82 protein-coding genes and 2 pseudogenes are annotated in these 95,851 nt (G+C 63.2%); 38 read left to right on the top strand and 46 right to left on the bottom strand.

Going from position 1 to position 95,851, the window contains the following annotated elements; all coding sequences use genetic code 11:
* The 7 genes and pseudogenes from FJT57_RS16810 to FJT57_RS00430 all read left to right on the top strand — a co-directional run.
* A partial coding sequence (locus FJT57_RS16810) for a SipW-dependent-type signal peptide-containing protein (protein WP_238993866.1) occupies positions 1-1,383 on the top strand: 1,383 nt, incomplete at its 5' end.
* Positions 1,384-1,484: 101 nt separating this feature from the next.
* Positions 1,485-1,649 (top strand): annotated as a pseudogene (locus FJT57_RS17335) (SipW-dependent-type signal peptide-containing protein); the annotation flags it as partial.
* A 769-nt stretch (positions 1,650-2,418) separates the two neighbouring features.
* The gene (locus tag FJT57_RS16805; RefSeq protein WP_238993865.1) at positions 2,419-4,122 is read left to right on the top strand and encodes a SipW-dependent-type signal peptide-containing protein; all 1,704 of its coding nucleotides are present in this window, start codon (positions 2,419-2,421) and stop codon (positions 4,120-4,122) included.
* A gap of 448 nt (positions 4,123-4,570) precedes the next feature.
* A complete protein-coding gene (locus tag FJT57_RS00450; protein ID WP_144900851.1) occupies positions 4,571-5,674 on the top strand; it encodes a signal peptidase I in 1,104 nt (367 codons plus the stop codon).
* Positions 5,667-6,815, top strand: a complete 1,149-nt coding sequence (locus FJT57_RS00445; RefSeq protein ID WP_144900850.1) for a hypothetical protein — start codon at positions 5,667-5,669, stop codon at positions 6,813-6,815. Before FJT57_RS00450 ends, FJT57_RS00445 begins: the two co-directional genes overlap by 8 nt.
* Positions 6,812-7,822, top strand: coding sequence for a hypothetical protein (locus FJT57_RS16345; RefSeq protein WP_162524288.1), 1,011 nt, complete (start codon positions 6,812-6,814; stop codon positions 7,820-7,822). The genes FJT57_RS00445 and FJT57_RS16345 overlap by 4 nt, the downstream gene beginning before the upstream one ends.
* Positions 7,819-9,153, top strand: a complete 1,335-nt coding sequence (locus tag FJT57_RS00430) for a hypothetical protein (protein ID WP_144900847.1) — start codon at positions 7,819-7,821, stop codon at positions 9,151-9,153. The genes FJT57_RS16345 and FJT57_RS00430 overlap by 4 nt, the downstream gene beginning before the upstream one ends.
* Before the next feature lie 8 nt (positions 9,154-9,161).
* Here the strand turns inward: FJT57_RS00430 and FJT57_RS00425 are convergent, their stop codons facing one another.
* Positions 9,162-10,445, bottom strand: a complete 1,284-nt coding sequence (locus tag FJT57_RS00425; protein ID WP_144900846.1) for an HAD family hydrolase — start codon at positions 10,443-10,445, stop codon at positions 9,162-9,164.
* 129 nt (positions 10,446-10,574) lie between these two features.
* Here FJT57_RS00425 and FJT57_RS00420 point away from each other — a divergent pair, with 129 nt between their 5' ends.
* Both FJT57_RS00420 and FJT57_RS00415 read left to right on the top strand, forming a co-directional pair.
* Positions 10,575-11,030, top strand: a complete 456-nt coding sequence (locus tag FJT57_RS00420) for a DUF5799 family protein (RefSeq protein WP_144900845.1) — start codon at positions 10,575-10,577, stop codon at positions 11,028-11,030.
* Between the two features lie 54 nt (positions 11,031-11,084).
* Positions 11,085-12,617, top strand: coding sequence for an RtcB family protein (locus FJT57_RS00415; protein ID WP_144900844.1), 1,533 nt, complete (start codon positions 11,085-11,087; stop codon positions 12,615-12,617).
* 245 nt (positions 12,618-12,862) lie between these two features.
* Here the strand turns inward: FJT57_RS00415 and FJT57_RS00410 are convergent, their stop codons facing one another.
* The 3 genes from FJT57_RS00410 to FJT57_RS00400 all read right to left on the bottom strand — a co-directional run bounded on the left by FJT57_RS00410 (position 12,863) and on the right by FJT57_RS00400 (position 14,329).
* On the bottom strand, positions 12,863-13,225 hold the full coding sequence (locus FJT57_RS00410) for a VOC family protein (protein WP_144900843.1): 363 nt from the start codon (positions 13,223-13,225) through the stop codon (positions 12,863-12,865).
* Positions 13,226-13,293: 68 nt separating this feature from the next.
* Entirely contained in the window at positions 13,294-13,575 is a 282-nt protein-coding gene (locus FJT57_RS00405; protein ID WP_394348796.1) for a DUF7385 family protein, read from the bottom strand.
* 34 nt (positions 13,576-13,609) lie between these two features.
* Positions 13,610-14,329, bottom strand: coding sequence for a DUF7117 family protein (locus FJT57_RS00400; RefSeq protein ID WP_144900842.1), 720 nt, complete (start codon positions 14,327-14,329; stop codon positions 13,610-13,612).
* Positions 14,330-14,935: 606 nt separating this feature from the next.
* Here FJT57_RS00400 and FJT57_RS00395 point away from each other — a divergent pair.
* Positions 14,936-15,232, top strand: a complete 297-nt coding sequence (locus FJT57_RS00395; protein ID WP_144900841.1) for a PadR family transcriptional regulator — start codon at positions 14,936-14,938, stop codon at positions 15,230-15,232.
* Positions 15,233-15,247: 15 nt separating this feature from the next.
* Here the strand turns inward: FJT57_RS00395 and FJT57_RS00390 are convergent, their stop codons facing one another.
* From FJT57_RS00390 to FJT57_RS00375, 4 genes are all read right to left on the bottom strand, one after another.
* A complete protein-coding gene (locus FJT57_RS00390) occupies positions 15,248-16,558 on the bottom strand; it encodes an AI-2E family transporter (protein ID WP_144900840.1) in 1,311 nt (436 codons plus the stop codon).
* Positions 16,559-16,712: 154 nt separating this feature from the next.
* Positions 16,713-17,282 carry a hypothetical protein gene (locus FJT57_RS00385; RefSeq protein WP_144900839.1) on the bottom strand — a complete coding sequence of 190 codons (570 nt, stop codon included), beginning with the start codon at positions 17,280-17,282 and terminating at the stop codon, positions 16,713-16,715.
* Positions 17,283-17,383: 101 nt separating this feature from the next.
* Positions 17,384-18,364, bottom strand: a complete 981-nt coding sequence (gene fen, locus FJT57_RS00380; protein WP_144900838.1) for a flap endonuclease-1 — start codon at positions 18,362-18,364, stop codon at positions 17,384-17,386.
* Positions 18,365-18,390: 26 nt separating this feature from the next.
* Positions 18,391-19,050 (bottom strand): GNAT family N-acetyltransferase, encoded by a 660-nt coding sequence (locus tag FJT57_RS00375; RefSeq protein WP_144900837.1) that lies wholly within the window; start codon positions 19,048-19,050, stop codon positions 18,391-18,393.
* A 77-nt stretch (positions 19,051-19,127) separates the two neighbouring features.
* Here FJT57_RS00375 and FJT57_RS00370 point away from each other — a divergent pair, with 77 nt between their 5' ends.
* Entirely contained in the window at positions 19,128-19,733 is a 606-nt protein-coding gene (locus FJT57_RS00370; RefSeq protein WP_144900836.1) for a class I SAM-dependent methyltransferase, read from the top strand.
* Positions 19,734-19,919: 186 nt separating this feature from the next.
* On the top strand, positions 19,920-20,342 hold the full coding sequence (locus tag FJT57_RS00365; RefSeq protein ID WP_144900835.1) for a DUF3054 domain-containing protein: 423 nt from the start codon (positions 19,920-19,922) through the stop codon (positions 20,340-20,342).
* A gap of 32 nt (positions 20,343-20,374) precedes the next feature.
* On the opposite strand, the gene FJT57_RS00360 is transcribed toward FJT57_RS00365, so the two are convergent.
* A complete protein-coding gene (locus FJT57_RS00360; protein ID WP_203229101.1) occupies positions 20,375-21,700 on the bottom strand; it encodes an MFS transporter in 1,326 nt (441 codons plus the stop codon).
* Positions 21,701-21,952: 252 nt separating this feature from the next.
* Between FJT57_RS00360 and FJT57_RS00355 the strand changes: the two genes are divergently transcribed.
* A complete protein-coding gene (locus FJT57_RS00355; protein ID WP_144900833.1) occupies positions 21,953-22,180 on the top strand; it encodes a hypothetical protein in 228 nt (75 codons plus the stop codon).
* 202 nt (positions 22,181-22,382) lie between these two features.
* The gene (locus tag FJT57_RS00350; RefSeq protein ID WP_144900832.1) at positions 22,383-23,381 is read left to right on the top strand and encodes an ornithine cyclodeaminase family protein; all 999 of its coding nucleotides are present in this window, start codon (positions 22,383-22,385) and stop codon (positions 23,379-23,381) included.
* Positions 23,382-23,483: 102 nt separating this feature from the next.
* On the opposite strand, the gene FJT57_RS00345 is transcribed toward FJT57_RS00350, so the two are convergent.
* From FJT57_RS00345 to rqcH, 5 genes are all read right to left on the bottom strand, one after another.
* Positions 23,484-24,551, bottom strand: a complete 1,068-nt coding sequence (locus FJT57_RS00345) for an mRNA surveillance protein pelota (RefSeq protein WP_144900831.1) — start codon at positions 24,549-24,551, stop codon at positions 23,484-23,486.
* A 236-nt stretch (positions 24,552-24,787) separates the two neighbouring features.
* Positions 24,788-25,153 carry an ArsR family transcriptional regulator gene (locus tag FJT57_RS16800; protein ID WP_144900830.1) on the bottom strand — a complete coding sequence of 122 codons (366 nt, stop codon included), beginning with the start codon at positions 25,151-25,153 and terminating at the stop codon, positions 24,788-24,790.
* 137 nt (positions 25,154-25,290) lie between these two features.
* Positions 25,291-25,983 carry a DUF4013 domain-containing protein gene (locus tag FJT57_RS00335; RefSeq protein WP_144900829.1) on the bottom strand — a complete coding sequence of 231 codons (693 nt, stop codon included), beginning with the start codon at positions 25,981-25,983 and terminating at the stop codon, positions 25,291-25,293.
* 145 nt (positions 25,984-26,128) lie between these two features.
* A complete protein-coding gene (locus tag FJT57_RS00330; protein WP_144900828.1) occupies positions 26,129-26,848 on the bottom strand; it encodes a DUF4013 domain-containing protein in 720 nt (239 codons plus the stop codon).
* Between the two features lie 238 nt (positions 26,849-27,086).
* Positions 27,087-29,207, bottom strand: coding sequence for a ribosome rescue protein RqcH (rqcH, locus tag FJT57_RS00325; RefSeq protein WP_144900827.1), 2,121 nt, complete (start codon positions 29,205-29,207; stop codon positions 27,087-27,089).
* A 213-nt stretch (positions 29,208-29,420) separates the two neighbouring features.
* On the opposite strand from rqcH, the gene FJT57_RS00320 reads away from it, so the two are divergent.
* Both FJT57_RS00320 and FJT57_RS00315 read left to right on the top strand, forming a co-directional pair.
* Positions 29,421-29,996, top strand: a complete 576-nt coding sequence (locus tag FJT57_RS00320; protein ID WP_144900826.1) for a beta/alpha barrel domain-containing protein — start codon at positions 29,421-29,423, stop codon at positions 29,994-29,996.
* Positions 29,997-30,893 (top strand): RNA methyltransferase, encoded by an 897-nt coding sequence (locus FJT57_RS00315; protein WP_144900825.1) that lies wholly within the window; start codon positions 29,997-29,999, stop codon positions 30,891-30,893.
* Between the two features lie 42 nt (positions 30,894-30,935).
* Here the strand turns inward: FJT57_RS00315 and FJT57_RS00310 are convergent, their stop codons facing one another.
* The 6 genes from FJT57_RS00310 to FJT57_RS00290 all read right to left on the bottom strand — a co-directional run bounded on the left by FJT57_RS00310 (position 30,936) and on the right by FJT57_RS00290 (position 38,341).
* A complete protein-coding gene (locus FJT57_RS00310; RefSeq protein WP_144900824.1) occupies positions 30,936-32,969 on the bottom strand; it encodes a methyl-accepting chemotaxis protein in 2,034 nt (677 codons plus the stop codon).
* Positions 32,970-33,056: 87 nt separating this feature from the next.
* Positions 33,057-34,925: a Glu-tRNA(Gln) amidotransferase subunit GatE gene (gene gatE, locus FJT57_RS00305; protein WP_144900823.1), complete on the bottom strand. Its 1,869-nt coding sequence runs from the start codon at positions 34,923-34,925 to the stop codon at positions 33,057-33,059.
* 224 nt (positions 34,926-35,149) lie between these two features.
* Positions 35,150-35,314 (bottom strand): HVO_2901 family zinc finger protein, encoded by a 165-nt coding sequence (locus FJT57_RS16520; RefSeq protein WP_203229059.1) that lies wholly within the window; start codon positions 35,312-35,314, stop codon positions 35,150-35,152.
* A 60-nt stretch (positions 35,315-35,374) separates the two neighbouring features.
* Positions 35,375-36,070 carry a class I SAM-dependent methyltransferase gene (locus FJT57_RS00300; RefSeq protein ID WP_144900822.1) on the bottom strand — a complete coding sequence of 232 codons (696 nt, stop codon included), beginning with the start codon at positions 36,068-36,070 and terminating at the stop codon, positions 35,375-35,377.
* A 16-nt stretch (positions 36,071-36,086) separates the two neighbouring features.
* Positions 36,087-36,854: a hypothetical protein gene (locus tag FJT57_RS00295; RefSeq protein ID WP_144900821.1), complete on the bottom strand. Its 768-nt coding sequence runs from the start codon at positions 36,852-36,854 to the stop codon at positions 36,087-36,089.
* Positions 36,855-36,931: 77 nt separating this feature from the next.
* Entirely contained in the window at positions 36,932-38,341 is a 1,410-nt protein-coding gene (locus tag FJT57_RS00290) for a class II fumarate hydratase (RefSeq protein ID WP_144900820.1), read from the bottom strand.
* Between the two features lie 152 nt (positions 38,342-38,493).
* Here FJT57_RS00290 and FJT57_RS17330 point away from each other — a divergent pair.
* Positions 38,494-38,643: pseudogene (locus tag FJT57_RS17330) on the top strand (hypothetical protein); the annotation flags it as partial.
* A 9-nt stretch (positions 38,644-38,652) separates the two neighbouring features.
* On the opposite strand, the gene FJT57_RS00280 reads toward FJT57_RS17330, so the two are convergent.
* Positions 38,653-38,913, bottom strand: coding sequence for a BolA family protein (locus tag FJT57_RS00280; RefSeq protein ID WP_144900819.1), 261 nt, complete (start codon positions 38,911-38,913; stop codon positions 38,653-38,655).
* 368 nt (positions 38,914-39,281) lie between these two features.
* Here FJT57_RS00280 and FJT57_RS00275 point away from each other — a divergent pair, with 368 nt between their 5' ends.
* The 7 genes from FJT57_RS00275 (at position 39,282) to FJT57_RS00250 (ending at position 46,515) form a co-directional block, all read left to right on the top strand.
* Positions 39,282-40,649, top strand: coding sequence for a site-specific integrase (locus tag FJT57_RS00275; protein WP_144900818.1), 1,368 nt, complete (start codon positions 39,282-39,284; stop codon positions 40,647-40,649).
* Between the two features lie 855 nt (positions 40,650-41,504).
* Positions 41,505-41,642 (top strand): hypothetical protein, encoded by a 138-nt coding sequence (locus tag FJT57_RS16340; RefSeq protein ID WP_162524287.1) that lies wholly within the window; start codon positions 41,505-41,507, stop codon positions 41,640-41,642.
* 138 nt (positions 41,643-41,780) lie between these two features.
* A complete protein-coding gene (locus FJT57_RS00270) occupies positions 41,781-44,312 on the top strand; it encodes a phage/plasmid primase, P4 family (protein WP_144900817.1) in 2,532 nt (843 codons plus the stop codon).
* On the top strand, positions 44,309-44,488 hold the full coding sequence (locus tag FJT57_RS00265) for a hypothetical protein (RefSeq protein ID WP_144900816.1): 180 nt from the start codon (positions 44,309-44,311) through the stop codon (positions 44,486-44,488). Before FJT57_RS00270 ends, FJT57_RS00265 begins: the two co-directional genes overlap by 4 nt.
* A gap of 188 nt (positions 44,489-44,676) precedes the next feature.
* A complete protein-coding gene (locus FJT57_RS00260) occupies positions 44,677-44,937 on the top strand; it encodes a hypothetical protein (protein WP_144900815.1) in 261 nt (86 codons plus the stop codon).
* A gap of 328 nt (positions 44,938-45,265) precedes the next feature.
* Positions 45,266-45,448 (top strand): hypothetical protein, encoded by a 183-nt coding sequence (locus tag FJT57_RS00255; RefSeq protein WP_144900814.1) that lies wholly within the window; start codon positions 45,266-45,268, stop codon positions 45,446-45,448.
* 308 nt (positions 45,449-45,756) lie between these two features.
* Positions 45,757-46,515, top strand: a complete 759-nt coding sequence (locus FJT57_RS00250; RefSeq protein WP_144900813.1) for a hypothetical protein — start codon at positions 45,757-45,759, stop codon at positions 46,513-46,515.
* A gap of 232 nt (positions 46,516-46,747) precedes the next feature.
* On the opposite strand, the gene FJT57_RS00245 is transcribed toward FJT57_RS00250, so the two are convergent.
* Entirely contained in the window at positions 46,748-47,077 is a 330-nt protein-coding gene (locus FJT57_RS00245; RefSeq protein WP_144900812.1) for a hypothetical protein, read from the bottom strand.
* Positions 47,078-47,216: 139 nt separating this feature from the next.
* Between FJT57_RS00245 and FJT57_RS00240 the strand changes: the two genes are divergently transcribed.
* Positions 47,217-48,158 (top strand): HhH-GPD family protein, encoded by a 942-nt coding sequence (locus FJT57_RS00240; protein ID WP_144900811.1) that lies wholly within the window; start codon positions 47,217-47,219, stop codon positions 48,156-48,158.
* A 28-nt stretch (positions 48,159-48,186) separates the two neighbouring features.
* Here FJT57_RS00240 and FJT57_RS00235 read toward each other — a convergent pair whose 3' ends face one another.
* Positions 48,187-49,020 carry a formate/nitrite transporter family protein gene (locus FJT57_RS00235; protein ID WP_144900810.1) on the bottom strand — a complete coding sequence of 278 codons (834 nt, stop codon included), beginning with the start codon at positions 49,018-49,020 and terminating at the stop codon, positions 48,187-48,189.
* A gap of 163 nt (positions 49,021-49,183) precedes the next feature.
* Between FJT57_RS00235 and FJT57_RS00230 the strand changes: the two genes are divergently transcribed.
* The gene (locus FJT57_RS00230) at positions 49,184-50,212 is read left to right on the top strand and encodes an LLM class flavin-dependent oxidoreductase (protein ID WP_144900809.1); all 1,029 of its coding nucleotides are present in this window, start codon (positions 49,184-49,186) and stop codon (positions 50,210-50,212) included.
* A 36-nt stretch (positions 50,213-50,248) separates the two neighbouring features.
* On the opposite strand, the gene FJT57_RS00225 is transcribed toward FJT57_RS00230, so the two are convergent.
* The 12 genes from FJT57_RS00225 to FJT57_RS00170 form a co-directional block, all read right to left on the bottom strand.
* Positions 50,249-51,622, bottom strand: a complete 1,374-nt coding sequence (locus FJT57_RS00225; RefSeq protein WP_144900808.1) for a geranylgeranyl reductase family protein — start codon at positions 51,620-51,622, stop codon at positions 50,249-50,251.
* Between the two features lie 153 nt (positions 51,623-51,775).
* Complete coding sequence (locus FJT57_RS00220; RefSeq protein WP_144900807.1) at positions 51,776-52,858, bottom strand: ABC transporter permease; 1,083 nt, start codon at positions 52,856-52,858, stop codon at positions 51,776-51,778.
* Positions 52,851-54,083: an ABC transporter permease gene (locus FJT57_RS00215; RefSeq protein ID WP_203229058.1), complete on the bottom strand. Its 1,233-nt coding sequence runs from the start codon at positions 54,081-54,083 to the stop codon at positions 52,851-52,853. Before FJT57_RS00215 ends, FJT57_RS00220 begins: the two co-directional genes overlap by 8 nt.
* Positions 54,080-55,666 carry an ABC transporter ATP-binding protein gene (locus FJT57_RS00210; protein ID WP_144900806.1) on the bottom strand — a complete coding sequence of 529 codons (1,587 nt, stop codon included), beginning with the start codon at positions 55,664-55,666 and terminating at the stop codon, positions 54,080-54,082. Before FJT57_RS00210 ends, FJT57_RS00215 begins: the two co-directional genes overlap by 4 nt.
* Positions 55,667-55,834: 168 nt before the next feature.
* Positions 55,835-56,986 carry a BMP family lipoprotein gene (locus FJT57_RS00205; RefSeq protein WP_144900805.1) on the bottom strand — a complete coding sequence of 384 codons (1,152 nt, stop codon included), beginning with the start codon at positions 56,984-56,986 and terminating at the stop codon, positions 55,835-55,837.
* Between the two features lie 201 nt (positions 56,987-57,187).
* Positions 57,188-58,588, bottom strand: coding sequence for a phosphohexomutase domain-containing protein (locus tag FJT57_RS00200; RefSeq protein WP_144900804.1), 1,401 nt, complete (start codon positions 58,586-58,588; stop codon positions 57,188-57,190).
* A gap of 117 nt (positions 58,589-58,705) precedes the next feature.
* On the bottom strand, positions 58,706-59,503 hold the full coding sequence (locus FJT57_RS00195; protein ID WP_203229057.1) for a sensor histidine kinase: 798 nt from the start codon (positions 59,501-59,503) through the stop codon (positions 58,706-58,708).
* Between the two features lie 278 nt (positions 59,504-59,781).
* A complete protein-coding gene (locus tag FJT57_RS00190) occupies positions 59,782-60,177 on the bottom strand; it encodes a hypothetical protein (RefSeq protein ID WP_144900802.1) in 396 nt (131 codons plus the stop codon).
* A gap of 183 nt (positions 60,178-60,360) precedes the next feature.
* Positions 60,361-61,215 carry a hypothetical protein gene (locus FJT57_RS00185; RefSeq protein ID WP_144900801.1) on the bottom strand — a complete coding sequence of 285 codons (855 nt, stop codon included), beginning with the start codon at positions 61,213-61,215 and terminating at the stop codon, positions 60,361-60,363.
* Between the two features lie 6 nt (positions 61,216-61,221).
* Positions 61,222-63,195 (bottom strand): PKD domain-containing protein, encoded by a 1,974-nt coding sequence (locus FJT57_RS00180; protein ID WP_144900800.1) that lies wholly within the window; start codon positions 63,193-63,195, stop codon positions 61,222-61,224.
* A 320-nt stretch (positions 63,196-63,515) separates the two neighbouring features.
* Entirely contained in the window at positions 63,516-70,187 is a 6,672-nt protein-coding gene (locus FJT57_RS00175) for a malectin domain-containing carbohydrate-binding protein (RefSeq protein WP_144900799.1), read from the bottom strand.
* Between the two features lie 191 nt (positions 70,188-70,378).
* The gene (locus FJT57_RS00170; RefSeq protein ID WP_144900798.1) at positions 70,379-70,906 is read right to left on the bottom strand and encodes a DUF7344 domain-containing protein; all 528 of its coding nucleotides are present in this window, start codon (positions 70,904-70,906) and stop codon (positions 70,379-70,381) included.
* Between the two features lie 245 nt (positions 70,907-71,151).
* Here FJT57_RS00170 and FJT57_RS00165 point away from each other — a divergent pair, with 245 nt between their 5' ends.
* Entirely contained in the window at positions 71,152-71,433 is a 282-nt protein-coding gene (locus FJT57_RS00165) for an acylphosphatase (RefSeq protein ID WP_144900797.1), read from the top strand.
* A gap of 46 nt (positions 71,434-71,479) precedes the next feature.
* Here the strand turns inward: FJT57_RS00165 and FJT57_RS00160 are convergent, their stop codons facing one another.
* Genes FJT57_RS00160 through FJT57_RS00150 form a run of 3 tightly spaced genes read right to left on the bottom strand, consistent with a single transcriptional unit; the run spans position 71,480 to position 76,380 of the window.
* Positions 71,480-72,268 carry a TrmB family transcriptional regulator gene (locus FJT57_RS00160; RefSeq protein WP_144900796.1) on the bottom strand — a complete coding sequence of 263 codons (789 nt, stop codon included), beginning with the start codon at positions 72,266-72,268 and terminating at the stop codon, positions 71,480-71,482.
* On the bottom strand, positions 72,265-74,835 hold the full coding sequence (locus FJT57_RS00155) for an efflux RND transporter permease subunit (RefSeq protein ID WP_144900795.1): 2,571 nt from the start codon (positions 74,833-74,835) through the stop codon (positions 72,265-72,267). The genes FJT57_RS00160 and FJT57_RS00155 overlap by 4 nt, the downstream gene beginning before the upstream one ends.
* Positions 74,836-74,838: 3 nt before the next feature.
* Positions 74,839-76,380 (bottom strand): COG1361 S-layer family protein, encoded by a 1,542-nt coding sequence (locus FJT57_RS00150; protein ID WP_144900794.1) that lies wholly within the window; start codon positions 76,378-76,380, stop codon positions 74,839-74,841.
* 243 nt (positions 76,381-76,623) lie between these two features.
* On the opposite strand from FJT57_RS00150, the gene FJT57_RS00145 reads away from it, so the two are divergent.
* From FJT57_RS00145 to FJT57_RS00130, 4 genes are all read left to right on the top strand, one after another.
* On the top strand, positions 76,624-77,067 hold the full coding sequence (locus tag FJT57_RS00145) for a DoxX family protein (protein WP_144900793.1): 444 nt from the start codon (positions 76,624-76,626) through the stop codon (positions 77,065-77,067).
* A gap of 91 nt (positions 77,068-77,158) precedes the next feature.
* Complete coding sequence (gene mvaD / locus FJT57_RS00140; protein WP_144900792.1) at positions 77,159-78,133, top strand: phosphomevalonate decarboxylase MvaD; 975 nt, start codon at positions 77,159-77,161, stop codon at positions 78,131-78,133.
* A 338-nt stretch (positions 78,134-78,471) separates the two neighbouring features.
* On the top strand, positions 78,472-78,960 hold the full coding sequence (locus FJT57_RS00135) for a DUF3237 domain-containing protein (protein ID WP_144900791.1): 489 nt from the start codon (positions 78,472-78,474) through the stop codon (positions 78,958-78,960).
* Between the two features lie 140 nt (positions 78,961-79,100).
* Positions 79,101-79,871 carry an IclR family transcriptional regulator gene (locus FJT57_RS00130; RefSeq protein ID WP_144900790.1) on the top strand — a complete coding sequence of 257 codons (771 nt, stop codon included), beginning with the start codon at positions 79,101-79,103 and terminating at the stop codon, positions 79,869-79,871.
* A gap of 269 nt (positions 79,872-80,140) precedes the next feature.
* On the opposite strand, the gene FJT57_RS00125 is transcribed toward FJT57_RS00130, so the two are convergent.
* The 5 genes from FJT57_RS00125 to FJT57_RS00105 form a co-directional block, all read right to left on the bottom strand.
* A complete protein-coding gene (locus FJT57_RS00125) occupies positions 80,141-81,088 on the bottom strand; it encodes a D-2-hydroxyacid dehydrogenase (RefSeq protein ID WP_144900789.1) in 948 nt (315 codons plus the stop codon).
* Between the two features lie 133 nt (positions 81,089-81,221).
* Entirely contained in the window at positions 81,222-82,646 is a 1,425-nt protein-coding gene (lpdA, locus tag FJT57_RS00120; RefSeq protein ID WP_144900788.1) for a dihydrolipoyl dehydrogenase, read from the bottom strand.
* A gap of 64 nt (positions 82,647-82,710) precedes the next feature.
* Positions 82,711-84,330, bottom strand: a complete 1,620-nt coding sequence (locus FJT57_RS00115) for a 2-oxo acid dehydrogenase subunit E2 (protein ID WP_144900787.1) — start codon at positions 84,328-84,330, stop codon at positions 82,711-82,713.
* Between the two features lie 229 nt (positions 84,331-84,559).
* Positions 84,560-85,525 carry an alpha-ketoacid dehydrogenase subunit beta gene (locus FJT57_RS00110; RefSeq protein WP_144900786.1) on the bottom strand — a complete coding sequence of 322 codons (966 nt, stop codon included), beginning with the start codon at positions 85,523-85,525 and terminating at the stop codon, positions 84,560-84,562.
* Positions 85,526-85,527: 2 nt separating this feature from the next.
* Complete coding sequence (locus tag FJT57_RS00105) at positions 85,528-86,697, bottom strand: thiamine pyrophosphate-dependent enzyme (RefSeq protein ID WP_144900785.1); 1,170 nt, start codon at positions 86,695-86,697, stop codon at positions 85,528-85,530.
* A 138-nt stretch (positions 86,698-86,835) separates the two neighbouring features.
* Between FJT57_RS00105 and FJT57_RS00100 the strand changes: the two genes are divergently transcribed.
* From FJT57_RS00100 to FJT57_RS00070, 7 genes are all read left to right on the top strand, one after another.
* Entirely contained in the window at positions 86,836-87,924 is a 1,089-nt protein-coding gene (locus tag FJT57_RS00100; RefSeq protein WP_144900784.1) for a mandelate racemase/muconate lactonizing enzyme family protein, read from the top strand.
* 93 nt (positions 87,925-88,017) lie between these two features.
* A complete protein-coding gene (locus FJT57_RS00095) occupies positions 88,018-89,037 on the top strand; it encodes a Bug family tripartite tricarboxylate transporter substrate binding protein (RefSeq protein WP_144900783.1) in 1,020 nt (339 codons plus the stop codon).
* A 15-nt stretch (positions 89,038-89,052) separates the two neighbouring features.
* A complete protein-coding gene (locus FJT57_RS00090) occupies positions 89,053-89,625 on the top strand; it encodes a tripartite tricarboxylate transporter TctB family protein (RefSeq protein WP_144900782.1) in 573 nt (190 codons plus the stop codon).
* Positions 89,619-91,109: a tripartite tricarboxylate transporter permease gene (locus FJT57_RS00085; protein WP_144900781.1), complete on the top strand. Its 1,491-nt coding sequence runs from the start codon at positions 89,619-89,621 to the stop codon at positions 91,107-91,109. The genes FJT57_RS00090 and FJT57_RS00085 overlap by 7 nt, the downstream gene beginning before the upstream one ends.
* A gap of 184 nt (positions 91,110-91,293) precedes the next feature.
* A complete protein-coding gene (locus FJT57_RS00080; RefSeq protein ID WP_203229056.1) occupies positions 91,294-92,091 on the top strand; it encodes an MBL fold metallo-hydrolase in 798 nt (265 codons plus the stop codon).
* 76 nt (positions 92,092-92,167) lie between these two features.
* Positions 92,168-92,671 carry a universal stress protein gene (locus tag FJT57_RS00075; protein ID WP_144900779.1) on the top strand — a complete coding sequence of 168 codons (504 nt, stop codon included), beginning with the start codon at positions 92,168-92,170 and terminating at the stop codon, positions 92,669-92,671.
* A 143-nt stretch (positions 92,672-92,814) separates the two neighbouring features.
* Positions 92,815-93,849 carry an ABC transporter substrate-binding protein gene (locus FJT57_RS00070; RefSeq protein WP_144900778.1) on the top strand — a complete coding sequence of 345 codons (1,035 nt, stop codon included), beginning with the start codon at positions 92,815-92,817 and terminating at the stop codon, positions 93,847-93,849.
* A 114-nt stretch (positions 93,850-93,963) separates the two neighbouring features.
* On the opposite strand, the gene FJT57_RS00065 is transcribed toward FJT57_RS00070, so the two are convergent.
* From FJT57_RS00065 to FJT57_RS16515, 3 genes are all read right to left on the bottom strand, one after another.
* Complete coding sequence (locus FJT57_RS00065; protein ID WP_144900777.1) at positions 93,964-94,971, bottom strand: malate dehydrogenase; 1,008 nt, start codon at positions 94,969-94,971, stop codon at positions 93,964-93,966.
* A 156-nt stretch (positions 94,972-95,127) separates the two neighbouring features.
* Positions 95,128-95,505 carry a Rieske (2Fe-2S) protein gene (locus FJT57_RS00060; RefSeq protein ID WP_144900776.1) on the bottom strand — a complete coding sequence of 126 codons (378 nt, stop codon included), beginning with the start codon at positions 95,503-95,505 and terminating at the stop codon, positions 95,128-95,130.
* On the bottom strand, positions 95,502-95,851 hold a 350-nt coding region (locus FJT57_RS16515; protein WP_203229055.1), incomplete at its 5' end, for an amidohydrolase family protein. The genes FJT57_RS00060 and FJT57_RS16515, both read right to left, overlap by 4 nt.

Genomic DNA, 95,851 nt, shown 5'->3' with positions numbered 1-95,851 from the left:
GCCGGACTCGGCACGAGCGCGCTGTTCAGCGATACGGAATCGTTTGAGAACAACTCTATCACGGCTGGCGAACTCGACCTCAAGGTCGACTGGCAGCAGACGTACACCGGACCCAACGGGATGGTGCCGGTCAACGCCTACCCCGACCACGACGAGGACGGGTGGCAGTCCACGTCCAGCGGCAACGAGTACGAGGTTGGATCACCCCTGACACTCGAATGTAGTGACTTAGATAGCGGCGCAGAGCTCGACATCCCGAGTGTCTACAACTCACCGAACCGTGAGGTGCCGGGTCCGATCGACCAACAGGAGCACCTCATCGAACTGGGCGACGTGAAGCCCGGCGACGAGGGAGAGGTCACGTTCAGCCTCCACCTCTGTGACAACCCCGGCTTCCTCTGGATGAAACTGCAGAACATCGAAGAGGGCCCCGGTGACACGACCGAGCCCGAAGCGGCTGAACTGGAGGGTGATGAGGAAGACCTCGGCGAACTCGCGGAGAATATGTACGTCGAGATCTGGTACGACGACGATTGCGATAACAAGCTTGACGAGGGCGAATCCGTGATTCTCGGCGATGGCGACGGCGTGCACACCGACCACGTCACACTCGCGCAGGCCCGCGAGGAACTCGGAAATATGGGCGGCCTGATCCCGCTGAGCAACGGCGGAATCAACGGGTGGAACATCCCCTCGAAAGGCGTCTCCCGGAACTGCTTCGACGGCGATCAGCAGTACTGTATCGGCGTGCGCTGGTGGATCCCCAAAGAGGTCGGAAACGAGATTCAAGGCGACACGCTCGATTTCGATCTCGGGTTCTACACCGAGCAGTGCCGTCACAACGACGGCTGTGAGCCGCGTGACATCGATCTGAGTACGGGTGTCGCCGACTGGTCCGTTACAGACGGACCACAGACCGGCGGGTCGATCGTACAGACGCCGCACAACCGGTGGGTCGATCCGGAAGACGGCTGCGAATGGGTCGCGCCGCCGGATGATGGGAACACCGATGCCAACGGTGACGTTGACCCGATCGGAACCTACACCTTCGAGACCACCTTCGACGTCGACCTCGAGGAGACCCCCGCGGGCGGCGGGCCGTGTATGCTGATGTTCGACGCCGCCACCGACAACCAGGCGACCTTCTACCTTGATGAGGTGGACGGCGACAACGAGATCGGCTCGATCGGCGGTCCTGCGGACTCTGAAACCTACGATGCACTCGAAACCTTCGACGTGCAGGTCTCTCCCGGTGAACACACGCTGATCGCGGAAGTCGAGAACGCCGACGACGCGAACGGCGGCGCCAACCCGGTGGGCCTGCTGGTCTGCGGCGGCGTGGCCTGCAACTGTGAGGGTCGCGGACTCGAGAACAGTACCTGAAATTCATATTTCTCTCTCCCCCGCGCCGGTAGCCGGTCATTCCGACCGCAGACGGTTCGACTCCGTCGGTGGGACTCCCCCAGTGAAGGGGGCGATCAACAATGAGCGACGAAAAATTCGAATTGACCAGGCGGAAACTGCTCGCTGGCGTCGGGAGCGTCGGGCTCGCGTCGGCGGGTGCGGGACTCGGCACGAGCGCGCTGTTCAGCGACACCGAGTCCTTCGAGGAGAACAGCATCACCGCGGGAACGTTGGATCTCCAAGTCAGCGCGGACATCCAGGGCTACAGCGCTCCGATCGTAGCCGAGAACACCTCATTCTCGCCGAGTGACGTCGCCGACGGGGCGGCGATGGGCATCGTCGTCGAGGACTGCAAACCGGGCGATTGGCTCATCATCGCTTGGAACGCACAGGTCGCGACGAATCCGGGGTACCTGCAGATCACCTCCGTCGACGACGACTACGAAAACGACGAGGGCGAGACACCCGAAGCGGCGACGCAGACGTCGCCGCCCGGAAACCTCGGCGAAGCACTCCTCTCGACGCTCTGGCACTCGATCCAGCCAGTAGAGACGGACCGACAGTACCTCCAACACCTCGATACGTCGACGGACAAGGAAAACACCGAACTCCCAAGCTACGAGAACCCGGAGAATCTCGACGGCGAGACGAATAGCGGCGCGCACTACACGACGATGAACGAGATGCACGGCGTCTATCAGGACGGCGTGGTCCTCGAGAACTCCTCGGGCGATCCGATGGAGATCGGTTGGGGTCCTAATAGTGCAACGTTCTACCAACTCCTGCATCTCCCGCTGGGCGTCGGCAACGAGGTCCAGGGCGACTCGCTGACGTTCACCCTCCAGTTCGACACCCAACAGGTCCGCAACAACGAGGACCCGTTCAACAACTCCTAGCGATGCGGCTCTCACCCACACTGGCGTTCGTCGCCGACGTTCCGACCTCGGGTCGCGACGCGGGCGATACGGCGGTTCGATCCCGCCGGTGGGTCTCCCCCCGTAAGGGGATTCAATTATGACTCAGGAAACCGAATCATACCGGCTCTCGCGCCGGAACGTGCTGGCAGGTATCGGTGGGATCGGGGTCGCGTCCGCGGGTGCTGGCCTCGGCACGAGCGCGTACTTCAACGACACCGAATCGTTCGAGAACAACACGCTCACCGCCGGTACGCTCGACCTGAAGGTCGACTGGCAGGAACACTACTCGCATCCACAGGTGTACGGGTTCGACGACCCGACGACCGGTTTGGAGCACACCGTCTACAGATCCGATCCAGAGGACGCCGACTACGTCGGCCTTCCGGATCCCGAGAACCCCGTCGTCTGGGTCCACCGCGACGATCTCGCGACGTATATGCGGAACACGTCTATCGAAGCGTACCCCGATGTTCACGACGACGGCGGTGGCGACGGGGTCCAGGATCCGTTCGCAGAGAATCCCGGCGAGGAGGCCGACGGCGTCGGCTACGTCTGCGAGGACGGCGCGGATATGGAGAGAGACCTCGATCCGACGATCGAGGACGCTCTCCGAACCAAGAACGCCGACACGTGGGATGCGGAGGCGAAAGAGCCCAAGCCACTCGTTAGTCTCGACGACGTCAAGCCGGGAGACTTCGGCGAACTCACGCTGAGCTATCACCTCTGTGACAATCCCGGATACGTCTGGCTCAACGGTTCCCTCCGATCCAACGCCGAAAACGACGTCACGGAGCCCGAAGCCGGATCAGGCGCCGAAAACAACGACCTCGGTGATTCCGATTCGGACAGCGATGGCGAACTTCTCGACGCGATTCGAACCCGTGTCTGGTACGACGACGGGGACAACGTCGTGGAGGTCGATGGCGACAGCCCAGACGACGCCGGGTATGTGACGCCGACGCTCTCGCTGGGGGAACTCCTCCTGCTCCTCGAAAGCGGCGACGGGATCCAGCTCTGTCCCGGAGGCGGAAACGGGATCGTTGAGCCGCCGGAATCGGGAGAGTGTGACCCACTACGGACGGATTACGACAGCCTCCACGTCTCGGGAGATACGGTCACGGTAGACACGCCGCTGACAGAGGATCCCGCAGAGCACACGATCTCTGACAACCCGCGGTGTACCGACTTCGGGTTGATCCAGGGGCTCAAGACCGACGAAGCGCCGGAGGGACCGCTCCCGGAGAGCGGCGAGCAGACGTACAGCACGCCCTTCGGCGATATCACGGTGACGACCGCGCTCGTCGATGGCGATCAGACCGTCACCGACTGGTCGATCGAGACCCAAGAGGGACAGCCCGAATTCTGCGTCGCGAAGGTGATCGTCAAGGGCGGCGGCGGTCCCGGCGGGTCTGCCGGTGCGAACGTCTACAGCTTCGATAACGACAACAATAGCGGCAGTGCGGGAGGCAACCCAGACGAACCTTACAACGACTTCACCGACGACGAGACGCTCGGTGCGCTGAGCTATGAGGCCCCCGAAGGAGAGGGGCTCCAGACCCCCACGGGTCAGGACATCAGCCATGTCGACTTCTGTCTCGTCGTCTCGTCAGGTAGCGACGGAGAGAACGGAGAGCCGACGCCTGAAAACTGCTGCTTCGAGCCGTCGACGGACCACTACATCGGAGTGGCGTGGTGGCTCCCCGAGGACGTCGGCAACGAGGTCCAAAGCGACAGCGTGGGCTTCGATCTCGGGTTCTACGCGGAACAGTGCCGCCACAACGAGCGGTCCGAATCGGTGTGAAAATCGAGATTCGCGGAGGACTACCACATGATCCAGACGCGACGGTCGCAAGCGAGCCATCGACGAGAAAGCCACCTTCGCGGAGAGCGGTGGCTATGCGCTCCTGACCCGTCGTGTCGTTCACTTGCGCAGCCCGCGATTAACGACGTATTAGCTCATTATGCGCCGGGGTTCTGTTCAGGATCGCAGCCCGTTCACACTGGTAAACAGTCGGTTACCTCGATGCGGAACCGGGCTAATCGGTGGATAGCTAAGCCCCATACACCGGTTCTGATTCCTGTGAATGGGGAGTGTCGGGACAACGGGCCGGAGGCGATTAGCCGTCGTGGGCGTACACCGAGCAAACGGGGTGTACCAACCGATCTGGAGAGTGGCGAGACCGATCCAGCGGCTATCGAGTTCGGTCCCGAATCTGTCGGGGAACTCCCGATCGAGACGGAGGTGACAAATGGGCCGAATTGACCGAGCGAAACTCCGAACCGCCGCCAACGTGCTCGGAGTGTTACTCTTGATCGCCGTCGTGGTTCCGTTCCTCGTCTACGGATTCCCCCAACTCGTCGGGGCGGACCACGGATTCGTCGTCCTCTCGGGGAGTATGGAACCGGCGATGTCGCCCGGTGACGCCATCATCGTTCGCGAGGCGTCGGCCGACGAGATCGAAGAGCGAGATATCATCACCTACCGGACCGACAGCGAGACGCCGACGACGCACCGCGTGATCGACGTCATCGATGAGGGTGGGAGCGTCGCGTACGCGACAAAGGGTGACGCGAACGAGGACGCGGATCCCGGTCGGGTCGAACACGAGCAGGTGATCGGCGAGGTGCTGTTCGTCATTCCACTGCTCGGGTACGTCGTCCGGCTGGTCAACACCCCGGTCGGATTCGCGGCGCTCGTTATCGCCCCGATGCTCCTGTTCACGCTCTCGGAGCTTCGGGCGCTCATCCGGTCGACCCACGCGCGGACAGATCCGGAAGCACACTCTCCGGAGATCGATTCGGCGGCCGATACGAAAACAGACGGTGAGGCGTCCTTCACCCTCACAACGTCGAGTATCCAACTGCTCACTCTCGTGTTCGCGCTGTACCTCCCCTACAGCGCGTACGTGGCGTATCTGACGAAGGAGGCGTGGTCGATCGCCGCTGCGGTTGCGACGGGAATCGCGTTGTTGTTCGCCGCGGGCCTGTACGCGGGGAGCCTCACCGAGGGGGGAACAGTGAACGGGGCCGACACGGCAGACGACGCCGAGGGTTCGGTCCCGGATTCCGCCGCACACAGCGTCGAAGCCGACGGCGGCGAACAGCTCAGCACCGATTCGGATGGGGAGTCGAGATCTCACGGATCGACCGGGGCGGATGACGGTCTCGACGAGTCGGTTGGACGGGACGGTACTACCGACTCAAACGAGGACGATAGCGACGCCGACGAACCGGGGCGTTCTGCGGGCGATGAGCGCAGTGATCGCATCATCGAGCAGACAGCTCGGAGCACCGATATATCGACGTTCGGGGCCGTCGGGCCGACGGAAACGGGAGAAACCGAGGATGACTGATTCAGAAGACACCAATGTGAGAGGAGCGGGGCTTTCCCGACGAAAGCTCCTGTATGGGGTCGCCGCCGTGGGCGCTGCGGCGGGTTCGGGTAGCGGCGTCGCCGCCTTCCTCACCGACGAGGAACGGACCCGTTCGACGTTTGCGGCCGGGACACTGGATCTGGACGTCGACGTGCAACGCCCCGAAGCCTGGAGTGACGGTTCCTACACCGGTTCGATCGGAGTGCACGAATCGAAGACCGCCGAGTTCGACCTGTCGATCGACACCAATCCGGCGTACGTGTGGCTGCTGACCCCGTGTCCGACATGCGAGCCGATCGAGTCGAACCTCGACGTGCGTCTCGAACTCACCAGTCCGTCTGCGGGCACTGTCGTGTTGTTCGAGGGATCATTCCGATCGTTCCGAGAGCAGTTCAGCTCCGGTGGGCCGCTCTCGACTGACGCGCTCCCATCGGATGAGATCTGGACGGCCTCGTTCACGTGGACGCTCCTGGCACCCACCGATTCCGACATCGAGTTCGGCTTCTCGTTCCGCGCGGTGCAGGCGAGACATCTCGGAAATCCACTGGACTACGAGTTCGACCGTCCGGACTGCGACGACTGCCCGGAGGAACCAGACCCCGAGTGCGGTAAGGACATCAGTTTCGCGGCGTTCTGCAGCGACGAGCAGATCGACGAGGACGACCTCTCGTTCGCCCTGAAGCGATGTGGCGACACCGATCGCTACGCGACGCTCGAAGTGACCGAGATTCCGGACCACGTCGACGAGGTTCTGCTCAAGTACGCGACGAACCTCGACGTCTTCGAGTACGACGGCGAGTCGACGCCGTTCACCGTCACCACCGGCGGTCGGAGTGAGGACCTCACGTTCGTCGACACCTACGAGCAGCAGGGTGGCGAATACCCCGAAAGCGGCGATCCGCCGCGCCGCAATAGCGATCCGTGCCCCGGGAGCTACTGGGTGAAGGTCGACGCCGACGGCGGAGTCGAGACAGGTAGTCCCTCATCCAGTAATTCCGGAGACCCACCCGGGAACGCAGACAAAGAGCCAGGGAAGCCCGATAAGAACCCACCGGGACAGCAGAGCCTCAGCGGATCGGACCGCGCTCTCCCGTCGAGAAATTCGGAGGTGGAACGATGACGCCTTCGAGTCGGTTCCCGATCGACGGCAGTCAGCTACTAGCCGCGGCACTCGCGCTCGTCGTCGTCGCGTCGCTGTCCGGAGCGGCGACGACCGCGCTGTTATCCGATCGAGAGGACGTCACCGTGGAGTTGGACGTCGAGCAGTCGGACGTCTCGAAGTTCCGCGTCACCCCGCTCACGTCCTGTGAGCCAGCGACCGCCGAGACCGCAGCGGATCTCGAACTCGTAGCGGAGTTCGACGTGCACGGCGACGGCTGCGCGCAAATCACCGTCTGGGTGTCGAAATCGTGGGTCGACGAGAACGCCGGAGACGTCGACGACGTCCTGATCGGTCACGACGGCGGATCCGGGTGGACGTACTTCGAGACGACCGTCGAAGCGGAGAGACACGGCACGTACAAGCTCCGAGCGACGACTGACGGGTTCAGTCCGTTCGGCCTGTTCGTCCCGAACGAGTCGGAATCGGCGGACGGAGTGGAAGCATCCGACAGCACCGCATCGAATGTCGGCCCTAACGCGTCTGAGCAGAACGAGTCGTCCCTCGCGAACGAATCTGTCGGCGAGAACGAATCGATCGACGGGAACGCGAGCGACGAGGAGAACGTCGGGAACAGTCCGCCCACGAACGGAAGTAGCGGACCGAACACGACAACCTCAATGAACGGAGCCGCCAACGAGTCGGAGTCGCCACGCGAAGGCGAGGTCGACGAGGGAACGGCAGTCACTGCTCCGGAACCACGTGAACAACACGAATCACCCGTCCAGCCGGACGAAACGTCTGCGAGCGCCCAACAGAATGAATCAACGACCGCCGAGGAACCCGAGTCGACGACCAAGGAGAGCAAATCACCCGACGACAACCCAACGTCCCACGACGAACCCGCGTCCCCCGACGAACCAGTCGAATCGAACGACGATGGAACCGACGGCGAGATTGAGGAGGACACGAATTCGACGGCGAACAACGAATCCGCCGCCCTCTCGCCACTGGTGGTGAGTCGATGAGCGCTGCCGACCTGCCGGTTCCGATTACCGGGACGCACCTGCTCGTCGTCGCAGTCGCCGCCGTTGTAATCGTCGGCGCGAGTCCGGCCGTTATTCCGGATGCACTCCCGGGCAGTTCGGACCAGCCCGTCCCCCCGGGTGCGGGAGACCCGGAGGCTTCCACTGCCGCGATCGACATCACAGCGTCGGATCCGCCGAACGTCCGCGACGCAGAGGGTGACGCGGGGGTCGTCGCCGGATACCTCGATGGTTCGATAACCGTCGATTCGTCCGTCGATCAGGTCAGGGTGGTCGTGCAGACCCAACTGCCGAACGGCAGTTGGGCCGTCGTACAACGGACGTCGATCGAGTCAGTCGAAACGGAAATCATCGATCTCGGAGCGATGGTCGGCGGCCCGCAGACCACCTACCTCGATGCAAGCCAATCGAACGGGTTCGACGTTTCTACGCCCGGATCGACGGAGCGCCGAGAGGGACACATCTCCGTGACGGCACGCCTGTTCGTCGACGGCGAGGAATCCGGAGCGGTAACCGACACCGACGGCTACGCGTTTTACGTCGACCGACCCGCGTCGACGACGAGCGAGTCCGGAACCGCAGCGAGTGAGTCCGGAACCACAGCGAGTGAGTCGTCCAGTGATTCAGCGAACCGCGGTGAATCACCGGCTACTGATCGGACTGAGAGATCCCGAGCGGGAACTTCGGGAGTATCCGACGGCGATGCGAATGGTAAACAGTCTGAGGGCGAGACGAACGGCGATCAATCCGGAGGTGAGATGAACGGCGATGAACCCGAAGACGGCGTTAGCGATGGCTCCGGAACCACTCCAGACAACGAACCGGATGCTCCCGCCCCCGAAGACGGCGGAGATCGGAAGACCGTATTATTCGGCACTCAGAACGCGATGCCCGGAGCGATGGGGAAGGATGTCGCAACCGTGACCAACCCCGCGGCGGAGCGGGTGACCGCGACCTTCTCCGTCGGCGCACCGATCGACGAGGAGAACGGCATCACAGAACCCGAGTCCGAAGTCGACGAGACGAAAGACGTCGGCGAACTGTCCGAGAATCTCGACGTGAGGATCGTCCTCGAACGAGAGGACGGAAGCCGTCGTCCCCTCGTCGGCGGCGACGGGTACGTTCCGCTCGCTGACGCCGCAGAGACCAGCCGATCTCTCGATCTGGATCCCGATGAGTCCGTCTCGGTCATCATCGAGTGGCGGATCCAGCGGGGCGTCGGCAACGAGATCCAATCCGACAGCACGACGCTATCGATTCACGCCTCCTTCGAGTCCACGGAATCGCTCTCGTCGTCGGTTCCCCTGCTGTGACGGCTGAGCTACCACTCCGAGAGCTGGTTTAACACCGAGACGACGCGCAGTACCGACCCCGCATCGCCGGGGTCGTAGATCAGTTCGTCAGTTGATCGGACGTGTTCGAGCACGGATCCGGAGGCGTGCTTCGGAGCGGCCGAGAGCCCGGCGGCGGCCGCGTCGGCCCACTGCATAATGCGGAGGTCCGACTTGCTGTCGCCCATCACGAGACAGAAGGGATCGTCGATTTCGAGGACGTCCAGCGCGCTTCGTACGCCGGTCGGTTTGTCGAGGTCGAGCGAGCCGATCTCCGCGGCGTCGGCGTGGTAGTAGCCGACGTCGATCCGCTCGAATCGGGCGCGGACGGAGTCAGGGATTCCGTCCACGTTTCGGTCGGGTGTTGCGCCCTCTTTGGCAAGCACGGAGGCGATCTCCGGGTCCGCGTCACCGTAGTACGCACGCGCCCACTCGGCGGCTCGATCGAAGGAGTCGTCGGACGCGCCGCGCGCTTCGATGCCGACGTCGTCGACGCCGTCGACGGTCTCGACGACCGTCCGCCCGAGGAGATCGATGAGGTAGACGAGGCCCTCGTCGATGACTGCCTCTGCGGCGTCGCTGCCGACGTCGAAATTCGGTTTGAGCGTGACGTTGAACTCGTTTCCTTGCAGGTGTAACGAGCGCCGCAGCTCTGCGGGCGCGGCGGTGAGCACCCGCGAGCGCACCAGCGAGAAGACCTCCTGTATCTCGTCGTCGAGCGTCTCATACAGGAGGCGCTTGGTATCCGATCCGTGTCCGGGGGTGAACACGCCGGTGCCAGCCTCGTAGACGATGCTGAACGAGCCGGAGTGGACCAGTTCGGTCCCGAGCCCCTGGATCATAAATCCCTTCACGTTTTCGAGGGTCTGTCCGGTGCAGATCACGATCGGTATTCCCGTCTCGTGTAGTTCGGTCAGCAGGTGCAGCGTCTCCCGGGGAATCTCGTTGTCGGTCCGACCGGCGGAGCGAAGCGTCTCGTCGACGTCGAGAACGAGCGCGTTCACCGAGCGGCCGTACTTCGAGTGGAGATCAAGCGCGGTGAAGGTCTGTTCGCGCGTCGCGCGGGCGGCGATCTCCGCGAGCGTCTCTCCGGCCGCGAACGACTGCGCGATCTCCCGCTTTCTCTCGTCGAGTTCGTCGCTCGCGTCCTGCCAGTACTCGAGCGCGACCCGTGAATCGACGGGGGGAAAGAGGTCGACGAAGTTCTGGAGATCGCGGAGTGTGTCCGTCTCGTACTCCTCGTAGAGGCGATAGAGGAGATCGTACCGATCCATACGGAGTTCCCGTCCCCCGTCGGTAAAAACGCATTCCTCGGAACCGGCGGGACGGCGTGCGAGGGAAGCCAACGGCACCCCGACGAGGCCGAGGGAAACGCTCAAACCGCCGACTTGCCTAGGAGGCGTATGGCAAACTGGACCGACAGCATCGTCGGAGATCGAATGGCTGTCGATCGCGAGTTCACCGACCAAGTGGAGAACTCCGAGTTCTCGAGTCAGGAGTGGGGACTCATCATGACGGCGACCGACCTGGAGATCGAACACGCCGACGACCCGGAGCACGCGCGGATCGTCGCCGACACGGAAAAGCTCCCGCAGATTATGCCGGAACTGGATAACGTTCGCTCGCAGATGGCACAGATGGGCGGCGCGCCGGGAGAGAAACAGTCGGGCGGCGCTGGCGGCGTGCTCGACTCGCTCAAGGACGCCCTCGGCCTCGGGAACGGGACCGGGAGCGGAAAATCCGACCAAGAACGCATCGCCGCTGCCGAGCGATTGACACAGGCGTACGCGGATGCACTCCAAGCGCACCTGGAGTCGAACGGCAAGTGGGAGCAGGTTCGAATCGCCTATCAGGAGTAATCACTCGGCGCTCCGAAGGGAACCCTTTCCTCGCGGCAACGCGTTGGCTCTCGTATGAACGAACACGCTGACGACAGTGACGGCGAGGTCCGCGAATACGACGGCATCCGCCTCGAACGCGTCCGCGAGAACGTGTGGGAGATACCGCGCGACGGTGAGATGCGCGTTCCCGCGCGAGTGCTCGCCAGCGAGGCGCTGCTCGAACAGATCAGCGGCGACAAGACGCTCCAACAGCTCCGCAACGCGACCCATCTACCCGGAATCGCCGAACACGCGATCTGTATGCCGGACGGCCACCAGGGCTACGGCTTCCCCGTCGGCGGCGTGGGTGCGACCGACGTCGAAACCGGCTGTATCTCACCGGGCGCGATCGGCTACGACATCAACTGCGGCGTCAGGATGATGCGAACGAACCTGACCTACGACGACCTCGTCGGCCACGAGGAGGAACTCGTTGACAGCCTCTTCGCCAACGTCCCGTCGGGGCTCGGCGGCGGCGGCATCGTCGAAGCCGGTCGCGACACCCTCGATCAGATTCTGAACCGAGGAGTCGACTGGGCGCTCGAACACGGCTATGCGGTCGAAGACGACCTCACGCACTGCGAGGACGAGGGAATGCGTCCTGACGCCGATCCCGACGCGGTGTCGCAGAAGGCGAAAGACAGGGGGAAGAACCAGGTCGGCAGCCTCGGCTCCGGAAATCACTTTCTCGAAGTGCAGCGGGTCACGGACATCTTCCGCCCGGAGGTCGCAAAGGAGTTCGGCCTGGAGGAAAACCAGGTCGTCGTCCTCATTCACTGCGGTTCTCGCGGGCTCGGGCACCAGATCTGTTCGGATTACCTGCGGCGGATCGAGAAGGAACACGGCGACCTCCTCGCGGAACTTCCCGACCGCGAGTTGGCGGCCGCTCCGGCCGGATCCGAGTTAGCGGAGTCGTACTACGGTGCGATGTGCGCGGCGATCAACTACGCGTGGGTGAACCGGCAGCTCATTATGCACCGAACGCGGCGCGTCTTCGAGCGCGTCTTCGAGCGCGACTGGGAGGCGATGGAGATGGAACTCCTCTACGACGTCGCACACAACATCGGCAAGAAGGAGGTTCACGAGGTCAGCGTCGATGCCGACGGCATCCCTGTGAGCCCCGAGGAGGCTGTCGACCGGGCTGAGCGAGAGCTCTACGTCCACCGGAAGGGCGCGACCCGCGCGTTCCCGGCGGGCCGACCGGAACTCCCGGCAGCCTACCGCGACGTGGGCCAACCGATCATCATCCCCGGGAGTATGGGCTCGGGCTCGTACGTCCTCCGGGGCGGCGAACACTCGCTGGATCTTTCCTTCGGTTCGACGGCTCACGGCGCGGGCCGGACGATGAGCCGGACGCAGGCGAAGCAGGAGTACTGGGGCGAGACCGTTCAGCAGGAGCTCCGCGACCAACAGAAGATCTACGTGAAGGCGCAGTCGGGGGCGACCGTCGCCGAGGAGGCACCCGGCGTCTACAAGGATGTCGACGAGGTGGTCCGCGTCTCCGACGAGCTGGGTATCGGCGACAAGGTCGCGCGGACGTTCCCCGTCTGCAACATCAAGGGATAGTCATCAGATCCCTCGTGAGCGGGTCCGTGGGGGCAAACAGGCGGCGCATATGTCGTCGCGTTTGCAACTGAGTCCGGAGCCGATCGCACAACTGCGTGCGAGCGCGTCAGTGAAGACGTGCAAACGCTACGAAAGGGCGTACCGCGACGGCGCGCCGCGCACCCGCCGTGACCGTCGCGGTCGACGTTCAGCTCACGGGGGCGCTGGCCGCTCGTTCGGATAAAAAGGCTCGGACAGACCGGAGGTCACGCCAACTCTTCGATGAGTTCGACGTGATACCCCTCGGGATCCGTAATGAACGCGAGACGAACGTCGCCGCCGATGACCTGCGGCTCCATCACGACGGTGCTGTCCCACTCGGTTTCCGCCTCCTCGATCGTGGTCTCGACGTCATCGACGGCGATAGCGAGGTGATCGAATCCCGCGGGGTCCTGGGGTTCGTCGACGGCGAGGAACTGGATTTCGGCACCATCGTCGCCGCCGACGAACACCATTCGCTGACCGTCCAACTCGGTCTCTCTCGTCCGTTCGAGGTCGAGGAGGTTCTCGTAAAAGTCGAGCGTCCGATCCATATCGCTGACGTTCAGCGCCGGGTGGAGAACGTTCATCGAACGAGTGTGCGCGAGTCCGACCGATAAGTGTACCTCGTTTGTGATATCCGTGGCGTCCGACTCCATCAGTCGTGCGTGCACACGACGAGTCTGTCGGGCTCCCGGGCCACGCAGAGGCGGTCGGCGTCGGCGAGGTCGAACGAGTGTTCACGTCGTTCTGTCAGCAGAATTCGTCCGAAGGCTTCCCCGCACGCCGGGCAGGGAACATCGTCTCGGTTCGCATACAGGGTGACGTCGCCGTCCGAGCGGAGCAGCTTCATCCGGTGGCGGACGGCGTGTTGGTCGAATCGATCCGGCATCGACCGAAGGGTGCGTCGGCGTCCGCCAAAGTCGTTGTCGTCAGTCACACCCGTTGTCGTCAGCCGGAGTCTTCGCCGTCGATCACGCTTCGTCGAGATCGGCAAGTCGCTCTCTGGCGGTCGTCAGTGCCGTTTCGTCGTCATCCCTCAGATAGGCCACGAGATCGCGCGTCGCCCGGACGAGGCGCTCGGACGTCGCGACCGGCACGTCTCCCTGCATCGCTTCCACGCGTCGGAGGTGCGTTTCGATCGTCTCGCGAACCTGTCCAGCGGCCCGATCGGGGTGGTCCTCGAGCCACGTGCCGAGATCGGTGCAGAACGTCGAGAGGACCTCGGCGTACGCCAGACCGCGGGCGGCGTTCATCGAGTCTGGAACCGTCGAGGGGTCCGGTCGCTCGCCGTCGTCCGCCCCACGGAGCAGTTCGAGTACGTACAGTCGAACAGCCTCGTCGGGGTCTCGGGCCCGATCGAGCACGTCGACGGCGTGCAAAAGCTCCGCGGCCGCGAGCACCGTGTCGTCAACGGCTCGGATCGTTCCGGCCTGGACGAACCCACGCTGCCGGACGTAGTCTCGGAGCGTCACCTTCAGATCCGACGCGACGTCCTCGGCGTCGGTGTGCTCGTCTAACGCGGCGCGGTGGATCGACAGATCGAGCGAAACCGCACTGTCGGTGTGGCGCTCGCGCTCGCCGATCCCGACGCTTCGCAGGCTTTCACAATCGGGGCAGTTCACCGTCCCCGTCTCGAAGTAGGACCACTCGCGCCCGCACTCCTTGCAGCGGCGACGGCCACGGATGCGCATACGCCTCACTGGGGTGGGAACCGGAAAAACGCGTCGCGACGAAATGAGGTCGGATTATCGAAGCGGATTAGATCGAACCGGACTGTGTTCGGACCGACCCGTTCGCCGTAGCCGGTATGTTTATGTATAGCAGTCGGTAAGCATCGGGTGACGCTTCGCTTTGGAGGGCCGAAGCGTCAGCGGGGACCAATTCAGGGCGGCAAGCATCCGCGTGCTTTTCACGCGGCTTGCTTCCTTTTCAGGCGTAGTACAGTCCCGATAGCCGAACGAGCGGAGTCGCTGCCGTGAGCCAGACCCGACCGTGTCGGGTGGACCTCCAGTGGCGTGTACAACCGATTGTTATCCGACCACACGTGTTGTTCGACCGAGCGGGAGGTGGCTTGCAAACACTACGATAGTAGCCGACCCGACCCGGATGGAACTGGGAATAGTATTTCAATAAAGACATATTTATCTGCTGACTCCCTAGAAGTAAATTGGTAGATATGTTTAGTCAACGGTGGTGGGAGGTGATCGACATATCCCGGCCGCATCGTCCGTTCCGCACGCTACTGCGGGTCGATATGTTTATTTTGCAGAACACTAATATACAAGTAGAATAACCCGATGTACGACCTGACAGGATTCCAGCGCGACTTGCTGTACGTGATTGCCGGTCTCGAAGAACCGCACGGGCTCGCGATCAAAGAAGAACTCGAAGAGTACTACGAAAAGGAGATCCATCACGGGCGACTCTATCCCAATCTGGATACGCTCGTCGAGAAGGGTCTCGTTGACAAGGGTCAACGCGACCGGCGGACGAACTACTACACGCTCACCCGTCGTGGACGCCGCGAGATCGCCGCACGAAAGGACTGGGAGGGTAATTACATCAACGTCTCCTTCGAGGGAATCGACGACTGAAATCGGCGTACGGCGTCAGGAGAGGTCGACGTCGAACTCGAAACCGCCAGACACTCGCCGCTCGGTCCCCCCATCGGCCTCGGTTCCTTCGCGCTTCGTCGACGGCCCTCTCTCGCCCTCCGACCGTTCTCGATCGTCGTCTCCGACAGCCCCGGCTATGCCTGTGCGGTTCCCCGCGGGCCTGGTATCCGGATCTGACACCGGACGGAGCGGTTCGCCTGCGGCGGCCACGCCCGGATCGACGGCGTAGGGGACCAACCGTTCACGCGCGATCAACACCGGCAGCACGTGCCGCGCGAAGTTCACGACGAGGACGAGGATGATCGGCCCCAGGAAGATACCGTACCAACCGAACAGCAATGGACCGAGCGTGTAGGCGATCATCACCGCGCCGACGTGGAGGTTGCGGCCGGAGACGTACGGTCTGAGCACGAGATCCGGGATGGTGTCGACGACGACGAACGAGACCGCGACGAACGCCGCCGTGAACCACATCGTCGTCGGGTCTGCGAGATACGAGGTGGCGCCGATATAGATCGCGACCGGGACGTAAACGAGCTTCATCCCGACTACCGGAATCAGGCTCGCGACCCCGGCGAAGAGCCCGATGAGCGCGGCGGCCGGAATCGCGACTCCCGGCGGCGCGACCACGTTCAACAACGAGTACGCGATGACGCCGATCGTCCCGGTGAGCACCGCGTTGAGAATGTTTCCGAAGAAGATGTTCGTGAAGTCGCGGTCGACCGCGCCGAGGAACGCCTCCAGAACGCCCTTGTCGTCCGCGATGCGTATTCGCGCCCACCGCGAGAGCTTGCGATCGTCGCGGAGGAGATAAAACGCGAGTGCGATCATCGCGAACAGGTGCACGAGACCGATGCCGACGAACGCCAGAACGTTGCTCGCAGAGCCGATCGAGGAGAGGATCTGCTGGATCTGATCGATCGAAATCGCTTCAGGTTCGATCGCGATGAGTCGCTCGATGTCGGTGAACCGCGCCAACTGTTCGGAGGAAATCGGGTAGCGCGAGAGGTCGAACAGCCCCGCGTTCGTCAGGCGAATGAGCTCGTTGACCGCGATCGCGCCGGTGTAGGCGACGAGCGCGAGCGCCGGGAGCGCCAGGAGGAGCAACGCCACCGCCGCTGCGAGGCTCGGTGGTCGGATCCGCGTCTTGATCCGCCGATAGATCGGCCGCGTCGCGTAGTAAATGAAGAGCCCGAACACGAACGTGCCGACGAACGAGTAGATGACGAACGTCAGCGCCGCTCCCAGGGCGAGCCCGACCGCCCACCAAGAGATCCGAGAGCGGCCCATTCCGAGAACGGACATACCAAACGGGGGCCGCGACAGAACAAAAATCTACCGCGCACGGCGTACGAAGTGACCGGACACAGACCGACGCGGGATAATCGCGCACAGATCGGCGCGAGGTGATCGTTCACAGATCTGTGTGGATGACCGCTCACAGGTCACTGCGGGATGATTATTCGGTGGTCGACGTCGTCGATTCGTTCTGTCGGGATGCCGTCGTGGGGATGTCGTCTCCGCACGCGACGGCTGTCGAGACGACGCGGGCTCTCACCCGTCCGTCCGGCCGGATCGCGACGTGCGTCGCGGACTCGTTGCAGTCGACCAGATCCTCGGGGACTCCCAACCGACGATCGGTGTCCGTCGGCGGAACGACGTCGAGGACGTAATCGGCCGGACGGAACACGTCGATGCGAAACGAACCGTACGCTGGGAACGTCGGCGAGACATCGACGACGGCGTCGCCGGTGTCAGCCCGGTACAGACGGACGCCGATCGTTCGCCGGTCGGCGTCGTCGTTCCAGATCACGGCTCGGTGGGCGGTCGTTTCCGACCCCGTACCGACCCGTCGCGTCTCGAACGGCTCTCCGGCGTCGAACTCCGGGAGCGCGCCGTCGCCACTCGACGGAAGCGGGCGAGTCGTTGCGGATTCTGTGGTCGTCCCCGTCGGCGAGAGGGATAGACAACCCGCCGAAGGGCCGACGATGAGGGCGAGGAGGGACCGAAGGACGCTGCGGCGACGCATTTCCCCGATCTACGAACGAGGAGACTATACTGGTTGGGGTAGCTCGAACGCGCATTTGAGTTACTCTTGAACGGTCCGATGAGGCCTCCGCAGACGACCCATCAGGTCCAGTCGTCGAGACCGGTCTGGACGAGCGAGGACTCGATGCGCTCGAAGCCGCGGGCGACCTCGTCGGCCGCGACGCCCCACTCGTCGGTGACGTACGCCCGGGCGGCGTCGATGTCGGGTGAGATCTCGGCGTCGAAGGCATAGTCCTCGGTGACGGGCGGATCGAGAAAGAGCTCTCGTACCCGATCGGCGTTCTCGATGTACGCGTCGCGGGCGTCGAGCACAGCCCAGAGGTCGCCGTGTTCTCTGATCGCCGAGAGCGCCGTCTTCGGACCGACGCCGGAAAGGCCCTCGTTGAAGTCGGTCCCGCAGAGAATCGCCACGTCGACGAGTTGCTCGCGGGTGATCTCGTGCTCATCAAGCGTCGCTTGGAGGTCCATCAGCTCCGGGTCACCCTTCGAGGTGAGCTGTCTGAGCGTGAACGGAGCGCCGAACAGCAGGGTGTCGTAGTCCTCGCTGCCGACGTAGTCGACGTCACCGCGGAGAGCCATGTGCGACGCCTGGGCCTCGCCCTCGGCGGGAGCCTCGATCACCGGGACGTCCAGCAGTTCGAGGAGTTCGCGCGTCGTCTCGTGAATCACGTCCGTCAGCCGTTGCGTTCGCGCCTCCAGTCGGGCGGCCGCCACGGCGTCGCCGCGCTCTCGGGCGTCGGCTTTCAGCTCCTCGGCCTTCTCTCTGGCCGCGCGCCGCTCGGCCACCTCGTCGTCTTTCAACTCCGTCACGCCGCCGTCGAAGACGAACACGGGAACGAGGTCGTGCTCGAAGAACTTTGGCAGCCCCTGCACGACCCCGATCAGGTTCGCCACTTCCTCGCCGGATTCGGACGTGTACGCCTCCTCGCGGGTGAACTTGACCGTCGTCGTCAGATATCGGTACAGCCAGTTGTGCGCGTCGACGGCGACGACGCTGCCAGCGATCTCGTCGAAGGAGACATCCGAGAGCACCGCCAGACTGCGTAGGTCTGCGTTTCCCATTGGAGAGAGGTGAGTCGGCGGCGGATTTAATCCTCGGGGTTGTCGCTCAGATCCGAGGGGTCACACGGAGTCGGTGGATCCGCACCGATTCGTTCGCGGAGGAAGGAGGCCTCGGGATCGCCGAGATCCCGCTGCCGGTAGCGATCGAGTCCCGCTCGATAGGTGTCCGCACCCGGCAGAGGACCTATCGTACCCGATCGGTTCGGACGCGCGGGCCGTTCCAGCACGAGTTCGGCGACGCCTGTCTCGTCGCCGGTCCACTCGAACCCCGCCTTGTACATCGCCTCGTAGGCGAACGGGTTGTTGACGGCGATGGCGATCCGCTCGTAACCGCGGTCGGCAGCCCGCAGTGCGACGAAAGCGGCCAGCCGCGGCCCGAGTCCCGATCCCTTCGCGTCCGATCGAACGGAGATATACCGGTACCAGAGCCTCGATCCGTCGGTCCGGTCCGTGTTGAAGGCAAGCGCGGCGACGACGTCGACGTCGTAGTCGGCGTCAGTGGCGCCGACGGAGTCTCCGCTGTCGACGCCCGAACCCGATTTCGACCGCGAATTTGCTGTGTCAGTCTCACGTACGACCGCCTTTCCGGTGTTCGACATCACGAACTTCCCCGCGTAGGCGAACACCCGGTAATCGAGCCGGAGCGTCGGCCCGTCCGGCGGCCATCCGAGGACGTCGAACTCCATCGTTGGGACGGAGGAGCGGGCCGCCCAAGAGTCCGACGGTGCGACAGTTCCTTTTCGGAGTGCGTCCTAGTGGGCGTATGTCCTCCCGGTTCGGCCCCGGCGACGTTCGGTTCTTCGACCGGTTGGCTCGACTGTACGATCTCGCGATGCCGCCCGCGCGCGTTCGGCCACTCCGAGGCGGATTCGCGTTCGCCGATCGGCCGATCGAACGAGTGCTCGACCTGGCTGGCGGGACCGGACGCGCCTCGCGAGGGCTCCGACCCACCGGGATCGACCCGGTCGTCGTCGACATCTCTGCCGGGATGCTCACTCGCGCTCGCGACGCGGGCCACGCGGTCGTCAGAGGCGACGTCGGACGGCTGCCGATCGCGGACGACTCCGTCGACGCCGCGGTCGTCGTCGACGCGCTTCACCACCTCCCCGACCCCGGCGCGGGACTGTCGGAGGCGGCGCGCGTCATCCGCCCCGGCGGCGTCCTCGTCGTTCAGGAGTTTCACCCGCGAACACCGCTAGGTCGCGTGCTGGTCGCCGCCGAGCGAGCCGTCGGCTTCGACTCGACGTTCTGGACGCCCGAGGAACTCTGCGCGGTGCTGTCGGAGGCGGGGTTCGAGGCGCGGATCGTCCGCGAGGGGTTCGAATACGTGGTCGTGGGGCGGATACCGGCGGCTCAGGTTGAACCGTAGGATGAGGTGATCTGAGCGTCGGGTGAGTGCAGTGGGGTGTCGGGTGAGTGCAGTGAGAGTGCCGGGCGAGTGCAGTGAGAGTGCCGGATGAGCGTAATGGGATCACCGGATGTGCCGGGAACGGTCCCAGAGTGAGCGCGGACGAGAATCCGAGAAAGCCTTTAGGGTGCGTCCGAATTCCCGTGTATGTCAACTACGGAGGAGTCGTTCCTCGCCCGACGCATCGACGCGAGCGCCGCGCCGCTCGCCCTCGTCGACGTGCTGGCGCTCGCCGCCGTGTTCACTGTCGGCGTCATCAATCACAACGGCGTCGAGTACCTCTCGACTCAACCGATCGGCTGGCTCTCGACGCTCGTCCCGTTCCTCGTCGGTTGGGCCATCGTCGCGCCGCTCATCGGCGCGTACTCCGCCGGTGCGGCCGAATCGGCGAAGGCCGCCATCCCGCTCGCCATCCGTGCGTGGATCCCGGCCGCGGTCATCGGATTCGTGCTCCGCGCGTCGCCCTTCTTTTCGGGGGGATTCCAGCTCTCCTTCGGCGTCGTGATGCTCCTCACCGGAGGGGTCGCGCTGGTCGCGGGGCGCTGGCTGTTCTTCAAGATATTCGGGTGACGTGAACGACCGTCAGAACCGCGAACGACTTCTCAGACCGCGGTACGTCGACGGCGGCGCAGCAGATAGAGACCGACGCCCGAACCGACGGCCCCGAACACTGCGAGCGTCGCGAACAGCACCGTCGGCGTCGAGTAGGTCAGGATCCCACCCGCGATCGCGCCGCCGAGCGCGCCGACGCCGAACACCCCGAGATACGTGAAGCCGTAGGAGAGCCCGCGCGTCCCGGGTGGCGAGTACTCCGCGACAGTGGCCTGATAGAGCGGTTGGACCAAGAAGAGCGCACAGCCGAGGACCGCGCCCACGACGAGGAGCGGAGCCAGCCCGGCGTTCGCCGCCGGAAGGAAGACGACTGCGAGCACCGCCAACAGCCCGAACCCGCCGACGAGTCCCGCTTCGACCGGTATCCGATCGCTGAGTTTTCCGCCGATGTACTGTCCGAGCACCCCGACGATCAACAGCCCCGAGTAGAAGTACCGCTCGGGGTTGATCGCGCGCGTCGATTCCGGTTGGACGCCGAGGGCGTCGGTCACCACGGGGGGAAACACTGACGTGAGCGGGATCGGCTCGAACCCCGGCAGCGATTCGAGGAGGTTCGGCAGGAAGGTGAGCACTCCGCGGTAGTACAGCCCCGACGCCATCACGACGACGAAGACCAGCGCGAAGCCGCCGAGGAACAGCCGTCTCGACTCGGTGAGAAACTCCGAGAACGAGGCGATTTCGGTTGCCCCCCTGTCGTCGCTCACGGACCCGTCCGTCCCGCCGCCGCTACCGTCTCCGCCGTCTCGAACCGCTGCGGTGTCGACGGCGGCAGTCTCGTCGAATTCCGCGCGCATCGCGTACGCGCCAGCGACGAGCGCGGGCGCTGCGAGCAACAGAGCGACGACCGTCCAGTCGACGAACAGGAGCAAGATCGCGGTCACGAGCGGCCCGAGTCCGATGCCAATGTTCCCGGCGATCCCGTGGTAGGCGAATCCCGTGCCGCGCGCCGTGACACCTTTCGAGAGCAACGTGAGTCCCGCCGGGTGGTAGACGCTCGCGGCGACGCCCCACAGGACCAGGGCGAACCCGACGACCAGCAGGTTCGGCGAGAGGCCGAGGAGGACGAACGATCCGGCCATCCCGAACAGACAGAGGGTGATGAGACGGCCGGAGCCGATCCGGTCGACGAGCACGCCGCCGGGGAGCGCGCCGACGCCGAACAGGCCGTACCCCACGGTTACGATCAGACCTAACGTCGCCTGCGTGACGGGGAGTTCAGTGAAACCGAGTGAGATCACGTCGAACTCGACGAGCCATATCGAGACGAAGATCGGGATCGACAGCTCGTAGGTGTGGACCATCCCGTGAGCCAGCATCACCAACGCGACGATCGACCGATCGTTCGAGTTCACGTTCGAATATCCGCGAGCGAATAGTTCAACGCTGCGATCTCAGGAGTTCCGCCCGCACACATCATTCATCATTATTTGCCAATTTTCCGTGCGAGATAACCTCTCTCTTGAAAATCGCGTATAAGTTATGAGAATTCACAGAGATGGCGACAGGACATATTTCAGTCATTGATGAAAAACAATTATATGGCCAACGCCCATAGTATGTAGTATATTATGACTGGATATTACGACTACGTTCTCGGCCTGATCCCGCTGACCCTTTTCGGCCTCACTGGCGGTCTCGTTCAGACGAGCCTCACGCTCACGCAGGCCGTTCCGATCGCCGCAGCCGTCGCAGCCGCCATCGTCGGCCACGCCCTGTTCGTTCGCGCGCCGGTGAGTTCCTCCGCCTCGGAACCGATGGAGACGAACGGGCGGATACAGTTGCAGAACGCGGACTAAGCGACTCAGTCGCAGAACGGATTCAGCGAGAGAACGCGGACGACGACATTCGGCTGTAGAACGCGGACGACGTTTTCTCATCGCGCTTCCGGCACGGCCGTCACCGCGCCCCGAGAACTCAACGCACGGTCAATCGAACCGCAGCCACGTTTCCGGCCGGGGTTCCCGCACGTTCTTACCGTTGGCCGCCGAATCCGCGGGTATGACCCAAACGCTGTTTCTGCGGAGTGCCGACGTCGACGGCCTCGCGACGCCGGGGGAGTTCGTCGACGCCGTCCGCGAGGCGTACCGCCAGCGGGGCGAGGGCGCACCGGCCGAACCGCGAACGAAACTCACGAACGCGGACCCGCCGGGGTTCCTGACGACGTACGCGGCCGTTCTCCCGGAGACGGGGACGATGGGCGGGTATATGTACTCCGCGGGCTTCGGCGCGGAGGACGCCTGGTTCACCACGCCGCTTTTCGACGCCGAGTCGGGCGAGCCGCTCGCGATGCTCGACGGCGCGAGTATGAACCCGTTCAAAACGGGTGCGACCGGGGCAGTCGCGGCCGATGCACTGGCGAGAGCGGACGCCGCGTCGGCCGCCATCATCGGCAGCGGCCCGCAGGCCCGCGGACAGTTGCGCGCGCTGGCGACAGTCCGAGACCTCGAAACGGTGTGGGTGTACTCGCCGACCAAGGAACACCGCGAGTCGTTCGCGGGCGAGATGGACCGCAGTCTCGACGGAAGCGTGGCGGCCGTCGCGTCCGCCGCCGCCGCGATTGAAGGCGCAGACATCGTCGTGACCGCGACCAGCGCGGGCGAGCCGGTGTTCGACGGCGACGCGCTCGAACCCGGAACGCACGTCACCGCGATGGGCCAGTACAGCCCCGGGAAGCGCGAACTCGACGCGACGACGATCGAACGAGCCACGTACGTTCCGGATCTCCGAGAACGGGCGCTGCAGGACGCCGGATCGTTTCTCCACGCGCTGGAGGCGGGCGTCGTCGACGAGGATCACATCCACGGCGAACTGGGCGACGTCGTCGCGGGCACGGTCCCCGGTCGACAGTCCGACGACGAGATCACCGTCTTCGACAGCGGCGGCACGGGAATCGAGACGGTCGCCGGAGCGACCCTGCTCTACGAGAAAGCCCGCGAGGAGGGGCTGGGCCAGACGATCGATTTCGCGCCCGGCAGCGAGGCGCTGACCGGCGAGTAAGAGAGCCGACCCGGAATTCATCGAGACCGACCCTAAGCTCACCGAGACCGAGCCGGAGCTGTTTGGGGAAGCCGGTCCGGTACTACTGAAACCGGTCCGACACTATTGGAGCCGGTACCGAAGTAAGGCCGCGATCCCGCCGAGGTTACGCAGTTGTTGCCCCGGGTCGAACTCCCCGGAGAACACCGTCACCTCGCCGCCCTGCCGTTCGACGGTCTGGATGACCTCGTTGACGTCGAGGTCCCAGTCGCCGTCGCCCTGCCGCTCCTGCCGGAGTCGGTCGTCGACGACGAGCAGCGTTTCGACCGCGCCGAACTCGGCGGCTTCGGCGACCTCGTCGATGCCGTAGGAGACTTTCTCGCCCGTGGCGATACCCTCCATCAGGTCGTCCAGCAGTTCGGCCTCCCGCGAGATTCGCGTCTGGGTCTGGACCTCGTCGACGGCACCGCGCTTCAGTACCTCGTGGACGCCGCGGTCGCCGACACTCGCGGTGTCGACGACGGTGAGCAGGTCCGCGACTTCCGGGTGGTTCTCCGCGATGTAGTCGCGGGCGTCCTGCTTGGTGAATCCCGGCCCCGCGAGGATGATCGCGTCGACGTCCATCCGCGCGAGCGCCTTCCCCAACTCGGCGAACAGTTCAGATCGCGGCCGGGCGTACTCGCCCTTTCCGGTCGGGGCCGTGAACGAAAAGCGCTCCTCGGTGCCGTACTGCGCGACCGTGTGAATGTGCGCTTCCCCCTCTTCGACGGTCGCGATCGCGACGTCGGCGTTCTCGGCGGCCTCTTCGGCCGCCTCGATTCGCTCGATCTGATCGGGCTTGAAATGTTTCTCGACCGTGATCTCGTCGTGCTCTTCGACGTTCAGCGTGTGGTGGTGCCCGAGCTGGTCCTCTCGGGAGCAGCTGATGATCTCTCCGCCGACGCGCAGGCGGTTCGCGAAGCGCGCGAACTCGACGTCGTCGACGGCGATCGTCACGAAGAGGTGCTCGCGCTGCCCGCCCGTGTCGCGGAGGTTCTCGTCGTCGCGCTGGATCCGGCGGGTGGTGTCGCCGGAGACGCGATCCCCGGATTCGAGGACGTGCGAGAGGTGCCACAGGTCGTCGACGTTCTCGGGGACCAGCGTTATCCGCTCGCGACCCTCCTCGCCGCGACCGCGGCTCGAAATTCGCATACGTGGTGGTCAACGGGGGAGGGAGATAGGTTCTACGTTGTCCCTCCACAGTTTCCCCACGATGGGTTTCCACGAGGGTACCCTGTGATACTGAGCGGAGAGAATCAAGGCCGTGAAACGCAACGCGTCTCACCGTAGGGAGAAATTCCGCCCGATTCGTCGCCAGCGTGCCGGACTGGTTTCCGGCGAGATCCAATGTCTCGATCAGCTCACGGAATGTCAACGCAGAAGGAGAGTTAGCATTTCATTCCGTTCTTGTCGGATCGTGTCCCTTGGAGGAACGGAGGCAGTTCGTACAGATGAGAGTAGATGAGTTCGAGAAGTGGTTCGATTTCTTCCCATCGAGAACCTCTCTGTATCGTCTTCTCGGCTTCGTTCCACGTGATGTATCCGGATTCTTCGAGTTTGGGGAGGTGGGCGTGATACAGTAGCGTACGTTTCTTCTCAGTCCCGAGCGGGGTGAGGCCGATATAACTGATGGACTCTCCTCCCCCCGAGTTCACTTGTTCGTAAAGCTCGAACAGCAATCGGCGGCGGCAGGAGTGGGATAATATGTTCATTGCGCGGTCCGTCTCCTCTGCGTTGGGCTTGTGCCCCAGCATAGCCCGAGTGTTAGCCAAGATCCATAATAATCTTTGATGAACTTCCCAGGCGGCTGATACATAAGTCCGGCAACTCGGCGGCTGTTTCGCCATCGGCCGAAGCCGAATCGTTCCGAAAAGCAGTGAAGGGGGCGCGGTTAGTACGTCGTCGAACCGCCGCGTTTGTCCGCGAGTCCGTCGGCGAAACCGCGTCCGAACAGGTAGTACGTCACGACCTGCACGTAGAAGATCCCGAAGATACCGACGACGACGATGCTGAGAAGGCTGGCGATCGAGCCGAGGACGAGGGCGACGACGATAGCGAGTACCCAGGCGGTGAGGTACTCGATCGTCGTCACGCCCGCGATGATCGTCGACACGTCGAACGCCGCCGCGATGGAATCCTCGCGGGCGAAGTTCGCGAACATTCCCGGGGCGACGTAGCCGAGCAGGAGCGCGAACACGACGAACAGGAGGAATCCGACGGCACCGAATATGGCGAAGAGTCCGCCAGCACCCGATCCGGGATCGGCGGCGGGTCCACCGGCGGACAGGAGCGATCCGGCACCGAAGATCGCCGCGACGACGAACATCGCGACGAAGACGACCAGGCCCACGACGAGGTTCACGGCGAACAGTTTCAGGCCGTCAACGAGCATCTCACCCCAGTCAGTGAACTCGGGAGGTTCGGGATCGCCGTGAGACGCTCCACGGAGGACCCGGACGTAGTAGCCCTGGAGGAAGAATATCGGGATCACGAACACCGTCAGCAGGCTCAGTAAGCCGCCGATGAGGATCGTTCGAATCCAACTATCACCGTCGAGTGGGTACGAGAGGGCATCTGCAAACATCACCTCGCTCCTCTCGGTCCCAATAAGTAATTCTTTCGACTATTCTGAGGAGCAACGCGGAGATCGGAGAAAAGACACCAGAAATCGAGGTTACAGACCCGTCAGAATTGCGAAATTCGAGATCCGGAACCGCGCCGCCCGCGACTCACACTGCGGGCGATTCGCCCATCGTGTCGTCACGCTCCGCCAGATCGACATCGCGGAGTTCGCCCCACGCGTGGCCGATCAGGTAGTAGGCGGCGACCGCGGCGTAGAAGCCGAGGAACCCCCCGGCGATCATCCCGACGAAGGGAATCACGTTCAGCAACCCGGCGATGATCCCGGCCGCGAACAGGATCGCGACGCCCGACAGCCACGCCGTGGCGTACGTTCCGGACCCGAGAACCGGGCGGAGCTCGCGCAGCGAGAACGCCGCCCCAAGTCGGTCAGTCTCGGCGAAGGCCGCGATGGCTGCCGGGATGACGTACGCGGCGAGGACACTCAGCACGAAGGCGAGCAGGCCGCCGACGAGGACACCGATCATCCCGAGGCCGAGGAGGCTGCTGGACTCCGTCCCGCCGCCGACGGCGAACGAGAGGATCCCGCCGCCGATCACGACCGTAGCGACGATGGCGGGCACGAGACCGTAGACGAAGACGACGACGAACGCCTTGACGCCGTCGACGAGCATCTCACCCCACTCGTCGAACACCGGCGGGCGGTCGTCGTCGTACATCGTCCCTCTGACGACCCGGACGAGATATCCGAGGACGAGGAACGTCGGGATCACGAGGGCGCTCAGCAGGCTGAGGATGCCGCCGATGAGGACGGTGGTGACCCACTTGTCCTCGTCGTTGCGAAGGTACTGTAATGACTGTTGTATCATCGTATTCACCGAGCGGAGCCGTCGTCGTCGCAGCGACGCCGTTGCAGGCGGCGCGTCGACGCCGTGTCGGCCGTATTCGCTCAGGGTTTCTACTACGCCCTCCTCGGAGATAAAGATAGACCGTGACCGGGTACGACCGTCGTACTGTACTCCGCGTCCTCTCACGTACCGAGACGCTCCGATCGCGTGGCTCGGTTTCGGGAGAACGGGGATACTCCTCCGTTTCGGTCGAGAAGCGCTACTCCTCGACCAGTTCGCTCCCGCCCGGCGGGAGGAACTCCTGGATCTTGTCCGGCGTCGCGATCTTGCGGAGGAACTTTTGGTCCTCGAACCGCCCTCGGAACTCCCGATACAGCATCTTCGCGGCGTCGTTCTGCGCGTAGCGCCCCGGTCGCACCGTGATCGACGTGGCGACGCGGTCCTCGATCGCGGAGGGCGGTCCACCGATGACCCGCGTCTCGCCCTCGCACTGTATCCCGATGGCGACCTCGGCGGCGACGTCCCTGAAGTACGTTCGATCACCGCGGATGACGAACGATCCCTTCTCGATGTACTCGCCGGACTCGGGCGTCTTCGACACCTGATCCGGCGTGACCATATACGCCTCTCCGGCGTAGCGCCCCTGCTTCCAGATCGACGAGTACGAGACGGCGAACTGCGCGGCCTCCTCCTTCGTCGAGTCGGGGAACTCGACGGCCTCCGACGGCTCCGATGGTCCGGTCGCCTTGACGATCGTCACCGGCCCGCCGTGGGCCTGCGTGTGGAAGAACAGATCGTGTTTGTTCAGGTACTTCGTGACGATCTCCTCGTTCTGATCGGCGTTGCGCCCGCCGATGACGAGGAACCCGTCCGACGTGTGGAACCACCGGAACCGCTCGTACCACTCCTCGGAACTCCGGATCGGAATCGACTCCATCGAGAGCCAGTCGCGATCCTCGAACTCCTCGTCGCCGTCAGGTCCGTCATCCCCGTCGCCCTCGTCCTCGGCCTCCCACTCGTCGCGCCGCGTTTTCACCGCCTCCAACTCGTTGCGGGTGTTTTCGATCGCGGTGAGCGCGCCCTCCTTCTTCTCTTCGATCCGCTTGGCCTCGGTGTACAGCCGATCGGCGTTCTTCTCGACGCCGGTGTCGACCACGACTTCCACTCGCGTGCCGTCGAGTTCGATCGTGACGGTGCCCTCCGCGCCGTCGACGTCGACGACGGCCTCGGCCGCGGGAATCCCCCGCTCAGCACCCGCTTCGAGCGTCTCTCGAATCTCGTCCCACGGGACGCTGGCCTCGCGCGTCTCGCGGACGGTCGAGAGCACCTCGTCGACGAGGTCGTAGTTCGCATACAGCAGTTCCGCGCGTCTGCGTTCTGTCTCGGCCCGCTGCTCGAAGCCCTCGATCGCCCCTTCCTGCTGGTCGATGATCCGCTTTTTCTTCTCGATCTCCTCCTCGAAGTCCGGGCGGGAACTGCCCGCGTCCTCGACATCGTCGCCGTCGTCGAACCGCACGCGGAAGAAGTACTCGTCGAGCGCGTCGTTGAACGTCTCGCACGCCTCGCTATCGAGCCCCCGCCGGTCGTGCTCTTCGAGCGGGAACGGCGTCGCGTCGACCACGTCCCCGTCGTCGTCGGTGTAGACGCGGGGGTCGAAGTCGCCCGAGCGGAGTCGCGTTCGCAACTCCTCGATCGCGCCGTGAAGGGCGCGGTACTCGTCGTCTCCGGCCTCCTCGATCGATGTCGTCTTCTCGACGCCCGCGCGGGTGCAGATCTCCTCCGCGTAGAGCCCCCCGAGGTTCAACTGCGTCGCGAGCGTCCGCACGACGTCGGTGTCGGAGTCGTCCATATTTCGGGCGAGCGCCTCGTAGCTCACCGTGAGGGGGTTCAATCGGGAGGAGGGGAACTCGTACTGTGCGCCGGGGGCGACCGTTCTGGACTTCAGTCGAACGGTTTCGAGGCTCTGGACGACTTCGCCCGCCTCGTCGAGCACGGCCACGTTGCCCTGGCCGAACAGTTCGACGACGATTTTGGTGTTCTCGTCGCCACGGGCGAACTCGAAGATGAGGATGCGGTCGAACTCGAACTGCTCGACGCCGACGAAGTCCGCGCCCGAAAGCCGATTGCGGAGCATCATCGCGAAGTTCGGCGGTCGACCGGGCGCGTCGGGGACGCGCTCGGGGTCGACGAGGTGGGCCCGCTTGACGTCGCCGACTTCGAGGAACAGTTCCATCCGGCCGCGGTCGAAATCGCGCATCCGGAAGCGGAGCATATCGTCGCCGTAGAGGTAGGCCTTGTCGACTTTCGCCCCCTCGTACCGGTTCAGTTCGGTGACGAGGGCGGCCAGGTCGACGCTCGTGAGCTCCCGCTTCGGGTCCATACCCCTCCGTTCTCGCGGGGGAAGGAAAAGCCGCACGTTCCGGCTGTCCATTCCGACCTACCTCGCGGAGGCTTTCAAACCGGTCCCCGTCACGATCCAACTCACTCACGCCGCGGGCGAAACGGACCGAGATCTGCTCTGGGAAGGACCGAATCACACTCTCTCCCATCCGAGACACGCTCTTTTTATTCGCTGGGCCGCTACCGCTCGGTAATGGCTAAAGTCAGCATCGGTCTCCGCGGCTGGCGATTCGACGAGGAGGAGGTGTTCACCGAAGAGGGGGAGTTCCGACCGCTCGATTCGGTGCCCGACGACACCCGAAAGCGACTCATCCGCCTGACGTATCTGCAGGAGAAACCCTGCGACGCGTGTTATCTGATTCACGGCGAAGCCGAGAAGCGCCGCTGCAATCAGGCCGAGATCGTCTACGGGGAGCCGATGGAGGAGGTGCTCCTCTGTTCGGACCACGAGGCCGACTTCCTCTATTGGTTCCGCGAAGAGGACGGGAAAGACGCCGTCGGGACCGAGACGTTCCGCGATTCGTTCCACGAGTGGTTCCTCGCGGACAACCGCGCACCGGACGGCTACGGCGGACTGGAGCACGTCGACACCGACCCCGCCACGCTGCCGACGCCGCCGGACCCGGCGGAGTTGAACCGTCGGCTCAACGAGAACTACGAGGGCGAACGCAAGCGGATCAACCTCAAGACCGGCGAGATCACGACCGCCGACGACGAGGAATCCTCGCTCGGCGACGTCGACCTCGGTCGCGAGTACCCCACGAAGTAGATGTCCGACGTCGATGCAGCCACTGCCGACCGTCGCTCCGATACCGCCGACCGCGATTCCGACTCGGCCGAGCAGCCATCTGATCGGCTATCGGAACCCGCCGACAACACGGTTCGAAGTCGAAAGCCGATCGTCGTCGTCGTCGAACCGGAGACGCCCGGAAACGTCGGCACGATCGCCCGCGCGATGAAGAACTTCGGGCTCTCGGAGTTGAAGCTCGTCGACCCGCCGGAGCTCTCCAGAGACGGCGAGGCGTACGGGTTCGCCGGGCACGCTCGCGAGGACGTACTGCCGAACGCGGAGGAGGTGACGTTCGAGGAAGTAGTCGAGAATTACCACACGATCGGGACCACGGCGATCACCAACGAAGACAGCAGAAAGCACGTCCGCTTCCCGTTCAAGACGCCCGTCGAGGTTCGGGAATCGCTGGAAACCGTCGACACGCGAACGGCGCTGGTGTTCGGTCGGGAGGGAACCGGCCTCGACAACGGGGAGCTCGAACGGCTCGACGAGGTGTGTTCGATCCCCGCCAGCGGCGAGTATCCCGTGTTGAACCTCGGACAGGCCGCGACGATCCTGTTCTACGAACTCCGGTCGCTGACCGTCGACGAGACGCAGTTGCCCGACGTCGAGCGCGAGCGCGCCTCCGAGGCCGAAATCGATCGCTTCTACGACTTCTTCGAGACGTTCCACCGCTCGATCGAGAGCCGGGAACACAAACGCGAGAAGACGTCGACGATGATACGCCGACTCCTCGGTCGCGCCCATCCCACTGAACGCGAGATCGCAACGCTCACCGGGATCTTCAGGCGCACGAACGAGTTGCTGGGGGATCGAACCTTCGGCGATCACGTTGACGAAGAGTCGCGAAAAACCGCCCGCAACGAGCGGACCTAATCGATTGCCGTTTGAGGTATCTTCGAGGCGGCTGACGCTCGATTACTCGGATTCGATTCCCTTCGACCAATCGAACTGGCTGTCGTCCGGTTCAGGTGGATCTCCGCTCGACTCGTCTGATCGGCCGCCGTCGCCCAACGCCGTCGACGAGTGCGACGTCCCGTCGAAATTCGACGATTCGATCCCGTTCGAGAGTCCACTCGAATGTGACCCTCGCGGTTCCGTTCCTCCCTCTCGCGTCAGCTCCGCGTCGACGTCGAATTTGCCGACGAGCGATTGCAGCCGTTCGGCCTGTTCGGTCAGCGACTGCACGTTCGAGCTCACCTGGGTGAGCGAGGCGGCCTGCTCCTCGGCGGCCGCGGACACGCTCTGCGCTTCGCCCGCGGTCGACTGGCTGATTTCGGCGACGGCCTCGACCCGCGAGACGGCCTGTTCGGCGCTGACGGCTTGATCGTCGGTCGCCTCGCTGATCTCCTGGATTCCGCTGTCGGTCTCGTCGGCGTTCGCCGCGACCCGCGTGAACGCTTCGAGAACGTCCTGGACGGCCTCGACGCCCTCCTGTACGTGTCCCTCGGCTGTTTTCGCTTCCTCGACCGTCGTTTTCGTTTTGGTCTGCGTCTCGTCGATGAGCTGTTCGATGTCGTTCGCCGACTGTTGTGTCTCCTCTGCCAACTGCTTTATCTCGTCGGCGACGACAGCGAATCCATCGCCGTTGACGCCGCCACCGGCCGCCCCAACGCGTGCGGCCTCGATGTTCGCGTTCAGCGCGAGCAGGTTGGTCTGGTCGGCCACGTCGCTGATGAGTTCGACGATCTCGCCGATCTCGTCCATCCGCTCGTCGAGCCGTTCGACGTGCTCGACCGTCGAATCGATCGCCGCCTGTCCGCCCCGCGCGTCCTCGATCGCCTGCTCGGCGGTCTGCTCGCCCTCCGCGGCGATCCGCGCGGTCTCGTGAGACGTCTGGGCGACCGTCTCGGCCGACGAGGCGACTTCCTCGATGGCCGCCGAGAGGTCGGTCATCTTCCCGGACACCTCTTCGAGCATCTCTCGCTGTTGGTCGGTGCCCCCGGAGATCTCCTGGATCGCCTCGCTGACCTCGGCGCTCGCCTGCTTGACCTCTCCGGCACCGGCGCTCGCCTCCTCGCTGGCGTCCGTCACCTCGCGTGCGAACGCCTGGATCTCACGCATCGCCGTTTCCAACTCGTCCATCATCCCGTTGTACGCTTCGGCGATCTGGGTCATCGCCTCGCTCTCGCTGTCGGCGTCCAACCGGACGCTCAGTTGGCCGTCGGCCGCTCGATCCATCGCGTTGCTGTAGCGGTCCGCCTCCGATTCGAGGTGCTCGTTCAACCGGGCGACCTCGCGGCGTTGCCGCTCGGCGTCGGCCTTCGCCTCCTCGACTGCCTCGGTCTCTGCGAGCTGTTGTCGGGTCTCCTCCCGGGAACGTTCGATCGAGTACCAGTTCGTCATCAGCGCGACGGCGAGCGCGAGAACGAACGCCGCGTGAATTCCCGCCCAAACGAACGGATTGTTCGCGCCCGCGGCGTGGTTGTACACCTCCGCGGGGTTCACCATCCCGAACACGCCGTGTTGGATCGCGACGTAGACGATGCCGACGAGGAACGGCAGCCAGTCCTCGTACACGGCGACGACGCCCATCACGACAAAGAAGTGGAAGTGAGCCTCGATGTAGCCGCCCGAGAAGTACACTAAAATCGCGGAGCCGGTCGCCAATCCAACCGTCGCGAGCGTCCCGCGCGTTCGACGGCCGAGTCGCGGCCAACTCGCGAGCAGTGCGAGCGCCGTGAGCACGCCCGTCCGAAGCAGGATCTGTGAGAGTTCGCGTCCGGGAATCGTCGCGCCGGTGAAGGCGTTCGTCCCCTCGTACATCCCCAATGCGAACAATAGCGGGATGTGCGCCGCCAGCAGAAAGACGATGTTTCGATGTCGCCGCCTCCACGTTTCCTCCGGTATCGAATGCCCCGATGGCGTGTATCTGATGACGTTTCGAACCGTCTCCCGGATCGAGTCACCGATACCCGAGACTCCCCCGTCCGCGCTCGTAGCCCCAGCCATACCGTTCCCGGGGTAACGGCGGCTAAAACAGTTTGGTGCCAGTTATCAGTTTCGGAAATCAGCCCAATCCGAACCGTGCCCGTCAGCTCACGCCCGCTTTTGAATCTCTTCACGAAGGACGTCGCTGACGATCTCGCCGTCCGCCTTGCCACGAAGCGCGCCCATCGCCTCGCCCATCAATCCCGAGAACGCGGCCATCCCCTCGGATTCGACCTGGTCGGCGTTGCGCTCGACGACTTCGGAAACGGCCTCGCGGACGTCGTCCTCGGAGACACCGGAGAGCCCCGCTTCCTCGACCGCCGCCCCGGCGTCCAGTTCGGGGTCGTCCGCCAACGTCGCGAGCACGTCGCCGACGCCCTCCTTCGCTAACTCGCCGTCCTCGACGAGGCGCATCACGGCGAGCAGGTGCTCGTCGGTCAGGCTCGCGACGTCGACGTCGTCGCGGCGGAGTTCCGTCAGCGTCGACTCCAACGTCCCGGCGGCGAACGTCGCGTCGATCCCCTCGTCGACGGCGCGCTCGAACAGCGGCATTCGGCGACCGTAGGCGACCTGCTCGGCCAACCCGGCGTCTAGATCGAACGCGGACTGGTAGCGCTCGACCTTCTCGGTCAGGAGTTCCGGCGTGTCGACGTCGGAGGGGTCGAGTTCGACCGGCGGCACGTCGGTCTCGGGGTACATCCGCGCCGCGCCCGGGAGCGGGCGGAGGTACCGAGTCGTCCCGTCCTCGTTGGCACCGCGCGTCTCCTCGGGGACCCCTTCGAGGGCGGTTTCCGCGCGCCCCGCGGCCGCTTCGATCGCCAGTTCAGCGGTCTCTCCGTCGTCGGCGACGATCGCGACCGCGTCCTCGTCACCGACCTCGACGGCCTCGCGCAGCGCCTCGACCTCCGCCTCGGTCACGCCGTAGGCGGGCAGTTCGTCCGTGTGGAAGATGCCGCCCGCACCGTGGCGCTTGGCGTGATCTGACAGTTCGGTCCCGAGGCGGCGGTCCGGCTGGATCTCGCGGCCGACGAGTCCGTCGAAGCCGTAGAGCGGGGCGGCCATCACGCTGCCCCCGCTCGAGAGCGCGCCGCCGATGACGCCGGAGTCGGTCCCCTCGAACACGTCAGAGACGTCGCGCACGTCGCCCACGCTGGCGCCGCGCTCGTGCAGCTCCGTCCGGATGTCGAGCAGCTCTACCTGGCGGCCGACCTCCTGACGGACGATCTCGTCGATCTGATCGAGCGCCTGGACGCCCTTGATCTCGACGCGCGCGCCCTCCGCGATTGAGACGTTGACGTCCTGTCTGATCGTCCCGAGCCCGCGCTTGACCGCGCCGGTAGAGCGAAGCAACATCCCGATGGTCTCCGCGGCCTCGCGCGCCTGTTCCGGCGAGTCGATGTCGGGGCGCGTACCGATCTCGACGAGCGGCACGCCGAGTCGATCGAGCGAGAAGGTGACACCGTCGTCGCGCTCTTCGACCCGCTGGGCGGACTCCTCTTCGAGCAGCAGGTCCTCGACGCCGACGCCGCCGTCGCTCGTTTCGATGGCTCCGTCCTGCGCGATGAGCGACGTCCGCTGGAAGCCGGACGTGTTGGAGCCGTCGATGACGAGCTTTCGCATCACGTGGGCCTGATCGACCGGTTCCATATCGAGGAGCGCGGCGATCTGGAGTGCGACAGCGCGCGCCTCCTGGTCGAGTCGGTGCGGCGGCTCCTCGTCCTCCTCGACGAGGCAGGTCGAGTCGTAGGCGAGGTACTCGAACTCCCGGTCGACGCGACTCTCTTCGAGCGCCGCGTCGTCGAGTTCGCCGAGTTCGCTCTTCGTCGGATGGAGATAGCGCGTGAACGAGCGCGTCGCCGACTCGGGCTCGCGGGCGTCGGTCGGACAGTGACAGAACAGCTTCGTCGCGGTGTCAAGCTGCTGGTGGATTTCCAGCCCCGCGACGAGGCCCAGGTCGTCGTAGTCGTACGCAGTCATTACGTGAACGTGCGCACGCCCGGCGTAAAAAATGATTCAGTCCGTGCCGACGAATCCACCGTGGAGACGAACGGCGACTCCGACGAAACAAATACGGCACCGACTACGTTAATGCGATTCCGATTACGTTAACGCGACCCGAACTACGTAACCGTGAATCCAGACTACATAACCGTGATCTAGACTATGCAAACTCGATTCCGACTACGTTACTCCGATTCCAGCTACAGACGGCGCAACCCGTCACCGATCCCGCTCGCCTCCTCGCACTCGGGGCAAGCGTAGTGCCAACCGTCGGTCGTCGCGCTCCCCTCGGGGAACGTCGCCCCGCAGTGTCGGCATTCGAGGAGATCGCGACCTCGCTCCCGACTGTACTGGAGTCCCTGCATACGCTGATTTCGACGGTTTCGAGTATCAACGTATCGATTTCCGAGTCGCCACTCGTCTATTCATTCCGCGTCCGATCGCCGGTGTCCGGCGTGGACGCGGATCGTGCCGAACACGTAGTCCCGGTAGTCGACCGAGTCCAGACAGTCCGAGAGCGCGCGCCGGGATTCGGCCGTTCGCGCGTCGAGTTGCCGGAGCGGGTCTGCCGCCTCGAAGTCGAACAGGCGCGCGTTCAACCGGGCGAACGCGCCCAGAGCGGCGTTCGCAACTCGCCCGCCGTGGGGGGCGAAGTTCGCCACGACCACGCTGTCGGCGAGTTCGCACCAGCCACAGACGGCGTACGGGTCCGGAAACAGCGACGTGACGAACGTCGCGAGCACAGCGTCGGCCGATTCGATCGGCGGATTCGTGGCGTCGCCCTGGACGAGCGAGACGTTCTCCCAGCCGCGTCGCTCCGCGAGTCCGCGGGCCCGTTCGAGCATCGGGCGGGTGACGTCGACGCCGACGACGCGACCCTCGGGGCCGACGGCCTCGCGGAGCGCGGGGAAGTTGACGCCCGGGCCGCAGCCGAAGTCGACGACCGTGTCGCCGGGGTCGAGGTCGAGCGCGGCCACGCACCCGTCGCGGACGCCGCCGATCGAGGACGTCGCCCGTGCGAACCAGTCGTAGACCGGTGCCCACGCGCCGTACTCGCGACGGATTCGACGAACCGACTCGATGTCGAACGGGGCAGGTCCATCCCCTCGATGATGCGGCATCACAGATCACCCCACATCACGGATCACCCTCGACCGCACCGGGCGGCGTCCTCGGCCACCACTGCCGAGGCCCGTCCCGGGCGACCGACGAGTAGCACTGCTCGGAGTCGGCACATCCCCGTGGCCGCTGGTAATCGATTCCGCGCTCGCCGAGGTACGTCACGTAGCCGTCGTCGACGCGGTCCAGTTTCTCGTGACACAGCCACCGGTTCCCGCACGTCCCCGCCGCGACGTTCCGGTACGGACACGTGAACGTCGTTCGCTCGGTCCCGGCGCGCGAACCCGTCGAGTCGATGCGGACGCCGACGGTGCGGTATGCCCAGCGGAGCCGACGCACGACTTCATCGGGGGAAGACGCCCCGAGAAACAGGACGTGCGCAGCCGCGTATCCGAAACCGTGCAGCAACCGTTCGAGACGGCCCAGAGAGCGCGGCGTGTCCGCGAGCAGCGACCACAGGTCCTCGTACCACGTCGAGACGGCGGCTACCGAATCGAGGGTTTCGGCAGCAGATACCAGCGCCTCTCTCCGTCTGGTCAGCGGCGTCGCTCCCTCGGCGAGTCGGAACGACGGGACCGATTCGACGTGCTCCAACACGGCCTCGCGAAGAATATCGCCATCGGCGTACGCCGCCGCGTAGCGCTGTAGCTCGGGGTACCACGAGTTCGCGATCGCGCTGTAGGTGCCGTCGAGCAGGTCGTCCGCGCGGTCGAACCGGTCCGACTCGGGCGGTTTCGGGAACCGATCGACGACGGCCAACAGTTCGTCTGGATCCGGGCCCGCCATACGTCCGCATACGACCGCACGGGCAAAAGCGTACGTTCGTACTAGTCGCCGGTTCGATAGTAGTCGTTGGCTCGGTATCAGTCGTCGCCGAGGATGCCGCGGTGGGTCATCGACTCGGGGTCGAGTACCTCGTCGGCCTCCGCCTCGGTGAGGTAGCCCTTCTCGATGACGACTTCCTTGACCGTCTTGCCCTCCTTGAGCGCCGCCTTCGCGACCTCGCTGGCCTTATCGTAGCCGATTGTCGGGTTCAGCGCCGTCGCGAGCGCCATCGAACGCTCGACCTGCTCCGCACAGACCGCCTCGTTGGCTTCGAGTTTCGCGACGAAGCGCTCGGCGAACACCTCGCTGGCGTTCGACAGGAGTTCGGCCGACTGCAGGAAGTTGTGCGCGAGAACCGGCTTGTAGAGGTTGAGATCGATCTGGCCCTCGGCCGCGCCGGCGGCGACGGCGGCGTCGTTGCCGACGACCTGCTTGTGCACCTGGTTCACCGCCTCGGCGACGACCGGGTTGATCTTGCCGGGCATAATCGAACTGCCGGGCTGATTCTCGGGCTGTTCGATCTCCCCGAGGCCGTTCCGCGGTCCCGACGCGAGGAGTCGGAGGTCGTTTGCGATCTTGTTGAGCGACCCCGCGACCGTCCGGAGCGCGCCGTGGCCCTCGCTCATCGCGTCGTGGGCGGCCTGCGCCTCGAAGTGGCTGTCGGCCGGGCGGAAGTCGAGGCCGGTCTCCTCGGATATGTACGCGGCGGCGCGCTCGGGAAACTCCGGGTGGGTGTTGAGGCCGGTTCCGACCGCCGTCCCGCCGAGCGCGAGTTCGCCGAGGTGGTCGGTGACGTGCTCCGCCCGAGTGATTCCCTTCTCGACCTGCGTGCGGTAACCCGCGAACTCCTGGCCGAGTCGGATCGGCGTCGCGTCCTGCAGGTGGGTCCGACCGGTCTTGACGACGCCGTCGAACTCCGCTTCCTTCGCTTCGAGCGCGTCGGCGAGGGTTTCGAGCGCGGGAACCAGATCCTTCTGGACGGCTTCGAGCGCCGAGACGTGCATCGCCGTCGGGATCACGTCGTTCGAGGACTGCCCGAAGTTGACGTGGTCGTTCGGGTGGACGACGCGGTCGCCGATCGACTCGCCCATACTCTCGGCGGCGCGGTTAGCGATCACCTCGTTGGCGTTCATATTCGACGACGTCCCCGATCCGGTCTGGAAGACGTCGACGGGGAACTGTTCGTCGTGCTCGCCCGCGATGACCTCGTCCGCGGCCTCGACGATGGCGTCCGCGACCTCGTCGTCTACGAGGCCCAGATCCCGGTTCGCCTGCGCGGCCGCCTTCTTGACGATCCCGAGCGCCCGGACGAACCGGCGGCCGAAGGCGATCCCCGAGATCGGGAAGTTCTCGACCGCACGCTGGGTCTGTGCGCCCCAGTAGGCGTCTTTCGGCACCTGCATCTCTCCGAGGCTGTCCCGCTCGATGCGGTACTCGTCGTCGGACATATCCGAATCGACGGCCGGGCGTCGCGTAAAACCCGTCGGTTCGGTTCCGGTGCCGAGAGCACGCCCGGGAGAGTCAGTCCCGGCGTCTTTCGTCTGTTTAACACATCCGTCTGTCTGCGTTTCACACGTGAACGCGTGGAAACGGCGCGACTGTCCTCGCCGTCGAACGAAACGGTGGCGTCGTCACCGACGTCGGCCCCGAAATTCGCATCGAGTCGGACGACAGACTCGTCGTCGGAACCGACGAGAGCATCCGGGAATTCGAACAGTCGTGTGGCCCACGGGCCGCTCAGACACGGTAGACGGTCCGATCAGCTTCGGTCCCGGTACTCCTCGGGCGTGAAGGTCTTCATCTCCAGGGCGTGGATCTCAGTGGTCATCGCGTCGCCGAGGGCGTCGTACACCATCTGGTGCTGCTGTACGAGCGTCTTTCCCTCGAACGCGGGCGAGACGACCACGGCCGCGTAGTGGGCGTCCTCGTGGTCCTCGTCGGGGACGCGCGGGAGCGTGACCGTCGCCTCGGCGTCCGAAATCGCGGCTTCGATGCGTCGTTCGACCTCGTCGGTGTCCATACGTGGTATCGGTGGCTCCGAGGAATAAAACGCACCGCTCTAGCGATGAGGGGCGAACAGTCGGCACAGCGCTGGCGACTCGCGACGACACCCCCGCCGTCGTCGCTATCGTCCCCCACGTCGGCGTGCCGAACAACCGCAACCCGACGAGGGGCGACCATCAGATCACAGCGGGGGTGGCCGCCTCCTCCTATATAAACGCTCGTCAGCGTGAGGTCACATCTGGTACCGGCGCTCGTCGTCGCGCTGCGGGTACTGATTCTGGCCGGTCATCTCCTCGAACGTCATCCCCGAGAGGTACTCGTCGTTGTCTCCTGTAGATACGAAGAATACTTACTATTTTGTGGGTGCGGTTTGTTGGGTGTTGTATGGGAAAACAGACGGAACAATTCGACCGTGAATTGAAGAGAGTCGAAGAGGAGAAAGACGGGTTTGTGAATCCGTCGAACGCCGAGGCGATTCTACATATGGCAAAGGCGTACGACGAAGATCAAATGCTGGTGAGTGTGCCGGAGGGGGAACAGACAAATGCTCCCAGTACGCTTGAGAATTACGTTAAAAAGTGTCGACGCTTCGCTAAAGATGTTGATCTACTGAATACCTCCGAATTGGAATTGAAGGAACTACTACAGCAATACAAAGACGGCGAGCACGACAGCGTCAAAGACGACGGGCTTACGAACGGAACCCTCCGGTTGTATTCTCTGGCCTTACGAAAATTCTACAGGGTCCACACCGACGCGGGGATTGACGAAGAGGAGATTCCGGTTCCAACACAAGAAAATACGGGCGTCGATCCCGATGATATGCTCACCCGCGAGGAGGTCCAAGAGCTTCGGTCCGTGGCGCGAAACAACCGGGATTTAGCGCTCTTCGACTTTCTAATCTATACCGGCCAACGGGCGAGCGCTACGCGGACCCTCAAAATCAAACATCTCAAGCTTGAGGAAGAGAAATTCCGGCTGAACGACGAAGAGGAGGGCTTGAAGGGTGCCGACGAAAACGGAAAGTGGCGGGATCTACTCCTTTCTGCGGCTTCAATCCGTCAATGGCTCCAAACCGGCCATCCGAACGCGGACGATCCTGAGGCGTACGTGTTTTGTCCGCTCCCGCAGTTTGCCAACGGTGGACCGTTCAAAGAGGACCGAAACCTTAGCGACGAAGAGACGGCGCGGACGCAAATGGGTGAATCAAGCGTTTACGAAACACTCAGACGTATGAAAGAGCGGACGGATATTGACAAGCCCCTGAATCCTCACGCGCTTCGGCATAACTTTGTGACTATTTCGCTCCGGCGCGGCGTTCCGGAGAGCGCTATCAAGCACCAACTCGGCCACGCACCAGAGAGTCGGGTTATGGAATCGACCTATGCTCACTTGAAAGATAGCGACCATATCCGCGAAGCTCGAAAAGCGTTCGATTTGGAAGTTGAAGAACCGGAGAGCGAACTAACGCCGCAGGTATGCCCCCGGTGCGGTGACAATCCCCCGGCGACGGCGAAGCTCTGTCCGTGGTGCGGGCTTGAATTTACGCCCGACGCGAAAGAAGCGATGGAACAAGCCGACGAAGCGGTGCGACAGTCGTACCAAGAAGCCGAGGATATGGAACAAGTCGAACAGGTCCAAACCGTTGATGAGGTGCTTGAGGCGGTGAGAGACGACCCTGAATTGAAAGGTGAGCTGATAGACGAACTAAAGGGCGATTTGAAACGCGAGATTCTTGAAGAGTTGAGTTAAGTCGCGCTACTTGAGAAAAATCGCTTGAAGATTAGCGCCTATTTTTCCGAACTACCGAATTGAGAACCCGACGCCGAATAGGTTGAGGTATTCGTTTCTAAACCGCATTTTTGTGGGATAATATTGTGATACAAGGGTTAGAAAAACCGAATCGTTCGGTATATTTATATTACCACAGAATAATACACCAATAGAGGCGGTCGGGGGGAAAGTCTGCTATGTGAGGACTGACCCGGCTGTTAGGTCTATACACAAGGCAAATTGAGATTTGACCCAATCGGAAGCCCCTTTTTAAGATATGACAGCCTCGGTTGCTGTCATTTGAAATTCAGGCAAATCTCAACTTGTGTTCGTGGTGGCGGGATGAGGTCCGCCCCTTCGTCAAACGGCCGGGCGCTGGGCCACCTCCCCAATATCGGTTATAGGTAACGGGATTGGTTCCCGGACCGTGTGATAAGCCGACAAGGTAGTGGTATCGTAGTGGTATCGGTGACAGCGTCGGGTGAGAAACTGGCGACAGTTTCTCTTCGTTCCTATAGTGATCGCTGGGAACCGAAATACCGGAACCACGTACTAATTGACCCTAACACCACACTATGAGTGATAACACTACGATAACAGTTAGCAAAGACTTCCGAAACAAACTCTGGCAGCTTGCCGGTCCAGAAAAGACGTATCAAGAGGCGCTTGAGGAGCACATTCCAGACGACGTTTTGGATGAACCCTAACGGTTGTATTGAACAGAACGCCCGTCGGTGGGAATGGCCTTAGGAACCGTATGCCACCGATTCCGGGCGTTGCAAACTATGCAGAGGACCGACCCTCTGCAGGCGGTGATTCTAACTCTTGCTATAAATGAGTATTCAGAAAGCAAAAACGGCGACTGAAAAGATTGCAAACAAACGCGACGACCTCGAAGCCCTTACCGAAACGGACCTTCCAGCGGGTGAGTTGGCTAAAGCTCTCTTGGAGGTGGCGGAAGGTGAGAAGTGACGGGAATGGGGCTTCCGTCAGAACAGACTACGTCAGGGAGTCTCAAAGATTTTGCGGTAAGTGCTACGATCCGGCGTTTACCGACGTCAACGGAACGGCCGTGTGTAAGGTCCACGCGAAGGCCGCAGGGTGGTGTGAATGACCAACTACGACGCGATCCCGACTGAGCTTCAGGGTGACCAATGGCTCTTGTGGGATAACTCTGCAGACACACCAAGACGACCGCATTGGGACGGCGAATTTTACGGAATCAGTTGGTCCGACCCGAACGACTGGCATACCTTCGAGGAGGCGAGAGACGCCGCACAACCCCGCGAGAGTTGGGGGATCGGCCGCGTAATGGCTGGTGAAAACGACGACTATGAAGCCGGTGAATACGCTTGTATTGACGTTGACGGTGGGATTACCGATGATAGAACCCCCAAAGACTGGGTGCCGGACCTAAACCACTTTGAGGGAACGTATATCGAACATTCCGCCTCAGGTACGGGATTGCATATCTTCGTTGAAAACGCGAAGATTCCCGACTGGTGGACCGATGGCCAACTTGGAGAGCACGAAGGCGTTGATGTACTGCAGAACAAATTTTGTGCGTTTACCGGCCAAACCCACGACCTAAGCGGCAATTCAATTACGGACGTTAATCCCGCACCGTGGCTCTTCAAAGCATACAAAGCGATCCACGGCCGGACGCCGGATCTTGGCGAGAGTCAATCCCAACGACGCGCGGGCGAGGAGCACGAAGAGTATCTAACTGAGTCGGATATTGAAGAGGCTCTAAGTTATGTTGATCCGGACGTCTCACACACGGAATGGATTAAGATCGGTTTCGCTATCCACGACTTTGATAGTGGGTCGGCCGGGCGAAAGCTCTTCGAGGAGTGGTCCCGGCGAGGGAGTAAATACGACAAACAGGCTTCCCAAAGCATAGACTGGATATGGTCCGAAGCGTCCGACGGTTCGGGCGTTACTCTTGGCACCCTAATCCACAAAGCGAAAGAAGGCGGCTGGACCGTACCAACGCCGTCTAAAGGTGAATCTTCGCGCACTAACCCCCACAGTAGCACGGCGAAAACACCCCTACAAAACGCCTTAGCTCCAAATTGGTTCGATACGCAAAACCAAATCGTTCGGGTGCAAGATACCAAAGAGTACGAGAGCACCGAACTTGTCGACCTCTTCAAGGATCCGGACCAACTCCCAACGAAGGCAACCTTAGCAATTAACGAAACTGCAGGTGGCGCGGCGTTTTTGGAGAATCCTGACGGGTGGGAGATTGAAACCAGAACACCGGCCGATCCATACGCGGATCTTAGCCTACAGGAGTTGAAGAACGTGGCCTTACGTGAGATTCCAATAGAACGGGTTGCGTGGCTCCCCAAACGACAAGAATGGTTCTGGTGCGACGACGACGGATTATGGCATAGCCACGGCGAGGAGTATATCCGACAATGGCTTGATTCCGAATTCCAAGAGCACTATCGTAAACAGCTCCGGAATGAGGTTGTAGACCAACTCAAGGCCCGCACACGCGCCGAAGAGGAGGCGTTCGGTGGCGGACCCATTGGAACCGTCGCCACGAAAAGCGGGCTTGTAAACCTACAGACGGGCGACTGCAGAGAGATTGAACCGGCCGACAAAGTCCGGTGGCGGATCGAAGCCGAGTATGACCCTGAAGCCGAGTGTCCGCGGTGGAAGGAATTTCTTGGCGACGTAGTTGAAGCCGCGGATATTCCGCTCCTGCAGGAGTTTGTCGGGTATTGCTTACACCATTGGAGTCTCCCGCATAAGAAGGCGTTAATGCTGTTAGGACCGACAGACGCCGGTAAATCCGTCTTTATCGACGTGGTTGAAGGCTTGTTCGGTGGCGAAGATTCCCCAAGTACGGCGTCGACGTCAATTCAGTATCTTGCAAACCAACGCTGGGGACCGGCGCGACTGGTGAATACGGCCATCAATACCCGGAGCGACTTGGGAAGTGAATTGATCGAAAACACGGGGAAGGTGAAAGAGCTAATCGCTGGGGATAGTATGGACGCCGAACGAAAGCGAAAGCCGGTATTCCAATTTACCCCGTCGGCAAAGCATATCTTCGCGGCAAATCGGGTTCCGAACCGCGACGTAGACGACGAGGCGTTTTGGAACCGATGGCTCACGGTGATTTTCCCCGAGGCGGTTCCAAAGAATGAGCAAATCAACGACTTGGATCAAACACTCCTCGAAGAGTCGGCCGGGATCCTCAACTGGGCAATCGAAGGCTACAGGCGCTTGATGGCTCAGGGTGAATTTACCAACGAACCACTACCCTTTGACAATCGCCGGAAGTGGGAGCGGTATGGCAACTCAATTGAGCAATTCATTGAACGCTATACTGAAAGCGAAGAGGGAGCTTCCATCCCGGAACGGTCGACAGACAACACACTTGGCGCGTATGATTCATACGTGGCCTTCGCCCGTCAAACCGGCGTTGAATGTGAATCCAAGTCTAAATTCACCCAAGAAGTAACGAAGCGCGGCGACGTGGTTCAACGGCAAAGGACAGTTGACGGAATCCCCCGAACGCGGTGCTACGTTGGAATTACCCTTACCGACGACGCACCAGAGCCACAGTCGGGTTCGAGCGACGAAGAGAGTGAATCCCGTGAGAGCGGCTTAGGAGCGTATCAATGAACGTCTCTCAACTAATCAATGAAAACACCATAGCGACCGTTCTGGTGGCGTTGATGGCCTTTACTGGATCCGCAAATGGCACCGTGGCGGCTGTCGTTATTGGTGGGATTCATATGATCGACGTTCCGGCGTTGATCCGAGTGATCGGACAAGAAGCGCGCGAAGGCTGTACCTGATTTGTAGCGGCCGATGACCCGAAAGGCGAGGGAATCAGGCATTGTATCGGTCCTTTTCCAGCCGCAGATTCCTATTTTTTCAGTACCCCGGTGGCGGTTTTGACCGGGAATCAACTGCAGAGTGTAAACGGGATCTAAGCAACACGTTGTAAGACGGCAATCAGCAAAAATCAGCCGAGTAAATACCTATGACAGACGAATCCGATAAAATACAATCTCAACGCGACGACGCCTTAGCGGAGTTAAGCGACGTAATCGAACAGGCGAGGTACAAATCACTTGGCGAGGGTCGAATCCGCTCGCCGGAGAAGGAACGAATCCGACTGAAATACTTGCGTGTGATTATCTCCGCGTTGTCGACCCGACGAAAGTATCTGGCCGACAAAGACCTCGAAGAGTTGTCCGAACGATTAGATCGGCTTGAGGAGCACAGAGACATTGACTCGTAAGAGCAAGCGTGAGATCAAGCAAGAGCTTGAAGAGATAGAACCGAACCCGGCCGATGAACCATCAACACAGGTGGCGATTGTACGGCGAGATCCTGACGGCAATACCCACAAGCGGGAGGTGGTTGAGATTGACCCGTAAGAGTAGACGGGAGATCGAAACAGCCTTAGACAATCTGGATACAGACGACAAGCGGTCCGTTCGGGCTTTCCTATGGGCTGATTTGAAAAATGTGTATGGTGGACCGTTAACGCCCGGTGAGCAGGCCGTATTGTCCGACCCGGAACGGTACTTGTCGGCTGAGGCGCGGGCGAAGCTGGACCTATAATTATGCCACGCAAATCAAAGCGGGAGATTGAATCGACAATTGAAGAGTTGGACGACGGCGAGATAGCCGACGACGTGGGGATCATTGAACAGTTTATTTTAGACGACTATCCGGACCCACCGGAGGAAGCTCTCAAACAAGCGTGGGTCGAAGGACTGAGGCCCGATAATGCCACGGAAGAGTAAACGCGAGATAGAACAGCAACTCGAAGATTTAGAGGGAAAAACAGTCGAAGAGTACCCAAGAGCGCATTTGGTTTTGCTCTTATCGTATGAGTGGGAAATAGTCGACAAAGAGCGACACCTCAAGCGACGGCAAGATACCGGGGAGATATATTACTGTCCGCCGCTCGATCTTGAGGAACCGGAGGAACCTTAACCAACATCGACGCCGTCTGGACCCCCCAATGTTGGTTAAGATTTGAGGCTGAGAAAAGTTGTAATTCACGCTATAGGTCACAACCATTTTTGTAAGTGGACCTATATTTTCAATTATGGTCAAACGCCGTAAGGTACTCCTTGGAATTGGTACCAGTTTCGCCTTGGCTGGCTGTAGTGGGGATACAGAAACGGATACAGGCGATTCACAAACCAACGCACAGACTGAAGAACCAACTGATACATCTACCCCGACGAAGACATCAACGGAAACACCAACAGAGACGGCCACGCAAGAGCCCACAGAAGCTAGTGGCTCCAGCTACCAAGTTCGAATAACCTATCAGGGGGAATGGTCCGGTGCTATTGGAAGTGAGGGATCAACACGGTCTGTCGATGGCTCTGGAACGAGGACTTTTGATATAGACGGTGATCCGTTTATTGTCTCGGCGAACGCGCAAAAGCAGGACGATAGCAGTAGGGAGCTAATGGTCCAGATACTCCAAGGCGGTGAAGTGATTGCTGAGGAAAGTACGTCCTCAGAATACGGACTGGCTCAGGTAACATCTGAAGATGATGTTAGTAGTGGCGGAGATAGCGGTGGTTCTAGTTCTTCGTTCTCTGTGAGAATTGAATACAGCGGAGAATGGCAAGGTAGTATATCAACTGGTGGCTCATCCCGATCTGTAGACGGTTCTGGATCCCAAACGATAGAGATCGATGGAAGCCCGGACATTATTTCAGCAAATGCTCAGAAGCAGGATGCTAGTTCGGATACATTGATTATCCAAATCCTCGAAAACGGGGAAGTGGTCGAAGAAACTAGTACCTCTGCTGAGTATGGAGTTGCTCAAATTAGCCATACCAGTTTCTAAAAGATAGACCGATTCAATCCACTAGCTCCTACCTTAACCAACGATAATGCGTCTGTTCTTTCAATGTTGGTTAAGAGGTGTGACTGCAGGACGGTTATCACTCAATATTTGCGTGAGTAACGGGTGTAACAGGTTTTTCACGTACATCAGCTAAGTTTTAGAAAATACTAATCACGATATACACTCAATTGATGGAAGGCAAAGACCCGTTACTCCTGTTACGCTTGAGGAGTTAGAATTGATACCGACGTGGTCCGTCGTCGCCCGGTAGGTTCCCAGCGTTTTGATCGTTGTAAGTATTATTCGACGTGGCGTAAAGGTACTCGTCGTAGGTGACGTCGTAGCCCTGTCGGAGGTGGAAGTCCAGCGTGCCGCGGTCGACGGTCGTCTGAAACAGCAGGTGCACGGCGCGTCGAAGCAGTTCGTCGGTGTCGTCGGTGCCGAACGCCGCCGAGAGCATCGCGAGTTCGTGTCGAGTCTCGCGGTCGAGCGAGACGGACTGTTCGTCGTTGAAGTCGCTGTAGGCGGACTCCACGTCGTCAGAGAGGTCGTCGAGACTCATACGTCGGTGACTCGGGAGGGGCGTGCAAACGACTTTCGTCTCGGCGGCGCGCGGCGACGGCGGCGACTCGGACGCTGAGGGCGGCCGGTCGCCGAGGCCGACCAGAATCCACAAATCCCGGCAGTCCCACGTGTCGGTAATGACTGACGGCGAGGGATCGGCACTCGATGAGGGGGAGACAGCGCTCGCCGACGACGTCGGAGCCGTCCGGGACGCGCTGATCTCGTGGTACGAAGCGGACCACCGCGCGTTCCCGTGGCGCGAGACCGACGACGCCTACGAGATTCTCGTCTCGGAGGTGATGAGCCAGCAGACCCAACTCGACCGCGTCGTGGCCGCCTGGCGCGATTTCCTCGACGAGTGGCCCACCGTCGAGGACCTCGCGGCCGCCGACAGGGGCGACGTCGTCGCGTTCTGGAGCGACCACTCCCTCGGCTACAACAACCGCGCGAAGTACCTCCACGAGGCCGCGCGACAGGTGCTCGGGGAGTTCGACGGCGAGTTCCCGCGAACGCCCGACGAGCTCTCCGAGCTGATGGGAGTCGGCCCCTACACCGCCAACGCCGTGGCCTCGTTCGCGTTCAACAACGGCGACGCCGTCGTCGACACGAACGTGAAGCGGGTCCTCTACCGCGCGTTCGACGTCGAAGACGACGACGCAGAGTTCGAGCGCGTGGCGCAGTCGTTGATGCCAGCCGACCGGTCGCGCGTCTGGAACAACGCGATCATGGAACTCGGTGGCGTCGCCTGCGGGAAGACCCCTCGGTGCGACGAGGCGGGTTGCCCGTGGCGTCAATGGTGTCACGCCTACCAGACCGGCGACTTCACCGCGCCCGACGTGCCGACGCAGCCGAGCTTTGAGGGGAGTCGGCGACAGTTCCGCGGACGCGTGATTCGACTCCTCGGCGAGCACGACGAGATGGATTTGGATGCGCTCGGCCACCGAATCCGTGTGGACTACACTCCCGACGGAGAGTACGGGCGGGAGTGGCTGCGCGAACTGCTTTCAGACTTGGCTGGAGACGGGTTAGTCGAAGTGGATGAGACGGGAGACCGGACCAGTACTCGCCTTCTGCGATGAGATCACTTCGTTCTCCGTACCTGCTCTGTCAACCCTGGTCAAGTTCGACATCCTGTTTCTCGCCAGCGAGCGCGATGTGTCCGTAATTGAGTAAGCCGACGAACACGCTCCCACCGACGATGTTGCCGGAGGTCGTCCAGAGAAGGAAGTGACCGAACTCGCCAACGGCCACACCTTGACCCAGGAACATCGCAGAGAGGACCTCGGTCGTCCCGAGAATGCTGTGGTGAAAGGGGCCGAACCCGATCACGGTTGTCACGATAATCACGAACAGAATCCGGCTGACAGTGTCTCGACTGGCCGCTGAGAGCCACGTCACCAGTCCCATCAGCCAGCCAGCGATAACCCCACTCAAAAAGATCACCCACCACGGGTACGGGAGCAGCGCGGACGCTAACGTTCCAAACACCGTTGGGTCGATAATTCCGAGAGCCGGTCCGATGACACTGACGAGGCCCGCGAATAGTGCACATCCAACGAGGTTCGAGACGTATGTCACGCTCCAGACTCGGCCGAGCCCTCGCAATGTGGCGCGTCCGTCGAGTACCGGCAAGACGGCCATCGTCGAATGCGCAGTAAAGAGCTCCGTTTGACCGAGAACGACGAACAAGAACGCGATCGAAGAGACGCCACCGAGAGTGATTTGTTGAACGAATTTCGATTCGAACCCTCCCGAAAACGTCAACGCCATTCCCATCAGCAGCGCCCCGAAGCTCAGATTGAGTCCGGCGGATAAGCCAGAAAGGAACACGCCTTTCGGGGGGCGATTGATCTCTTTGAGGGCGCTTTCCATCTCCCGTTCCAGAATATTCCGATAGGAGAGCGAGGCACCGGTCGGCTCTGAATCGGCTCCCGTGACCATAGCATCCCTACCATTCGTTCGGCTACAAGTTAAAAACGGCCCGACAGTCGGGTAGCCGCGGGGAAATCGGGTCCATCCGTCTGCTGGTTGGTTCCGGACCGCGACCTGTCCACGACCGTTCGTCGGGCCCAATCGTTATACAGCGCACGCTCGGAGAGACGCTATGAAGCTCTCCGTCGTCGACCTCTCGCCGGTCCCCGAGGGCGGCACCGCGACCGAGGCGTACGGGAACACCGTCGAGGCCGCCAGACAGGCCGAAGCGCTGGGGTACTCACGGTTTTGGGTGGCGGAACACCACGGAATGGGGAACGTCCTCGCGGGGACGACGCCCGAGGTGCTGCTCGGCCACCTCGCGGCCGAGACCGACGCGATCAGGCTCGGCTCCGGTGCGGTGCTCCTCAACCACTACAGCCCGTTCAAGGTCGCAGAGCAGTTCGGTGCGCTGGACGCGCTGGCGCCGGGGCGGATCGACGCCGGACTGGGCCGCGCGAACGGCTCGCCAGCCGCGGATCGGGCGCTCGGCACGTCGCGGCAGGTACAGGATCCAGACGGCGATCACAGCGAAAAGATCGAATCCGTGGTTTCGCACCTCTACGAGGACTTCCCGGACGGGCACGCCTACGCCGACCTGTCGGTGCCGCGGTCCGACGCGGAACCGCCGGTTCCGTGGGTGCTGGGTTCCAGTCCGTCGAGCGCGTCGATCGCGGGCGAACTGGGACTGCGCTACTGCTTCGCGGCGTTCATCCGCCCGCAGTTCGCCGTCCCCGCCTTCGAGGAGTACCGCCGATCCTTCGAGGAATCGGCGCTGCCTGGCGGGCCCGATGAACCGGAGGGAATCGTCGCGGCAAACGTGATCTGCGCCGACAGCGACGAGGAGGCGGCCCGACTGCGAGCCGTCGCGGAGGCGTCGTACGCGCGCTTGCGGCGCGGCGAGGTCGGAACGCGGCCCTCTGTCGAGGAGGCGATCGACGAGTTGGGCGGCGTCCCCGACCCGACGCCGTCGACGCTGGACGCGGACGAGTGGCCGCGAGCGATCTCTGGAAGCCCGGAGACAGTCTCGGGACTCCTCGATCAACTCGGCGATCGGATCGGCGTCGACGAGGTGATGATCCAGCACGTCGTTGCCGACCACGACGACGGCCTCCGATCGCACGAACTGCTCGCCGATGCCGTCGGCCTCGACGCACGGTGAGAAGAACAGCGGATCCCGGCGAAACGAGTGCGGGGTTCAGTACTTCGGATCCGCGCCGGTGACGTCGTAGATGTCGTCCATCAGTACGTCGCGCTGGTGTTTCCAGACTTCGAGCGCCTCGGGGCGACGCGGGTACCGCGAGTAGTGCTCCATCAGTTCGTCCGCGAGGTTCTTGGTCTTGTAGAAGTTCAGGATCTGACCCCAGTAGCCGAAGGAGTCCTTCGCGGTCTTCGCGACGAGCGCCGGGCCGAAGGAGGTCGTCCCGGAGTACAGCGCCTCCGCGAGCTTCTCGCCCGGCAGCGACGCCAGCAGCCCCATCAAGTCGTCGACGTCGACCGCGGTCGAGAGGATGTTGTAGACGTCGAGCCCGGCGTAGCGTCCGCCGAAGTGGTCCATCACGCGCTCGTTGTAGTGCCACAGCGCGCCCTCGCTCACGTCGCCCTGTCCGATCGCGCGAACGATCTGCTGTCCCGCGTACGTGCCCGCGTACGCGGCCCCGGCGATCCCGCCGCCGGTCGTGGGATTGACGTGTCCGGCGGCGTCGCCAACGGCGACGAAACCGTCCGCGACGGCGGAGTCGTAGGGGCGTCGCGTCGGCAGCGCCGCGCCGAGTTTATCCGTAACCTCCCCGCCCTCGAACTCCGGGCGGTTCCGCAGGTCGTGCTTCAGGTCCTCGACAAGCTTCATCGGTTCCTCGTTCATCTGGAACCCCAGCCCCGCGTTGATCGTCGTCTCCGTCCGCGGGAAGTACCAGAGGTACCCCGCCGCGCGTTCGGTGGGCTTGAACACGAGCGCGTCGTCCCATTCGACCGGCTCGGGCACCTCGACGATCTCGCGGTACGCCGAGCAGAACTGCGAGTAGGAGACGTTCGTATCGAAGGTGGCGTTCGAGAAGTCCGTCTTGTCCTGCAGAATCGACAGCGAGCCCGCGCCGTCGACGACGACGTCGGCAGCGAACTCGACGACCTCGCCCTTGCGTTTCGCACGGACGCCGGTGACCGTCCCGTCGTCGTCCTGAACGACGTCCTGGACGACCGTATCGTAGTGGAACTCGGTCCCCGCGTTCTCCGCGCCCTCGATTATCAGCTGCCCGTATTTCCAGCGGTCGATGACCGCCAGTTCGCCCGGCACGGGGATGTCGAGGACCGTGTCCTCTTGAGGAATCTCGAAGCGACCGTGATCGACGCCCGTGTTCGTGAACGCGTCCTCGATCTGCGACTTCGGGATCGCTTCGGGGAACGCGTCCGCGCCCTTCAGCGCGTCGCCGCAGGCGATATGCCCGGCCTCTTCGGCGGTTTTCCGCTCGACAATGGCGACGTCGAGGCCTTCGCGGGCGACGGTGGCCGCGGCGTAGCAGCCCGCCGTCCCCGCACCGACGACGACGACGTCGTACTCGTGGGAGGTACTCATCGTTCCGTCTCTCGCGTGCGAGCGGAAAACTCTTTATCCCTCGATCGGAGAAGGCGGATTCACCGCGAACGATTCCGGGAGCCAGCCAGTCACCTCCGGGAATCAGCCAGTCACCTCCGGAAGTCAGGCCAGTCACCCCCGGAAGTCAGCCAGTCACTCCTCGCCGGATTCGTAGTGCTCACCAGCGGCTTCGGGGATCCGAGTGCGGCCGACGAGGGCGAGGACGACGATCACGACGACGAACGGCGTGATGCGGATGAGCTGTCGGGGGACGCCGATCCCCTGTAACTGGAGGACGGTCTGCATCGCGTCGAGCCCCGCGAACAAAAGCGTCGAGAGGAACGCGCCGATCGGGTTGTAGTTGCCGAAGAGGTACGCCACGATGGCGATGAACCCCTTGCCGTTGACCATCGTCGGGCCGTTCCCGGTGAACTGACCGAGGTCCAACGAGAGCGCCGCGCCGCCCATCCCGGAGAGGACGCCCGAGAGCAACACCGCCGCGTATCTGACTCGCGTGACGCTCACGCCCGCCGTGTCCAGCGCTTTCGGGTTTTCACCGCTCGCACGGATCCAGCGGCCGAACGTCGTTCGCTCGAAGACGTACCACGAGAGCCCGACCGCGAGGAACAGCAGGTAGACGGACGGCGACGCCGAGAACAGCGCGCCGAAGAACGGGATGTCCGCCAGCACCGGCACGGTGATCGAACCCGGCGTCGGCACCGTCGGCGTGTTCGGACCGCCGTAGATGACCTGCGAGGCGAACGGCGCGAGACCGAGCGCGATGAGCCAGACGGCGAGTCCGGCGATGATCTGATCGGCGCGGAACTCGATCGTGACGACCGCGAAGAGCAGCGCCAAGAGCACGCTCGCGAGGACGCCGCCGCCGAATCCGACCCAGACGCCGCCGGTGACGTCCGTGACGTAAATCGCGGTGAACGCCGAGATGATGAGCAGGCCTTCGAGGCCGATGTTGATCACGCCGGATTTCTCCGAGAAGATCCCGCCGAGTGCCGCGAACGCGATGGGAACGGAGAGTCGGAGCGCCGACGAGAGGGTGTTCCGGCTGGTGACGACGTCGGCGAAGGTGCCGACGATCGAGTCCGGGAAGAGCCAGCCGCCGACGAGCAACGCCGCGATCGCAGACACCGTCACCGCGGCGATGAGTGCTCGCGAAGAGTACCGCTCGAAGAACCCGTCATCGGAGCGGGACGCGGAGTCGATCGACGTCTCACTCATCGTCTTCACCTCCGGGACGGCCGCCGTCGGTGGCGACGGGCTTCGATCCCGCGTCGGTGACGCGCTTGCCGATCAATCGGAAGAACTCCGGCATCGCGACGAAGAGGATAATGAGGCCGCGGAGGACGCCAACCAACTGCGGCGGGACGTCGGTCGCGAACTGGACGACCGTCGTCCCGCTCTTGAGCACGCCGAACAACAGGGCCGCGATACCGACGCCGAGCGGGTTGTTCCCGGCGAGGATCGAGACGGTGATCCCGTCGAACCCGTAGTCGGGGAAGCCCGTCTGGAACGTGCCGAGGACCATCATCACGTACATCGCGCCCGCGATTCCGCCGAGCGCCCCCGAGAGCGTGAGGCTCGCGACGATCGTCCGCGCGGCGTCGACGCCCCCGTACTCGGCGGCGTCAGGCTGGATCCCACTCGTCCGGACGTCGTAGCCGAACGCCGTGTGTTCGAGCAGGTAGTACAGGCCGCCGATCGCGAGGATGCCGAAGGCGAGCGCGATAAGCGAGAAGTCCTGGCGTCCGCCGAAGAGCACCGTGGGGAACTGCGCGTACTCCGGCAGCGGCACCGTCTGATTGGCGGCGCTCTCCGGATCTTTGAACGCGCCGCTGACGAGATACAGCGCGACCCCGGTGGCGATGAAGTTGAGCATAATGGTCGTGATGACCTCGTTGGCGTCGGCGTACGCCTTCAGGAGACCGGGTATCGCCCCGTAGAGCCCGCCGAAGACCGCGCCGACGACGATTCCGAACGGGACCAGAAGGACCGTGCCGACGACGCCGGAGACAAGCGGCGAGACCCAGAGAACGCCGAGCGCGGTCGCCAGCGCGCCGACGACCATCTGTCCCTGCGTTCCGATGTTGAAGATGCCCGCGCGGAACGCCAGCGCGACCGAGAGCCCGGTGAAGAGCAACAGCGTCGTCTCCCGCAGCGTCACCGAGAACTGTCCATCGGGCGACCACCCACCGCTGAAGGGATCGCCGAGCGCGCCCAAGAACAGCCGATCGAAGACGACGATGGGGTCGTAACAGAACCCGGTCCCGAAGTAGTACACCGCCTCGTTCGCTGTACACGTCGTCATCCGTCCGGCGATGAGGACGAGCACGGCCCCGACGAGAATCGAGAGCACGAGCGCGGCCGTGCTAATCAGAATTCGTTCGGTCGCCGACGCGCCGACGAGCCGTTCGAGGACCGCGCGGCCGCGGTCTCTCACACTCACGCGTGCTCACCGCCGGAGGCAGCGTTCCGTTCGGGCTGTGGCGACTCCTCGCTCCCGGTCGCCCGCTCGTCCGGATGTTCGCCCGCCATCAGCAGGCCGAGTTGCTCTTCGGTCGTCGTCGCGGGATCGACCACGTCCATGAACTCGCCCTCGTACATCACGGCTAACCGATCGGAGAGACCTTGCACCTCCTCGAGTTTCGAGGAGATCAGAAGCACCGCCACGCCCTGTGCTCGGAGTTCCAAGAGGCGCTCGTGGATGAATTCGATCGAGCCGACGTCGACGCCGCGCGTCGGGTGCGCCGCGACGACGAGTTCGGGATCGCGGTCGAACTCGCGGCCGACGATGAACTTCTGCTGGTTGCCGCCGGAGAGCGACTCCGAGGTCGCGTCGGCGTTCGGCGGGCGCACGTCGTACTCGTCGATGATCGCTTCGGCGTGTTCGCGGCTGTGGTTCCAGTCGATACGGCCGTTCGGACCGAATTCTGGCGTGTGCTGGCTCCCGAGGAGGCCGTTCTCGACGAGGTCGAAGTCCATCACGAGCCCCCGGTCCTGTCTGTCTTCCGGGATGTAAGACATCCCGGCGTCGATGCGGCTTCGCCGCGACGTTTCGGTGACGTCGTCGCCGAGGAACTCGATCCGTCCGCTGTCCGGGAGTTCGAGGCCCGTCACCGCTTCGGTGAGTTCCGACTGGCCGTTGCCGTCGACGCCCGCGATGCCGAACACCTCGCCCGCCCGGACCTCGAAGGAGACCCCGTCGACGGCGCGAACGCCGCGCTCGTCCTCGACGACGATCTCGGAGGCGGACGCGACGACGTCGCCCGTCTCGGCGGGCGACTTCTCGACGTCCAAGATCACCTCCCGGCCGACCATCAGCTCCGCGAGATCCTCGCGGGTCGTCTCCGCGGCGTCGACCGTCCCCACGTTGCGGCCGTCCCGCAGGACGGTGATGTCGTCGGCCGCCCGCATCGCCTCCCCCAGTTTGTGCGTGATGAAGATGATCGTCTTCCCCTGGGCGGTCAGTTCTTCGAGCACCTCGAACAGCTCTTCGACCTCCTGGGGGGTCAGCACCGCCGTCGGTTCGTCCAGAATCAGAATGTCGGCCCCGCGATAGAGCGCTTTCAGAATCTCGACGCGCTGTTGTTCGCCGACGGAGACGTCCTCGATCCGCGCGTCGGGATCGACGTCGAACCCGTAGCGCTCCGAGAGGTCGACGACGGTATCTCGGGCCGCCGCCCGGTCGACCGCGAGCCCGCCCCACTTTTCGGGCTCGTTCCCGAGCGTGATGTTCTCGGTGACCGTCATCGGATCCACCAACATGAAGTGCTGGTGGATCATCCCGATTCCGGCGTCGATCGCGTCCCGCGGCGATTCAAACGAGCGTTCCGCCCCGTCGACGAGAACGCGACCCGACGTCGGATCGTAGAGGCCGTAGAGGACGTTCATCAGCGTTGTCTTTCCCGCACCGTTCTCACCGAGGAGTGCGTGTACAGTCCCGCGCTCGACGGCGAAGTCCACGTTGTCGTTGGCGACGACACCCGGGAACCGTTTGGTGATCCCGTCGAGGTGGACGGCTGTATCCATAGATCTGTCTCTCCCTTGGAAGGGGGATGAACGAATAGGTTTGGATATTGAGCGGCCGGTTCAGTCGGATTACCGGATGTAACGACTGATTGAGAGGTGTGCGTCGAAAAAACGTGTGGCGGGTATCGCTCTCCGAAACAGTCTCAGCTCGGACTGTCGCGGAATCCCTTACTGCGGCGAGGTCGGGACGTCGATGTCGCCCGCGATGATGTCCTCACGAGCGGTCGCGACCTCGTCCGCGACGTCGTCGGGGACCTCCGAACCGATCTGGTCGCCGTACACGAGCGCGACGCCGTCCTGATCGAGGCCGAGTTCGATCGTGTCGCCGCCCTCGAAGTCGTCCTCGACGACCGATTCGATCGCGCCGTAGACGGCCGTGTCGACGCGCTTGACCATACTCGCGAGGATGACGTCCGCGTAGGATTCCTGGGTCAGGGACTGATCGCGGTCGACGCCGATCGCGAACCGCCCTTCCTCCTGTGCGGCCTGGAAGACGCCAGCGCCCGTATTTCCTGCGGCGTGGTAGACGATATCGGCTCCGTCGTTGTACATCGCCGTGGCCGCCTCTCGCCCGCCAGCGGGGTCGTTGAAGTCACCGACGTAGTTGGTGCTGACCTCGACGTCGCTGTTGCCAGCCTCCGCGCCAGCGACGAACCCTGCCTCGAACTTCCGGATCAGGTCGGACTCGACGCCGCCGACGAACCCGAGGCTCGTCGATTCGGTATCGGTCGACCCGGCCCCGGCCGAGAAGTCCTGCGTCGTGAGCAGGCTGGCCATCAGCCCCCCGAGGTACGAGCCCTCGTGCTCCGCGAACACGTAGTTGTCGACGTTCGGCGCGTCGACGACGGAGTCGACGAGCATGAAGTTCTGATCGGGGTACTCCTCGGCGTTCTCCGTGAGCGCGTCGGCCTGAAGGAATCCGATCGTACAAACCAGGTCGTAGTTCGGGTCCGTCGACTGCGCGAACTGCTGCTGGAACGTGCTGAACTCCGCGACCTCGTCGGGCTGGGCCTCGTTGAACGAGATCCCGAGTTCCTCTTCGGCCTGCAGGGCGCCCTGCTGGGCCTGGTCGTTGAACGACCCGTCTCCGAGACCGCCCGTCGCGTAGACCATTCCGATGTTCGCCGCCGGGTCGCCGCTGCCCGACTCGGTCGTCGTTTCGTCGGACCCGGAGTCGCCAGAGCTGTCGCCGCCGGAGTCTCCGGAGCTGTCGCCGGAATTGTCGCCGCCGTCACCATCGGACGGGCCGCCGCCAGTACAGCCAGCCAGTCCCGCGATTCCCGCCACCCCAGTCGCCTTCACGAATGTACGTCTATCCATAGCTGTGGACACCTATACAACAGTGGGTAGAGAGATGTGCATAAATTCGTCGCTTCTATCTCTGCACCCGCATTCCTTCGGGGAAAAAGTGGACAGCTATCCGATAGCGTATCACAAACTCCTTCGAGGGTGTGAGATCCGACGACAACCTAGCGATTCGAGATCCGACGACAGCCCAACGATCAGAGATCCGGCGGTCGATTAGGAATCTGCAGCGGCGACGGCGGCCGCGACGACGTCGGAGACCGCGGCGACGAACGCGTCGACCTCGTCGGCCTCGGCGTAGACGCGAACGTACGGCTCCGTCCCGGACGGGCGCACCAACGTCCACGACCCGTCGTCGAATTCGAGCCGAACGCCGTATTCCGTGTCCACGCTGGCCTCCGGGAACGACTCGGGAAGCGTCATCTCCAGTTCCGCCATCGCCTCGGTCTTCCGTTCGTCGGGGCAGTCGACGCTCACCTTCCGGTATGGGCGCTCCGTGACCGGCGCTCTGAGCCCGTCGAGCCCCTCGGCGGCGACGAGCCGCGTCAGCACGGCCGCGGAGGCGATGCCGTCGATCCAACCGCCGTGTTCGGGGTGGATGTGCTTCCAGGGCTCGGCGGCGAAGACGACGTCGCCGCCGTCTGCGCGTGCCGACGCGATTCCCTCGTGGAGGGCACCGAGACGGATGCGTTCGATCCGTCCGCCAGCGTCGCGAACGCGCTCGTCGATCCGTCCCGAGGCGTTGGGCGTCGTGACGACGACCGGATCCGAGACGCCGGACGCGCTCACGAAGTGAGACGCCAGAATGGCGACGACGGTGTCCTCGTGAACGACGTCGCCGTCGGCGTCGACGATCACGATCCGGTCGGCGTCGCCGTCGTGACCGATGCCGAAGTCGAACGCGCCGTCGGCGACGAACTCCCGCAGGTCCGCGAGCGTCTCGGGCGTCGGCTTCGACTCCCGGCCGGGGAAGTGGCCGTCGACCTGCCCGTTGAGCGTGACCACGCGCGCGCCGAGTTCGCGGAGGACCTGCGGCGTTCCGAGCGCGCCCATCCCGTTTCCCAGGTCGACCGCGACGTCGATTCCCGCGGCATCTTCTCCGAACGACTCTGCGTACTTGACGACGGCCGAGCGGTACGACGAGAGGACGTCGAGCGATTCCGAACCGCCCCAGGCGTCCCACTCGGTCGGCCCGCGCCCGGCTTCCACGCGGGCCTCGATCCGCTCCTCCCGCTCCCGGCCGTACTCCTCGCCGTCGACGAACACCTTGATCCCGTTGTCGGTCGGCGGGTTGTGCGAGGCGGTGAGCATCACGCCGTGTCGTCCCCGCGAGGCGAACGCGAGCGTCGGTGTCGGGACGACGCCCACGCGCCGGACGTCCGCGCCCGCGGACTCGATCCCCGCCTCGACCGCCGCCGCGAGCGCCGGTCCCGTCGTTCGGCCGTCTCGACCCACGACGACGTCCGGGTTCTCGGCGGTGTTCCGTCCCGTCGCGGCCTCCGTCTCGATCGATTCGACCGCATCAACGCCGACCGCGCGCCCGACTGCGAGGGCGAGTTCGGGCGTCACTCGCTCGCGCGCGGGTCCGCGAATCCCGGCGGTTCCGAAGAGTTCCATACCGTTTGTGGCCCCGCGAACGCCTATAAACTCACGCTTACGCGACAGCGACCGTGACGCCGACGGACGGTTACTCGGCGGCCCGTTCGAGACCCACGTCGAGGCCGCCTTCGAGACCTACACCGAGCCCGCCTTCGGGAGCGTGATCCGCGCGATCGATCCTCGGGGGTCGTTGTCGACGAAGCGTATCTCGCCGCCGGACTCGACGACGGACGCCCGCGCGATCCACAGTCCGAGCCCCTGCGAGTGAAAGAGCGGTTTCTCCTCGCCCTTTTCGACCACCTCGCGCTCGATCTCGGGGACGCCGGGGCCGTTGTCGGCGACGTCGAGATCGACGGTGTCATCGACCTCCGATCGGATCGACACCCACAGCCTCGGCGGGTTCGCGTCGTTGTGCTTGACGGCGTTCTCGAACAGTTCGTCGATGCCGTCGGCGAGTCGACTATGGGCGCTGACGAACTGCTCTTTCGGCACCTCGGTCTCGACGGCGACGTCCGGGTGTTCCGCCTGGAAGGCGGCGATGCGTTCTTCGAGAAGTGACGTCAGGTCGACGGTTCTGACGGAGCCGGGGCCGTCGAGAACGATATTGCGGAGGAGGTGTGACTTCTCGCTCAGTCGGACGAGTTCTTCGACGTGCGATTCGATGACTTCAGTCGCCGTGTCCACTTCGACGTCGTTTCCCTCCTTGAGGAGGTCGACGTAGCCCGTGACGACGTTACACGAGTTTCGCAGGTTGTGTCGAAGGATCCGATGAAGAATAGAGATCTGTTGTAGCGCGCGCTCTAACTGGCTGTTCTGTTCGGCCAACTCGGCCTCGCGACGGGAGATGAGGAGATACATCAGCACCGATGAGGCGGCGACGAACGCCCAACCCTTTCCGGTCTGCAACTGCGTATAGAGCGCTCGGTCAGCCACTAGAGCGGCTAACAGCCGGTCCGAAAAGGCGATCCAACCGCCGCTCACGACGGCGTAGATTAGCGTGATTCCGAGTGCCGACAAGATCCCAGACTCAGAGGGTCGATCGGCGAGAACCATAGGCTGTGTTCGGCGTTACGGATGATAAAACCGAGACATACCCGAAACCGGTGATCGAAGAGCGGAGACGTGAACAACCGCTACTATGACTCCGTTGAAATCCTCTTATGTAGACCTCATTGGTGGTGAAACAACCGTGCGGTAGACGGACAAATAGCTCACCTCCGAGTTAGGTCCCCTGAGGAGTTTATATTAAATGCTAGGCTCCCACTTTCATCTTCTTCACCGGGATAATAGTGAACGTGGTCTTGGTCCGTCAGAGTACTATTGTTCTTGTAGAGGCCATACTCTATGATGTACGGCTGCACTTCAGCTACGTCTTCTCGTACTGTTTGATCGTCCGGTTCAACATCAATACGTTCTGAAAACACTCGAGCTTCACGTCTGGAGGAGTTCTCATCACTCGCTAAAAACGTCACCTCGATCGTGTATTGACTCTCGGTATGGTTAAAGACGGTCAAAGAGAGCATCGAGGGATCGGAGAAAAGCCCTAAACACCCGGAAATCCCCGTGCAGAGAGGGACCGTTCCAAATACGAAGGCCCGCCTTCTCATAGCAGAACTGGATGGGACGATTACAAATATCTTTTTGATCAACTGAATTGTCCATTCCCTGTACTGAGCGATTGGAGGTGTTGAAAATTGTCCACGGACGAAGAGTTCAACAGGATCACTGCTATCGGAAAACGCGCGAAGAAAAGGGCAGAGCCGAAAGACGGAGAGAAGAGAGGAAAGGCGCTACCGCAATCGGGAGAGCACGAGAGCACCGATGACGAGCACACCGAGGGCACCGGCCGGTCCGTACAGAGTGAACGGCCGCTCCGGTGAGGAATCGTCGTCCCCGCCGTCGGATCCGGCGGACGCTCCGCCGTTCGATCCATCGCTGTCACCGGCACTGCCGTCACTGTCGCCGCTCGGTTCAGCACCCTCGCCGCTCGATGCGCCGCCGTTTCCGTCGGCGGTCGTCTCACCGTCAGCGCCGATGGCATCCGAGGGTCCGCCTGACTCCGGCGCAGACGAGTCATTCGAACCGGATCCTGCTGAATCGCCCGAACCGGATACCGATTCGCCATCGACACCCGAACCCGATCCGTCGGCCGCGATAACGCTGAGCGTGGGACGTTCGGTGTCCGCCACGGTGTAGGCGGATCCGTCCTCGTCACCCAAGACACGCGTGTTCACGTCGATTGCCGTTTCTCCGGGCGAGCCGCCGCGAAGGACGACCGTCACGATCGTGACCTCGCCGGTGTCGGCAGTGTCGGCGAGCGCGGCGCTCACGTCGACGCCGTCAGGTCGCTCGCTCACGTTTTCGAGGCTCGGATCACCGTGGATGGTCACCTCCTCGATGGTAGCCGCGTCCGGGTTCGAGAGCGTGATGCTCGCGTTGAGCGCGCCGACGCCCCCGTCGGCGTTCTCGACGATCACGTCGACCGTCGTGGTTTCGCCCGACTGGATGCCGTCGGCGGCTGGCGCTACCGCGATATCCGTGGTGTCGGCTGCGGCCGCGACGCTGACCGCGGCGGCGAGCAGCACGACGAGCGCGAGTGCGCACGCCGCGAAGTGACTGCGACGTCGGGTCGTGGTCGCGGCCATCGTCGATCAGGCCACCTCCTCGTAGTAGAGACTCTGGACGTCGAGGATATCGAACTCGCCGTCGTCGTTGAAGTCGAACGCGTCGGGCGAGCCTTGGACGACGCCGCTGTTGCGCTCGGCGAACAGGAGTTGGACGTCGAGTTCGTCGACGGTGCCGTCTCCGTTCACGTCCTCGTAGACGCCGTCGCCGTCGAGGTCCTGTGCGGGTTGTTCGGATCCGCCGACGACGAGTTCGGAGACGGTGAGCGACGCGCCGTTGGTCTCCGTGACGTCGTAGGCCTGTCCGGCCTCCGTGCCGAGGCTGGAGACGTCCAGCGCGAGAGCGGTCGTTCCGTCGGACTCGCCGTCGACGGTCACAGTCGCGATGGTGACCGCACCGGTGTCGTCGGTGTCTAGCAGCGCCACGTCGGCGCTCACCGAACTCCCATCGGCCGCTATTTGGACGTCCGAGAGCGTGCTCTCGTCGACTGAGACGTCCGTGATCGTCGCCGTCGTTTCATCGTCGACAGCGACGTTCAGACTGTACGCGCCGACGCCGCCGTCGACGTTCTCGACGACCACGTCGAACGTGGTCGAGCCGTTCACCGCGACGAGTTCGTCGGCGGGCGACAGCGACACCGCCGTCGACAGCTCTGGTTCCGGCTCGGCCGGTTCGCCGACCGTGACGGTCTCCGTCGCCGTGTCGGTCGCGCCGTCGTCGTCGGTGACCGTCAGTTCAACGTCGTAGTCGCCCGCGGCGGCGTAGGTGTTCGTGGTCGTCGGCGAGGAACCGGCCGCGTCGACCGTTCCGTCACCGTCGAGGTCCCACTCGTAGGAGACGATCGATCCGTCCGCGTCGCTGGATCCAGACGCGTCGAAGGTCACCGTCTCACCCGTTTCCGGATCGGCGGGTGAGAACCCGAACGACGCGGTGGGATCCTCGTTCGCTGGCGGTTGGACCGTCACGGTGAACGTGTCGGTCACGCTGTCGTCGTCGGTCGAGACCGTCACGTCGTGGTCGCCCTCGGAGAGGCCCGTGGTGTCGACGTCGAAGCTCACCTGCTGGCTCGCGTCGCCGTCGAGCGTGATCGACTGGTCGTCGACTTCGCTCCCGTCAACGTCGAGCGCGACAGTCTGCGTTCCGGACTCGTCGCCGGTGTTCTCGACGGTCGCCGTCACCGACGCGTCGTCACCCTGTTCGACCGGCGATTCGACGGTCAGTCCCGAGAGCTGGAAGCTCGCCGGATCGGGTTGCGGCGCTTCGCTGACAGAGACCGTCTCCGTCGTCGTGTCAGCGGCACCCTCGTCGTCGGTGACCGTCAGCTCGACCGTATAGTCACCGGCCGAGTCGTACGCGTGCGCGGTCGACGCTCCCGAGTCGGTCTCCCCGTCGCCGAAGTCCCACTGGTAGGAGGCAATCGAGCCGTCCGCGTCGCTGGACCCGGAGGCGTCGAAGCTCACCGACTCACCCACGTCGGGCGATTCGGGGCTCGCGGTGAACGACGCCGTCGGCGGTTCGTTCTCGACCGGTTCCGCGACGGTGATCGTCGTCGAATCGCTGTCGGCCGTCGAGCTCGAATCGCTCGGACTTAGCGCCGACCCGTCAACGCCGACGACGTAGTCACCGGGGTCGGCGTCTTCGGGGACGCTCACGGTGTACTCGACTGTGTAGCTCACGTTGACGCCGTCGTTGTCACCGGCGAGCCACGTCCACGTGCCGTCGCTGAACGCCACCGGACCGTCGGCCGACTGCGATTCGATCTCCCAGCCGTCCGGCATCGTCGACTGCAACTGCGGGGCGTTGAGTTCGGTGACGGTGAAACCGGTCGTGAAGGAGACCGTGTCACCGGGCGAAACCGTCGTGCTATCGGCCGACTGCTCGACCGATACGCTCGGCTGCGCCGCCACCGTGCCGATCGGTCCGAAGACCGAGAGGACGAGAGATAGCGCGACGAACGCCGCGATTGTCTGTCTGAGGTGTCTGTGTACTGTATCGTTCATCTGTCGTTGGAATTTCCTTGAGTTCGCTGGTGTCGTGAGGTCGGTCGTCGCTCGGTTCGCTGTCCACGGCGTCTCTCGGGCCGTTCGACCGGCCGGAGCGGCGATCGCTGAGCACGCTTTCGCGCGCTCGGCACGTGTCGGTTCTCGTGGTTACCCCCGAGCAGTGCCGATGACCGTCGCAGGCCATCCGTATCGTCCGTACGTGGGTCGGCTGTCGTTCCCAGTGTCGCGTCGCCGGTGCTCGCGGGGCCGACCACCGAGGTCGGGTGCGGGCACGCAGCGACGGCGGGTGCGGAGCTCTCAGTCATCGGCGGGCCTCGCTAGGAGCTCCCTCCCGATTCGATGATTTCGATGGCTCTGATCTCCGCGTTCTCGGCTGCGCCGTTCTCGAATTCGATGGTGAGCGTCCCGTCGCCGTCGTCAGTCGCGGTGAACTCTTCCATCGTCCCCGTCGCGTGACCAGCCTCGGCTACCGGGTCGTACTGCATCAGAACCTGCTCGTCCTCGATGGAGACGTTGAACTGCCGGTCGCCGGGATCGCTCGCTCCGGGGAACGAGTTGGCGAAGTAGAGCCGAACGTCGACGTCGGCTCCGGCGTCGACCGAGAACTCCCACGTGGAGTTCCCGTATCGCTCGCAGTCCCAGATGCCGTCGGGCGTGGACGAGGGGACGTCACCGCCGGGGGTGACCTCGTCGCCGCCGCAGTAGTTGTCGGCGCTGGTAGTCGCGACAGACGCGAGGTACGGCGAACTGGTGTCCGCCACGCCGGTCCAATCGGGACCGTCGTCGGTCGCGGAGACGGTCGTTCCCTCACCGGCGTTCACGCGGTGGAGAGTCTGAGCACTCGGCGGGTCGTCCGCCTCCTCGACCGTCACTTGGAACGACTCGGTCGCGGTACCGCCGGTGCCGTCGTCGGCAGTGACGTCGACCGTGTAGGTTCCAGCGTCACCGGACTCCGGAGCGATCGTCAGCTCTCCGTTCGAGAGGTTGACGAAGTCGGATCCGTTCACCGCGAGCAGGAGGGAGTCGCCGTCAGGATCGTCGGCGCTGATCGGGACGGTCACGGATTCGCCCTCGGTGACTGTTTGGTCGGCGATGGCGTCGATCGTCGGCGCGGCGTTGTCGTCACCGCTGTCGACCGCCGTGACCTCGATCGCGCTGACCTTCGCGTTGTCGTAGGTCGCCGCGAAGTCGAGGTTCAACTCGCCGTCGGTCACTTCGGTCGTGAACGACTCCTGGGTGGCCGTCAGCGGACCGACCTCGGCGAAGATGTCGTAGTCCGTGAGGACCTGCTCGCCCTCGATGCTGACGTTGAAGAGGCGATCGTTCTCGTTCGTGCCGTCCTCCGGACCGGTGGAGTCGGGTGAGTCACTGTCGGCGACGCCCTGGAAGATCTCGGCGAAGTGGAGCGTGACCTCGTACTCGCCGTTATCGACGGGGACGTCGTAGCTCAGCGGGGCCGAACCGGGCGCGCCGCCGTACCGCTCCGTCTGGTAGAGTTCGTCGTCCTGCGTCCCGTCGATCGCTTCCGTCGTGCTGTAGGTGCTCCCGCCGTCGAAGTTGGTGTCAGCTTGGTAGACGGTACCGTCCGAAGCCGTGTACTCGTCGCCGCCCGCGTTCACGGCGAAGGCGACGTCACCCGGCTGATCGGGGTCGCCGTCACCGGCGCTCTCGTCGTAGTGCAGGACGATCACGTTCGAGGCGAGTCCCATATCCCCGGAGGGGTCGCCCTGCGCGGCCACGAAGTAGTTGAAGCCCGCTTCGTCGTCATCGTCGGGCGCGTCGGTCAGCGTGACGGGAACCGACGCCTCGCCGTTCGAATCGAGCGTGACGGTGTCGTACTCGACGTCGAGGGCGTTGTTCGCCTCCAACTCCTCGATGTCGTAGCCACCGTCGGGGACGTTACTCAGCGCGAGTTCGGCCTCGACGCGCACGAGCGTGACCGTCTCTCCGGGTTCGCCGGTGACCGAGACGGTCTGACCCGCGTCGGAGACGGTCGCACCGCTGTGGTAGCCGTCGAGGATTCCGGCGTCGAGAGCGACGCCCTCGGCGTCGACGGTCGGCGCGGTCGCCTCGTCGTCGGTCACGACTGCCGTCGCACCGCCGTCGCTGCCGTCACCCATCAACTGCGTCGTCTGGGTGGTGCCGTCCTCGTAGGTGACAGTCACCGTCGAACGGGCGAGTTCGAGTCCGGAGACCGGTCCGGCCTCCTGGGAGCCGACCGTCGCACCCTTGATGCTGGTCGGGTCGTTGTCGGCCCAGAACGTCGCCGTCTCGCCGTTCTCGAAGTCGGCGAATTCGACGGTCATCACGTCGTAGCCGTCGTCGGCGTTCTGTCCGTTGTGCGGCTGTGAGAACGCCTCCGAACCGCCTTCGGCGGTCGTGATTCCGGTGCCGCCGTCGCTCGCGATATTGAGGCCTTCACCGGTCGGGTCGCCCGCAGTCCCCTGCGGATCGAACACCATATCCGGCAGCGTCGCCGTGCTCAGGTCGAACGAGACCGACGAGATGTTCTCTTCGCCGGTGTTCGTGACCTGGTAGGTGCCGCCGCCGTAGGTGGACGCGTCGACGTTACCGCTGTCGGGCGTGATCTCGACGAGCGAGGAGGCGATGGTGTCGCCGCCGTCCCCGTCGTCGCCACCGTCACCGACCGAGGCGTCGGTCGCCCAGAGGTTGATGAGGCTTTGAATCTCGGAATCGCCGATGGTCTGTCCGCCGGTGTTCGGAACCTCGGCGTCGGTCGACCACCAGTTGATCGCCTGCTGAATCTCCGCGTCTTCGATCTGCGAGTCGTTCTCGCCGCCCACCGCCACCGCTTCGGCGACGGTCATCTCCCCGCCGGTGCCGTCGCCGACGGCGACGATTTCGATCGCGTTGATCTGCGGGTTCTCCGCTTGGCCGTGCAGGAACTCGATGTCGATGGTGTCGTCCGAGGGCGTCACCTCGAAGGACTCCATCGCCGCGGTGTTGTCGCCGTACTCGGCGATGATGTCGAAGTCGGTGAGAACCTGCTCGTCCTCGATCGCGACGTCGAACACGCGGTCGCCGGGTTCGCTGGTGCCGGTGTAGCCGTCGTGGAAGTACAGCCGGACCTCGTAGGTTTCCCCCGACTGCGCCGGGAGGGTCCACAGCATCTCCGGTGACTCGACGGGATCGTACATCTCCGTCTCGAACACCGCTGTCGGGGTGTTCGACGGCACGGAGTCGTCCACGTCGCCGACCGTGTACGGCTGCGGACCGGCCACGTCGCCGCCCGCAGCGAGATACTCGCTCGTGTCGTCGGTGGCCGCCCAGACGGGGCCGTCATCGGTCGCGGCGACCTCGTCTCCGCCGGTGTTCAGCCGGTGGACGACCTCGCCGTCGGTCGGTCCATCGTCGGTCGGCTGCACCGTCACGTTCACCGCGTCGGTGTCGCTGTCCTGACCGTCCGAGACGCTCACCTCGAAGGTGAACGTCGTTTCCGAGTCGACGTCGGGCGCGGTGAACGGCACCTGCTCGCCGTCGCTCATGTCCAGCAGTCCGTCGGGGGTTCCGGCGGTCTGCGTCCACGTGTAGCCGAGCGCCCCGTCGTCGCCGTCGGGGTCGGTCGATCCCGAGGCGTCGAGCGTGACCTGTTGTCCCGCGTCGACGGTGGCGTCCGCGCCCGCGTCAGCCACCGGGGGCTGGTTCGCGGGCGGGTTCACGTACTCGACGTCGAGGTTCGTCCACGTGGCGTCGAACGTCGAACCGGCGTTGTAGGACGTCGAGATGACGCCCACCGCGGTGCCGGATCCGTCCGAACTGTCGAGCCACGATTCGGGGATCGTCGTCGAGCCGACGAACGTCTCCTCACCGTTCTCGGGCGTGTAGTACGCCTCGACGGTGTTGTTGCTCGGGTACACCGTCATTTCGAGGTCGGTGTCACTTCCGGGGCCCGCAACGGCTGAATCGTCGGGCTGTTCGACGGTCTGGAAGCCGCCGTCGGTTTCGCCGCCGAACTGGATGCCACCGGAACCGCCGTTGGCAGCCGTGATGAGCTTCAGGTAGTTGTCCTGATCGCCGTTTCCGATGTAGATCCCGACTCCCTGGAAGTCCGAGGGGTTCTCGGGCAGTCCGTTCACCGTCGTCGAGACCGTGAACGGTTCGTCGGGCGCGTCGAACCCGCGCTGGAACGCGAACTGCTGGTCGTCCTGCGTCGCGTCACCGGTCGGGACGTTCTCGACGGTGAGGACCTGCGCCGCGCCGCCGACGGTCATCTCGTCGGGGTCGTAGAGGCCCTGATAGTCGGTCTGGCCGTTCGTCATCAGGCCGGTCCAGCCCTGGCCGTTCTCACCGAAGAGTTGCGTCTCGGAGAGATCCATCTGGATCGGCAGCATCGTCGTGGTTCCGTCGTCGGGGTCCACGGCGAACGGATCGCTGGTGTCGGGCTGTCCGTCGTTGTCGTCGTCCGGATCGTTCAGGTTCGACGTGCCGTCGTCATCGAAGTCGGCGGGCGTCGAGGCCGCCGAACACGGATCCGATCCCGCGTCGATCTCGTCGGCGTTGTCGTAGCCGTCGCCGTCCTCGTCGAGCGACGCGTCGTCCGCACCCGTGCACTGTTCGCCGCCGGTGTCGCTACCGTCGTAGTCGTTCGGCTCGAACACCGTGAGGTCGCCGCGGGCGGTCCAGACGGTCCCCGGGAAGGGACCCTCATCGCCCTGTGCGGCGATGCCCAGCGCACTGATGTCGCTGAAGAAGTTGCTCTCCTGATCGGTGACGGCCGTCCCGCTGGCGTCGAGTTGGACGCGCTCGACCGAACTGGAGCCGACGACGACGAGCAGGTCACCCTCCATCGAGCCGCCGAAGTTCGAGGCGGTGTACTCGTCCATACCGCCGGTCCAACCGAACTCGTCGCCGATCGAGTTGTCCTCGGCGGGGCTCTGGTAGTCGCACTCGATCGGATTCACGAGAGACGCCGGAACGGGGCTGTTCGAGTCGTTGATGTCGAAGGCGACGTTCCCGTCGGCGTCGTAGATGTCAGCGCCCGTGGGGTTCGCTCGGATCGGCGCGGGGTGACCGCCGTACGATCCCTGGGTCGCGAGGTGTAGCTGGTCACCGGAGCCGCCACCGGTGTCGTTCGGCTCGTTCGTACAGATCCCGCTCGGCCCCTCGTCGACGGGTTGATCGCCCCAGCCGCCGTTCGGGCCGTTATCGATGACGTAGAGTTGGTCGTCAGCCGAGAGTACGAGGTCGTAGGGGTTCCGGTACCCCGGCGAGTAGACCTGCACCGGTCCGTCCTCGACCCACTTGGCCTGGTTGATGCCGTCGTTGCCACCGAACGGAAGGTCGTCACCGTCCGTGGCGTCGTCGTTCTGGATCGTCGGAATCGCGTACCAGAAGTCGAGGTTCGGATAGCTTCCGTCGTAGCTCTGGAGGGCTTTCGACTGGTAGTTCTGTTCGATCTGCGCCAAGTCGATTTCGAGCACCGCCGCGGAGAGCGCGTACTCCGAGGTGTGACCGAAGTTGTTGCTGGGCGCACCCTGGTTCGTGTGGCCGCCCTGGGCGACGTACAGCGTCTCGCCGTCGTCGCTCAGATCGAGTCCGTTCGTCGCGTGGTTCTCCTCGGAGCGCGGAAGCCCGAGCACCATCACGTCGTGGTCGACACCGTTCAGGGCGTCTCCGCTCCCCCAGTCGAACGTGAGGCGCGAAATCGAGCCCGAGTTGGTATCGGTGTCGTCGTCGTCCTCTCCGACGTCGATCTCCGGATCACTTGAGGAGACGTACACGACCGGTTCCGACGCGGTGCCACCGACTGTCAGACCCGTGATCTGGCGGTTGGTCTCACCGGGGGTGTAAGTCCCGAAGTCGTCGTGGTTGGGAATGTCCTGAATGACGTCGATCGACTCCTGGGATTCGACGCTGTAGGAGTTCTCGCCGTCGCGAGTGATATTCAGCGCGTACACGATCCCGCTCTGCTGGGCGACGTACAGCCGACCGTCGGGACCGAATTCGAGCGCCGTGAGCTGCCCCTGGTTGAACCCCTGGAGGTCGCTCTTGCCGAATCCGACTTCGGCCGTGCTCGTTCCCTCGCCGGACAGCGCCACCGACAGCGGCGAATTGCTGCCGGAGTGATCGACTTCCAGCGTACCGGAGTTCGCCTGCGCGTCATCGGGAGTAAACGTCACCGGAACGTCGGCGGACTCCCCGGGGGCGAGCGTCGTCTGTGAGGCCGATCCCGCGGAGAACGCGCTGTCGCCGGAGACCGAGACGTCGGTGATCGTGATGTCGGCGTCGCCGTCGCCGCCGAGGTTCGTCAGCGTGACTGTCTCGGTTTCTGAGTCGCCGACGACGACGCTACCGAAGTCGACGTCGGAGGGTCCGCCGAGCGTGTCGGGCTCGGGTTCGGAGTCGACGATCTCGATCGCGGAGATCTTCGCGTTGTCCTCCACGGTCGACAGATCGACGTCGATCTGGCCGTCATCGGGCGTCACCGTGAACGACTCCATCACGCCGACGTCGTGGCCGACCTCGGCGTGAATATCGTAGTCGTCGAGGACCTGACTGCCCTCAACGGCGACGTCGAAGGTGCGGAGACCGTCTTCAGTATGGAAGATCTCCGCGAAATAGAGGCGGACCTCGTACGTCTGTCCGCTCTGGATGCCGTCAGAGAACTCCCACTGCTGACCGCCGTACAGTTCCGACTGGAACACGCTGCTCGGCGTCCCTGAGGGGACGGACGAGTCCAGTGTGACCGAGTCACCGGTGTTGTACGTTGAGGAGGTTCCGGACACGTACTGGCCGTAATCGCCCGACCAGTCGGGACCGTCCGGCGCTGTCACCGTGCCGCCGCCCGCGTTGACGCGCGTGATCACCGTCTCGGCCGCAGTCGGACTGTCGTCCACCTGGGCCGTCGGATGCGTTCCGCCGGGCGCATCAGTGACGACTGATGCACCGGCGAGTCCCGCCATCGGCGAGGTGATCATAAAAATGGCCGCGGCTACGGCCAACACGCGTCTTGTTGTGTTGTTCGTCATATCGGTTCGATCTCGAAATTGGGTCTCTCTGGGTCGTCCATACGTATCATCCCGGCGACAGTTTCGGACGGCCGGGTCACTCAGACCTACCCCGATATCGACCGTGAGTATTAGTCCGATACGTCCAGAAAACCGGCCATTCAAGGCGTGTAGGCGTCGGATAACGGGTCTACAGAGCGAAGTCTCGTCGATCAGATCGAGAAATCCGAGACGATCCAGTAGCACAGGAGCGTCGCGCAGACCGCACCGCCGGTCGCCAGCACGACGCTCGGGAAGTTCGATCCCGGATAGAGCGAGATCGCGGCCGTCGTACAGAATCCAGACGCCAGAGCGGCCGACCAGACCTGCGGTTGGGACTGTGAGTCGTCACCACCGAGATAGGACTCCAACACCGTCGCACGGTTAGTGAGCCGGATGTCGAACCACCGCCGATCGACGGTGAGGAACCCCGCGTCGGTGAGTCTCGGGAGGTGGTTCTGGTGTAACGACGTATAGGCGCTCTTCCGCTGGCGATGGGTGACGGCGTCCGGGTCGATACCGTTTTCGTGCGCGGCGATACGGGTCGCCAGTTCTCCGATGTCGAGCGGTTCACCCGCTTCCCGCAGCACGCGAACGACGAGTCGACGACGGCGGTTGCTCAGCGCAGTGAAAATCACGTCCGCATCCGCGACCTGCGCGCGCCCCTGACGACTCGGCTCTCTGAACTCACCGGTGACCATCTCAGCGCAAATACACGGATTCTGTCCACATTGTAAGGTCTGATCTACGTAAGTGAATACAAGCATAGACCAATCGGATACAATCTATATCGCCGGTGTTCGGGGTCTATGGAGTGGTTAAGTTGACCTCGAGGGTCGCCGCAGTGATCCAAATAGACCATTAGCTCGAATCTCAGCGGCCGGTGCCCGGAATCCGAGAGCGGGAGTCGACATCCTCTTTCGACCAACGCGCGTAGCGTCGCGTGATGACCGACGAGCGAGTTCGAGCACACGTGTACGTCAGCGGAACCGTTCAAGGCGTTTACTACCGGGCGTCCACCCGCGATGCGGCCCGCGACCGCGACCTCGACGGATGGGTCCGAAACCTCGACGACGGGCGCGTCGAGGCGGTGTTCGAGGGCCCCGAACCGGCCGTCCAGGAGCTAATCGAGTGGTGTCAGTCGGGCAGTCCGGCCGCCTCGGTCGACGACGTCGAGGTGACGTACGACGAACCGGAGGGAGAGTCCGGCTTCAACGTTCGGTGGTGAGGCGATCGGCGGACGTCGCTCCGAGGGCCGTCAGCGAGCCACCGCCTCACTGGTCGTCCGGGTCGCGGACGAGCGAGTCGATACTGCCCGCGATCGCCTGCGCGAGGATTCGAGCCATCGCGGTGTCGGACGACCAGATCGCCGTCTCTTCGCCGGTCTTGCCTGAGGCGACAGTCGAAAGCAAGACGGCCCGGTCGTCGACGAGCAGCACGCGCCCCGTGTAATCCATCGTCTGCGATCCGCGAGGGGCTTCCACGGCAATTCCCCCGATCGACTCGAACCGCTCTCTGACCGTTCGGTCCTCGCTGATGACGTTGACGTCGACGCCGGCGTCCCGCCGCTCCGCGATCGCCGCCGCGATCTCGTCGGAGACGAACTCGGGAGCGGACGCCGCGAACAATAGCGTTTCTGTGGCTTGTCGGACCAGTTCGACGACGCGGCCGTGGACCGGTTCGCGCCCGCGGACCGTCCACACGTCGTCTCGCGTCTCCCGCTCGGTACGAGCGCGTCGCTGCGCTTTGAGGTACGAGAATGCCCGGTCGGCATCGGCTTGGAGATCCTCGGCGAGTCGGCGGCGGGCGGTGTCGAGACCCGTCGGTCGGTACCGCTTGGGCGTCGATTGCTGGAGTTCGACGAGCCCCCGGTCGAGGAGTTCCTCGGCCGCCCCGTACACCTGCGAGCGGGGGACGTCCGTCTCCTCGTGGATCTGCTTTGCAGTCCCGACCCCGAGTCGGTGCAGCGCGACGAACACCCGCGCGGCGTAGTTCGAGAGACCCAGACGCTCCAGCGACTCGACCGCGTCGTGTTCCGATGGGTCGTCGCGATCGAGGCTCACAGTTCTCCTCCGTCCCCCGACGTGCGTCCCGGTCGGGGGTTCGGGCCAGCGCTCTCGCCGCTTTCGACCGGCGGTTTCGACTCCGCTCGGGGCCCCATCGGCACCATCGGATCGTCGTTGGCGAAGCGGTCCCAGACGACGAGCGCGGAGGGGAGCACGAGCAGCGAGGCGAGGAACGAGTAGGTGATCGAGACCGCCGTCAACACGCCGAACTGGCCGAGTACCGAGAGGACCGCGAGGACGAGAACGCCGATTCCGAACGACGTCGTCGCCATACTCCCGAGGAGCGCCCCGCCGGTGCCGACGACGGTCCGCTGCAGCGCGGGCAGCAGGGCGCGCTGTCGACGCTCGTCGACGAAGCGGTGGACGACGTGGACCGAGTAGTCGATCCCGAGGCCGATCGTCAGCGAGAGGATCGTCGCCGTGAACGCGTTGAACGAGATGCCGAGCACGCGCATCGTCCCGGCGACGGCGGCGACGGCGACGACGATCGGCGCGAGGTTCGCGATACCGAGCGACGGGAGCCCCTCGAGGATCCAATAGATCGCGACGAGGAACACGACGGTCACACTCAGCGCGAGCGCGAGGCTCGTTATCGCGGAGTCGAAAATGAGATCCGACACCTCCTGGAAGACGACCGTGTTGCCCGTCGGCGTCGCCTCGTAGCGGAACCTGTCGGCGACCTCGTTCGCCGCCGCCGTGGCTTCGCTGTCGGAGGCGTCCGCGGACACCGTGTAGACCACGCGTGCGCTCCGGCGGTCGTCCGCGAGGTACTGCGACGCGCGGTCGCCCGAGGACGACGCCGCCAGTTCGCTGTAGATCGTCCCGAGATTGTCGTCGGGCACGCCGTTGTCGTTTCTGTCGTTCCGATCGACGAGCGCGGCGAACTCCGGATCCTGCTCGGCGTGATCCTGGATGATCGTCACGATACTCGTCGACTCCGCGCGACGGTTCCCGTCGGTGACGAACTCCGAGGGCGGGTCCTCGCCCGCGCGATGGATCCGTTCGAGGGCGTCGTCCTCTCCCATCCGCCCCTCGACGTATATGGTGACTGACCCTCCCTGTGTGCTGGTGAACCGGTCTTCGAGGAAGTTCAGCGTCCCGACGACGCCGTAGTCGCTCGGCGCGAACGGTTCCGGCAGCGTCTTCAGGAGCGGCGAGACCTCCTCCGGCGGGAGGAAGTCCTCCTGCGTGAACGAGGTGTCGACTCCGGTGGCGTAGCCCGCCGCGCCCACGCTGAACAACAGCGCGACGACGAGGACCACGACCGGAAGGTGCCGCGAGAGCGTGACCCCGACTGAGAGCACCTCACCGAGTACGGAGCCCTCCTCGCCGAGCGGGCGCTGGCTGAAGGTCGGGATCGGCCAGTCCTCTCGGCGACGGTCGAGCCACACCTTCGCCGCGGGGAGGAAGATACCGAAGATGAAGAACGTGAAGATGATTCCCACGCCCGCGACGATACCGAAATCGCGGATCGGCGGGAGGTCGGAGGCGAGGTTCGAGAGGAAACCGATCACCGTCGTTCCCGTGACGATGAAGAACGCCACGAGGAGCTGATCGGTCGTGGCCTGCATCGCCGCTTCGACGTCGAGACCGGTCGCCCTGTCCTCGCGGTAGCGGTTGATCGCGTGGATGCCGAAGTCGATCCCGACCGCCAGGAGAAGCGGCGGCACCGAGATCATAATTTGGTTGAACGGGATTCCGGCGAGGCCGAGGAAACCGAACGTCCAGATGACGGCCATCCCGAGCGAGGTGACGCCCAACAACAGATCCAGCAGATCGCGGTAGGCGATAACGAGGAAACCGACGATGAGCAGGACGGCGGCGGGCGTCACGATGAGCAGCGAGTCCGTTATCACGGTCCCGAACTCGTCGGCGATGATCCCGCTCCCGAAGACGGTGATGTCGGTGTCGAGTTCCGCGTCGATGATGCGCTGGGCGTCGTTCTGTATCGACGTGAGTGGACTCTCGCCGGACTGGCCGACCGACCCGCCGCCCGACCCGCCGGGGAGGTCGTGCCGGACGACGCCGATCGTCGCCGACGCCGACGCCGACCGGCGGTTAAAGTCGTTGCTCAATGTGCCCGTGAAACCGGGATTGTCGGCGTTCTGTCGGACCGCGCGGCTAATTTCGGTCTGCGGGGCACGTTCGAGAGCGGTGATCTGCCGTTCGAGCGTGGTCGCTCCCGGATCGATGCTCTGGGCGATGATCGCCGCTGAGGAGGACGTGCCGGAAACGTACATATCGTCGCGCTCCTGTAACGTCCGTTGGGCTCTGAGCATCGAGAGCATCGACTGCTTCGAGAGGACGTTGCGGTCCCGCTGGACGAGTTGGGTGCTCCCGGGACTCTCCGTGAACGGGGCGTCGAACTCGTTTTCGATCCGGTCGAGCGCGTTCGCCGCCGGGATGTCCTCGGCGAACTGTTGGGTCCCCGCCTCCGTCGAGACGTTGCCGAGGCCAGCGCCGAACACGACAGTAACGAGCAGGAACGCCAGCATCACTTTCTGCGGGCGGTTGACGATGTTGTCGTCCGCCCAGTCGACGAACCGCTGGAAGTCCAGACGCATCGGTCAGTCCCGTCGTCGATACAAGAGGAATCCGCCGATACCGACGACGAGGAGGCCGACGACGGCGATGGGGACGATCGGAAGCCCCTCCGAGGTGGTCTGTGTCACCTCGACGGGAACCTGATACGTGTTGGAGATGATGGTGTCGCCGCCATCATCGTCGTACTGGAAGTCCATCTTCACCGGGTACGTCTTCGCCGTCGCGCTACCGCCTGCACTGACCTGGAAGACGACCTCTCTGGACTCGCCCGGTTCTAAGCGCTCGATGTACGCCTCGTCGTCGGACGTCGAAAGCGGTGAGTCCGTGTAGATCTTCGCCGAGATATCTGAGACGGCGTACTCGCGCGTGTTCGTGACGGTCACGCTGAACTCGTCGCCGGACCCGGCCGCGAACGTCGCGTTCACGGGATCCACGTCGAACTCGGGCGTCTCGGGGGCGACGTCGACGCGCGTGGGGATCGAGTCGGATTCCCGCTGTCTGTTGTCCCCGTCGCGGTAGGTGACGCCGAGATCGAACTGTCTCGGACCCGCGCTCCCCGCGGTCGTCACTTCCACGTCGAAGGCGAAGTCCGCCGATTCACCGGGTGCGAGCGAGCCCACGGCGGCCGACGTCTCGATGGGCGTCACGGTCGGCCCGGGATCCTCGAAATTGACGACAGCGGCGTCGGCCGCGTTCGGGCCCGTGTTGGTGATCGTGCCGCTAAGCGTCCGCGTTTCACCGACTCGAAGCGAGCTTTCGACGTTCGTCACCGAGAAGGTCATCTCGGGGTGGGCCCGAAGGGGGACGGTGAGCGAGGGCGTCGATCCGGACGTGCCGTCGGGTTTCTCGTAGTCGACCTGTGCGTCCAGCGAGTAGTTACCCGCCCGAGCGGCGTCACCGATCCCGGTCTCGAACTCGAAGGTCCGGTTCTCACCCGACTCCCACGCGTCGACGAAGCGCGTGCTCGACTCACTCGATCCCAGGGTCACGTCGGGGTTCGACGACGAGAGCGTGAGGGTCGAATCGCGGGCGAGAGAGTCGCCGACGTTCCGCATCGTCACTTCGAGCGTTCCCTGCCCGTTCACGGTGGCCGTCGACTCGGTGTCGACGACGGAAAACCTGGGACCGGATTCGATCCGAACCGGGAGATGGATCGTCCGCTGTCGCTCGACGGCGTTGCCCGCGCCGTTATCGTACTCGTAGGTCAATCTGAGCGGGATGCGATACGTGCCGGGGCTGACGTCGGCGGGGACGTCCAACTGAAGCGAGAGGTCTGCCGGAACGCCGTCGGCCAGTGACTGTACGTACAGTTCGTCGGTTTCGACGTCGATCGGTCCACTGTCACGTGGCCGAACACGCACGTTCGTCGCGGTCCGTACCTCGTCGTCGGGACCGTCTGGGTCGTTCACGATCTGAAAGTCGAGACCGTTGACGCCACCCGGTTGGAGGGTGGCGTTGGGCGTGACCGTGCGAATGTCCGGATTCGAGGTCGTGTATCCAGCCACCGGAATTGCACTCAAGAGTAGCGATGCCACGAAAAATCCGACGATGAATTCACGTTTCATTGGGAGGGGCCCGCCCGTCGACCAGAGCCGAGAGCGCTCGGTCGGCGAGCTAAACTGCGGTCGTTACTCGGAAATCGGACCCGTAGTATATAAGGTATTGTAAATTTCTACAAACAGAATCGACGTTCCCGCCCGGTTTGCAAGGCGGAAGGCTGACGGGAGATCTACGTTACATACCCGTAACCCGGTATCACCGATGTCCGGAAAACGATATATCAGTTCGTTCCGTAATCAACTAACGAGATGATACCAGATATCTCCACGACGGTACTGCAACTGGACGCCGGATCCGCCGGAATCGCGTTCCTCCTCGGACGCGTGCTCTTCGGCGTCGTCCTGGCGTTTATGGGACTGAACCACTTTATGAACGTCGACGGAATGGCGGGCTACGCCGAGGCGAAGGGGATCCCCGCCGGTCGGTTCTCGGTCCTGTTCAGCGGCGGAATGCTGCTGTTCGGCGGACTCGGAATCGCGCTCGGCGTCTATCCCGCGCTCGCGGCCGGAGCGATCGCGCTGTTCCTCGTCGCCTCGACGCCGACGATGCACGATTTCTGGGCGGTCCCCGAGGATCAGCAGCAGGCGGAGATGACGAACTTCCTGAAGAACGTCGCGCTGCTGGGCGGCGCGCTGGTGTTCCTCGCGCTGTCGGGGACCGCGTGGCCCTACGCCATCGGCATCGGTCTCTAGGCGGGCAGCGAATCGACTGCGAGCGGGTTTTTTCGTGACGTCTTCCGTAAGTATCGGGACGTTTAACCCGGCGTCTCTCCCCCGTAGGGATATGAAAGCGACCGCGAAGGCGCACCCGATTCAGGGACTGATCAAGTACCACGGGATGCGCGACGAAGACCTTCGCCTCCCGTACCACGACAGCATCAGCGTTTGCACCGCACCAAGTCACACGAAGACGACCGTCGAATTCCGACCCGACGGGGCGGAGGACGTCTACCGGATCGGCGGCGATCCGGTCGAGGGTCGCGGCGCAGAGCGCATCGCAGACGTCGTCGACTACGTCCGCGAACTCGCGGGTATCGATCACGCCGTTCGGCTCGAATCGGAGAACTCCTTCCCCTCGAACATCGGCTTCGGGTCGTCATCTTCCGGGTTCGCCGCCGCGGCGATGGCGCTCGCGGCGGCCGCCGATCTCGGAATGACCCGACCGGAGGTTTCGACGATCGCCCGACGCGGCTCTTCGTCTGCCGCACGCGCGGTGACCGGGGCCTTCTCGCACCTCTACTCCGGGATGAACGACGAGGACTGCCGATCGAAGCGCATCGAAACCGACCTCGAAGACGACCTGCGAATCGTGGCTGCGCACGTGCCCGCCTACAAAGAGACCGAGGAGGCGCACCGGGAGGCGGCCGCGAGCCATATGTTCCAAGCGCGGATGGCGCACGTCCACCACCAGATCGACGAGATGCGCGACGCCCTCTTCGAGGCCGACTTCGGCCGAGCGTTCGAGTTGGCCGAGCACGACTCGCTGTCGCTGACGGCGACGACGATGACCGGCCCCGCGGGGTGGGTCTACTGGCAACCGGACACGATCGCCGTGTTCAACGCCGTCCGGAAGCTTCGCGAGCAGGACGACGTCCCGGTGTACTTCTCGACGGACACCGGCGCGAGCGTCTACGTGAACACGACCGCTGACTATGTCAACACCGTCGAATCCGCCGTTGCGGACGTCGGCGTCGACACTGACGTGTGGGAGGTCGGTGGCCCCGCGGAGATCCTTCCGGATTCTGCAGCGCTGTTCTAGAAGAGGATGCGGCCTGTTTTATAAGATAAATTTTCTATCTATCTAATATCCATATTTTTGCTATTTTCAAAGTAATGGATGATCTCTTAGACACCGATTAATTGCCGATATATCCGGTTTTGGGCTGATATCAATTATAGATAATTTCTTATGATGATTTTCATCTATATATTTCTTATTTATATTTTTTATACAATATAATATTCATCAAGGAATCACTAATAACATTAGTACATATGTTATTTTCACCCTCAAACCCGCACCGTCAGGCAATCGTCACCGCTCGGGACGGAGTCGATTCGCACAACGATTATGTGGGTCGCCTGTCCAGGGGACGTATGGCAGATGACAGCTGGCAGACGGACGATCCGAACCTGGAACTCGGTCTCGAACGCGTGATGGAACTGGAAATCGAGGTCGAATCGCCGATCGAAATCGGCGAGACCGGCGACGGTCAGCGTCGGATTATTCCGATTCTCGGGGGAACCGTTTCGGGACGAGTCGAGGGCACCGTCCTCGATGCGGGTGCGGACTACCAACTCTACCGTGAACGACGGCCGACCGAGCTCGTCGCCAAGTACGCCTTCGAGACGACCGACGGCGACCGCGTCTACGTCGAAAATGAGGGAATGCGACTGGCGGACCTCGAGACGAGCAAACGACTGCGAGACGGCAAACCCGTCGATCCCGAAGACGTCTACTTCTGCTCGGTCCCACAGTTCGAGACTGCCGCCTCGGACCTCCAGTGGCTGACTGAGAGCGTCTTCGTCGCGTCGGGGACCCGGCAACCGAACGGCGTCCGGTTGGCGGTGTATCGAGTGGCCTGATCACGGCGGGCACCGATTCACGACCACGGAGCTTCACACCCGATCAGTACACACCCGAGACAGACGGCACAGTTCCAGAGAAGGGAAGTTCGAGAGAAGCGAACAGAAAGACTAAGATAGTGAATTCACGTGTGTACCGTATGGACGGGAACAGCACGGAACCGAACACACCGGTGAAAACGGCACAGACGACGTTCCGGATCGTCGAGACGCTCAAATCGCTCGATGGAGCGACGGTCACCGAACTTTCGGGACATCTCGCCATCCCGAAGAGCAGCGCACACAACTACCTCAGAACGCTCGAACACGAGGGGTACGTCATCGAATCTGACGGGGTGTACGAGGTCGGCCTTCGGTTCCTCGATCTCGGCGGATACGCGCGGTCGCGGGACCGTCTCTACACCGTGGCGACGCCGGAAATGAAGCGTCTCGCGGAGACGACCGGCGAGTACGCCAACCTCCTCGTCGAAGAACACGGTCGAGGCGTGTTTCTGGCGCGCGAGCGCGGCGAACACGCCGTCAGCCTCGATTCCTACACCGGACAGTCCGTCCGACTCCACACCACGGCCCTCGGTAAGACCGTCCTCGCGTTCCTCCCTCGCGATCGTGTCGAGGCGATCATCGACCGTCACGGCCTCCCGGCGAAAACGGAGCACACGATCACTGACAGGGACGAACTGTTCGAGGCACTTGCGGACATCCGACAGCGCGAGCGGGCCTACGACAGAGAGGAGCGGATCAAGGGACTCAACTGCGTCGCGGTTCCGATCCTGAGCGGTGACGATATCACCGGCGCGTTGAGCGTCTCGGGTCCGGTCAGCCGAATGGACGAGGAGCGAATCGACGAAGAGATTCTCCCTGAACTCCGTCGCGCGGCCAACATCATCGAACTTAATCAGACGCATTCGTAGTCCCTCGTCCAGAATTCACCGTGCGGGAACAGATATTCGTAATATTCGAATACTATATCGATGCAGAGGGCGTATCGTAGTCCCACTTTGACCGGGGTGCAGTTACGCCGGTACCTCCTGAAAAATCCACACAGTTAGTTCGGATAATACGAACAGTGAAACAGCTTCACCGAATCACAACTGTCCCATTCCCGAGGGCTACTTGTCCGTTCGTAAATGAAGAACACCGGATCCACCGCTTCTTTCGTGACTCGACCTCACGAACCGGATCAAACCACGCGGTTCCACGGGGTTCCGCCGCTCGTCAGTCGATCGATGTTCGTCGCCACGAGCTCCGCGATGCGATCACCGTAGGAGTCCGCCTGTGCCGCCGCGTGGGGTGTGACGACGACGTTCTCCATCTCCCAGAAGGGGGCGTCCTCGGGGAGCGGTTCGTCGTAGAAGACGTCCAAGGCGGCCCCGGCGATCTCGTCCGTTTCCAACGCCTCGATGAGGTCGTCCTCGGCAACGATCTCCCCGCGGCTGACGTTGACGAGGTAGGCGTCGTCCCGCATCGCCTCGAAGACCGATCGATCGACGAGTCCGCGGGTGGCCTCGTTCAGTGGCGTCGTGAGCACGACGAAGCGCGCGTCGGCGACGGCGGTTTCGATCTGTGCGGGGTCGTAAACGCGACCGAGCCCCAGCCCCGAAACCGGCCGGATGTCGACGCCGTCGACGTCCATCCCAAGCACACCGAGTCGGGTGGCCGCGCTCCCGCCGAGTTCGCCCAGACCGACGACGCACGCCGAGGACTTCCCCACCTCGAAGGGGCGCTGCCAGGGGAGTCGTTCCCACTCGCGGTCGTGCTGTTGATCGCGGAACCGGTGCAGTCCCTTCGCGAGCGTCAGAACGAACCCCGTGACCGTCTCGGCGACGAGATCACCCGCGACGCCGGTGCTGTTGGTCATCACGACGTCGGCGTCGCGGTAGGCGTCCAGCGGGAAGTCCTCGTAGCCAGAGCGGACGTTGTGCACCCACTCGACGCCGTCGAGGAACTCGTCGTGGTGAAACAGCGTCACGATGCCGTCGTACTCGGCCGCCTCCCCGACCGTACACAGCTCGAACTCGCAGTCGAGGCCGTCCCAGCCGTCGAGTTGCTCTCGGAGGTATTCCGGCGGAACCGGATGCGTGCCCCACTCGTGAATCCCGACGCGTCCGATCGGTCGATTCTGTGCCATATCCGACACACAGCGCGGGGGAAAATAGTTCCTCGGGTCCGACTCGTAAGCGGTTCGAGTCCGATTCACGACGGGCCGGGTCCGACCCGCAAGCGGTACGCCACCGGCTTCGCCAGTTCGGTATCGAGGCCGCTCAGCGGTTGAGTGTGTGGATGGCCTGCCCCTGCGCGTTCTCGGCGGCCTCCATCACGGCCTCCGCGAGCGTGGGGTGCGTGTGAATCGTGCCAGCGACGTCTTCGAGCGTCGCGCTCATCTCGACCGCGAGCGCGACTTCGGCGACGAGTTCCGACGCGTTCGGTCCGACGAGCTGACCGCCGAGGACGATTCCGCTCTCTTCGTCGGCGACGATTCGGACGAAGCCCTCTGACTCGCCCATCGAGAGCGCGCGCCCGCTGGCTCGCAGCGGCATCTCGCCGACGACCGGCTCGAAGCCGAACTCGTCGGCCTCGCGCTCCGTCAGCCCGACCGTTGCGACCTCAGGATCGGTGAACACGGCCGCGGGAATCGCCTGCTGATCGAGCGCGGAGGGTTCGCCCGCTGCGACCTCGGCCGCGACGATTCCCTCGGCGCTGGCCTTGTGCGCCAGCATCGGCTCGCCCGCGACGTCCCCGACTGCGAAGATGTTCTCGATGTCGGTCCGCGCGCGGTCGTCGGTGGCGAGGAAGCCGTTCTCGTCGGGTTCGAGGCCGATAGATTCGACTTCGAGCGTGTCCGTGACGGGCTGGCGGCCGACCGCCACGAGGACCGCCTCGCCCTCGTATTCGGACTCTTCGCCGTCTTCGGTCTCGGTCGCGACGACGACGCCGTCTCCGGACTCCTCCCAGCCGGTCGCGCCCTCGCCGAAGTGGAACTCGATTCCGAGATCCTCCGCGCGCGAGCGGATAGTCCGTTGGATATCGGACTCGTAGTTCGGCAGCACGTCGTCGAGCATTTCGACGACGGTCACGTCGGTTCCGAGCTTCGCGAGCATCGTGGACAGCTCCATCCCGATGTAGCCCGCGCCGACGACGACGAGGCTGTCCGGCAGCGACTCCATATTCAGGAGATCCTGCGAGGAGAGTACCGGTTCGTCGGCGAACTCGAAGCCGGGGATCTGGATCGGCCGCGAGCCCGTCGCGACGATCGCGTGCTCGAACTCGACTGTCTCCATTCCCTGCCCCTCGCCGCCGTGGGCGATGCGTGCGGTGTGCTCGTCCTCGAACGCCGCGGTACCCTCCAAGAGGGAGACGCCGTTGGCCTTACAGAGCTTCTCGACGCCGCCGGTCAACTGATCGACGACGCCCGATTTCCACTGCTGCATCTGACTGATATCGACTGCGGGATCGGCGTGAATGCCCAACTCCTCGGCGTTGCTCGCGTCGTGAACGACGTCCGCGCCGTGGATGAACGCCTTCGAGGGGATACAACCCCGGTTGAGGCAGGCTCCCCCGTAGGCGTCCTTCTCGACGAGCGTCGTGTCCAGTCCAAGCTGTGCCCCGCGAATCGCAGCCACGTAGCCGCCCGGCCCAGCACCGATCACCAAGAGATCGGTCGCCGTGGCGATGTCGCCCATTACCATACCGAGTCACTCACGCTCCCGGTTCAAAAAGTCATCCGTCCGCGTCGATGGTACTGTTCTGCGCTTACTCCAGCAGCAGCCGCGAGGGCTCGACGAGCAACTCCTTCACGCGGTTGGAGAACTGCGCGGCGTCGGCACCGTCGACGAGGCGGTGATCCACCGACATCGAAAAGCGCATCGTCTTTCGAGCCAGGACCTCGCTGTCGACGACCCACGGGCGCTCCTTGATCGGTCCCATCGCGAAGATGGCCGCCTCGGGGTGGTTGATGATCGGCGAGGAGAACTCGCCGCCGATCACGCCGATGTTCGTGATCGTGAACGTGCCGCCCTGCATCTCCTCGGGCTTGATTTTCCGATTTCGCGCGCGGTCGGCGAGATCCTGAATCTCGTCCGCGAGCTGTTTGAGCCCCTTCTGATCGGCGTTTTTCACAACCGGGACCATCAGCCCCGCGTCGGTCGCGACCGCGATACCGATGTTGTACTCGTCGTGGAGGACGATCTCCTCGTTCTCCTCGTCGAGACTGGAGTTGAGATACGGGAACTCCTCCAGCGCCGTCGTGACAGCTTTCACGACGAGCGGGAGGTAGGTGAGTTTCACGCCCTCCTCCTCCGCAATTTCGGCGAGCTCTCTCCGCAACTCCACCAGTTCGGTCGCGTCGAACTCGTCGTGATGCGAGACGTGCGGCGCAGTGTACTTCGACTGCGCCATCTGCTCGCCGATCGTCCGCCGGACGCCCCGGTAGGGGACGCGCTCGCCGGGGCGATCCGCCAGGTCGCCTTCGCCAGCAGCAGTTGCCTCGCTGGCTTCGCCGCCAGTCGAATCCGCAGACGCAGAAGTAGAGGCGGGTTCGGCCGACGCGTCGACTTCCGAGGCCGTTTCCGCGGCGGCAGCGCCGCCCTCGGCGAACCGCTGAACGTCCTCGGGCGTCACGAACGGTTCGCCCTCGCGCTCCTCGCTGGCGGGGACCGCGTCGAGGTCGACGCCGAGTTCCTCGGCGAGTCGCCGCGTCGCGGGCATCGCGAGCGTGCGATCGCGCGCGGCAGTGCCGTTCTCGACTGCGGTCGTCGCCGTCGCCGCGGTGGCGGTCGCATCCGATCCACCTGCGGGTGACTCCGCCGCGTCCGGCTCTCCTTCTGTCACCCCGCCCGCGTGCGCCTCGACGTCGGCGTCGGTCACGCGACCACCGGGGCCGGTTCCCTCGACTGCGCCGATGTCGACGCCCAGTTCGCGCGCGAGCTTCCTAGTGCTCGGCGGCGCGAACACGCGGCCCGACGGGACGGCCGCCTCGCCTTCTCCGGCCGCAGCGCCCGAATCGGCGTCCGCCGTCGAATCCGCAGCCGACTCCCCGGGGTCGGCCGCCGTGGACGCGTCGTCCGTGTCGGATGCGGCGGCTGACTCGTCTTCGGGAGTCGACGCGGCGGGTTCGCCTGCCGCCCCGTCGTCGGCGACGTCGAACGTCACGATGACCTCGTCGACGGGGACGATCGCGCCCTCGTCGTAGTGAAGCTTCGCGATGGTTCCCTCCTGGGGGCTGGGAATCTCTACGAGCGCTTTGTCGGTCTCGACTTCCGCGATGACCTGATCTTCGACGACCGACTCTCCCTCTTCGACGAGCCACGAGACGAGTTCGCCCTCCGCGATCCCCTCGCCGAGGTCCGGCAACTCGAACGTTCGTTCTACCATACCGGTCGGTCGACGCACAACCCTTTCAGTATTTCCCTGCGCGTCTCGCGCGAAACAATCAGTCAGCAGTCAGTTCGTGTTGGAAGTCGAAAAACACAGACCGGCAGTCGATCGGAACGGGTCGACCGACGTCCGAACGGGACGACAGACGTCAAAACGGGGCGAATGACGTCAAAACGGGGCGACAGACGTCAAAACGGGGCGACGGGTCACGGAAACGAAGAGCGAGTCAGTCCGCGAGCGCCGCTTCGATGCCGTCGAGGATCCGCGGCGGGTGGGGGAAGTAGAAGTCTTCCATCGACAGCAGCGGGACCGGCGTGTCGAACCCGGTCACGCGCTCGATCGGTGATTCGAGATACATCAGCGCCTCGTCGTTGATGCGGGCGACGATCTCGCTGCCGACACCCAGGGTTCGCGGCCCCTCGTGGACGACGACGCAGCGCCCGGTCTTTTTCACCGACTCGACGACTGTCTCGGTGTCGAGCGGCGAGATCGTCCGCAGGTCGATCACCTCGGCGTCGACGTCGCCGTCGTCGACCGCATCGAGCGTCGGCGGCATCATCGCGCCCCAGGCGACGACCGTGAGGTCCTCGCCCTCGCGGCGGACGGCGGCCTCGCCGATCGGGACCTCGTATTCGCCCTCGGGGACTTCTTCTCTGATCGAGCGGTAGATCCGCTTCGGCTCCATAAACAGCACCGGATCCGGGTCGCGGATCGCCGCCGTGAGCAGACCCTTCGTGTCCGCAGGCGTGCTCGGGACGACGACCTGAAGTCCGGGAAGGTGGCCGTACGCCCCCTCCAAACTCTCGGAGTGATGTTCCAGCGCCCGGACGCCCGCCCCGTAGGGCATCCGCACGACCATCGGCGCGGTCAGTTCGCCGCGAGTGCGCCAGCGGATCCGACTCGCGTTCGTGACGAGCTGGTCAAACGCCGGGGGCAGAAAGCCCGAGAACTGGATCTCCGCGACCGGCCGGTAGCCGTACATCGCCATTCCGGTCGCGCCGCCGACGATCGCGATTTCGGAGAGCGGGGTATCGACGACGCGCTCGCTCCCGAACTCCTCGAGGAGCTCGTCGGTCGCGCGGAAGACCCCGCCGCTCTCGGCGACGTCCTCGCCGAAGACGACGACGCGGTCGTCCCGATCCATCTCCTCGTGCAGTGCGTCGTTGACCGCCTCTACGATAGTTGCCTGCATTGTTATCCCTTGGGCCGCTGTTCGATGAAGTCGTACATCTCGGGGCGTCGTTCGAGGAGCTCCTCGAACTCGTCCAGTTGACGCGCCAGTTCCGGTGGGAGCTCGTCGTAGACGTGCGTGAACATCTCCGCGACGGCCCGTTCTTCCATCGCGTTCGCCGCCGCGAGCGCCTCGTCGAACTCGGCGTCGATCTCCTCGACGATCGCGTCGTGGTCGATTTCGGACCACAGCCCTTCGGATTTCAGGAACTCGCGGTAGCGCTCGATCGGGTCGTGTTCCTCCCAGTGGTCGACTTCCTCGTCGGTGCGGTAGCGGGTCGGGTCGTCGCTCGTCGTGTGCGCGTCGAGCCGGTAGGTGACCGATTCGACGAAGACGGGCTCGCCCTCCAACACTTTCTCTCGCGCGCTCGAAACGGCGTCGTAGACGGCGAGGACGTCCTGTCCGTCGACGCGGATCGCGTCGATACCGTACGCCAGCGCCTTCTGGGCGATCGTGTTCGCGCCGGATTGCTTCTCATACGGCATCGAGATCGCGTACTGGTTGTTCTGACAGTAAAACAGCGCCGGGAGGCCGACGGAGCTCGCGAGGTTGATCCCCTCGTGCGCCGCGCCGGTGCTCGTCGCGCCGTCGCCGAGGTAGGCGGTCGCGATCGCGTCGGCGTCGTCGAGGTGCATCCCCCACGCGATGCCCGAGACGAGCGGGAGGTGCGAGCCGATCGAGATCGCGATCTGGGCGTTGACCTTCGCGAAGGCCTCTTGGCCCTCCTCGATTCCGCGCCAAAAGAGGATCATATCCTTCATCGACGCGCCGCGCATAAACATCGGCGTCCACGCGCGGCCGACGTACAGCCAGTCGTCGGGAGAGAGCGTGAACGCGCTCCCGATGATACTCGCTTCTTGACCGCGGGTGGAACCGAACGTTCCGAGTTCGCCCCGCCGCTGGATGTTCACCATTCGCCGGGAGAACACCCGATCCGTCACCATCCACCGATACAGGTCCAAGAGCTCCTCGTCGTCGAGGTCCGGGATCGCCTCGTCGTCGTACGATCCGTCGGGCGAGACGATCTGGTGGGTGGGGACCTCCAGATCGCTCTGGGAAAGGTACCGCACCTCGCCACCGCCGTCGTCGCCGACAGCCGGAGGTGCTCGTATGTCTGATGCTCTATCGCTCATTCGACGACGCAGGTTTGTTCCGGCCCGGTAATAAATTGGTTGGTAGGATTTCGTAGTCGGTTTTCAGCGGTCCCGGTGACGGGGCTAAAGCAAGAAAGTATAAGAGTTTGGACGAGTTCGAGGTAGGTACTGATACCGATGGAAATCACAGACATATCCGCGAACGTGTATAACGTTCCTGTCACTCTACCACTCGCAGAAACCGCGCACGACCGCCCAGTAGTTCTCGCAGTAGTTGAGACCGATGAAGGCATCGCAGGGTACGGAGAAACTGGATACCTGAACCCCCAAGCGACTGCAGACTTCATCGAGCGCGAAATCGCCGAGGAGATTATCGGGATGAATCCCTTGGAGACGGAACGGGTCTGGGAGAAACTATATCAAAATCTGAACCCGCGTGCCCAGACCGGCGTTTGGAGCACCGGCGTGAGCGCGATCGACATCGCACTCTGGGACATCAAAGGAAAGCAGTATGACGAGCCCGTGTGGCGACTGCTTGGCGGCGCGCGATCCGAGGTCCCCGCGTATATCACGTTCGGATTTCCCGAGTACGATATCGACCAACTTCGAACGCTCGCCGAGAATCTCGTCGCCGACGGAAACACGCGTCTGAAGATGGTTGTCGGTGGAAATGAGGATTCCACGCCAGTTGTGGATGCCAAGCGCGTTCGAGCAGTCCGGGAAGTGGTTGGCAGTGATGTTGAGTTGATGATAGACGCCAACTACCAGTACTCGGTTGAGGAGGCCATCGAACTTTGTAACCGGGTCGAAGACCAGCACATCTCTTGGTTCGAAGAGCCAGTGTATGGAAACGACGTTGAATTGCTATCGTCGCTACGGGAGCGCACGAGAATACCGATTGCCGCCGGACAGAACGAGGGGCACGCGTTCAGACACCGTGACTTGATCCAGCACGATGCGATCGACATCAGCCAGCCGAACGTCTGCTTCGTCGGTGGATTTACCGAAGGACTGCGTGTCGCGTCGATGGCGCAGGCGAACCACTTACGAATCGCGAACGGAGGCGGGTGGCCGTTCCAGAATATGCATCTCCAAGCGGGTGTTGCTAACGGTTCTCGAGTCGAGTTCCACTTCTCGATTTGGGAGGCAAACAAAGAGATGTATGAGACCGTTCCGGAACCGGAGAATGGGACGATTTCGTTGTCCGAGGATCCCGGCCTCGGTCTAGAACCGGACTGGGACGCGCTCTCGGCCGTCGAACAGTAACAGACGTTCTGGTGCTTTCATTTGTGGCCGCCAGAATCGAAAATTAGTAGCAATAGGTATATATAATGGAAATCCTTCTGGGATTAGTACAGTATGAGAAGCAATGCCGATAGCTTCGAGAGTGGGTTGTCTCGCCGATCGTATCTCAAAGGTGCAGCCGCAACGGGTGTCGGGATCTCCTTGAGTGGCTGTATCGGGAGCCTCACTGGTGGCGGCGAGGAGTTCCCAAGCGATCAACTCCGCGGGATCATCTCCTGGGGACAAGGCGGCGGGAGCGACATTTACACGCGACAGGTATGGTCAGAGATCGCCGAGTCCTACGACGTCTCGGTTGCCTTCGAAAACATCACCGGTGCTGGCGGAATGCGCGGTATCCGATCGATTTACGACGCTGAACCCGACGGATACACGGTCGGAATCTACAACTCGCCGTTCGTTGTCAAGATGCTCATCCAAGAGCCAGACTTCGAGCTCACCGAGTTCGAGTACATCGGAACGTTCACCGCCAGCTCTTGGGTCACCATCGCAAACCCCGACCTCGGAATCGAGTCGTTTGACGATCTGGTGGAACGGTATCAGAACGGAGATCTGACTTCGGTCGCGGGACAACAGCCGGGGAGCCCCCAGCACGTGCTGTGGAACGTTCTAAAGAACAACTCGGACTTTGACATTTCTTGGGAGGATTACGTCGCATACGACGGATCTGGCCCGATTTCACAGGCCATCGCAGCGGACGAAGTCCCTGTTGGGATCGTAACTGAGACGGCCGCCCAGAGTATCGTTGACTCGGGGAACGCTGAAGTGATCGCGTCGCTCTCCAGTTCCGGTAGCAGCGTGTTCCCGGACCTCCAGCCAATCACCGACCTTGGGTACCCCAACATCGACTTCATTGGCGAGTTCTTCCGCGCGTTCATCGCCCCGCCAGAGACACCCTCTGACCGGATCGAGACCCACAACGAGGCGCTGCAGGACGCGATTGAGAGCCTCGAATCGTGGTCCGAGGAGACGGGCAACCCCCTGAGCTACATGGCTGGACCCGAGGAGACGCTGAGCCGAGTCGAACAATCCTACGAAGAAATCCCGAACGCGATCGATATCGAAGCGCTCCAATAGGCCACACAGATTTCTATGGCTGTCACTGATTTCGTTCCAAATGAAGTACGGACGCGGTTCACGCTGAGACACGTGCTCGTGGGTTCGATGATTGTCGTCGGCGGGTTGATGTTAGTCGGATCGTTCTCCTTTGTGCGGGAGGCGTACCTGTTCCCGCGCTTCGCTGCGATCGTTACGATCATCGGATCGGTCCTCCTGCTCGTGCAAAACTACCTCCCCGAGCGTCTCAATCGAGCGATTTCCAGTTCAGTTGACGTGTTCGGCGAAACGGAAAAAGAACTGAGCGAAAGCGTTGGGTCAGACCGGGAGGAATCCGCAGACGAAGCGTCCTCCGACACCGGTCAGACCGCACCAACTCAGTTTATGACGCTTCTGCTGTTGGGCTTCGCGCTGTGCTCGTATCTCGTTGGCATGCTCTGGACGATCCCCATCTTCATTGCGACGTACGCGTGGCGATTCGACATCACCCGAAAGCGGACCGCTCTGTTAGCGCTCGTCGGTTTCGGCATCGGACTTGCGTTCCAACTCGTGCTCGACATTCCGATTGACACCGGCCTCATCTTCGAGATGGTGACCAGCAGATGGTAACGTTTGGTTCGCTGTTCCAAGCGCTCGAGGTCGTCTTTTCGTGGCCGACACTCGGCTGGTTACTGATCGGGACGATCATCGGCATCGTTATCGGAGCTATTCCGGGTCTCGGCCCAAATCTCGGGATGGCGGTCCTGCTGCCGCTTACCTTCCGGCTGAACGGCATCGACGCGATCATCTTCCTGATCTGCATCTACCTTGGATCGGTGTATGGAGGAAGCGTTCCCGCGATTCTTGTCAACACGCCGGGGACAGCCGGTGCCGCGGCGACGACGCTGGATGGCTATCCGATGGCTCGGTTGGGCAGGGCGAAAGAGGCACTCGTCGTCTCCGCGACCTCCTCGGCGATCGGCGGCATCCTCGCCGGAATCACAATCATTCTGATTTCGCCGCTTTTAGTCGCGGTGGTATTGCTGTTCGGATCCCCCGAGTACTTCCTCGTCGCCCTGTTCGGTCTCTCGCTGATTGCGGTGGTCTCGAAAGGGTCGATGGTGAAAGGCCTCACCGTCGGTGCGTTCGGACTGCTCATCTCGACGGTCGGGTACCCCATCGCAACCGGTTCACCGCGGTACACCCTCGGGATCATCGAACTGTACGATGGGATCTCATTCGTTGCCGTCCTCATCGGCGTATTCGCGGTCGGCGAGATGATCAAGCTTTCCGCGGAAGAAGGCAGTATTGCCCGAGAAAACTTCGATCTCGGCGGTCCGATTATGCCGGGGTTCCGGATCGTGCTCTCGAACACCCGAACACTGCTCAAATCCTCGTTCATCGGTGGGATCGTCGGAGCGATCCCGGGATCGGGGGCGTCAATATCGAACTTCGTTGCGTACGTTGAGGCGCTCCGTAGCGACGAGGATTCGGAATCGTACGGTGAGGGGAATCCACGGGGTGTGATGGCATCTGAGGGCGCGAACAATGCAACGGTATTCGGCGCGTTGATTCCGACGCTCTCCTTCGGAATTCCGGGCAGTGGTTCGACGGCGATCCTCCTCGGCGGCCTGTTGATGCACGGCATCAGACCAGGTCCGGCCCTGTTCGCCGAGAACCTTTATATCACCCACAGCATCTTCATTGGACTGCTGGTGGCGTCGGTATTTATCCTACTTGTCGGCCTCGCATTTCTCCCCCGACTCGTGTACTTCACGAAGATCGATACCAACTATCTCATTCCAATCGTGCTGACTCTCTCGATCGTCGGTGCGATCGGCCTTCGGAACAACTGGATCGACGTCCTCACGGTAATCGTCTTCGGGATAGTGGGGTTCTATATGCGCGAGTTCGACTTTCCCATCATTGCATTCGTGTTGGGCGTCGTGCTTGGACCAATCGCCGAAGAGAATCTCGTCCGTTCACTGCAGATCTCAGGCGGGTCGCTGGATATATTCTGGTCCAGTCCCCTGTCGATTCTGCTGATTCTCCTCACGGTTGCGTCAATTCTCTCGCCAGCCTTCCAGCAGTCACGAGGCGACGCGACCGACTAGCGCCCGTCGGTCTCATTTTTTCGAAACAGTTCTCAGGGAAGTAGCCTCTCGGGTACGAGATCGCCCTTCACCGGGGTCAAGTACCGTTATCCTTATTTTGTGATTCAGAGTGAAGGTCAGTATGGATGTCCGTCTTCTTGGAACGGGGAGTCCAATCCCAATGACGAATCGCGGTGGAACCAGTGTGTCACTCTCCATCGGTGGAGAGCAGATACTCGTCGACTGCGGTTCGCTCGCAGTTCACCGAATGCTCGAACACGGTGTGAACCCCACAGAGGTGGAAACGTTATTTTTCACGCACCATCACATCGATCACACAGCCGATTTCTTCCAGTTCGTCATCTCGAGTTGGTCACTCGGACGTGAATCGCTCACTGTGTATGGTCCCAAAGGGACAGAACGGTTCGTGAATGCGATATACGATCTGTTTGAGGACGACATCCAGTACAGAGAGTGGTTCGGTCACGGAGCCAAAGGAATCAGAGATATCGACGTCGTTCCGGTTGACTCTGAATTTTCAATGTCGACAGAACGGTGGTCCGTGTCGGCGCTTCCTGTTGAGCACTCCATCGAAACGTACGCATATCGATTCACCGAAACGTCGACCGGGCAAACATGCGTCATTTCCGGTGATACTCGCCGAATAGACGAGTTATCCGAATTTGCCTCGGATGCTGATCTGTTGGTGCAGGACTGCTGTCTCGCTCCGACGTCGACGGATTCGACGTTCGCAGATCATATCCCGAACCGACTCGCTGGCCCGATTAGCGATGAAATGCGTCGGAAGCACAAGCAAAATCACTGCGATCCAGAAGATGCCGGATCGATCGCGGCAGAGGCAGGTGTCGATAGACTCGTGCTGACCCACCTTCTCCCTAACCGGGATCACGACGCGATGCGGAAAAAAGCCCGCACGGTCTTTGACGGAGAGATCGAAGTCGCAGCCGATGGAATGTGTATTTCGTTGGATAAGAACAACTGACACACCAGCAGCTACCCCTACTGCAAATCCGACAATCGCCACCACGATTTATTAGTTCCCGCTTGGATTACCGGGTATGACGATACTGACCGCGGTCGACGGCGAAACGATTCCGAGTGAGGCGGTCCGGCGGGGCGAAGAACTGGCGACGGCCTTGGGCGTCGATCACGTCGTGCTGCACGTGATGCCACAGAAGATTTTCGAGGACTTCCGCTCGTCCGCGAGCGGATCGAGTCGCTCGATGACGACGCCCGCGTCGTACGGGAACGCCGATAGCACTCCCCGGGAGAGTGCCCGGGGTGACGACTACACCGTCGAAGACGGCGAGCGACACGCGACCGGCATCGCACGCGACGTCGTGAGAGAGACGCTCGATGAGCCCGCTAACACGGTCATCAAAGGCCGCGTGGGCGAACCGGTCGGGGAGATTCTCGCGGAGGCGGAGCGTCGCGGTGCACGGTATCTCGTCATCGGCGGACGGAAGCGCTCGCCAGCCGGGAAGGCGCTGTTCGGAAGCAGAACGCAGTCGATTCTTCTGGAATCCGACCTTCCCGTCGTCACCGTGATGTCCGACGAGTAGCCGAGCGATACCGTCCGCAGAGATAGCGCCCTCAGTACCTTTTTTCAAGGCCTCGATCATTCGATCGTTTTTCCGGCGGATCGACATTCAACCGCTCGAACGGGAGGTGAATTTATATACCCTCAAATATATCCTGTTTATTGATGGTATTTGATAGCATACGGCGTCGATCGTTTTTGAAGGGTGGGGCGGCCGCGGGAACAGTCGGGCTGACGGGGCTCGCGGGTTGTTCGAGCATCTCGGGAATCACTGGCGGCGGCACACCGGAACTCGGCTTGGCGTTCACGGTGCCAGTCGAGAATCTCGGGTCGCTGTTCGCCATCGAAGACCTCCAAGACGAACTCACGAACCTCGGCTCGGAGTACGAACTCAGCGTGACCCGTAACGAGAGCACGCCCGATTCGCTGAACGCGATGGCCGCCGGGGAGGTCGATATGGCGCTTCTGACGACGGTGAGTTACGCCTCCGCGGTCCGTCAGGAGGCCGTTCCTGGCAACATCTCGATGATCTCGACTGACTTCTGGGACGCCCATCCCGAATGGTACGGGTTCACGATCTTCTCCGGTGCCGATTCGGGGATCACCGAAATCGCCGATCTGGAGGGGGCGAACGTCGGCGTCAACGCGCAGGGCACGGGTACCCACGCCGTCTTAGAGAAGGGGATGCGCCAGGAGGACCTCGAGTTCGGCGAGGACGCGGAACTCGTCGAACTCCCGTTCCCGACGTTCGTCGAGGCGATAAACGATGGCCGCCTCGACGCGGGCATCTTTCCGGCGCTGTTCGCCGTCGCGGCCCGTTCGGAGGGCTTCAACGAGGTGTACCGGAGTCAAGACCTCTGGGACGAAGCGTATCCCTTCGCCTACACCGTCGCCTCGAACGACGCCCTCGACGAGAAGGGCGATGCGATCGCCGCGTGGGGCGAAGACCTCGACGAACTCGTCGACTACTGTTACGACAACCGCTCGGAGGTCGTCTCGCTCGCCGCCGAACACTTCGAGCTTCCGGAGGCCGTCGTCGACGGGTTCTTCCTCACGAACGACGACTACTACCGCCAGGATATCACGATCGACATCGATCGACTCCAGTTCGCGATCGACGAACTCGTCGACCTCGGCTTCGTCGAGGAGAGCTTCGACGTCGGCGAGTACGCGACGAACGACTACCTCCCCTCGAACTGATCGGTCCGCCGGACATCCTCACGTTTTCGAGCAAACGGTGGGTCACGTACGCAACGCGTTCGAGACCGAATCAAGTGTCATCGGGGCTGGAGCACCGTACTTTCGCGGCCGAACTCAATCGTCGTATCCCGCTGCGCCGATCCGTTCGAGATCCGCTCGGATCGCGTCGGCCGCGGCCGCGAGTTCGTCGGTCTCGACGGGATCGAGGTCCCACTCGTGAATCTCGCAAACGCCGCCGCCGTTCAGGTCGACCGGGACGCTGAGCGCGAGGTTCTCGAACCCGTACTCGCCCGCGAGCGGCGTCGACAGACAGAACGGTTCGCCGAGACGGCCGTGGGAGTCGCCGCCGGGCTCGCTCCCGGCGATGATCGAGCGGATCACGCGCGCGACGCCCGCGCTCGTGACCCAGCGGGACGTCTCTCGGACACCGCGCTCTTTGGCAATCTGAAACGGGATGTCGCGGACGTACTCGAGGAGTTCCTCGCGGTCGAGGCCCGTCGTCTCGACGGGATCCTCGCCGACGCGCGCCCGTGAGAGAACCGGAACGAGATTCTCGCCGTGCTCGCCCATCATCGGACAGTAGACGTCGTTCTGTTCGACGCCCAGTTCCGAGCCGAGCGCGTCGGCCATCCGTGCCGACTCCGAGAGCGAGTAGCCGAGGAAGCACCGCCGCGGCCACTCCAACAACGAGTAGAACTGATAGACCAGCCGGTCGATCGGGTTCGTAATAACGAGCATCGGCGTGGGATCCAGCGGGCGGAGGTCCTCGACGACCGACTCCACGATCGAGAGGTTACGATCGAGTTCGGCCTCCCGCGCCCCGCGATCGGTCGCATCCTCCGGCTGCGGGGCGGCCGCGTTGTACACGAGCAGATCGGGATTTAGCGCCTCCAATTCATCGGGCGTCGCCGCCTGGATCGTCCCGACGTCGTCGCCGGAAATCTTCGAACCCGGCGCGTTCGAGAAGTGGTAGGTCGCGTGCGTGACATCCTTCGCGTGCGCCCACGCGGCGCCTTCGTTGATGTCGACGAGCGAGACGTCGACGGTCGGTTCAACGCCCGCGAGCGTGTACGCGACGGTTGTTGCGATGGTGCTTGCACCGCCGATAATAGCGACGTGCATAGCGATACGTCGGCGTTCGAATACAAGTAGATTGTCCAAACGGGCTGAACGATCACCCGCGACCGATTCGGCCGAGAACTCGATGTTGATTCGGTCAGTCGACACCGGCTTCATCTCTCGAAGCCGCGTCGATTCGCTCGACCGCCGTCGATTCGCTCAGTCGCCGCCGTCGACGTAGACGACGCCGTCCTCGACGACGACGTCGTAGGTGGGGACTCTGATCCGGTCGTCGCCGATGTGCTTGCCCGTCTCCAACTCGAAGGACCACCCGTGCCACGGGCAGGAGACGATGCAGTTGTCGCTGTAGTGCTGGTCGATACGCTCGCCCGTGCCGGTGAACTCGCCGACGAGTTCGCGCTGGACGTTGCCCTTACAGACCGGACCACCGTCGTGCGGACACTGGTTCCGCAGCGCGTAGAACTCGCCTTCCGCCTTGATCACGCCGACTTCCGCCCGCCCGACCTCCACGATCGCGTGGTCGCCGTCTTCGAACTCCGATTCGGGGCCGACCTCGACTAGCCCGTCGGCGCTCATAGGCCGAACACCTCCTCGGCGTTGCCAGCGAGAATCGCGCGTCGGTCGTCGTCGTCGAGCATCGGGAGGTCGTTGATCGTCGAGGGGCTGTCGAAGTCCCAGTGGGGATAATCCGACGCGTACAGCAGGCGGTCCGTGCCGATCATATCGAAGCAGAGTTCCAGCAGGTCGTTTCGCGCAGAGATTTCCAGCGGCTGGGTCCCGAAATAAAAGTCAGTGATGTACTCGCTCGGGCGCGTGTCCAGTAAGGGAGCTTCTTCGGGTCGCTTGAGGTATTCCTCGTCGAGTCGGCTGACGAGCCCGGGGATGTAGGTGACGCCGGATTCCATGAAGACGATGTCGAGCC

It is taken from the genome of Halobellus captivus, assembly GCF_007655485.1.
Classification (GTDB): Archaea; Halobacteriota; Halobacteria; order Halobacteriales; family Haloferacaceae; genus Haloquadratum; species Haloquadratum captivum.
Note: the sequence above shows the minus strand (reverse complement) of the source record. Positions and strands in the feature narration are given on the sequence as shown.

Excerpts from the sequence above, each read along its gene's own strand:
- FJT57_RS16805 (WP_238993865.1), top strand. The coding sequence starts at position 2,419 with ATGACTCAGGAAACCGAATCATACCGGCTCTCGCGCCGGAACGTGCTG.
- FJT57_RS00450 (WP_144900851.1), top strand. The coding sequence starts at position 4,571 with ATGGGCCGAATTGACCGAGCGAAACTCCGAACCGCCGCCAACGTGCTC.
- FJT57_RS00445 (WP_144900850.1), top strand. The coding sequence starts at position 5,667 with ATGACTGATTCAGAAGACACCAATGTGAGAGGAGCGGGGCTTTCCCGA.
- FJT57_RS16345 (WP_162524288.1), top strand. The coding sequence starts at position 6,812 with ATGACGCCTTCGAGTCGGTTCCCGATCGACGGCAGTCAGCTACTAGCC.
- FJT57_RS00430 (WP_144900847.1), top strand. The coding sequence starts at position 7,819 with ATGAGCGCTGCCGACCTGCCGGTTCCGATTACCGGGACGCACCTGCTC.
- FJT57_RS00425 (WP_144900846.1), bottom strand. The coding sequence starts at position 10,445 with ATGGATCGGTACGATCTCCTCTATCGCCTCTACGAGGAGTACGAGACG.
- FJT57_RS00420 (WP_144900845.1), top strand. The coding sequence starts at position 10,575 with ATGGCAAACTGGACCGACAGCATCGTCGGAGATCGAATGGCTGTCGAT.
- FJT57_RS00415 (WP_144900844.1), top strand. The coding sequence starts at position 11,085 with ATGAACGAACACGCTGACGACAGTGACGGCGAGGTCCGCGAATACGAC.
- FJT57_RS00410 (WP_144900843.1), bottom strand. The coding sequence starts at position 13,225 with ATGAACGTTCTCCACCCGGCGCTGAACGTCAGCGATATGGATCGGACG.
- FJT57_RS00400 (WP_144900842.1), bottom strand. The coding sequence starts at position 14,329 with ATGCGCATCCGTGGCCGTCGCCGCTGCAAGGAGTGCGGGCGCGAGTGG.
- FJT57_RS00395 (WP_144900841.1), top strand. The coding sequence starts at position 14,936 with ATGTACGACCTGACAGGATTCCAGCGCGACTTGCTGTACGTGATTGCC.
- FJT57_RS00390 (WP_144900840.1), bottom strand. The coding sequence starts at position 16,558 with ATGTCCGTTCTCGGAATGGGCCGCTCTCGGATCTCTTGGTGGGCGGTC.
- FJT57_RS00385 (WP_144900839.1), bottom strand. The coding sequence starts at position 17,282 with ATGCGTCGCCGCAGCGTCCTTCGGTCCCTCCTCGCCCTCATCGTCGGC.
- fen (WP_144900838.1), bottom strand. The coding sequence starts at position 18,364 with ATGGGAAACGCAGACCTACGCAGTCTGGCGGTGCTCTCGGATGTCTCC.
- FJT57_RS00375 (WP_144900837.1), bottom strand. The coding sequence starts at position 19,050 with ATGGAGTTCGACGTCCTCGGATGGCCGCCGGACGGGCCGACGCTCCGG.
- FJT57_RS00370 (WP_144900836.1), top strand. The coding sequence starts at position 19,128 with ATGTCCTCCCGGTTCGGCCCCGGCGACGTTCGGTTCTTCGACCGGTTG.
- FJT57_RS00365 (WP_144900835.1), top strand. The coding sequence starts at position 19,920 with ATGTCAACTACGGAGGAGTCGTTCCTCGCCCGACGCATCGACGCGAGC.
- FJT57_RS00360 (WP_203229101.1), bottom strand. The coding sequence starts at position 21,700 with ATGCTGGCTCACGGGATGGTCCACACCTACGAGCTGTCGATCCCGATC.
- FJT57_RS00355 (WP_144900833.1), top strand. The coding sequence starts at position 21,953 with ATGACTGGATATTACGACTACGTTCTCGGCCTGATCCCGCTGACCCTT.
- FJT57_RS00350 (WP_144900832.1), top strand. The coding sequence starts at position 22,383 with ATGACCCAAACGCTGTTTCTGCGGAGTGCCGACGTCGACGGCCTCGCG.
- FJT57_RS00345 (WP_144900831.1), bottom strand. The coding sequence starts at position 24,551 with ATGCGAATTTCGAGCCGCGGTCGCGGCGAGGAGGGTCGCGAGCGGATA.
- FJT57_RS16800 (WP_144900830.1), bottom strand. The coding sequence starts at position 25,153 with ATGCTGGGGCACAAGCCCAACGCAGAGGAGACGGACCGCGCAATGAAC.
- FJT57_RS00335 (WP_144900829.1), bottom strand. The coding sequence starts at position 25,983 with ATGTTTGCAGATGCCCTCTCGTACCCACTCGACGGTGATAGTTGGATT.
- FJT57_RS00330 (WP_144900828.1), bottom strand. The coding sequence starts at position 26,848 with ATGATACAACAGTCATTACAGTACCTTCGCAACGACGAGGACAAGTGG.
- rqcH (WP_144900827.1), bottom strand. The coding sequence starts at position 29,207 with ATGGACCCGAAGCGGGAGCTCACGAGCGTCGACCTGGCCGCCCTCGTC.
- FJT57_RS00320 (WP_144900826.1), top strand. The coding sequence starts at position 29,421 with ATGGCTAAAGTCAGCATCGGTCTCCGCGGCTGGCGATTCGACGAGGAG.
- FJT57_RS00315 (WP_144900825.1), top strand. The coding sequence starts at position 29,997 with ATGTCCGACGTCGATGCAGCCACTGCCGACCGTCGCTCCGATACCGCC.
- FJT57_RS00310 (WP_144900824.1), bottom strand. The coding sequence starts at position 32,969 with ATGGCTGGGGCTACGAGCGCGGACGGGGGAGTCTCGGGTATCGGTGAC.
- gatE (WP_144900823.1), bottom strand. The coding sequence starts at position 34,925 with ATGACTGCGTACGACTACGACGACCTGGGCCTCGTCGCGGGGCTGGAA.
- FJT57_RS16520 (WP_203229059.1), bottom strand. The coding sequence starts at position 35,314 with ATGCAGGGACTCCAGTACAGTCGGGAGCGAGGTCGCGATCTCCTCGAA.
- FJT57_RS00300 (WP_144900822.1), bottom strand. The coding sequence starts at position 36,070 with ATGCCGCATCATCGAGGGGATGGACCTGCCCCGTTCGACATCGAGTCG.
- FJT57_RS00295 (WP_144900821.1), bottom strand. The coding sequence starts at position 36,854 with ATGGCGGGCCCGGATCCAGACGAACTGTTGGCCGTCGTCGATCGGTTC.
- FJT57_RS00290 (WP_144900820.1), bottom strand. The coding sequence starts at position 38,341 with ATGTCCGACGACGAGTACCGCATCGAGCGGGACAGCCTCGGAGAGATG.
- FJT57_RS00280 (WP_144900819.1), bottom strand. The coding sequence starts at position 38,913 with ATGGACACCGACGAGGTCGAACGACGCATCGAAGCCGCGATTTCGGAC.
- FJT57_RS00275 (WP_144900818.1), top strand. The coding sequence starts at position 39,282 with ATGGGAAAACAGACGGAACAATTCGACCGTGAATTGAAGAGAGTCGAA.
- FJT57_RS16340 (WP_162524287.1), top strand. The coding sequence starts at position 41,505 with ATGAGTATTCAGAAAGCAAAAACGGCGACTGAAAAGATTGCAAACAAA.
- FJT57_RS00270 (WP_144900817.1), top strand. The coding sequence starts at position 41,781 with ATGACCAACTACGACGCGATCCCGACTGAGCTTCAGGGTGACCAATGG.
- FJT57_RS00265 (WP_144900816.1), top strand. The coding sequence starts at position 44,309 with ATGAACGTCTCTCAACTAATCAATGAAAACACCATAGCGACCGTTCTG.
- FJT57_RS00260 (WP_144900815.1), top strand. The coding sequence starts at position 44,677 with ATGACAGACGAATCCGATAAAATACAATCTCAACGCGACGACGCCTTA.
- FJT57_RS00255 (WP_144900814.1), top strand. The coding sequence starts at position 45,266 with ATGCCACGCAAATCAAAGCGGGAGATTGAATCGACAATTGAAGAGTTG.
- FJT57_RS00250 (WP_144900813.1), top strand. The coding sequence starts at position 45,757 with ATGGTCAAACGCCGTAAGGTACTCCTTGGAATTGGTACCAGTTTCGCC.
- FJT57_RS00245 (WP_144900812.1), bottom strand. The coding sequence starts at position 47,077 with ATGAGTCTCGACGACCTCTCTGACGACGTGGAGTCCGCCTACAGCGAC.
- FJT57_RS00240 (WP_144900811.1), top strand. The coding sequence starts at position 47,217 with ATGACTGACGGCGAGGGATCGGCACTCGATGAGGGGGAGACAGCGCTC.
- FJT57_RS00235 (WP_144900810.1), bottom strand. The coding sequence starts at position 49,020 with ATGGTCACGGGAGCCGATTCAGAGCCGACCGGTGCCTCGCTCTCCTAT.
- FJT57_RS00230 (WP_144900809.1), top strand. The coding sequence starts at position 49,184 with ATGAAGCTCTCCGTCGTCGACCTCTCGCCGGTCCCCGAGGGCGGCACC.
- FJT57_RS00225 (WP_144900808.1), bottom strand. The coding sequence starts at position 51,622 with ATGAGTACCTCCCACGAGTACGACGTCGTCGTCGTCGGTGCGGGGACG.
- FJT57_RS00220 (WP_144900807.1), bottom strand. The coding sequence starts at position 52,858 with ATGAGTGAGACGTCGATCGACTCCGCGTCCCGCTCCGATGACGGGTTC.
- FJT57_RS00210 (WP_144900806.1), bottom strand. The coding sequence starts at position 55,666 with ATGGATACAGCCGTCCACCTCGACGGGATCACCAAACGGTTCCCGGGT.
- FJT57_RS00205 (WP_144900805.1), bottom strand. The coding sequence starts at position 56,986 with ATGGATAGACGTACATTCGTGAAGGCGACTGGGGTGGCGGGAATCGCG.
- FJT57_RS00200 (WP_144900804.1), bottom strand. The coding sequence starts at position 58,588 with ATGGAACTCTTCGGAACCGCCGGGATTCGCGGACCCGCGCGCGAGCGA.
- FJT57_RS00190 (WP_144900802.1), bottom strand. The coding sequence starts at position 60,177 with ATGAGAAGGCGGGCCTTCGTATTTGGAACGGTCCCTCTCTGCACGGGG.
- FJT57_RS00185 (WP_144900801.1), bottom strand. The coding sequence starts at position 61,215 with ATGGCCGCGACCACGACCCGACGTCGCAGTCACTTCGCGGCGTGCGCA.
- FJT57_RS00180 (WP_144900800.1), bottom strand. The coding sequence starts at position 63,195 with ATGAACGATACAGTACACAGACACCTCAGACAGACAATCGCGGCGTTC.
- FJT57_RS00175 (WP_144900799.1), bottom strand. The coding sequence starts at position 70,187 with ATGACGAACAACACAACAAGACGCGTGTTGGCCGTAGCCGCGGCCATT.
- FJT57_RS00170 (WP_144900798.1), bottom strand. The coding sequence starts at position 70,906 with ATGGTCACCGGTGAGTTCAGAGAGCCGAGTCGTCAGGGGCGCGCGCAG.
- FJT57_RS00165 (WP_144900797.1), top strand. The coding sequence starts at position 71,152 with ATGACCGACGAGCGAGTTCGAGCACACGTGTACGTCAGCGGAACCGTT.
- FJT57_RS00155 (WP_144900795.1), bottom strand. The coding sequence starts at position 74,835 with ATGCGTCTGGACTTCCAGCGGTTCGTCGACTGGGCGGACGACAACATC.
- FJT57_RS00150 (WP_144900794.1), bottom strand. The coding sequence starts at position 76,380 with ATGAAACGTGAATTCATCGTCGGATTTTTCGTGGCATCGCTACTCTTG.
- FJT57_RS00145 (WP_144900793.1), top strand. The coding sequence starts at position 76,624 with ATGATACCAGATATCTCCACGACGGTACTGCAACTGGACGCCGGATCC.
- mvaD (WP_144900792.1), top strand. The coding sequence starts at position 77,159 with ATGAAAGCGACCGCGAAGGCGCACCCGATTCAGGGACTGATCAAGTAC.
- FJT57_RS00135 (WP_144900791.1), top strand. The coding sequence starts at position 78,472 with ATGGCAGATGACAGCTGGCAGACGGACGATCCGAACCTGGAACTCGGT.
- FJT57_RS00130 (WP_144900790.1), top strand. The coding sequence starts at position 79,101 with ATGGACGGGAACAGCACGGAACCGAACACACCGGTGAAAACGGCACAG.
- FJT57_RS00125 (WP_144900789.1), bottom strand. The coding sequence starts at position 81,088 with ATGGCACAGAATCGACCGATCGGACGCGTCGGGATTCACGAGTGGGGC.
- lpdA (WP_144900788.1), bottom strand. The coding sequence starts at position 82,646 with ATGGTAATGGGCGACATCGCCACGGCGACCGATCTCTTGGTGATCGGT.
- FJT57_RS00115 (WP_144900787.1), bottom strand. The coding sequence starts at position 84,330 with ATGGTAGAACGAACGTTCGAGTTGCCGGACCTCGGCGAGGGGATCGCG.
- FJT57_RS00110 (WP_144900786.1), bottom strand. The coding sequence starts at position 85,525 with ATGCAGGCAACTATCGTAGAGGCGGTCAACGACGCACTGCACGAGGAG.
- FJT57_RS00105 (WP_144900785.1), bottom strand. The coding sequence starts at position 86,697 with ATGAGCGATAGAGCATCAGACATACGAGCACCTCCGGCTGTCGGCGAC.
- FJT57_RS00100 (WP_144900784.1), top strand. The coding sequence starts at position 86,836 with ATGGAAATCACAGACATATCCGCGAACGTGTATAACGTTCCTGTCACT.
- FJT57_RS00095 (WP_144900783.1), top strand. The coding sequence starts at position 88,018 with ATGAGAAGCAATGCCGATAGCTTCGAGAGTGGGTTGTCTCGCCGATCG.
- FJT57_RS00090 (WP_144900782.1), top strand. The coding sequence starts at position 89,053 with ATGGCTGTCACTGATTTCGTTCCAAATGAAGTACGGACGCGGTTCACG.
- FJT57_RS00085 (WP_144900781.1), top strand. The coding sequence starts at position 89,619 with ATGGTAACGTTTGGTTCGCTGTTCCAAGCGCTCGAGGTCGTCTTTTCG.
- FJT57_RS00075 (WP_144900779.1), top strand. The coding sequence starts at position 92,168 with ATGACGATACTGACCGCGGTCGACGGCGAAACGATTCCGAGTGAGGCG.
- FJT57_RS00070 (WP_144900778.1), top strand. The coding sequence starts at position 92,815 with ATGGTATTTGATAGCATACGGCGTCGATCGTTTTTGAAGGGTGGGGCG.
- FJT57_RS00065 (WP_144900777.1), bottom strand. The coding sequence starts at position 94,971 with ATGCACGTCGCTATTATCGGCGGTGCAAGCACCATCGCAACAACCGTC.
- FJT57_RS00060 (WP_144900776.1), bottom strand. The coding sequence starts at position 95,505 with ATGAGCGCCGACGGGCTAGTCGAGGTCGGCCCCGAATCGGAGTTCGAA.